Here is a 113,493-nt window from a genome sequence, read left to right as displayed (position 1 = left end):
CTTATCCCGAAGAGCAGGTCCTCATCGACCCGGGCAACGTCTCAGCCCAGCAGCGTCCACTGCTGGACCTGGCCGGCGCGGTGTGCACGGGGGCGTGGTGCGACGAGGACGGCGGATTGCACCTGGGTTTTTCCCGCGGCCATCGCATCGATGTCGCCCCGCAGGAGGCCGCGACCTCCTGGGAGCTCTACGGCAAACGCCACGGCTACATGGCATGCCTGCCCCGGGGGCGGGTGCGGGTGGTGCGCCACGACCTGCCCGACGACGAATCTGACGACGCCGCAAGTTAATTCACCCCCGACGCCCCCGGCCGCAACCATGGCCCGAAAGATCGGCGCGACCCTTCCGATCCCCGTGTGGGACTATTAGTATCGTAGCGATACCGATAGTTTCGTTTCTGTGGGAGGCGTGCGGATGGGCGATCGAACCGAGGGGGCTACGCCCTCCCGTGGGCGGCGGGGAGTCGATCTGTCCGGATCCTCGGAATACAGCGCCCGGCTGGGTCGGCTCGCGGCGTTCACGGTGGGCCACAAGGCATTAGTGATCGGTGGATGGATCGCGGCCGCGGTGGTGCTGGCGCTGCTGTTCCCGCAGTTGGAGACGGTGGTGCGCCAACAGTCGGTCGATCTGATCCCGCGGGGATGTGCCGTCGTTTCAGACCGTAGACCGCATGAGTGCGGCCTTCGGTGAGCAGGGGTCCAAGACGATGCTGTTCGTCGCGATGGAAGACCCGGCCGGCCTGAGCGCCGATAATCAGCTGCGCTATCAGGATCTGGTGGGGCGACTGCGCGCCGATCACGACCATGTGCTGCTGGTCCAGGATCTGCTGGCCGACCCGCTCACCAGAACCCAGGCGGTCAGCGCTGACGGCAAGGCCTGGTATCTGCCGGTCGGGGTGGCCGGCACCCTCGGGGGGATCCCACCGCGGCCGAATCCGTGCAAGCCGTGCGCGACCTCACCGACACGGCGTTCGCCAACACATCCACCACGGCCTATGTCACGGGGCCACCGGCCACGTTCGCCGATCAGATCGCCTCGGCCGAGCACGACCTGGTGTTCATCTCGATCGCCACCGCCGCGCTGATCGCCCTGATCCTGCTGATCGTGTACCGGTCGGTGTTCACCGCACTGCTGCCGCTATTGGTGATCGGGATCAGCCTGGCCGTCGGGCGTGGGGTGCTCTCAGCACTCGGGGGAACTGGGTATGCCCGTCTCGCAGTTCACCGTGGCATTCATGACCGCGATCCTGCTCGGCGCCGGCACCGACTACACCGTGTTTCTGATCAGCCGCTACCACGAACAACGCCGCGCCCAGGTGCCCGCCGATCAGGCGGTCATCGCAGCCACCGCCAGCATCGGCCGGGTCATCTTGGCCTCGGCGGGCACCGTGGCCCTGGCCTTTCTGGCCATGGTGTTCGCCACCTTGAGCGTGTTCGCCGGACTCGGCCCGGCCTGCGCGGTCGCCGTGGCCGTCGGATTCGCCGCCACCGTGACCCTGCTGCCACCGGTGCTGGCGCTGGCCGCAACCCGCGGCATCGGCGAACCCAAACCCGACCGCACCCGCCGCTACTGGAACAGCGTGGCCGTGGCCGTAGTGCGCCGCCCGGTACCACTGCTGGTCATCAGCCTGACCATCCTGGTGGCACTGTCGGCGGCCGCGGCGACCATGACCATCAGCTACGACGACCGCCAAGGACAACCCGCCACCACCGCCAGCAACCAGGGCTATCAACTGCTGGACCGCCATTTCCCCAAAGACGTCGTCATCACCGAATTCCTCGTCGTGCAAAACCCCACCGACATGCGCACCGGCAAGACCCTGGCCGACCTCGACGAGATGGCCTCGCGCATCGCCCAAATCCCGTCCGTGACACGTGTTTCCGGGGTCACCCGACCGGCCGGGCAACGCCTCGACCAAGCCCAACTGTCCTGGCAGAACGGACAAATCGGCGACAAGATGGCCGACTCGGTGGCCCAGGGCAACGACCGGCGCAGCGACCTGGACAAGCTCACCCACGGCGCCGACCAACTCGCCGACGGCCTAGCCCAACTCGACACCACCGTGCGCACCGCGCTCACCCCCCTGGGCGGAGCACTCACCCAAGCCGGCACCGCCGGAAAGAGCATGCAGCGCTTCGGCCCGCTGCTGCAACAACTCTCAGCCACCGCACCCGAGGTCGACACCGCCATCCAGGCCGGCCCCGGCATCCGGCCCTTGGCCGAACGCGCCCAGAACGCCATCGCAGCCCTCGACCCGCTCGTCACCGCACTCAACACCTCACCGTGGTGTGTGACCACCCCACAATGCGCCCAGATCCGCGACCAGGTCACCGTGCTGACCACCCTGCGCGACAACGGATTCTTCACCCAACTCGCCACCCTGGGCGACCAGTACAACCCGGCCACCAACGCCACCGTCACCGGCACCCTCACCGAAGTGCAACACAGCGTGGCCGCCATGAACAACGCCTTCAAAACCCTCGGCAACCCCGAAAACCTGGCCGCCAACATCGGCCGACTCCAACACGGCATCAGCCAACTGGCCTCCGGCGCACGCGCCCTGGCCACCGGCGTGCACGCCCTGGCCGACAGCAACATCCAAATGCTGTCCGGGATGAGTCAAATCGCGGCCCAACTGCAAAACTCCGCCCGCGCCACCGCCGGATCCGATGCCGCCACCGGCTTCTACCTGCCCCCCGAAGCCTTCGACAACCGCCAATTCGCCGACGTCGCCAAACACTTCCTCTCACCCGACGGCAAAACCGCCCGCTTCGCCATCGACACCAGCACCGACCCCTACAGCGGCGAGGCGATGAACCTGGCCCGCCAGATCACCGACATCGCCAACACCGCACGACCCAACACCTCCCTGGACCACGCCACCGTCTCCGTCGCCGGCTTCCCCGCCGTCAACTCCGACATCCAACGCCTGCTCTCAGCCGACTTCACCCAACTGGCCATCGCCACCCTGGTCATCGTCGGACTCATCCTCATCGCCCTGCTGCGCGCCCTGATCGCCCCCCTGTACCTGCTGGGCACCGTCGTGCTGAACTACCTGGCCTCACTCGGTATCGGTGTCATCGTCTTCCAATGGATCCTTGGCCACGAAATCGCCTGGCCCGTACCACTATTAGCGTTCATCATCCTCGTCGCCGTCGGCGCCGACTACAACATGCTGCTCGTATCCCGACTCCGCGAAGAATCCACCCACAACATCCGCGTCGGCGTCCTGCGCACCGTGGCCACCACCGGCTCAGTCATCACCTCCGCCGGCCTCATCTTCGCCGCCAGCATGTTCGGCCTCATGATCGGATCGGTGGCCATCATGATCCAAACCGGACTCATCATCGGCTGCGGACTGCTGCTGGACACCTTCCTCGTGCGCACCCTCACCGTCCCAGCCATCGCCACCCTGCTCCGCCAAGCCAGCTGGTGGCCACAACGCCCCACCACACCCACAACACACCCCACACCCACACCGCAACCAGCCACCGCCACCGCCACCGCCACAACCTGACACCGCCAACAAATTCCGGCCACCGCACAGCGCAGATCATCGAGGACAGCACTACAGATAAACCTGTCGCCCACGGTCGCAAACACGATCCCAACCACCGTCAGCGACAGTCGAGTACACCCGCAACCGTCCTACAGATAACACGGCGGCTGCAACCTGGCTGCGCAGTGCGGCCGCGCCGAGACCGCCGAGCGCCCCTAGGGCCTCCAACCGGGCAGGCACTTCGGCGGGGCTGTTGGCATGCACCGTGCCCGCGCCGCCGTCGTGGCCGGTGTTGAGGGCACCCAGCAGATCGACGACCTCCGCACCGCGCACCTCGCCGACGACGATGCGATCCGGTCGCATCCGCAGTGCCTGCCGCACCAGGTCGCGGACCGTGATCTCGCCGATCCCTTCGATATTGGCGCCGCGGGCCACGAGTTTCACCAGATGCGGATGCGGCGGGGCCAGTTCGGCGGCGTCCTCTACGCAGACGATCCGTTCGCTTGCCGCCACGGCACCGAGCAGAGCCGCGAGCAATGTGGTCTTGCCGCACCCCGTTCCGCCGGAGATCAGGAACGCCAGCCGGGCATCGATGATCGCTCGCAGCAGCTCGGCCGCGTCGGAAGCGATGGCGCCGGATGCGGTGAGGGAGGCCAGATCCTGGGTGGCAGGCCGCAACACGCGCAGGGACAGGCACGTGCCGCCGACCGCCACCGGCGGCAGCACCGCGTGCAGCCGTACCGTGGCCGCGCCCGGCCCGGGGAGCTGACCGTCGACCCACGGTTGTGCCTCGTCGAGGCGGCGTCCCGCGAGCAAGGCCAGTCGTTGCGCCAGCCGGCGCACCGCGGCCTCGTCGGCGAACCGGACCGTGCTGCGGCGCAGGCCGTTCCCGTCGTCCACCCACACCGCGTCCGGCGCGGTCACGAGCACGTCGGTGGTGCCGTCGGCCGACAGCAGCGGTTCGAGCAACCCGGCGCCGGTCAGTTCGGTCTGCAGTACCCGCAGGCTGCTCAGCACCTCGGTATCGCCCAGCAGCCCACCGGATTCGGCCCGGATCGCCGCGGCGACCACCCCCGGCGTGAGCGGGGTGGCTTCGGTCGCCAACCGCTCCCGTACCCGTTCGATCAGCGATGCGGTCATGCCGCCGCGCCCACGGGATGCGCGGCCAGCACGGTGAGCACCCGTCGGGCCGCACCGGCCAGAGGTGCGCGCCGGCGCATCCGCAAGCCACCGCGCTCGAGAAGTTCGGTGATGCCGGGCTCCGGTCGCATCGCGGCCAACAGCGGCAGTTCCACGATGCGGGCCACCTCGGCCGATCGCAACCCGCCCGGAGCCGGACCACGCACCACCACACCGGCATTCGGATTGCAGGCCAGCAGCCATGGCCGCGCAGCGCCCGCCGCCGCGCAAGACCGCACATCGGCCGGCGTCACGAGCACGACGAGATCGGCGGCGTCCAGCGCGGCCTCCACCGCGGCAGTACACCGGCGCGGCACATCGCACACCACCGTCGCACCGCCGCGGCATCCGGCGTCGATGACGGCGCCCAGCGGACCCGCATCGATGTCGACACCCGTTCTGCCGCTGGACAACACGCTCACCTGATTGCGGCGCGGCAAGGCGTCACGCAGCGCCGGGAAGGCCAGCCGGCCGCTCTGCAGGGCAAGATCGGGCCAGCGCAGACCCGGCACGTCCTCGGTGCCCATCACCAGGTCGATGCCGCCGCTCCACGGATCGGCGTCGACCAACAGCGCCGGGCCGGCGTCGGCGGCGGTCTGTGCCAATGCGGCGGCGAACACGGAAGCCCCGGCGCCACCGCGGGATCCGACGACAGCCAGCACCGGGCCGCGGCCGCCGTCGTCGGCCACCGCGGCAGCCGACAGCGCGGCGACCAGTTCGGCATCTTGCGCAGGCAGGGTCAGCACCTGTTGGGCGCCAACCGAGATCGCGGCCTGCCAGTCCGCGGGCACCGGAGCGGCGACGCTGAGGAGCGTCACGCGGTCGCGTCGCGGCAGCACCCGCCGGGCGCAGCGGGCCGCCGCGTCGGCGTCGAGAAGCACGGCCGCCGCTGCCGTCCACGCCTTGCGGCTGGACGGTTCGCCGACGTGAACGAGCGGCACACCTGCAGCCGCGGCAACGCGATCGGCATCCTCGCGCAACACCGGATCGCCGATCATGGCGAGCACCCCGTGCGTCGAATTGGTCATGGCCCCAAGCCTGTGGCCGTCGAGGCGGAGGCGCCAGCGCCGAACCGAAGAATGTGGATGAACGACGGGTTGGGGATAACTCACCGGGGGCCGCGCGGCGGCGAATTCCTCCCCGGAAAAAGAGACGACCCCCGCCAGGGGGGGAGGAGGCGGAGGTCGTCGTGTATCAGCCCCGGGGGGTCGGGCTGATGCACCTCGGCATAAGCCGAGTAATGCTCACTATACACACGGATCTGCCCAAAGACGCAAGAGATACGACTGCGAGTTAACAAGACGCCGCCGGTGAGACAGATCGCCTCGGCATGTGCCGTGAACTGCCGGTTTGGCGGCTCCGCCGGAGTGTCTCGGACACCGGCCTCTATGCTGGCGCATGTGAGTGCATCCGATCCGGTTGCCGGGGAGCCGATCGCACCGCAAGCCGGGCAGACCAACGGTCGCCCGGTGCGCACAGCGGCGTTCTTCGACCTCGACAAGACGGTCATCGCCAAGTCCAGCACGCTCGCCTTCAGCAAACCTTTCTTCGATCAGGGTCTACTGAACCGGCGCGCCGTTCTCAAGTCGACGTACGCGCAATTTCTCTTCCTGATGTCGGGCGCCGACCACGACCAGATGGACCGCATGCGTTCGTACGTCACCAACATGTGTACGGGCTGGGACGTCGAACAGGTCAAGTCGATCGTCGGGGAGACACTGCACGACATCGTCGACCCGTTGGTGTTCGCCGAAGCCGCAGAACTGATCGCCGACCACAAGCTCTGCGGCCGTGACATCGTCGTGGTGTCGGCGTCGGGCGAGGAGATCGTCGCTCCGATCGCGCGGGCGTTGGGTGCCACCCATGCCATGGCCACCCGGATGGTCGTCGAAGACGGCCGCTACACCGGTGAGATCGCGTTCTACTGCTACGGCGAGGGCAAGGTCGAGGCCATCCGGGCGTTGGCGGCGCGCGAGGGCTACGCGCTCGACCACTGCTACGCGTACTCCGATTCGGTGACCGACATCCCGATGCTCGAATCGGTGGGCCACCCCACCGCCGTCAACCCGGACCGGGCGTTGCGCAAGGAGGCCATCGCGCGGGACTGGCCGGTGCGGACGTTCACCAAACCGGTGTCGCTGCGGGACCGGCTCCCCGCCGCCCCATCAGGCGCCGCCGTGGCCACCACCGCCGCGGTGGGTATGAGTGCGCTGGCGGCAGGCGCGCTGACGTATTCACTGTTGCGCCGCTTCACTTTTTGAGCTACCGGATGTAGTAACTGGGGCGTGGGCGTAACGATCGGGAAACTCGCTCATTTTGGGCCTTGATGTGACTGTGGTCACGTAGTACAAAGGAACCACGGAAGCTTGGAGAAGCCAAGATATAGCCAGAAGAGAAGGCTAAATCTCCCGAACCAGGCTCCCTAGCACGGGTCCCGGCACCCACGCGGAGCACATGCCGCGGAATAGGTAAAAGTGTTGCGGGCCTGCGTGATTGCGAGAAGCGGACGGACACGACGGCCTCTTGGGTGAGGTTGCATCCGAAGCGCATCGCAAGGACGCCGAGGCCACCCACGCAACCCACATTGCACGCTTGGTAACCGGAATCCGTGCTAGCGGGCGGCGAGCCGAACACAGTTCGGAACGCCGCCCGCATTGCGTTTGCTGGACAGGTCGCCGAGAAGGGCTCAGCCCGCAGCAGACTGGGCGATTTGCAGCGCTTCGCGCGCGCCGGCGTGTAGAGCTTCAGAACTCAGCAGCAGCCACGCCGTCAACCCGTCGCGAGTGCCCGCCGCGAATCCCCGTGCGGCAGCCCGGTAATCGCCCGACTTCTTCATCCAGTGCACCTCGGGCACGCCGAGGCCGTGCGGATCCAGACCGCTGGCGATGGTCACCAGACGTGACAGTCCACGGGCCACCACACCGTCGGCCGTACCGAACGGCTCCAAGGTCAACAGTTCGCCGTGAGCGACGGCGGCCAGAATCGGCGCGGGCACCCGCGATCCTCCGGTCAGGATTTCGGCGAGCATCTCCAACCGGCGCCCGACGGCGGGATCCGTGCGTGGCCGGCCCAGGTGTTCGTCGTCGGTGAGATCGGCCGCGGCCAGCGCATGCAGTCGGGCCAACGCCTGTAGCGGCGCCCGCTGCCACACCCCGACCAGCGTCGTGGCGCCACCCTCGAGGGCTTCCGCGACGCGGATCGCGCCCGCGGTCACGGGATCGGGCTCGCCGTCGGGGGCCAGCTGGATGGACCCGCCGTCGAGCACCGCCGACGCCCGGGCCGCCCGCATCGCGGCCTCGCCGGCGGTCTGCGGCCAGCCGCGCAGGTTGAAGCGGTGCCGGTGCGCCCGCCCGAGCGCCTCCCTGGCCTCATCACACGCCGCGGCCACGCCCGGAAGCTCGGCCAGCGGCGCGAGTGGGTCGGTATTGGTCACGCCCACATACGCTAGCCGACCGCTGGACGGCGGATCTTCGACCGTTCGGCGCATCGGGCGCGCCGTACAGCCGACGGCGTTGTGCGTCTCCAACGCCCGTGCAACGTTCGGTGACTAGGCTCACAAACATGTCGAACCCGTCAGTGACGCACGCCGAAGTTCCGTCAGCCTATCCCCCACCCGCCGACTTCGCGGCCAGTGCGAATGCCACGGGCGAGCTGTATGCCGAGGCCGAACGAGACCGGCTGTCGTTCTGGGGCGAGCAGGCCAACCGGCTCGCCTGGCAGACCCCGTTCACCGAGGTGCTGGACTGGTCGGAGGCACCGTTCGCGAAGTGGTTCGTCGGCGGCAAGCTCAACGTCGCCTACAACTGCGTGGACCGCCACGTCGAGGCGGGCAACGGCGACCGGGTCGCGATCCACTGGGTCGGCGAACCGGTCGACGACGCGCGTGACATCACCTACGCCCAGCTCAAGGATGAGGTCAGCAAGGCGGCCAACACCCTGACCGACCTCGGGCTGGTGGCCGGTGACCGGGTCGCCATCTACATGCCGATGGTGCCCGAGGCCATCGTCGCCATGCTGGCCTGCGCCCGCCTGGGCATCATGCACAGCGTCGTGTTCGCGGGCTTCTCCGCCAGCGCGCTGCGCGCCCGCGTCGAGGATGCGCAGGCCAAGCTGGTCATCACCACCGACGGGCAGTACCGGCGTGGTGAGGCCGCGTCGTTGAAGTCCGCCGTCGATGAGGCGGTCGACGGTCAGCCGTCGGTGCAGAACGTTCTCGTGGTGCGGCGCACCGGAATTGACGTCGACTGGACGCCGGGCCGGGACCTCTGGTGGCACGAGACAGTCGAGCAGGCGTCGTCCGACCACACCCCGCAGGCATTCGACTCCGAGCAGCCGCTGTTTTTGCTGTACACCTCGGGTACGACGGGAAAGCCCAAGGGCATCGTGCACACCTCGGGCGGGTTCCTGACCCAGGCGGCCTACACCCACTACAACGTCTTCGACATCAAGCCCGAAACCGACGTCTACTGGTGCACAGCCGATATCGGCTGGGTCACCGGGCACACCTATATCGTGTACGGCCCACTGGCCAACGGCGTCACGCAGGTGGTCTACGAGGGCACCCCGGCCTCGCCGACCATGCACCGGCATTTCGAAGTCATCGAAAAGTACGGCGTGACGGTCTATTACACGGCGCCCACGCTGATCCGCACGTTCATGAAGTGGGGACGCGTACTGCCCGAGGCCCACGACCTGAGCAGCCTGCGGCTGCTGGGCTCGGTCGGTGAGCCGATCAATCCCGAGGCGTGGCGCTGGTACCGCGAGTTCATCGGCGGCAACCGGGCCCCGATCGTCGACACCTGGTGGCAGACCGAGACCGGGGCGATCATGATCTCCCCGCTGCCCGGGGTGACGGCAGCCAAGCCCGGCTCGGCGATGACCCCACTGCCCGGCATCGCAGCCAAGATCGTCGACGATGAGGGCAACGACCTGGTCCCCGGCGCCGACGAAGCCGAGCATGTCACCGGATATCTGGTGCTCGACAAGCCGTGGCCCGCGATGCTGCGCGGCATCTGGGGTGATCCGGAGCGGTTCAAGGAGACCTACTGGTCCCGCTTCGCCGAGCAGGGCTGGTACTTCGCCGGCGACGGCGCCCGTTACGACTCGGACGGCAACATCTGGGTGCTCGGCCGCATCGATGACGTCATGAACATCTCGGGCCACCGCATCTCGACCGCAGAGGTCGAATCGGCGTTGGTCGGCCATTCCGGAGTCGCCGAGGCCGCTGTCGTCGGCGCGTCGGACGAGACCACCGGCCAGGCCATCTGCGCGTTCGTCATCCTCAAGGAAAGCGCCCACGGTGGCGCGGAGAACATGATCGAGGAATTGCGCGCGCAGGTCTCCCGCGAGATCTCGCCGATCGCCAAGCCCCGCGAGATCCATGTGGTGCCCGAGCTGCCCAAGACCCGCAGCGGCAAGATCATGCGCCGGCTGCTGCGGGACGTGGCCGAAGGCCGTGAACTCGGTGACACCTCGACACTGGTCGACCCGAGCGTGTTCGAAGCCATCCGCGCAGGCAAGTAGGCCCCATCCCCGCGGAACTGCATTCCCGGTCGTAAACCGTCAGGTTTTACGACCGGGAATGCAGTTCCGCGGCAAAGGTGGGAAAAGCGGGATCAGGCGATCGGCACGTATCCAGTACCGGGCCGGTTCTTGGCGGTGATGTCGGCGAGCTGCGTATTGATCGACATGGTCACCGCCGGCGTGTGCAGCGGCACGTACTTCACGACGCAGGTCGGCAGATCGTTGGTGTAGGCGCCGTGCAGCATGCCCACCAGCTTGTTGTCGACCGTGACGGGCGCGCCGGAATCCCCGGGCTGCCCGCACACCTGGTTGACGATGGTGCCCGGGTCCTGCCCCGGTCCCCACGTGACACCGCACGAGTAGCCCGTGGTGCGGCCCAGCTTGCAGGCGATCTGGCCGAACACCGGATCAGGGCCGATACCGTCGATCTGGAAGCCGTTGACGTTGTCGGTCGGGGTGACCTTCTGCGGGTCGAACTGGATCACCGCGTAGTCCAGCAACTCGTTACCGGCGACCATCGTGCCCAGCTGTCCGGCCCCGGTCGCGTTTTCGGCCGCCACCGTCGCGCCCGGGCCACCGCAGTGCGCCGAGGTGAAGCCGATCAGCCGGCCCGCGTTGTCGTGACCGATCGTGGTGAGCGTGCAGAACGTGTCGCCGTTGACGACGATGCCGGAGCCTCCCCCGAGTACCACCGGATCAGCGTGCGCGACACCCGGTGTCAGCAAGGCGGCCAGCGCGAGAATCAGTGTCCCGACAACGAACTTCCAGCGGCGTCTGGTCGCCAAGTGTCCTCCCATCGACGCGCCCGACCCGCGCACCCCAAGCGAATACTCGCATCCTACTTGGGCTCAGAGGTTGGCCGGGATCGTTATCCGAGCCACCACATGGCAACATGAACCGCGACCACATCACCGAAACCAGGCATCGGACCCGGGGAGGAAGCTTCTTGTGAGCAACGGCGACCGCAGGACCGGAATTCCGGCAACGGTGACCTCGATTCCGCTGGTAGATCCGCACGCGCCCAAGCCCGACCCGTCCATCGGCGACCTGGTCAAAGATGCGACCGCCCAGGTGTCGACGCTGGTCCGCGCCGAGGTGGCACTGGCAAAGGCCGAGATCACCCGCGACGTCAAGAAGGGCTTGACCGGCAGCATCTTTTTCATCGCCGCGCTGGTCGTGCTGTTCTACTCGACCTTTTTCTTCTTCTTCTTCGTTGCCGAGCTGCTCGACACCTGGCTGTACCGCTGGGCGGCGTTCCTGATCGTGTTCGGGTTCATGGTGCTGACCACCGTGGCACTGGCGCTGTTCGGCTTCCTCAAGGTGCGCCGCATCCGCGGACCGCGGCAGACCATCGAGTCGGTGAAAGAAACACGTGAGGCGCTGACGCCCGGGCACGACAAGTCCGCCGCGCTGTCCACGACCGACGCGGCGCGGGCCAAGGCGACCCCGGCCGACCCGTCGGGCTGGTAATGCCCCCACCCGACCCGTCGATCACCCGGATCGACGGGCCATGGCGGCATCTGCAGGTGCACGCCAACGGCATTCGCTTCCAGGTCGTCGAGGGCGAGAACTCGCGGCCCGACGCTCCGCTGGTCATCCTGCTGCACGGATTCGGCTCGTTCTGGTGGTCGTGGCGTCATCAGCTCACCGGGCTGCCCGACGCCCGCGTCGTCGCCGTGGACCTGCGTGGCTACGGCGGCAGCGACAAGCCCCCGCGCGGCTACGACGGCTGGACCCTGGCCGGCGACACCGCGGGGTTGGTGCGCGCGCTGGGTCACAAGACCGCCACGCTCGTGGGCCACGCCGACGGGGGCCTGGTGTGCTGGGCGACGGCCGTGCTGCACCCGCGGGTGGTGCGGGCCATCGCATTGGTCAGCTCGCCGCATCCGGTGGCGCTGCGCGCGTCGGCGCTGACCCGGCGCGATCAGGGCCGCGCGCTGCTGCCCTCGCTGATGCGCTATCAGCTGCCGATGCTGCCCGAGCGCGCGTTGACCCGGCACGACGGCGAGGAGCTGGAGCGCCTGGTGCGCAGCCGGGCGGGCAGCAAATGGCAAGCCACCCAAGATTTCTCCGAGACCCTCGGGCACATGCGGCGGGCCATTCAGATCTCGGGCGCGGCGCATTCGGCGCTGGAGTACCAGCGCTGGGCGGTGCGCAGCCAGCTGCGCAGTGAGGGCAGACGCTTCATGCGGTCCATGAAACGGCCGATCAATGTGCCGGTGCTGCACCTGCGAGGCGACGCCGACCCGTACGTGCTGGCCGATCCGGTCTACCGCACCCAGCACTTCGCGCCGCACGGCCGCTACGTCTCTCTCGCCGGTTCCGGGCACTTCGGTCACGAAGAAGATCCGGACACGGTCAACGAGCAGCTGCGCAGGTTCCTCGCGCAACTGGGCTAGCACTGCTCAGGAGCTGATGCAGGTCCCCGTGGCCACCCGCTGGGTGTTGCCGATCTTGGCCATCTGCTGCTCCACTTCCTTTGCGGTCAGCACGAATCCGGTGTCGGCGTCGTCGACGGCCGCGCCGAACACGACACCCAGCACCTTGCCGGCCCGGTTGATCATCGGCCCGCCCGAATTGCCCTGCCGCACGGTGCCCCGCACGGTGTAGACCTCGCGGGTGACGGTCGTGGTGCGGTAGATGTCGGGACCTTTGAGTTCGATGATCTCGCGGACGCGGGCCGGGGTGGCCAGGAAGTCGCCGCCGCCGGGATACCCCATCACCACCGCGTCGGTGCCCTGCGGGGCCGCCTGCTCGGCGAAGGTCAGCGGGGCGGTCGGCAGGTCGGGGACATCGAGGATGGAGATGTCGGCGTTCGGGTCATACGACACGACGCTCGCGTCGTAGGTCTTGCCTTCGGCTTCGACGGTCACACTGTCCGCTCCGGCCACCACGTGGGCGTTGGACATCACCCGGTTGGGCGCCACAACGAATCCGCTGCCCTCCAAAACCTTCTGGCAGCTCGGTGCGACGCCTTTGATCTTGACCACGCTCGGCCGGGTGGCCGCGACGACGGCGTCGGTGGCCAGGCTCGCGTCGGGCGCGTCGACGTTGACGATGGGGGTGCGGCCGAATGGCTGCAAGACGTCGAAGCCGGACGTGTCCAGCAGGCTGGACAAGCGGGTCGGCACCGACTTCAACCACGGCGGAGCCACCTTGTCCACCTCGGTCAGCACCCGCGAATTCTTCACGGCCGCAGCCAGGTTGGGCTGGTCCGATGATGTCAGGGGGGTGGCCAGCAGGTAGGCGGCCACCAGGACCGCCACCAGTTGCAGGGCCACGCCGATGGCCGAGTCGAACACCCGAAGGATCGGGTTGCGTAACGCGCTGCGGACTGCGCGGCCGAGCACCACGCCGGCGATCTCCCCGACCACCACGAGCGCGAGGATCAGGAACAGCGACGCGAACAGTTTGGTGCGCGGACCGTCGATGTGGCTGACGATGTGCGGGGCGAGCAGCAGGCCGGCCACCGCACCGAGCACCACGCCCACGAAGGACAGCAGCGAGCCGAGCGCGCCGGAACGCCAGCCGGAGATGGCGGCGACGAACGCGATGCCGATGATGGCCAGGTCAAGCCAAAGCGAAGGTGTCATCTACTTCCAGTTCAACGTTGCGCTTCACCGTAGCCGTTCGGATGCTCGACGAGCGCCATTGCCTCGTCGAGTTCCCGTACGTCGTCGGTGTTCCACGGCTGCGCCCAGCCCGCGACATCGAGGATGGCCGAGATGACCTGCCCGGTGAAACCCCACACCAGCATCTCGTTCAGCAGAAACGCCGGGCCGGCGAACCGGCGGGTGGCCGCTTCGCGACAGACCATGAGCCGATTCTCCGGATTGATGAACGCGCGCACGGGCACCCGTGCGACGACCGCGGTCTCCGACGGGTCGACGACGGCCACCGGGCCGGGATCCGGTGAGTAGGCCAGCACCGGGACGACGTGAAATCCCGACGGCGGGATGAACATGCGCTCCAGTGTGGCCAGCGGACGTAACCGTTCGGTGTCGATGCCGGTTTCCTCCCACGCCTCGCGGAACGCCGTCGCCACGGGGCCATCGTCACCGGGATCGGTGGCGCCCCCGGGAAAGGCGGCCTGCCCGGCGTGATGCCGCAGCGTCGACGCCCGGACGGTGACCAACAGGTCGGCATCGTCGGGAAGGGCGGGCGCAGGCAGATCGGCGGGGCCGGAGAACAAGACGAGCACCGCGGCGTCCCGACGGGCACCGGCCAGCACCGCCTGTTTGTCCAGTTCGACGATGTTGGCCAGCACGTCCGGCGGAACCCGGCGGCGATACGCGTCGGGCACCCCGTGGACGTTGTCCACCAGAGGTCGCAGCCACGGCGGGGCGGCATCGGGATTCAGCTCGCCGAGCTGGGAAGTCAACGCGCTGCTCCTTGGCCCAATTTCTCCGATACCGCTGCGGCGATCTCGTCGGCGTTGGAGAAGGGCCGCGGCAGGATTCCGGCAACGCTACCGTCTGCGCGCAGCACCACCGTCGCAGGCATCACATTGGGCACCCGCAGCGCGGCGGCGACCAGCCGACGGCCGTCCTGCAGGGTCGGCAGCCGCACCCCGAGCTCGGCCAGCCGCAGCAGCGCGGCCGCCTCGTTCTCGTCCTGATGCACCGTGACCACGAGGACGTCGGACCCCATGCGGCGCTGATATTCGGCCATCGCGGGCAGTTCGTCGGCGCACGGTCCGCACCAGTACGCCCAGAGGTTCAGCACCACCGTGTGTCCGGCGAGCGCGCGAGCCACGTCGACCGCGGTGCCGTCACCGACGCACTGCAGCGTGATACCGGCCAGCGCCTCGGGACCGGGCCCTTGCCCGGGCGGAGGGCACGGCGGCAGGGCGGCTCGGGCGCGCGGAGCGGCGAGAGCCTGCGGGGTGTCGGCATCGCGGTGATCACGGCCGGCTGCGGGCGCGACGCCCGTGCTCGGGACGTCGCGCATCTGCATCCAGAACGCCGCACCCAAGGCCACCAGGACCACCAGCACGGCGATGGTCCACCGGGTCGAAACTCGCATACCGGGCCTCAGAGCCCGGCCAGCGCCAGCAGATGTTCGGTCTCGGGGCCTTTGACCAGCGGGGCGGCGATCAGCGGATCGGTGGGACCGGTGCCGAACGACGGGCAGTCCTTGGCCAGCACGCACACGCCGCAGGCCGGTTTGCGGGCATGACACACCCGGCGGCCATGGAAGATCACCCGGTGGCTGAGCAGCGTCCACTCACTGCGTTCGATCAGCTCGCCGACGGCGTGCTCGACCTTCACCGGGTCCTCCTCGGCGGTCCAGCGCCACCGCCGCACGAGCCTGCCGAAATGGGTGTCGACGGTGATACCGGGGATGTCGAAGGCGTTACCCAGGATGACGTTGGCCGTCTTGCGCCCGATGCCCGGCAGCGTCACCAGGTCTTCCATCGTGGCGGGCACCTCGCCGTCGAACCGCGCGACAAGCTCCTGCCCCAACCGGATCAGCGACGTGGTCTTGTTCCGATAGAACCCGGTCGGCCGGATCAGCTCTTCCATCTCGGTACGGTCGGCCTGCGCGTAGTCCAGCGCGGTGCGGTACTTGAGGAACAACGCCGGGGTGGTCAGGTTGACCCGCTTGTCGGTGCTCTGCGCCGACAGGATGGTGGCGACGGCCAACTCCAGCGGGTTGGTGAAGTCCAGTTCGCAGTACACATGCGGAAATGCCTGGGCGAGTTCACGATTCATGCGTCTGGCGCGGCGGACCAGGCCAAGATGCGTCTCGGTGTCCCAGTTCTTGGGACGGGCTGTTTTCCCTGTTCGGGCGGCACCCGCGCTCACCCTTGCCAGGGTACTGATCCCCACCGACACACCCGGCAGCGGACCTGGTGGCATTTCGTGACCTCCCTGAGACCTACACCGTGTTTACTTCACCCTTGTGTCGTGGTTGCTGGTGGCGCTCGTCCCCGCCTTGCTGATGCTGGTGGCGGTCGGGCTCGGCCGGCTCGAGAATTGGCTCGCCACCGAGCGCCCCACCGGTACGCGCGACACATTGAACGGTCTACAGCGGCGGCTCGCGAGCCTCGACGGCGACCGTTTGCCCACGCGGGTGTACAGCCAGCACGCGACGAATCCCGGATTTCACACGACTCGCCATGCCAATCGTGTGTAGCGTGGGCTAGTCGCGAAACCGCGTACCTCTAGACTGATCATGAATTGTCAATAGAGGGTCAATACCACCCGACACCTTAAGAGGAACAACGTGGACGAGATCCTGGCCAGGGCCGGAATCTCCCAGGGAGTCGAACCCACCGCCGTATCAGCGCTCACCAAGCAGCTGCAGCCAGTCGACTTCCCGCGCGGGCATACCGTGTTCGCCGAAGGCGAGCCCGGTGACCGGCTGTACATCATCATCTCCGGCAAGGTGAAGATCGGCCGCCGCTCACCCGACGGCCGGGAGAACCTGCTGACCATCATGGGTCCGTCGGACATGTTCGGTGAGCTGTCGATCTTCGACCCGGGTCCCCGTACCTCCAGCGCCACCACCATCACCGAGGTGCGCGCCGTGTCGATGGACCGTGACGCGCTGCGCGCCTGGATCGCCGACCGGCCCGAGATCGCCGAGCAGCTGCTGCGCGTGCTCGCCCGTCGGCTCCGGCGCACCAACAACAACCTGGCCGACCTGATCTTCACCGACGTGCCAGGCCGCGTCGCCAAGCAGCTGTTGCAGCTCGCCCAGCGGTTCGGCACCCAGGAGGGCGGCGCGCTGCGTGTCACCCACGACCTGACGCAGGAAGAGATCGCCCAGTTGGTCGGCGCCTCACGCGAGACCGTGAACAAGGCACTGGCCGACTTCGCCCACCGCGGATGGATCCGCCTGGAGGGCAAGAGCGTGCTGATCTCCGACAGCGAGCGCCTCGCTAGGCGAGCACGCTAAGTACGTAGATAGTCCAGCTGGGCCTGCACCGACCATTCGGCTGCAGGCCACAGTTTTTTGTCCACATCGGTGTACACGTGCTCGACGACCTGACGCGCGGTCGCGTCGTCGCCGAGTTCCCGCAGCGCACCCCGGACCTGGTTGAGCCGGTCCTCGCGGTGTGCCAGATACATCTCGGCGACGGCTTCGAGGTCGCCCAGCTCCGGGCCGTGGCCAGGCAGCACCGTACGTCCGCCCAGGCCCCGCAGCCGGCGCAGTGACTCCAGATAGTCACGCAGGCTGCCGTCTTCGGTGTCGATGACGGTGGTGCCACGGCCCAGCACGGTGTCCGCGGTCAACACCGCGTCGTCGAGCACGAAGCTCAACGAGTCGGCCGTGTGCCCGGGTGTGGCCATGACGGTGATCCGCAGGCCCGCGGCGTCGATGACCTCGCCATCGGACAGCGGGCCACCGAGACCGCGGAGGAAGCCACTGCCCACCGAACGCACCGTGGCCCCCGTGGCGTCGACGACCTTGTCGATCGCGCCCGTATGGTCGTCGTGCTTGTGGCTGATCAGCACCAGCGGAATCCGGCCGAGCTCGGCGATGCGGGCGATGTGCTCGTCATCGTCGGGGCCGGGGTCCACGACGACCATCTCGTCGCTGCCCGGCGCGCGCAACACCCAGGTGTTGGTGCCCTCCAGGGTCATCAAACCCGGGTTGTTGCACAGCAGCACCGAGGCCGACACCGTGTCTGTCTCGATGACCGGCCTCAACAGCCCGTAGGCCGGGTGCTGCAGCTCCGCGCCTGAGGTCACGCGACCTCTACGATGATCTCGACTTCCACCGGCGCATTACGCGGCAACTCCGACACCCCGACCGCCGACCGCGCGTGCGCTCCGGCCTCGCCGAACACGGCACCGAACAGTTCGGAGGCGCCGTTGACGACGCCGGGCTGCCCGCTGAAGCCGGGTGCCGACGCCACGAAGCCGACCACCTTGACGACCTTGACGACGGAGTCGATGCCCACCAGCGCGTGCACCGCGGCCAGCGCGTTGAGCCCGCACAGCCGGGCCAGTTCACTGGCCTGCTCGGGGCTGACCTCGGCGCCGACCTTGCCGGTCGCGACAAGCTCGCCGTTCTGGATGGGCAGCTGCCCGGCGGTGTACACCAGATTTCCGGTGCGGGTCGCCGGCACGTAGGCGGCCAGGGGCGCCACCACCTCGGGCAGTTCGATGCCCAGTTCGGTCAGTCGCTGCGAGACAGTCACTTCGGCCTCTTCAGGTAGGCGACATGCTGTTCACCCGTCGGGCCGGGCAGCACGGAAACCAGCTCCCAGCCGTCATGGCCCCACTGGTCGAGAATCTGTTTTGTGGCGTGCGTCAGCAACGGCACGGTTGCGTACTCCCACCGGGTCGGTTCGCTCATGGGCTGAGCTTATCGGGCGAGCTTCTCTTCTCATCTACCCGCGCACGCGAGGAGCACCAGTTGAACCCAGTTAGCATGCAGTTGTGGCAACCACAGAAAGCACGGCCAAGCACGTCGGCTGGCCGTCGCGGCTGACCAAGGCCCGTCTGCATTTCGTGTCAGGCAAGGGCGGTACCGGCAAATCCACCATCGCTGCAGCCCTGGCGCTGGCCCTGGCGGCCGGCGGGCGTCGCGTGCTGCTGGTGGAGGTCGAGGAACGGCAGGGCATCGCGCAACTCTTCGACGTGCCGCCGCTGCCGTACGAGGAGGTCAAGATCGCCACCGCCGAGGGCGGCGGCCAGGTCAACGCCCTGGCCATCGACATCGAGGCCGCTTTTCTGGAGTACCTCGACATGTTCTACAACCTCGGCCTGGCCGGCCGGGCGATGCGCCGCATCGGCGCCATCGAGTTCGCCACCACCATCGCACCGGGCCTGCGCGACGTGCTGCTCACCGGCAAGATCAAAGAGATCGTCACGCGAACCGACCGCAGCGAGAAGGCCAAGCGCATCGCCTACGACGCGGTCGTCGTCGACTCTCCTCCCACCGGCCGCATCTCGCGGTTCCTCGACGTCACCAAGGCCGTCTCGGACCTGGCCAAGGGCGGCCCGGTGCACTCGCAGGCCGACGGTGTGGTCAAGCTGTTGCACTCCGATCAGACCGCGATCCATCTGGTGACCCTGCTGGAGGCACTGCCCATCCAGGAAACCCTGGAGGCCATCGACGAGCTCAACGAGTTGGGCCTGCCGATCGGCAGCGTCATCGTCAACCGCAACATCCCGGCCTATCTGTCCCCGGAGGATCTGGCCAAGGCGGCCGACGGGGACATCGACGCCGACGCGGTGCGGGCGGGACTGTCCAAGGTCGGAATCACGTTGTCCGACAGTGATTTCGCCGGCCTGCTGACCGAGACCATCCAACACGCGACCCGGCTCACCGCGCGCGCGGAGAGCGCCGAGCAGCTCGATGCCCTCGACGTCCCGCGCCTCGAGCTGCCCGCGCTGTCCGACGGTGTCGACCTGGGCAGCCTCTACGAACTCGCCGAAGCTCTTGCCCAACAGGGGGTCCGATAGCCGTGAGCACCAAACCCGCAGCCCTCGACATGGGCGCCATCCTCGCCGACACCTCCAACCGCGTCGTAGTGTGTTGCGGCGCAGGCGGTGTCGGCAAGACGACCACTGCAGCCGCGATGGCGCTGCGCGCCGCCGAGTACGGCCGCACCGTCGTGGTGCTCACCATCGACCCGGCCAAACGACTGGCACAGGCACTGGGCATCAAGGATCTCGGCAATACCCCGCAACGGGTTCCGCTGGCCCCCGAGGTCACCGGCGAACTGCACGCGATGATGCTCGACATGCGCCGCACGTTCGACGAGATGGTGATCCAGTACTCGGGGCCGGGCCGCGCCGATTCCATTCTGGAGAACCAGTTTTACCAAACCGTGGCGACCTCACTGGCCGGCACGCAGGAATACATGGCCATGGAGAAGCTCGGTCAGCTGCTGGCCGAGGACAAGTGGGATCTCGTCGTCGTCGACACCCCGCCGTCGCGCAATGCGCTGGACTTCCTCGACGCCCCAAAACGGTTGGGCAGCTTCATGGACAGCCGGCTGTGGCGCATGCTGCTGGCCCCGGGCCGCGGCATCGGCCGGCTCGTCACCGGCGCGATGGGCCTGGCGATGAAGGCCCTGTCCACCGTGCTGGGTTCTCAAATGCTTTCCGATGCAGCAGGTTTCGTCCAGTCGCTGGATGCCACGTTCGGCGGGTTCCGCGAAAAGGCCGACCGCACTTATGAATTGCTCAAGCGCCGCGGTACCCAGTTCGTGGTGGTGTCGGCCGCCGAGCCCGACGCACTGCGCGAGGCGTCGTTCTTCGTCGACCGCCTCGCCGGAGAGAACATGCCGCTGGCGGGGTTGATCCTGAACCGGACCCACCCCACGTTGAGCGATCTGCACGCCGAGAAGGCCGAAGAAGCCGCTGACGACCTGGCGGCCGAAGATCCTGATTCACTGGCGGTTGCGGTGTTGCGCATCCACGCCGACCGGGCTCAGACCGCCAAGCGCGAGGTGCGGCTGCTGTCCCGGTTCACGGGGGCCAATCCGCACGTCGCCATCGTCGGCGTGCCGTCACTGCCGTTCGACGTGTCGGATCTCGAAGCGTTGCGGGCGATCGCCGATCAGATCACCGGCGTCGGGGAACCCGTCTAGAGAGGTGCGCTAGACAGCGCTGCGATGTTTGCGCTGGGCGGCGAAGAAGTCCGCCCAGGAAACAACTTCGGGGTGCTGCTTGAGCAGTGCGCGACGCTGACGCTCGGTCATTCCGCCCCAGACTCCGAACTCGACGCGGTTGTCCAGTGCATCGGCCCCGCATTCGAGGATCACCGGGCAGTGCCTGCAGATCACCGCGGCTTTGCGCTGGGCCGCACCGCGGACGAACAGTTCGTCAGGATCGGCCTGCCTGCACCGGGCCTGCGACACCCATGCGATGCGCGCTTCTGCCTCGGCTCCGTGTGCCAAACTGTGAGCAGGGATGGATGTGGCCGTAGTCGTCTTGCGCGTGGCAGTCCGTGAATCTGACACCTGCGATCCCTTCGTTCCAACCTTCGACCGCTATGGCCGACGGTGAGCCCTCCGGTGTAGAACGCCGATGCGATCTACGCCACATTGCGCCAGCCTGTGTTACCTGGGTCGCACTGTGTGTCCAAGCTAGGTGGTCAGAGGGTATTAACGCAACAGTTTGCGAGGCACTTTTTTGGGACGGCCGTGCAGTCTGATCATGCATCGCGGCGTTTACGCCGTTTCCCCAGCGAGATCGTGATAACGCCGTTCGTCCGCTCGCCGGTGAACCCCCAGGGAAGCGTCGTTACTCTGTACCCATGCCAGACCAGCCGACGCGACCGCCCACCACGGTCACGGTCATAAAGCTCGCCTGGTGCTGCCTACTGGCCAGCGTGCTCGCGGCCGCCTTCATGTTCCCGGTCGTCGGCGGATTCGGGCTGATGTCCAACCGCGCCTCCGACGTCGTTGCCAACGGCTCGGCCGCATTGGTGGAAGGCGACGTGCCGCAGGTGTCGACGATGGTCGACGCCAAGGGCAACACCATCGCGTGGCTCTACTCGCAGCGCCGGTTCGAAGTACCGAGCGATCAGATCGCCAACACCATGAAGCTGGCGATCGTCTCCATCGAGGACAAACGGTTTGCCGAACATAACGGTGTGGACTGGCAGGGCACCCTGACCGGTCTGTCCGGTTATCTGTCCGGGAACGCCGACACCCGTGGTGGCTCCACGCTCGAGCAGCAGTATGTGAAGAACTACCAACTGCTGGTGGTCGCGCAGACCGACGCCGAGCGCCGCGCCGCCATCGAGACCACCCCGGCCCGCAAGCTCCGCGAGATCCGGATGGCGTTGACGCTGGACAAGACGTTCACCAAGCCCGAGATCCTCACCCGCTACCTGAATCTGGTGTCGTTCGGCAACGGCTCCTACGGCATCCAGGACGCGGCCCAGACCTATTTCGGCATCAACGCCTCTGAGCTGAACTGGCAGCAGGCCGCCCTGCTGGCGGGCATGGTGCAGTCGACCAGCACGCTCAATCCCTACACCAACCCCGACGGCGCCCTGGCCCGCCGGAACCTGGTGCTGGACACGATGATCGACAACATCCCGCAGGAAGCCGACGCGCTGCGGGCCGCCAAGGAGCAGCCGCTCGGCATCCTGCCGCAGCCCAACCAGCTCCCGCGCGGCTGCATCGCCGCGGGTGACCGGGCGTTCTTCTGTGATTACGCGCTGGAGTACCTGGCCCGGGCAGGCCTGAGCAAGGAGCAGGTCGCCAAGGGCGGTTACCTGATCAAGACCACGCTGGATCCCGATGTGCAGGTGCCGGTGAAATCGGCGATCGACGGCATCGCGAGCCCGACGATCGACGGCATCGCCAGCGTGATGAGCGTGGTCAAGCCGGGCAAGACGTCGCACCCGGTGGTGGCGATGGCCAGCAACCGCACCTACGGCCTGAACACCGACGCAGGCGAAACCATGCAGCCGCAACCGTTCTCCCTCGTGGGCAACGGCGCGGGGTCGATCTTCAAGATCTTCACCACGGCCGCGGCCATGGACATGGGGATGGGCATCAACACCACGCTGCCCGTGCCCGGGTTCTTCCAGGCCAAGGGTCTGGGCAGCAGCGACACCCCTGGCTGCCCGAAGGAAACCTGGTGCGTGAAGAACGCGGGCAACTACAAGGGCTCCATGAGCGTCACGGAGGCGCTGGCCACCTCGCCGAACACCGCGTTCGCCAAGCTGATCTCGCAGATCGGCGTGCCGCGGGTGGTCGACATGGCGGTCAAGCTGGGCCTGCGGTCCTATGCGATGCCCGGCACGGCACGCGATTACGACCCGGACAGCAACGAGAGCCTCGCCGATTTCGTCAAGAGACAGAACATCGGGTCGTTCACGCTGGGGCCGCTCGAGGTGAACGGGCTGGAGCTGTCGAATGTGGCAGCCACCCTGGCTTCCGGTGGCATGTGGTGCCCGCCCAATCCGATCGACAAGGTCGTCGACCGCCACGGTCAGGAGGTCTCGGTGACCACCGAGACCTGCGAACAGGTGGTGCCGGAAGGGTTGGCCAACACTTTGGCCAACGCCATGAGCAAGGACGACACCGGTTCCGGCACCTCGGCGGGTGCCGCAGGCTCGGTGGGCTGGGATCTGCCGATGTCCGGCAAGACCGGAACGACCGAGAACAACAAGTCCTCGGCCTTCCTCGGTTTCACCAACCAGTACGCCGCGTCCAACTACATCTACGACGACTCGTCGACGCCCAGTGAGCTGTGCTCGTTCCCGCTGCGTCAATGCGGCAACGGCAACCTGTTCGGTGGCAACGAGCCCGCCCGCACCTGGTTCACCGCGATGAAGCCGATCGGCAACAACTTCGGCCCGGTCGCGTTGCCGCCGACCGATCCGCGGTACGTCGACGGCGGGCCCGGCTCGCAGGTGCCCACGGTCAACGGCCTGGACGAGAACGCGGCGCGACAGCGACTGAAGGAGGCCGGTTTCCAGGTCGCCGACGGCAGCGCATCGGTCAACAGCAGCGCCAAGTACGGCACCGTCGTCGGCACGACGCCCAGCGGACAGACCATCCCCGGCTCGATCGTCACGATCCAGATCAGCAACGGCATCCCGCCACCACCGCCGCCTCCACCGGTGGCGATACCGCTGCCGGGCGGTCCGCCGCCCGAGATCGGCCAGACGGTCGTGGAGATCCCCGGTCTGCCGCCGATCACCGTGCCGGTGCTCGGACCCCCGCCACCGCCGTGACGGTCAGATCGTGACGTGCATCAGCCCACCCTGACCGGCCAAGAAGCGGTACGGCACAGCATCGGGCAGTAGGCTGCCACCATGTCAGCCGCCTCGGTAGCCAAGAAGACAGCCGCCGTCGCCACCGGCTCGTTGGTGGCCGGGATCGGGTACGCGTCGCTCATCGAACGCAACGCATTCGTCCTGCGCGAAGCGACCATGCCGGTGCTGGCACCGGGATCGTCGCCGCTGCGGGTGCTGCACCTGTCCGATCTGCACATGCGGCCCGGTCAGCACCGCAAGCAGGCGTGGTTACGCGACCTGGCCCGCCTCGAGCCGGACCTGGTGGTCAACACCGGCGACAACCTGGCGCACACCAAGGCGGTCCCCGCCGTCGTGCAGTCGCTGAGCGAGCTGCTGTCGGTGCCGGGCCTGTTCGTGTTCGGCAGCAACGACTACTTCGCGCCGCGGCTGAAGAACCCGCTCAACTACGTGATCAAACCGCAGCACCGCGTGCACGGCGATCCACTGCCATGGCAGGACCTGCGGGCGGCGTTCACCGAACGGGGCTGGCATGACCTCACCCACACGCGCCGCGACATCGAGGTGGCCGGGCTGCACATCTCGGTCGCCGGAGTCGACGATCCGCATCTCAAGCGGGACCGCTACGACACCATCGCCGGGGCGGCCAACAGCGCCGCGAACCTCACGCTCGGGTTGACGCACTCCCCCGAACCGCGGGTGCTGGACCGCTTCGCGGCCGATGGCTACCAGCTGGTGCTGGCCGGCCACACCCACGGCGGGCAGTTGTGCCTGCCGTTCTACGGCGCACTCGTCACCAACTGCGATCTGGACCGGTCGCGGGCCAAGGGCGCCTCCCGATGGGGCGCGAACATGGCACTGCACGTCTCGGCGGGCATCGGCACGTCCCCGTACGCCCCGATGCGGTTCTGCTGCCGCCCGGAGGCGACGCTGCTGACGCTGGTGGCAGCGCCCACCGGTGGTGGTCATGTCGGCAGTCGCGCCGGCACGTCGTCGCCGACCGTCTCCGCACGGTGAACACACCGGCGGGCACGGCGTCGCGCAGCCAGCCACGTGAGTGGGTGGACAACGCGGTCCGATTGATCGAGGCCGATGCCCGGCGCAGCGCCGACACCCACTTGTTGCGCTACCCGTTGCCCTCGGCATGGTGTGACGGCGTCGACGTGGCCCTGTATCTCAAGGACGAGTCGACCCACATCACCGGAAGCCTCAAGCACCGGCTGGCCCGATCGCTGTTTCTCTACGGGCTGTGCAACGGGTGGATCGCCGAGAAGACCACGGTGATCGAGGCCTCGTCGGGTTCCACAGCGGTCTCGGAAGCGTATTTCGCTGCGCTGCTGGGCCTGCCGTTCATCGCGGTGGTGCCGTCGTCCACCAGCACCGCCAAGATCGCCCTCATCGAATCTCAGGGCGGCCGTTGCCATTTCGTCGCGAAATCCTCTCAGGTGTACGACGAGGCGCAACGGCTGGCCGACGAGACCGGCGGGCACTACCTGGACCAGTTCACCAACGCCGAGCGGGCCACCGACTGGCGCGGCAATAACAACATCGCCGTGTCGATCTTCGAGCAGATGCAGATGGAGGCCCATCCGATTCCGGAGTGGGTCGTGGTGGGCGCGGGCACCGGCGGCACCAGCGCGACGATCGGGCGGTTCATCCGGTACCGCCGGCACGCGACCCGGCTCTGCGTCGTCGACCCCGAGAACTCGGCGTTCTTCCCCGCCTACGCGCAGGGGCGCAGCGACATCGTCACCGGGGCGTCGTCGCGCATCGAGGGAATCGGCCGACCACGGGTCGAGCCGTCGTTTCTGCCCGATGTGGTGGACCGCATGGTGTCGGTGCCCGATGCGGCGTCGGTCGCGGCGGCACGCCACGTCAGCGTTGTCCTGGGGCGCCGGGTCGGGCCGTCCACGGGCACCAACATCTGGGGCGCGTTCGGCTTGCTCGCCGAGATGGTCAAACACGGGCAGAGCGGGTCGGTGGTGACGCTGTTGGCCGACAGCGGCGACCGCTACGCCGACACCTACTTCGACGATGACTGGGTGAGCGCCCAGGGACTGGACCCGTCCGGACCCGCCGCGGTGCTCGCCGAGTTCGAACGCTCGGGTTCCTGGTCCTGATCGTCGGCGTCAGCCGTTGCGAACAGCCACAGCGCTGCGACCGCGAAAAAACCCAGGTAGATGGTGGCGCCCAAGGTTGTCATGGTGGTCTCCAGTCGTGCCGGTGGGTTCAGTGTGCACAACGCCACCGACATGCCGAATCCATCCCGCGGCGGATGGTGATGTACGCCGCGGCGCGGATGCCGCGGTGAGCACGCCGGACTAGGTTGCGGTTATGGACGCCAGCGCCGATCTCCGCCGCCCGGCGTTGTGGCTGGTGCCGGTGCTCGTCGCGGTCGTCCAGGTGGCCGGCAGCACCGGGATGCGTCATCACCGCGGCCCTGAGCTGGCGCCGCTGACCTGGTTCGGTTTCGTGCTGCTGCTGGCCGGGCCGCTGGTGCTGTTGGCGCGTTACCGCCACCCCTATCCGGTTCTGCTGGCCGTCACGGCGATCACCTCGGCGTATGTGCTGGCGGGCTTCGGTCCCGGGCCGGTGTTCCTGTCGCTCGTGGTGGCGTTCGTGCGGGCCGCGACGGTGTGCCCGCGGTGGTGGACCTACCCGCTGCCGCTGATCGGCTGGGCGGCCGCGTGGGTGATCCCCTGGCTGGCGGGCCAGCCCCGTCCGCCGCTCGAGGCGATCGGCGGGCTGGGCGCATGGCTGCTGGTGCTCGTGGCCATCGCCGAGGGGCTGCGACAGCGCCGGTCGGTGGTGGAAGCGCGTCGACTCCGGCAGGACGCCGTGGCGTCGGCGGCGCGGTCGGAACGGCAGCGGGAGGCGACGGCCGCACGGCTGGCCATTGCCCGCGAGCTGCACGACGTGCTGGCGCACAGCCTGTCGATGATAAACGTGCAGTCATCGGTGGCGCTCGAGCTCCTCGACAAGCAACCAGAGCGGGCCGGTCCGGCCCTGGCGGCCATCAAAGATGCCAGCCGCCAAGCGATTTCAGACGTGCACTCGTTGGTCACCGCGTTGCGCGCCGAGGGCGGCGAGCCCACCGCACCGACCCCGGGCATCGCCGATCTCGACGGCCTGCTGGGCCCGGCCCGCGCGACGGGACTGACCGTAACGGCGACGGTGACCGGCGAGCCGCAGCCGTTGCCCGCGGTGATCGACGTGGCCGCGGCCCGCATCGTGCAGGAGTCCTTGACCAACGTCGTGCGCCACTCCACCGCCACCAGCGCCGCGGTCACCGTGGACTACACCGGATCTCGGTTGTCGGTGGCCGTCGACGACAATGGCGCTCCGCGTGCAGGCACCTCGGCGGGCGGCAGCGGCATCACCGGCATGCGGGAGCGGGCGCGTGCACTGGGCGGGGCGTTCAGCGCCGGGCGCGCGCCCGGTGGTGGGTTCAGCGTGCGGGCCAGCCTGCCCATCGACGAAAGCACTTACGCCTCATGACGATTCGTGTAGTGGTTGCCGACGATCAAGCGCTCGTGCGGGCCGGTTTCGTGGCGCTGCTGGACGCGCAGGACGGCATCGAGGTGGTGGCCGAGGCCGACACGGGGTCCCGGGCCCTGGCAGCCGCCGTCGACCTACGTCCCGACGTGGTTCTCATGGACATCCGGATGCCGGAGATGGACGGCCTGGCCGCCACCCGAGCCATCGCGAGCGATCCGGAGTTGACCGGTGTGCGGGTGGTCGTGCTGACCACATTCGAGCTCGACGAGTATGTGTTCGAGGCGATGCGGGCCGGGGCCAGCGGGTTTCTGGTCAAGCACACCGAGCCGGCCGAGCTGGTGCGCGCCGTGCGCGTGGTGGCCGACGGCGATGCCCTGCTCTCGCCGTCGGTGACGCGTCGGCTGGTCGCGGAGTTCGCCGCACACGCCAAGACCCCTGCCGCGCCGGCGCTACCCGATCTGACCTCACGCGAGCGGGAAGTAATGGCCTTGGTCGCCGAAGGGCTGAGCAACGCGGAGATCGGCGAGCGGCTGTTCATGAGCCCGGCCACCGCCCGCACCCACGTCAGCCGCATCCTGACGAAGCTGGACGCCCGCGATCGCACTCAGCTGGTGGTGCTGGCCTACGAGAGCGGGCTGGTACGCCCACGGTGGCAGGGCTGACCCGGGCACTACGCATGGGCGCGTACCGCAGATGACGCCCGCGGGCCGATGTTCCCGACGCCCTCACCCAGCAGGCTTGAGGTATGACCATCCACGAAATCACCCCCACCGCAACCACATTCCTCGCCGAGCACGGGCCCCGATTCGCCGAGCACGCGTGGAACCCCTGGTTCCTGCTGATCCCCCTGACGTTCTGGACGCTCGTGGTCGTCGGCATCGTCTTCACGGTCCGCAGGTTCCGCGGACGTCAGGGCGAACGCACCCTGCGCGACGCCTACGCCAAGGGCGAGGTCAACGAAGCCGAGTACCGCGGGCGGCTGGCCGTCCTGCGCGAAACACGTCGCTGATCTGCGGTGCAGCGTCGAGTTCGACGCCAGGGTCGCGCTCACGCGCTATCAACGACCCTGGCGTCGAACTCGGCGCCGGTAACCGTTTGGCTTTCGACCACCCCGGTGCGATACGCTGTCGTGGCTTCACACGGGGTGTGGCGCAGCTTGGTAGCGCGCTTCGTTCGGGACGAAGAGGTCGTGGGTTCGAATCCCGCCACCCCGACAGTGAGAAGTGCAGGTAGTGGCAACGAGGACGATTGCCCTACCTGCATTTTTGTTTCCACCACCGTGCGCTGCTGATGTAATGGGTCAGTGCAGTTCCGCCATGACAACATGACCGGCGTGCAGCTCGCTGCCGATCTGGTCAACCTGCACAGCGGTGACTGGTCGGTCGCGAACGTGGAGACGGTGCTGCACGACCACGACATCCGGCGCGTCGAGGTGGACAGTGCCGTGGCCACCTCGTTGCGACGGTGGTCGGCGCGGCTGCGCACGGTGTTCGTGGCGTCGACCGTGGCGGAACGTTGTCAGGCCGTCAACGCATTGCTGGTCGACGGCACCGGCAGGGTGTATCTCACCACGCACGACGACCTCGGACCCCACCTGCACTTCGCACCGGACGACGATGACCTCGTCGGGCGCGTGATGGCCGTGACGGCAGGCGGTCTCGCGATCTTCACGGTCGAGGCCGAGGGCAACCGGTTGGGGGCATGCTCGCGCTCAGGGTGTCCGCTGGTGTTCGTGGACACCAGCCGCACGGGCCGCCGAGCGTACTGCTCCGCGCGGTGTGGCAACACCGATGCCGTCCAGCGTCACCGCGCGCGGACGGCACCCTAACCGCCGACCAGCCGCAGATGGCGGGGCGCCGGTTTCGCGGTGTGCATCTCGACGTCCACGCCGCCGCCTTCCCGCACCACACGCCATCCGTCGACTCCGCGTTGGTACATCACCCGGCCCTCGCTGGTCATATGTACCGACACCGTGACCCAGACAGGCTGTAGATCGTTCACGCCAACCAGGTTTCCGCAATGGGTTAATGCGTTTCAACCATTACATCCGGCACGCCTCAGTCGTGCCCGCGGCCCTTCTTCTTCCCGTGCGGTGGCTTTTCCTCCCCTTGGTCCGCGGGCGCGGTCGGAGGATGTGGCACCACGCTCATGAGGGCCGTGGGGGCGGTTGTCGTCGGGGTTGGCACGGGGCTCGCGGGTGCGCGCTCCGGTGAACGATCGACGGCCAGCAAGATCACCCCGAGAATCACCGCGGCCGCCGCCGCAGCAGCAATCAGCCCCATCTTCAGGCGTGAGCGCGGCCGATGAGCCGGTGGAGGCGGCAGGACCGTCGACGACGGCTCCATGGGTAGCGGCATCGTCATCACGCGGGTCGCGGGGCGGGCGGGCGGCTGTCCGGTCAGGGCCGCCCGCATGGCTTCGGCGTCGCCGAAACGGAACTGCGGCTCCCGGGCCATCGCCGACTCCAGCACGAACACCACGCCGGGATCGGCGTCAGGGCGCAGCTTTCTGATCGGCACCGCAGGCTCGTCGAGGATTGCCCGCATGGTCGCCGCCGGGTTGTCCCGGTCGAACGGTCGCCGACCGGTCAGGGCCTCGTACCCGAGGACGCCGACAGCGTACAAATCGTCGGACGGCGACGCCGGTTGGCCTGTAAGCCGTTGCGGGCTCAGGTAACTCATGGTCCCGACCAGTTCACCGGTGCGCGTGTGGTTACCGCCTTCGGTCTTGGCGATGCCGAAGTCGGAGAGCTTGGCCGCCCCGGATGCCGTGATGAGGACGTTGCCCGGCTTGATGTCGCGGTGCAGGATGCCGGCGGCGTGGGCCGCCGACAAACCCGCTAGCACGTCGGCCAGCACCGCGCGAACCCGGTCGATCGACATCGGCCCGGCGGCGATCTCGTCGGCGAGGGACCGCCCGGGCAGCCGCTCCATGACGATGAACGGCGTGCCGTGGTGCTCGCCGCTGTCGTGGACCACGACGATGTTCGGATGGTTGAGCGCCGCGGCGGCGCGCGCCTCGTCATCGAAGCGGCGTCGCAGACCGTGATCGGTCACCCAGCCCGCGTGCAGCAACTTGATCGCGACCGGGCGCGCCAGCCGGGTGTCCCACCCGTCGCGCACCTCGGCCATGCCGCCGCGACCCAGGATGCTGCGCACCTCGTAGCGGTCGCCGAGGAGCTCATCGGTTCTCCCCATACCCGGACTATCGCACACCCGGCGCAGGCCCTGGCATGCTCGACCCATGCCCCGGTTCACGCTGGAAACCGTCGACCCCGAGTTCTTCACCACTGCGCCGCACATCTTCCGTTACGCCAAACAGTTCGCCGCGCCACCAGAACGGGTGTGGGATTCGCTGACCTCCGATGAGTCACTGGCCGCCTGGGGCCCGTCGGTCACGCGCGTCACCTGGCTGTCCCCGCGGCCGTTCGGCGTCGGGAGTTCCCGCGAGGTCGTGCTCGCTCCCGGCGTGGTGAAGGTCCACGAGACGTTCTTCCGCTGGGAGGAGGGCCATCGGTACTCGTTCGCCGTGGACCATGCGAGCATTCCGTCCCTGCGGCGGTTCGCCGAGGACTACCTGATCGAGCCCGTCGGCGAGGGGCGCACGCAGTTCACCTGGATCGTGGCGATCGAGCCGAAGCCGGCGTTCGCGCTGCCGTTCAAACCGCTGGCCCCGGTGCTCAAGGCCGCGTTCGGCCGGCTGGCCTCCGACGGTGAGCGGTACTTCGCCAGACAGGTGTGAGACAGCTCCCAACCAAGAGGTGGATAGCGTCTGGCCCATGACCGCGCAGAGCTGGATCGCCCGTCTGCTGACGTTCGAGCGCGACGGCGACACCTTCCGGATTTACGAGCCCAAACGTTCGGCTGTCGCGCGCCTCTACGGCGGGCTGATCGCCGCGCAGGCACTGGCCGCTGCCGGGGCCACCGTCGAGCCCGGCAAACTTCCGCAGTCGTTGCACGCATACTTCGTCCGCGGCGGCCGCTACGACGCTGAGGTCCACTTCCAGGTCGAGCGCACCCGTGATGGCCGCAGCTTCGACACGCGCCGAGTCACCGCGATCCAGAACGGCGCGGTGATTTTGGAGATGATCGCGTCCTTCCATCTGCCGGAGCCGGGCGCCGACTGGTACCCCGAGCTCCCGACGAAACTCGAATTCGACTCTGCCGCACCAAAAGAGGCGATGCTCGACTTCGGCGAATGGTTCGAGCTACGCACCGTGCCGGGCGACGAAACGGAGTTCGCGGTCCCACCGTTCTGGATCAGGTCACGCGAACAGATCGAGGACGATCCGCTGATCAGAGCCGCGACGCTGGCGTTCATGTCGGACCTCGGTCCCGTCCCGGCTGCGCTGCCGCCGCATGTCGAGTTGCGACGTGACCTCGGCTTCGCCGCCAGCCTGGATCACGCCATCTGGTTTCACCGGCCGTTCCAGCCCGAGCACTGGCACCGCTATGAGGTGCGGTCGGTGAACCACAACGATTCACGGGGCCTGTCGGTCGGATCGCTCTATGCCGCCGACGGGACGCTGATCGCCAGCACGACCCAGGAAGCCCTGTGGCGCCTGTGACGTGCGTTGACACGTGTCGAGAACTGTGACGAAGCGCGCGTTGACGCGGTGAACGCACAGATCAGACAATTATTTGCGTGTTGGGAAAAAGCGAGCGGGAACTGGTGGCTGACGTCGAGGAGCGATTGGTCAAGCGCTTCGATCAGCTACCGCCCGCTCGTGTGTCCACTGCGGTGCTCGCCGCCCACACCCGATTTCAGGACAGCTCGATCCGCGATTTCATCCCGCTTCTGGTGGAGCGCCGCGTCAGCGCCGAACTGGCCGCGCTGAGCTGAGCTACAACCGCGACTTCACGGCAGCCGACAACCGCGCGCCGTCCGCCTTGCCTTCGGCGATCGCCGTCGCGACCTTCATCACCTGACCCATCTGACGCATGCTCGGGCGCTCGCCGATGTCCTCGGCCACCTGGGCGATGGCCGAGTCCGCGACGTCGGCCAACTCCGCATCGGTCAACGGTGTCGGCAGGTATTCGTCGATGACCCTGGCCTCGGCATGCTCGTTGGCCGCCAATTCGCCACGCCCGTTCTGCGTGTAGATCGCCGCCGCTTCACCGCGCTTCTTGGATTCGCGCGACAGCACGGCGATCACCTCGGCATCGGAAAGCTCGCGGGCCTGCTTACCGGAGACTTCTTCGGTCTGTATCGCGGCCAACAACATTCGCAGCGTCGCGGTCCGCAACTTGTCCTGCGACTTCATCGCCGCGGTCAGATCCGCGCGCAACTGCGCCTTGAGTTCGGCCATGGCCACAACCTACGCCGCGCGGCAGCGGGTCACGTTGTCAATTTTGACGGTGATCGACAGGATGGAGAGATGACCAACGACGCCGGCGGGTATTCGCCGTACCCGCCGCCGCCGGGCCAGCCGGGTTACGGACCCCCGCCCGGCTACGGACCACCACCCGGTTACGGACCCCCACCCGGTTACGGACCCCCGCCCGGGTACGGTCCCCCACCGGGTTACCCGCCACCGCCGGGCTACGGGCCACCACCCGGATACCCGCCGCCCCCACCGGGCTACGGGCCACCTCCCGGCTATCCGCCGTATGGGCCGCCACCGGGGTATCCGATGACGTTCAAGCCGGGCGTCATACCGCTACGGCCACTGAGCATTTCGGACATCTTCAACGGCGCCGTGGGCTACGTCCGGGCCAACCCCAAGGCCACGCTCGGGCTGACTACCGTCGTCGTCGTGGTCGCGCAGGTCATCTCGCTACTGCTGCAGATCGGCCCGCTGACCACGTTCAGCGATTTCAACTCGACCCTGCAGGGTGACACCCCGTCCCCGGAGGCTCTCGCCCTGGTCTCGGCGGGCAGCTTGGCCGGCGTCATCGTCGCGGCGCTGTCGGGTGTGCTGCTCAGCGGCATGCTCACGGTGGTGGTGGGGCGTGCCGTCTTCGGCGGAACCATCACCATCGGCGAGGCCTGGCAGCGGCTGCGCGGCAGATTCTGGGCGTTGCTCGGCCTGACCGCCCTGGAAGCCTTGGCATTCGGTCTGCTCGGCGCGATCATCGCGCTCATCGTCGTCATCGCCGCGAGCGCGGGCGGTGGCGTGGCGGCGTTCGTCGTCGGCGCACCGCTGGTGTTGGCGGCCATCGTCGGCCTGGTCTACGCGGCCACCGTGCTGCTGTTTGCGCCGCCGCTGATCGTGCTGGAACAGCAACGGATATTCGCCGCCATTGCACGGTCGTTCGCCTTGGTGAAGGGCGACTTCTGGCGCGTGCTGGGCATCTGGCTGCTGGCGGGCATAGTGGCGAGCCTGGTCGCGGCGGCGGTCGGGATACCGTTCGGCATCGTGGGCGGGCTGCTCGGTGGACCTGCCGGTATCTCGATACCGGGATTGATCGTCTCGGCGATCGGCAGCGTCATCGGACAGATCATCACCGCTCCGTTCAACGCCGGCGTCGTCGTGCTGCTCTACACCGACCGGCGCATCCGCGCCGAAGCCTTCGACCTGGTGCTGCAGACCGGTGCGGCCGGGCCTGCGGAATCCACCGACCAGCTGTGGCTGACTCGGCCGAGGTGACGTGAGCGCCATCGACATCGACCGCGACGCCGCGCACGACGCCGCGCAGAACGAGCTCAGCAAGCCGATCTACCCGAGATCCTCGCCGACTCAACAGTTCCTCGACTGGATCACCGAGCTGTTCTATCGCCTGGCGATGCAGGGCTCGAAGATCCCCGGCGGCTGGTTCACCATTGCCGTGCTGGCGATCCTGGTCGTGCTGGCCGTGGTGGTTGCGGTGCGCACGGCGCGGCGCACGATGCGCACCAATCGCGGCAGGCAGTATGCACTGTTCGGCAGTCAGGAACTCAGCGCGGCCGAACATCGCCGCACGGCCGAGCAGTATGCAGCCCAGGGCAATTGGGCGGCCGCGATCCGGCACCGGCTGCGCGCGGTGGCGAAACATCTGGAGGAGACGGGGGTTCTCGACCCGGTGCCGGGCCGAACGGCGACCGAGCTGGCGCGCGACGCGTCAGTGACGCTCGGCGATCTGTCGAGCGAACTGTTCAGCGCGGCAAGCATATTCAACGAGGTCAGCTACGGTGAACAGCCTGGCACCGAAGCGGGGTACCGGATGATCGCCGTCCTCGACGGCCGGTTGCACGACCATGGCCGCACACCAGTCGGTGCCGCGACGGCGACCGCCGGTTCCGACGGCTGGGCGCCGGTGCGATGACGTTGCGTTGGCGTACGGCGCGATGGGTGCTGCTGGCTGCCGTCGCCATCGTCGCGGTGGCCGCGGTCAGCACCTATCTGACCGCACCGCGACCGGGCGGCAGGCTGGATCCCGAAGCGACCGGACCCGACGGCGCGCATGCCCTGGTGTCCCTGCTGCGCCAGCATGGTGTCGAGGTGATCACCGCCGAGACGATCGGCGACGTGCAGCGCGCCGCCACGCCCGACAGCCTGGTGGTGGCAGCGCAGACGTTATATCTGTCGGATGACGACCAGCTGCACCAACTGGCCTCGGCGCCGGGCGATCTGCTGCTGATAGAACCCGTCGGCAAGACCAGAGAAGCGTTGGCGCCGAAGATCAAGCAGGGCAAGGCCAGTTCGTTCGGCGGAGGCGCCCCCGACTGCGATCTGCCCGAGGCCACCCGCTCCGGCGACGTCGAGCTCGGTCTGACCAACACGTTCGAGCCGGTCGACGACGCCCAGGTGACTCGTTGCTACGAGGGCGCGGTGGTGCGGTACCAGGACGGCGGCCGAACTGTCACCGTCGTCGGCACCGGGGACTTCATGGTCAACGGCGGCCTTCTCAAGGCCGGCAACGCCGCGCTCGCGATGAATCTGGCCGGTGCCCGGTCGCGGGTGATCTGGTATGCGCCCCAGCATCCCGAAGGCGAATCACCCGGCACCACCGGCATTTCCGATCTGCTGCCCAAACAGGTTCGGTGGGTCGTGCTGTGGCTGGCCCTCGCGGTGGCGCTGCTCGCGGTGGCCAGTGCCCGCCGGCTCGGCCCGCTGGTCGCCGAATCGCTGCCGGTGGTGGTGCGCGCGTCGGAGACCGTCGAGGGCCGCGGCCGGCTGTACCGCAGCCGGCGTGCGCGCGACCGCGCTGCCGACGCCCTGCGGTCGGCCACCGTGATGCGGCTGCTGCCGCGGCTCGGGCTCACCACCGGCGCCGCGCCCCAGGCGATCGTGGCCGCGGTCGCCGCACGCGGCGGGGGCGATCCCGGCTCGGTCGGCCACACCCTGTTCGGCCCGCCCCCTGGCACCGATTCGGACCTCGTAGTTCTGGCTCACCAACTCGACGACATCGAAAGGCAGGTCGCGCAGTCGTGACTCAGCCCGTCCTTGATTCCGATACAGCGCGAAATGCCCTGCTGTCCTTGCGAAACGAGATCGCCAAGGCGGTCGTCGGGCAGGATGCGGTGGTCAGCGGCCTGGTCATCGCACTGCTGTGCCGCGGCCACGTGCTGCTCGAAGGGGTGCCCGGCGTGGCCAAGACCCTGCTGGTGCGCACCCTGGCCGCCGCGCTGCAACTGGAGTTCAAACGTGTGCAGTTCACCCCGGACCTGATGCCCGGTGACGTCACCGGCTCGTTGGTGTACGACGCGCGCACCGCCGAGTTCGAATTCCGCGCGGGGCCGGTGTTCACCAATCTTCTTCTCGCCGATGAAATCAACCGGACGCCGCCGAAAACCCAAGCGGCACTCCTGGAGGCGATGGAGGAACGTCAGGTCAGCGTCGACGGACAGCCCCGGCCGCTGCCCGACCCGTTCATCGTGGCGGCCACCCAGAACCCCATCGAGTACGAGGGCACCTACCAGCTGCCCGAGGCGCAGCTCGACCGGTTCCTGCTCAAGCTCAATGTGCCGCTGCCGCCGCGGGATCAGGAGATCGCGATCCTCGGCCGCCACGCCCATGGTTTCGACCCTCGCGACTTGTCCGCGGTGCGACCGGTGGCCGGCGCCGCCGAGTTGGCCGCCGGCCGCGAAGCAGTCCGACAGGTGCTGGTGGCCGACGAGGTACTCGGCTATATCGTCGACATCGTCGGTGCCACACGGCATTCCCCGGCCCTACAGCTCGGGGTGTCACCCCGTGGCGGTACCGCGCTGCTGGCCACCGCACGGTCCTGGGCCTGGTTGTCCGGCCGCAACTACGTCACCCCCGACGACGTCAAGGCCATGGCGCGTTCCACTCTGCGGCACCGCATCGCGCTGCGGCCCGAGGCCGAACTGGAAGGCGCGACCCCCGACGGTGTGCTCGACGGCATCCTGGCGGCCGTGCCGGTCCCACGCTGATGGTGCTCACCCGCCGGGCCGGGGTCGCCGCGCTGATCGCCACCGTGCCGATCGCGCTGGCGCCGTGGCCGGCAACGGTTTTCGTTGTCCTGCTGGCACTGCTGCTGATCGCGATCGTGCTGGATGTGACGCTGGCCGGCCGTCCGGTATCGGCGGCAATCGTGCGCAGCGGGGACGGGACGGCGCGGTTGGGACAGACCGTGGATGCGCAGCTGACGGTGTCCAACACCGGGCGTCGCCGGATGCGGGGACAGCTGCGCGACGCATGGGCCCCTAGTGCGGGCGCCGACCCCCGCACCCATGCGTTGAACATCGCTGCGGGGCAACAGGTTCAGCTCACCACTCAGTTGCGGCCGGTGCGGCGCGGAGACCTACGATCGGAGTTCGTCGCCGTGCGTTCGATCGGCCCCCTCGGGCTGGCCGGCCGTCAGCGCACCTTGCCGGTCGCGGGGCAGGTCCGGATCCTGCCGCCGTTCCTGTCCCGCAAGCATTTGCCGTCGCGACTGGCCCGGCTGCGCGAGCTGGACGGCGCCATACCGGTGCTGATCCGCGGACAGGGCACCGAATTCGATTCCCTGCGTGAGTATGTCGTCGGCGACGACGTCCGCTCGATCGACTGGCGCGCCACCGCCCGCCGCGCCGACGTGGTGGTGCGCACCTGGCGGCCGGAACGGGACCGCCGGGTCGTGATCGTGCTCGACACCGGGCGGACGTCGGCAGGCCGCGTCGGCGTCGACCCGACCGCGAGTGACCCGAGCGGCTGGCCCCGGCTGGACTGGTCGATGGACGCGGCACTGCTACTGGCAGCCCTGGCGTCGCGGGCCGGTGATCACGTGGATTTCCTTGCCTTCGACCGGGTTACCCGCGCCGGGGTGTGGGGCGCATCGCGCACGGAGCTGCTGGCCCAGCTGGTGGAGGCGATGGCGCCGCTGCAACCGGCTCTGGTGGAGTCCGACGCATCGGCGATGGTGGCCGCAGTGACCCGGCGGGTGCGCCAACGCGCCCTGGTGGTGCTGCTGACCGACCTCAACGCCTCGGCGCTCGATGAAGGGCTCATGGCGGTGTTACCCCGGCTGTCGACGAAACATCAGGTGCTGCTGGCCGCGGTGGCAGACCCGCGGGTCGAGCGGCTGGCCGCCGGCCGCGACGACGCCGCGCAGGTGTACGACGCGGCGGCCGCGGAGCGGGCCCGCAACGATCGACGAGCCATCGCAACCAGGCTGCGGCGCAACGGTGTTGACGTCGTCGATGCAGCGCCCGAAGAACTCGCACCGACCCTCGCCGACCACTACCTCGCGATGAAGGCGGCGGGGAAGCTCTAGTTTCCTTGCGCGACCAGACAGCCAGGTACCGGAAACGCGGCGTGTCGCGGACCGCAACGTCTGCTCGCGGGGGGAAGTCAGATCGCCAGGTGCAAACGGGCGTCCTCCAGGAGCGCCTCGGCCCATTCACCGATCCCGTGGTCAACACCCGGATCGTGCTCGTAGCTGACCGGCGTCACACTCACAACACCGTCGCGCAGCGCGGCAAAGTCGGTGCCATCGGCGGTTTCGTAGGGCACCGGCTGGTCTTCGGAACTGCCGTACACAAGGTAGTACGTGGCTGGGCCGCGGTTTGCCACGGGGACAAGCGAGTTGCGCTCGTTGAAGCGCTTTCCCAGTCGGGTGATGCCGATACCGGTCGCGGGCTGCGCCGGCACGTTCACGTTCAGCACGACGCGCCCCGGTATGGGCCGGTTGAGCAGAGCACGCGCGAGTGCCACGCCATACTCGCTCGACTGCTGAAAGCTCGCCGTCGGCACTCCTACTGGCTCAAGGATGTTGAAGTGCCCCGGAAGCGACTGCTGAGAGATCGCCATAGCAGGGACACCGAACAGGGCCGATTCGATAGCAGCGCCCACAGTGCCGGAGTTGAACATGTCGTCACCCGCATTGCAGCCGTGGTTGATCCCCGATATGACGAGCGAGGCATCCGGCACGAGCCCCCCGCCGAGTGCTACTCGCACACAGTCGACCGGCGTGCCGGACACCGAGAACACATTGGGGCCCGCGTCCCTGGCCCGGGAAACGCGTACCGGATTGGTGTACGTGGCCGCACGCGATACACCACTTTGGTTGGCTTCCGGAGCGACGACAACGACGGGAAGCCCGGCAGCCGCAAGCGCCGCCCCCAGTTCGCCGATTCCGGTGGCGGTCACGCCGTCGTCGTTCGTCAACACGATGGTCATCGGGTCTCCCGGTCAGATGTGTAGTGGACAAGCGGCGCATCTCTCTCGACATGCGTGGATCACCCCGCGGCAGTGACGCCCGGGAAGTGAATGCCGGACTGGACCGAGTTACCAGCTCGCGGAAAGTGATTCGGCTCGCTTCTCGACTTCGACGATCGAGTCCTCAGGCGATTCGACCCAAACCACCACCCTGGTCCTGTCACCTCGGAACAGATCGCGGCCGACCTCGATGGGAATGCCGTTCGCGTCGTAGGTCACGCGTTCGACCGCCAGTAGTGGCTCGCCCTCCCGCACGCCCAGCATTGCGGCCTCGGTGGCACTCGCTGCGGTCGGTTCGATACGTTCCTGAGCCCGCTTGGGCGGCACGTCGTAGTCGTTTCGAAGAATGTCGTAGATCGACCCACCCATCGGCTTCTCCAGCAGACCCGGAAATCTCTCGGTGGGAAATCTGTTGCGTTCCAATGAGATCGGCTCGCCATCGGCAAGCCGCAGCCGGACGATCTCGTAGACGAGGGCGTCCTCGGGGATCTGCAGCTCACCGGCAGTCCAGCTGTCGGCCCCCATGAGACGAGCTGACAGCACTTGCGCAGAGGACTCATGCCCCTGACGGCGCAGATGCCCCGGAAGACCGGTGAGGAACGACAAGTCGCGCTCGACCTTTGGCTGGTTGACGAACGTCCCGCCGCCACGACCGGGACGGCGCACCACGTAGCCCGACCTGGCCAACATCCCCAGAGCCTCGCGCAGGGTCGTACGACTGACTTTGAACGTGTCAGCGAGTTCGCGTTCCGAAGGCAGCCTGTCGCCGGGCCCCAGTTGTCGCTTCGCGATCAGCTCGACAACCTTCTCGCGGGTGCCCTCCACAGCGGACACCGAGTCCGGATGATTCTGAGGTGACGTTGACACCATCCCGATCCTGTTCTGCAGTATTGAGCGCAACGGTACCATAAGGTAGGACCGTAAGTCGGCATACGTGACAGCGCTATCGCGGAGCGCTCACGTGCAGGTCGCGATATCGCCCGCCTGTCGGCCGATCACCATGCGGCTTCCACCCGCGTGATGTTTGAATCCTTCGGACGCGCGCGCGGAATACGGCTATTGACAACGCTTTGGACCGATGACCTAATTATGGTTATACCAAAACCACTTAAAGGTATAACCGAGTCGCGGAGGGTGAACCCCAATGTCAGTTTCCCTAGGTCAGCCAGACCGCGCCAGTGTCGTGATCATCGGCGGTGGCGTCATCGGCTGCAGTGTGGCCTACCACCTGACCAAGCTCGGCGAAACGGACGTGGTGCTGCTCGAGCAGGGTGAACTCTCATGCGGCACAACGTGGCACGCTGCCGGCATCGTGGGCCAAGTCCGGCCGACACAGAGCATGACCGCCTTGGCCCGCTACAGCATCGGACTCTACGAGAGCCTGGAGAACGAGACCGGTTTCAGCACCGGCTGGCGGCAGTGCGGAGCGCTGTGGGTGGCACGGACAGATGAGCGGATGACGCACCTGCAACGCGCGGCCGCCTCGGCCCGGTCTTTCGGTACCGTCGCCGATTTCGTCAGCCTTGACGAGGCCAGGGAGCGATATCCGCTACTCAACACCACAGACCTCAAGGGTGCGGTGTGGCTGCCGGAAGACGGCACCGTCAATCCCGTCGACCTCACCCAAGCACTGGCGCGCGGGGCGAAGGCCGGCGGAGCACGCATCCTGGAGCGGACCAAGGTCACCGATATCACGATGGTCAACGGCCGGGTCCGCTCTGTGACCACCCCGCACGGCACCATCGAGTGCGAAACGCTCGTTCTTGCTGCGGGGCAATGGTCCAAGGCCCTCGGTGACACCATCGGGGTGACCGTTCCCCTATATCCCGCACAGCATTTCTACGCAGTCACCGAGAAGATCGACGGTGTTGAACCCGATACACCGATCCTGCGCGATCCCGACGGCCACGTCTACTTCAAGGCAGAGGTCGGCGGCCTCGTCGCCGGCTGCTTCGAGCCGAATGCCCTGCCGTGGGTCCGCTCTGCCGACATCCCGGCCAAGTTCGAATTCCAGCTGCTGGGCGAGGACTGGGAGCACTTCGGTCCGTGGATGGAATCCGCCGCCCAGCGGGTTCCCGCACTGAACGCCACGGGAATCCGAATGCTCTACAACGGACCCGAGAGCTTCACACCCGACAACAACTTCCTGCTCGGTCCGACGCCGGAGGCCGACGGGGTTTACGTCGCTGCGGGTTTCAACTCTGGCGGTATCGCCAACGCAGGCGGTGCCGGCCTGGCGCTGGCCGAGTGGATCGTCGGCGGGGCGCCTGCGCGGGATCTGTGGTCGGTCGACATCGCCCGCTTCGGCGCTTATGCGGGTAGCGACCATTGGCTGCGGCAACGCACGATAGAGACCCTGGGCGCTCACTATGCCTTGCCGATACCGAACCGAGAACCCGTGTCCGGTCGAGGAGTACGCCGATCGCCCGTCCACCATCTGCACGAACAATCCGGCGCGGCGTTCGGGACGAAACTCGGCTGGGAACGCGTCAACTGGTTTGCCGGAGAGGGCAATTCACCAGAGGTGCAGTACAGCTTCGGCCGACAGAATTGGCATGACAACGTCGCGGCGGAACACCGCGCCGCCCGCGAACGGGTGGCCGTGTTCGATTCCACGTCGACCGGCAAGCTGCTGGTGCAGGGCCGTGATTCGGAGCACACCCTGCAGTACCTGTGTGCCGCCGATGTCGCAGTTCAACCCGGCACGGTGGTGCGAACGACGATGCTCAACGACCGGGGTGGCATCGAAACCGAGGTCACCGTCACCCGCATCGCCACCGACGAGTTCCTGGTGGTGACCGGTACCGCCTATCAGGTACGCGATCAGGCCTATCTGCGACGCAATATCGGTGTCGACGACGATGTCCGAGTCACCGATGTGACGTCGGCGTCAGCCGCGTTCGCGGTGGCTGGCCCGAACTCCGCTGATCTGCTCTCGCGGTGCAGCGACACGGATTTCGGTACCGAGGCATTCCCCGAGCTGACCAGTCGGCTTGTGCATTTCGCCGATACCCGGATTCGAGTATCGCGCGTGAGTGTGGTGGGCGACGCCGGTTTCGAACTGTACGTGCCGTCGGAGTGCGCGGTTGCGGTCTACCACCGCCTCCTCGCCGAGGGCTCCGAACTCGGTGTGCGGCCCGCGGGCCACTACGCCATCGACAGCCTGCGTATCGAGCGCGGCGAACCGGTATGGGGCAAAGAGCTCAGCACAAGCATCACACTGCTCGAAGCAGGTCTGGGCCACGCCTGCAAGCTCGGCACCGGAATACCCTTCCGCGGGGCTGTGGCGCTGGAGAAGCAGCAGCACAGCGAGCTCACAGCGGAGTTCATCACGTTCGTGATCGACGACGACAAGGTCACCCTGTGGGGTGGCGAGGGCGTTTTCCACGGTACCGACCGGGTGGGCGCGGTGACTTCGGCCGCATACGGGCACACCGTGGGCGCACCGGTCGGCATCGCTCTGATGCATCACACCAACGGCAGCCACATCGACTGGGCGGCAGCCGCCGATCTCTGGGTCGAAGTCCCCGGCGGGCGTGCTCCGCTGCGCATCCGGCACGGGAGGTGACTTCATGGCAACCGTCGAAGAGGCGGAACGCCTCGAACCACAAGCCCGGCAGGCGCTCGCACAGTACGGGTTGCCCGCACCCAGCCAGCTGGAGCTTCTGACCTTTTCCGAAAATGCGGTATTCCGAGCATTTTTCGATTCCGCCGAGTCGGTTATCGTGCGGTTGCACTCGATCGGTTATCACACCAAGGCGGCCGTCGAGTCGGAACTGCTGTGGGTCGAGGCCATCCGCCGGGATACGGACGTCGCCGTGCCGCCGGTCATTCGCACTCCGGCCGGTGACGGTGTCGTCGTCGCCACCGATCCGATCTTCCCAGCCCGGCTGGCGGCGGTGTTCGGCGACCTCGCAGGCGCGGCGCCGTCGATGGACCTCATGATCGCGGACTATCGGATCCTGGGCCGCACGACGGCGAAGTTGCACAGGCATGCCTGTGACTGGACGCCACCTGCGGCGTTCGAACGCATCTCATGGGATCTCGCGGGTACGTTCGGCGAGAAGCCGACTTGGGGCCGATGGCAGGACGGCCCCAGCCTCGCTGCGGCCGACATCTCAGTACTGGCCGCAGCGGAGGATCTGATCCGGAACCGGTTGACCGAGTATGGCCGCGGACCGAATCGATACGGGCTGATCCATTCGGACCTGCGCCTGGCCAACATCCTGATGAGGGACGGCGTCGCGCAAGTCATCGACTTCGATGACTGTGGATTCGGCTGGTACCTCTACGATCTGGCAAGCGCCCTGACTTTCATCGAAGACGACCCACAGGTTCCCGAACTCGTCGCAAGCTGGTTGGCGGGGTACACCGAAGTCAGACCTCTCGACGATGCCGATTTTGCGATCACCCCGAGCTTGATCATGTTGCGCCGCATGGTGATTCTGGCCTGGCTCGGTTCTCGGCCAGGCACACCGGTGTTCATCGCGGAAGCCCCGAACTATGCGCGGGTCACCGGTGAGATGGCGCGTACGTATCTCGCCTCGTCCGGGACGGACGTGTGTCCGGGCACCGCGACTGCTTGAGTTCGGCGTCCTGTGCGTTCCACGCGCATATTTCAGGAGAACAACCGAAACGCGTGTCGCCGCCGACCTTTGTCGGCGGCGACGCGTTTGTCCTCGATTCACTCGTTGATGAGTTCAGCCTCGGGCACTTGGTGCGATGACTTGTCCCTCGGTTCGGTCACTTTGCGCAACCGCACGACGTAGTAGAAGACACCGATGATCATCGGTACGCCGACGATGTACCAGCCCATCGGAATGTGCCGGAACAGGGAGTCTGTGACGGTGCCGCTGATCTGGTCGAAGTTGGGGTTGGTCGACGCCCTGGGCCAGAGCAGATTGAGCGCTGTGGCGCCGGTACCGACCAATGCCACGAGTGTCACCGGGATGTTCCACCCGCCCAGGTTGAAATGCGCTCGCCGGTGCGGCCAGCCGCGCAGCAGCGACCACAACACCACGACCGTCACCAGGAAATAGGACACATACATGGCTGCCGTGGCGCCGCCCACCATCGAAGCGGTGTTGGTGGTGAAGACAAATACCGGTGCCAGCCCGAGAAACGCGACCAACAACGAAGCAGCCCACGGTGAACCATCTTTCGTCGTCCTGGTCCATACCCGAGCAAACGGCAACTGGTTGTCCCGCGACATGCCGAAGATATGCCGGGTTGCACCCGCGAACATGGTGCTGGTGGCGATGAGGAGGCCTTCGGCCACTATGGCGAGGAACAGTTTCACCGTCCAGCCCGGCAGATGCAGACCAATGGCCTCCTGGGCCGGGGCACCGGTCAGCATGGCCTTGGCGGTGTCCGGGAGTGACGTGGTCAGGCACATCAGGAAGAGCGCCCCGCAGATCGCGACGAAGATGAAGGCGCCGATGATGCCGCGGGGTGCGTTGCGCGAAGCGTCTTTCGTTTCCTCACCGAGCGTGCCGCCGTTCTCGAACGTGTACAAGACCCAGTACGACACGAAGATGCCCCCGCCGAAGAGGGCAGGCAGCCACTGGCCGAAAGACATCGCTTCCACCGCGGCGCTGCCACTGCCATCGGTGACGACACGCGACATGTCGGTGAGCGCCCCGAAATCCTTGGGACCGAGCACGAATACCGTGAGGATGATCCCGGTGGCGACAACGATCTCCAGGATCATGCCCCACTCGGCCAGTTTGCCCAAGAAACCGACCTTCAGCAGGTTCCAGAACAACGCGAACGCCATCGCGAAAATGATGATATTGCGGTCGAGGGTGAACGAATCCGACCAACCGAACAGCGGTTTGACGATAACGGGCAACGAGGCACAGTACGCGGTCATCAACGGGAACATCGCGCCGGCGTAGATCCAGCCGATAGCCCAGCCGACCCGCTTGCCTGCCAGTTGACTCGGCCACTGGTACATCGAGCCTGCGAACGGAAAGTGGGAAGCCAGCTGGGAGAACACAAGTACCAATGCGCCCACGCTGATCAATGTGACCGGCCAGCCCCAGAACATCGCGGGTCCGGCAGCTGACATCGAAAAGCCGTAAAGGCTCATCAGTCCGCCGAACACGCCGACGCCTGCGAACGTCAGTGCGCCGTTGGTGAGCGCGGTCAGCGCGCGTTTGAGGCCGTGTTGCTCGTCGAGCGGGCCCGGGGTCGCGGGCTGCGTCATGGTGATCGTCTCCGTCCTGGTTTGTGGCAGTACCGTGGCTTGGCCGAACGTTGAGTGCGCACCGGCCGTCAGTTGTCATTCCGCACATCTGTCGACACTGTGATGCAGATCTCTGTCTGCGATGAGAATGCCACCGCGATCGACCATTGGCAACAGTTTGGTCCCACCAAAATTTCAAAGGTTCAGTATTTATGTGCCACCGGCCTCCGTGCCATCAACAACACAGGTGAAACCAGGCGCAGCACCGTGGATTCATCGATCGATCAGGCAGTTGTTCGACCTCTTGCGCGCCACACCGCGGCGCGGTAGCGTGACTCAAATCACGCCATTTGGTTGGACCTTATAGCGCCTTTGTCGGAGGATCACAGTGCCAGAACTGATCACGCCAGAAGAGATCATCGAGCAAGTGCCCGCGTGGCGGGACAGGGAGGTGTCTTTCGAGATGCTGCACGGTGGGCTCGCCAACCGGAGCTATTCGGTACGGGTAGACGACGAGCGCTACGTGATCAAGGCCCTGACGCAGGCGATGGGCGATTTCAACCTGATGATTCCGCTCGACGACGTGTGCAGAAACACCGTCGCCGCCGGACAATCGGGGGTCGGCGCCAAGGTTGTCTACGCCTTCCCGGACATGCCGGCACTGGTCCTGGAGTGGATCGACGGCGTCACGCTGACAACGGCCAGTCTGTCTGCGGCAGAATACATACCGCGACTGGGCCGGGGTGTCGCACAGCTACACAGACGTTCGCCCGCCTTCAACAACGAGATCTGCATCTGGAAGTTCCTCGACGACTATCTGGACCTCGTTGACAAACACGCACTGCCCACCCCTGACGGCATCATGGATTACCTGACCATCATCCGTGACATTCAGGGAGCTCTTGCCAAACAAGCGCTCACGGCTGTCCCTTCGCACAACGACCTGCTGGCTCTCAACGTCATGGACGACGGCGACATCCGCCTCATCGACTATGACTTCAGTGGCATGAACGACCCCGCCTTCGATCTCGGCGATCTGGCGATGGAGGGCGACTACGACCCGGATCAAGTCGCCAAACTCTGCGAAAGTTACTTCGGCGCACACGACGCCGTGCAGACCGCACGCGTCCGGCTCTTCGGCGTCGCCGCGCAATACACCTGGGCTCTGCTGTTCGTCGGCATGCACTACCTGCTCCCCGAAGCCCCAGCCGAAGGATTCAACTACTGGGCCGAAGCCGAATCACGTTGGCGCTGGACCCGTTCCAAACTCGACGCCGACGATCTGCCGCAGGTGATGAGCCTGGCCAGCGGCGTGAGCGGCTGACCATTCGTCGAATCCCGCGAAACAACTCACTACTGCAAGGAGACCGCATGCCTGAACTCACAGACAGCCAGGTGACTGTCGTCGGCGGAGGTGCCGTCGGGGCGGCCGCAGCCTATTTTCTCGCCCGCGAGGGCTACCGCGACCTGCAAATCATCGAAGCCGGAAATACCAGTTCCGAAACCACCAGCCAGGCAGCCGGACTCGTCGGGCAGTCCAGGACCACTCTCGACCGCACCCGCCTGACCATCGCGTCGGCGGCGTTCTACCGCAACCTCGAGAAGGATCTCGGATATACGGCCGACTGGCGTGAGACCGGCAGTATTCGCCTTGCACTGTCGGATGCGTCGGTGGCTGAACTCCAGCAGATCGCGGCAGTCGCCGCCCAGGCCGACCTGCACGTCGAGTTGATCGACGGCCGCCGGGTGCAGGAGTTGTGTCCCATGTTGGAAGACGTCTCGGCCGTCCGCCTCGCACTCTGGTGTCCGACCGATGGATACGTACAACCGAACAGTCTCACCGATGCATACCTGCAGGCGGCGCGAGACCTCGGCGCCAGAGTGATCCCGCACACGCGAGTGGTCGGCGTTGATGTCCGCGATGGCGTGGTGACCGGCCTGCAGACCGACCACGGCAACATCGCGACCGACATGGTGGTCAACGCGGCAGGTCCGTGGGCCGGAGCGCTGGCGCGGCTGGCCGGTGTCGAAATGCCCATCGTCCCAGTGCTTCACGAGTACTTCGTCACAGAACCGCAAGACGGATGGGATTCGGGGTCGCCCACGTTGCGGATCCCGGAGATTCAGGTCTATGCCCGCGGTGAGGGTTCCGGTGTCCTGTGTGGCGGTTTCGAACACAACGGCACGAGCATTGACCCCGCGACAGTAGCCATCGACTCTGTGCTGCCCGCCACCCTCAACTGGGAGGTGCTCGGGGCATTCGCCGAGGACTTTGCTCGATTCGTTCCGACCTTCGGTGACGCCGGGATCAGGACCGTATTCCGTGGTTGGCCCGGCTTCACCCCGGACGGGAGATTCGTCGTGGGGCCGGTCGCGGGCCTGCGCGGTTTCGTGATGGCTGCAGGATGCAACGCGCACGGAGTATCGGGTTCCGCGGGACTGGCCCAGCACCTGCTGGAAAGCCTGACCGGCGACGTCTCTCCGTACGTACGGAGTCTGAGCCCGAATCGGTTCCTGCCACGGACCTGGTCGTGGTCCGAGGCGCGGCTACAGGCTCAGGCCATCTGCGAAAACTACTATCCGATGCCGGCACAACCGGTTTGAGTCTGATCGTGGGTCGCGCCGAGGGGCCGCCCAGCCACCGCACTCGCGTGAAGCGAAGCCTGATGGAGGTGGCCGGGGTACCGGCATTCCTTGCCAGCCAGGGATACACGGCGGGCACCCGGATCATCTCCACCCGGGTCGCGCCGCCCGACACCGCAACCCGCAATGCGCTCGAGCTGGGACGCAACGACTTCGTTTTCGACATCCGCCGGGTACGACACGCCGACAGTTCACCGATATCGTTGGAGCACGCCCAGTTTCCGGCTGGGCGCGTGCCGGGGTTGTTGGAACAACAGCTGGGCAGGTCGCTCTACGAGATTCTGGAAAGTCAGTACGGCGTGATCGTCGCGCGGGTCGAAGAGCGGATCGAGGCAGTCAATGCCACTGCTGCCGAGGCGGCATCGTTGAAGATCAAGCCGCGGTCGGCGTTACTGTTGATCACTCGCACGGCCTACGATGCCGATAGCCGTCCAATTGAGTTCTCGCGTGACCTTTTTCGCGCGGACGCCCTGTACTTGGTCGTCACCGCACAGGGACGTCGCGCTTCGGCCACCAACGCTGTTTGCCAGGGACACCTGCCGCTTGCGGGAGAAGGCCCCACGAATGAATCAAGCCACCGGCACGACATCTGGAGCATCTTCGACGTCGCCGGTCTCACCGGCCCGCGCGGCCTTGCGGCCGAAGTAGATGACGTAGGTGAGGAACGCGACCTCGACGGTGACGCCGATCCCGATCCGCACCGCGGTGGGCAGCGGTGACGGCGTCACCATCGCCTCGACCAGACCGGAGACCAGCAGTACCGCCGCCAAGCCCACGGCGACTGCCACCACCGCCCGGCCCTGCTCGGCGAGCACCTGCCCGCGTGGCCGGTCACCGGGTGCGATCACCATCCAGCCCAACCGCATCCCGACCGCTCCGGCCAGAAATACGGCAGTGAGCTCCAGGAGCCCGTGCGGCAGGATCAGGCCCAGAAACAGATCGCCCTTGTTCGCGGCGAACATCAGCCCGGCGATGACACCCAGGTTGGCCGCGTTCTGGAACAGCAGATACGGGATGGGCAGCCCGAGCAGGATCGCGAACCCGATGCATTGGGCGGCCACCCAGGAGTTGTTCACCCACACCTGCAGCGCGAACGAGCCTGCCGGGTTCTCGCTGTAGTACGACGCGAAATCGTGGTTGACCAATTGGTCGATCTCGCTTGGCGTTCCGATGGCCGTGTGCACCTCGGGGTCGCCGCCGACCCAGAAGGCCAGTGCGAACACCACCGCCATGAACACCACCGCTGTGCCGAGCCACCAGCGCCATGACCGGTAGGCCACCACCGGAAAGGACACGGTCCAGAACCGGACGAACTCGCGCCACAGCGGGGCATGCGCACCGGTGACCACCGAACGGGCCTGCGCCACCAACCCCGACAGCTTGCCGACCAGCACCGAATCGTTCGATGCCGAACGCACCATCGACAGATGGGTGGACACCCGCTGGTAGAGGTCCACCAGCTCGTCCACCTCGGCGCCGGTCAGCCGCCTGCGCCGTTTGACCAACTGCTCCAGGCGGTCCCAGGTGGCGCGATGGGCCAGCACGAACGCATCGACATCCACCCGGCCGATGGTAATCGGTAGGTTGGGACGCTATGTCCTTCCAACCGGCGTCGGCGCCCGGACCTGTGGTGACCGGGGATGCGGTGATCCTGGACATCCAGATCGCGCAGCTGCCGGTGCGCGCGCTCGCCTCGATCATCGACATCCTGGTGATCGTCGCCGGCTACATCGCGGGCGTGATGCTGTGGGCGCTGACCCTGACCCAGCTCGACGATGCGCTCTCCGCGGCGATCCTGATCATCTTCACGGTGCTGACGCTCGTGGGTTATCCGGTGGTCATGGAGACGACGACGCGGGGCCGCTCGCTGGGCAAGATGGCGCTGGGCCTGCGGGTGGTGTCCGAGGACGGCAGCCCGGAACGCTTCCGCCAGGCGCTGTTTCGGGCGTTGGCGGGTTTCATCGAGATCTTCATGTTCACCGGGGGCCCCGCGGTGATCTGCAGCCTGATCTCTCCCAAGGGCAAGCGGATCGGCGACATCTTCGCCGGCACATTGGTGATCAGCGAGCGCGGCCCCAAGCTCACGCCGCCCCCGGCCATGCCGCCGATGCTCGCCTGGTGGGCCTCGTCGCTGCAGCTCTCCGGGCTCGGCGCCGAGCAGGTCGAGCTGGCCCGCCAATTCCTGTCCCGGGCCGGCCAGCTCAATCCCCGCATCCGCGACGAGATGGCACAGCGGGTGCTGCACGAGGTCGCGACCCGGATATCGCCGCCCCCGCCGCCCGGCGCTCCTCCGCAGTACGTGCTGGCCGCGGTGCTCGCCGAGCGGCACCGCCGCGAGGTCGCCCGGCTCGTACCTCCCCCACCGCTTGCCTACCCTGCGCCGCAGGCTCCGCAGTACCCGCCGCCAGCGGCAACACCGCCGCCGCCGCCTCACCAACCTGGCGGATTTGCCCCGCCGAACTGACTGGCCATCCGGTGATGGGACACACATGTCCCATTTTGGCCCAATCGTGCTACATTTTGATGCATGAACATCCAGGTCGCCGCCCCCAACGGTGTGCGTGAGCGCACCCGCAGGGCCATCCTGGACGCCGCAATGACAATGCTGGCCGACCATCCGGCCGCCAGCATGGCCGAAATCGCCGCGGCCGCGAACGTCGGGCGCAGCACGCTGCACCGCTACTACCCGGAACGATCAGATCTGCTCCGCGCGGTCGCCTACCACGTGCACGCGCTCAGCAGCGCCGCGATCGAACTCGCCGAGCCCACCAACGGGCCGCCCGAAGCAGCGCTGCGCCGCGTCGTGGAGAGCCAGCTCGACCTCGGCCCCATCGTGCTCTACATCTACAGCGAACCGACCATTCAGGCCGATCGCGAGCTGGCAGCCCACCTGGACACCGGCGACGAGGCGATCAGCGAGGTTCTCGAGCGGGCCTCGGCGGAGTGTCCCGGATATCCCCCTGGGTGGGCCCGCCGGGTGTTCTGGGCGCTGTTGCTGGCCGGCTACGAGGCCATCAAGCAGGACGGCACCGCCCGGCATCAGGTGGTCGATGCCATCATGCACAGCCTCACCGCTGGCACAGTTCACCTGCCGCGCAGCTGAATTCTTCTGCACCACACCAATTTTCGCTTTTTCTCAGTTGACCTACAGGAGTTTTTCCATGTCCGCCTGCCTCGACGCCACGCCGTCGCAGACAGTTACCCCCAAACGCGCCTGGATGGCGCTGGCCGTGCTGATGCTGCCGGTGCTGCTCATCGCCATCGACAACACCGTGCTGGCTTTCGCGCTGCCGATGATCGCCGAGGACTTCCGTCCCGCGGCATCGGTCCAGCTCTGGATCGTCGACGTCTATTCACTGGTGCTCGCCGCGCTGCTGGTCGCCATGGGCAGCTTCGGTGACCGGATCGGCCGGCGCCGTATCCTGCTGATCGGCGCCAGCGGCTTCGCCGTCATGTCGGTCGCGGCCGCGTTCGCCCCGAGTGCGGCGTACCTCGTTGCGGCCCGTGCCGCTCTAGGCGTGTTCGGCGCGATGTTGATGCCCGCGACGCTGTCGCTGATCCGAAACATCTTCACCGAGGCAGGCCCCCGCCGGCTCGCCATCGCGATCTGGGCATCCTGCTTCACGGCAGGCACCACGCTGGGCCCCATCGTCGGCGGCGCTCTGCTGCAGCACTTCCACTGGGGTTCGGTGTTCCTGGTTGCCGTGCCGATCCTGCTGCCGCTGCTGGCGCTCGGCCCACGTCTGGTGCCCGAGTCCCGTGACCCGAGCCCGGGCCCTGTGGACCTCCTGAGCGTGTCCCTGTCGTTCACCGCGATGCTGCCGTTCGTCTGGGCGGTCAAAACCGTTGCGCACGATGGCTTGTCGGTGATGGTGGCGATCGCCTTCGGCATCGGTATCGCCTCGGGTGTGTTGTTCGTGCGCCGGCAGAACCGCAGTGCCACACCGATGCTCGACATGAGCCTGTTCTCCTACGGCCCGTTCAGCTCGTCGGTACTCGCGAACTTCCTGTCCATCGTGGGCTTGATCGGCTTCGTGTTCTTCGTCTCCCAGCATCTGCAGCTGGTACTCGGGCTGTCGCCGCTGGCGGCCGGTCTGGTCACGCTGCCGGGTGCTCTGGTGTCGATGATCGCCGGTATCGCCGTGGTCAAGGCGGCCAAACGCTTTTCGGCGCAGACGCTGATGGTGGGCGGCTTGGCGTTCGTCGCGGCCGGCTTCGGAATGATCATGCTGTTCCGTCACGACCTGACGGTGGTCGCGGTGATCGTGTCGTTCATCGTGCTGGAACTCGGTGTCGGTGTCTCGCAGACGGTGTCCAACGACACCATCGTCGCCTCGGTCCCTGCTGCGAAAGCCGGTGCCGCATCGGCGGTCTCGGAGACCGCCTATGAGCTGGGTGCCGTGGTCGGTACCGCGACGCTCGGGACCATCTTCAGTGCGTTCTACCGCACCAACGTCGAGATTCCGGCCGGGCTGACGCCGGAGCAGGCCGGTGCGGCAGGCGAGAGCATCGGCGGCGCCGTGTCGGTCGCCACCGAGCTCCCCGCGGAAACCGCGGGGCGCCTGCTGGATTCGGCCCGCACCGCGTTCGACTCCGGCATCGCGCCGACGGCACTGATTGCGGTGGCGCTGTCGCTGACGGCCGCGGCGATCGTGGCGTGGTCGTTCCACGGAGCCACTCAGCGGTAACGCAGCCCGGCCAGCAGCAGCGCTCCGGCGAGGAAACCGCTGACCGTACGGACGTGGTTCCACGCCGTCCAGGTGCTCAGGTACGCCCGCCATTCGGTGGCGGCACCGGCCAGGTCGACACCGTCGAGGTGGTTGTTCAACGGCACGTTGAACGCCATGGTGACGATCAGGGGAAGCACCCCGGCGACCGCGCCGGCGAGCAGCAGCCAGCCGCCCGGCCGGTTCAGCTGGAACAGGGCGACCACGCCGACCGCCATCGCCAGCACCGCCGAGCCGAGGAAGAACACCAGGAACGCGGCGTTGGCGTTGGCCTCGGCGTTGATACCGCGCATGGCGGTGATCGCGGCGACCGGGCCCGTGCGGTCCAGACCGCGCATGACGAACGTCGAGAAGGCATAGAACAGGCCGCCCGCGGCGGCGCCGGCCACTGCGGTGGTGGCGGTCAGGATGGTGATGGGACTGAGATTCATGGCTTCAGTCAACGGCCATCAGTCGAGACGTTCCATCGCTGAAAGTCCTGTTTGCATACGCATGAGTCTTGAGAGGATGTGCGTGATGACGCGCGATTTCGACGCGCTGGTCGCCGAGGCCGACGCCGCACCCGTCGACGGGTGGGATTTCTCCTGGCTCGACGGGCGGGCCACCGAAGCCCGGCCGTCGTGGGGATACCAGCAGCTGCTCGGGCGGCGGCTGTCCTCGGTGGCTTCGGCGCTGGATCTGCAGACCGGTGGCGGCGAGGTGCTCGCCGGCGTGCCCGCGTTCCCTGCGACCATGGCGGCGACCGAGGCCTGGCCCGCCAACCTGGACCGGGCCACCCGGCTGCTGGGACCGCGCGGCGTCGTGGTGGTCGCCGCGCGTGACGAGCCACCGCTGCCCTTCGCCGACGCCGCGTTCGAACTCGTGACGAGCCGGCATCCCGTCACGGTGTGGTGGGCGGAGATCGCCAGGGTGCTCACCCCCGGGGGTAGCTACTTCGCTCAACATGTCGGACCGGCAAGCGTTTTCGAGCTGGTGGAGTTCTTCCTCGGACCGCAGCCGGACGCCCGCCGCAAACGCGATGCGGTCGCGGAGAGCGCAGCGGCCCGGGCAGCAGGCCTGGAGATCGTCGACGTGCGCTCCGAACGGCTGCGCATGGAGTTCTTCGACGTCGGCGCAGTGGTGTACTTCCTGCGCAAGGTGATCTGGACGGTGCCCGGATTCACCGTCGCCGGCTACCGCGACCGCCTGCGCCACCTGCATCGCCAGATCGAGTTGCAGGGGCCGTTGGTCGCGCACTCGTCGCGGCATCTGATCGAAGCCCGCAAACCGGACTGACGGTTACGCTACGGCTGTGGACGCGCTGGCCGGACTACTCGACGGCGTGCGGGCGCGGGGTGCATTCGTGTTGCGGATGCAGCTGGACCCGCCGTGGTCGATGCGCATCCGCGACGAGGCACCGCTGACCCTGATCTGCCAGACCGCGGGCCGAGCCGTCATCGTCGGCGATGCCAGCGGAATGACCTGGCTGGGTCCCGGGGATGTCGCGGTGACGCGCGGTACCGAGCACTACACGTTCGCCGACGATCCCGCGACGACACCGTCGGTGGTGATCCACCCCGGCCAGCGCTGCACCACCCTCGCCGGCGCCGATCTGCGGTTCGAGTTCTCGCTCGGCGTGCGGACCTGGGGCAACGCCGCGGCAGGCGCGAGCCAGTCCGTGGTGTGCGCCTACGAGGGCCGCAGCGCGGTGAGCGCCCGACTGCTCGACGCACTTCCCGACGTGCTGGTGGTCCGCGGCACCGACTGGGACTCCCCGCTGGTAGATCTGCTCGCCACCGAGGCAGGCAACGACGGCCCGGGCCAGGAGGCCTACCTGGACCGGCTGCTCGACCTGCTGCTGATGGCGGTGCTACGCAGCTGGTTCGCCCAGGCCGGCAATGCTCCCGCCTGGTGGCGTGCCGAGCAGGATCCGGTCGTCGGCCCCGCCCTGCGGCTCATTCATCACAACCCGGCACACCCGTGGACCGTCGCCAATCTTGCTGCCGCCGTAGGATGTTCACGCGCCGTCTTCGCCCGCAGGTTCACCGAGCAGGTCGGCGAGCCGCCGATCGCGTTCCTGACCGGCTGGCGGCTGGCCCTGGCTGCCGATCTGCTCGCAGGCAGCCGGGCCACGGTCGCCGCAGTGGCCCGGGAGGTGGGCTACTCGACGCCGTTCGCACTCAGCAGCGCGTTCAAACGGGCCTACGGCATCAGCCCCAACGCGCACCGTGCCCTGGCGGGTTGAGACTTGACGGAAGACCCCGCACTCGCGACTATCTCAGCGACTTCGCGAACCCTTTGACACAGAACGGATATCACATGTCGATACGTTGGGGAATTGTCGGGCCCGGTCGAATCGCGGCGAAGCTGGTGAGCGATTTCGCCCACGTGCCCGACGCGACAGTCCTCGCGGTAGCGTCCCGATCGGCTGATCGCGCGAGCGCGTTTGCCGACAAATACGGCATCGAGCGCAGCTACGGTTCGTACCGGGAAATCCTCGCCGACGCAGACGTCGATGTGCTGTACGTCGCGACCCCGCATACGCATCACCTCGCCATCGGGCTCGCCGCTGCGGAGGCAGGCAAGGCGCTGCTGGTGGAGAAGTCCTTCACCGCCACCATCGAGGGTGCCGAAGCACTCGTCGACGCGGTGCGCCGGCATCGCGTGTTCGCGATGGAGGCGATGTGGACCCGCTTCCAGCCTGCGGTCGTGGCCGCACGCAAATTGCTCGACGAGGGCGCGATCGGCACGGTTCGGTCGGTGCAGGCCGACCTCGGCGTGACCCGAACCTTCGACCCGACCGACCGGGTGTTCGCCCATGAACTCGGCGGTGGCGCTCTCTTGGACCTGGGCGTTTACGTGGTGTCGTTTGCCCAGATGGTGCTCGGAAATCCGACGTCGGTTTCGGCGTTGGGTTCGCTCGAACCGTCAGGGGTGGACGCCGACGCGACCCTGCTGCTCGGTTTCGACGAGGGCCGGACCGCCACGTTGATGTGCTCGTTGCACAGCCCGATGCCCGGACACGCCCGGATCTTCGGCAGCACGGGATGGATCGACATCCTGCCGCGCTTCCATCACCCGAATTCCTTTGTGCTGCACCGGCAAGGTCACGACTCCGAACAATTCGACCTGCCCGCGCTCGGAGACGGGTTCTCGCACGAACTCATCGAGGTCACCGAGGCCATCAAGGCCGGCCGCACCGAAAGCTCGGTCATGCCGCTCGATGACACGCTGACCGTGCAACGGGCACTGGAGGATGCGCTGGGGCAACTCGGCGTCCGTTTTGTCGAGGAGCCCGCGGATATCTGACCGCGCAGCGCCTGCCGTGACGGCGGGTAGCCGGCGGCCGCTCGATTCGACCCCGGCACGGGCCTACCCGCGCCGGGGTGGTTGACACCGGCAAACATCAGGAAGCTCCCAGCTCACCACCACCTTGGCGGCCAGGTCGACGTGCCCATGCGCGCTCGTCGACCTACCGACGCATGGGCCGAACCGCCTACTCAAACGGGTAGATCAAACCATCCCAAATTGGCGTTCCTCCCACCCGCGAATGACAGGACGATGTGTATTCAGGTCCCACCTCTGGATGAGGAGAAGAGAATCATGTCCGCCGCCAAGACCTACCCCGCCTCGGAAGTAACCCGGGACAGCATCACCAAGAACATCGCCCTGGTTCGGGACGAGATCGCGAGCACCACGTCCAAAGTCAACGAAGAGCAGGTGGCCATCCTGGCTCGCCACCTGGTCAGGGGCGGTCGAGTGTTCGTGGCCGGCGCGGGCCGCAGCGGGCTGGTCCTGCGCATGGCCGCGATGCGGCTGATGCACTTCGGCCTGAACGTGCACGTCGCGGGCGACACCACCACCCCGGCGATCGCCGACGGTGACCTGCTGCTCGTGGCGTCCGGATCGGGCACCACCTCCGGTGTGGTCAAGTCCGCCCAAACGGCCAAGAAGGCCGGGGCGCGCATCGCCGCCTTCACCACCGATCCGAACTCGCCGCTGGCCGGTCTGGCCGACGCCCTGGTGATCATCCCCGCCGCGCAGAAGACCGATCACGGCTCGCACATTTCGCGCCAGTACGCCGGATCCCTTTTCGAGCAGGTGCTGTTCGTCGTCACCGAGGCCGTGTTCCAGTCGCTGTGGGATCACACCGACGTCGAGGCCGAGGAACTCTGGACGCGCCACGCCAACCTCGAGTGACCAGGCCTTCACCGGCCCACTCACCCCGTTCCCCACAGACGTCAGAAAGCTGAACCCCATGACCGAAACCTTCCGGCCCGCAGAACTTTTCGAGGGCAAGCTCGACGAAGCCCTGCTCGCCCCGCCCCTGGCCGAGGTGATCGGTGACGAGATCCCGACCCGCATCGCCATTCCGTTCAAGAGCAACGACGAGCGCATCCTCTCCGGCGTCTGGGAGGCCAACCCCGGCCTGTCCCGCTGGGAGTTCCTGGACCGGGGCGAATCGATCCACGTCCTCGAAGGCCGCATGGTCGTCACCGAGGATGGCGGCGAGCCCGTCACCGTGGAAGCCGGCTCTGCCGCCTTCTTCCCCATCGGATGGAAGGGCACCTGGGAGATCCAGGAGCGGATCCGCAAGTTCTTCGTGATCTTCGCGGCTTAACCCGATGCGCGGACAGGCCCAGGGGGACACCCCCGGGCCTGTCTGTGTGATTGGGATCGTCGCGAGATCCATGCCCGCACAGAGAAACAGAAAACAAGAAAGGTACAACCAATGACCGAAGTTTTCCGGCCCGTCGACCGTTTCGAGGAGAACCTCGAAGTTGCTCAGCTCGGTCAGCCCTCGGCTGAGGTGCTGGGCGACCCGATCGCTACGCGTTCCTCCGTTCCGTTCATCGACGAAGACCACGGCATCCGTTCCGGTGTCTGGGAGGCCCAGCCGGGTCTGTCCCGCTGGGAGTTCATCGACCGCGGTGAGATCATCCACGTCCTCGAGGGACGCATGATCGTCACCCAGGACGGCGGCTCGCCCATCACCCTCGAAGCCGGCTCTGCCGCGTTCTTCCCGATCGGATGGACGGGAACCTGGGAGATCCAGGAGCGCATCCGCAAGTTCTTCGTGGTCTACGCGAAGTAGTCAGTGACTGTCAGGCCCGGGGCACATCCCCGGGCCTGACAACCCACTGGGACCGTCGACGAAAAGCCCTCCTGCCCTCGCCACTGGCGCGATGATGCCATCGCCCGTCACTGCCCGGCCTCGGCGCAATTCACTTGAATACTGCGACGGCCCTTGACGATAGCGAGACGCACCACCCACCCTCGATCAACCGCCGAGCTCAACCACTCGCACCCCGCCCGAGCAGCAAGCATGGGCCCGCAGCACCAGCACCGATCCAGCTGCGAGGCGATACCGAGGAGCTAGCGGTGTCCAAACACGTTGTGTCGCACCTACCTCCAATGAGCTGAGTCGAAACATGAAAATCGGAATCCTCACCAGCGGTGGCGACTGCCCCGGTCTGAACGCGGTCATCCGCGCCGCCGTGCTCAAAGGCATTGCCGTCCACGGTCTCGAATTCGTTGGGTTCCTTGACGGCTGGCGCGGCGTCGTCCAGGGCGACGTCATCGACATCCCGCGCAGCATGGTCCGCGGCATCGCCAAGCAGGGCGGCACCATCCTGGGTACCTCCCGCACCAACCCGTTCGAGAACGGCGGCGGGCCCGATGTCATCAAAGGCCACATGGACCGGCTGGGCATCGACTCGATCATCGCCATCGGCGGTGAGGGAACCTTGGCCGCCGCCAAGCGGCTCACCGACGCCGGGCTGAAGATCGTCGGTGTCCCGAAGACCGTGGACAACGACCTGGACGCCACGGATTACACCTTCGGTTTCGATACCGCCGTGCAGATCGCCACGGAAGCGATCGACCGGCTGCGCACCACGGGCGAATCGCACCACCGCTGCATCATCGCCGAGGTGATGGGCCGGCACGCGGGCTGGATCGCGCTGCACGCCGGCATGGCGGCCGGCGCCCACGCCATCCTCATCCCGGAACAGAAGATCAGCGTCGATCAGATCACCCAGTGGGTGAAGGGGGCTCACTCCCGCGGGCGTGCACCGCTTGTCGTGGTGGCCGAAGGGTTTGTGCCCGAACACATGGAGTCCCCGCACTCCGAGCGCGGGCTGGACGCCTTCGGCCGTCCCCGGCTCGGCGGGATCGCCGACCAGCTGGCGCCCGAGATCGAAAGCCGCACCGGCATCGAGACCCGCGCCACCATCCTGGGCCACATCCAGCGTGGCGGTGTGCCCTCGGCCTTCGACCGGGTGCTGGCCACGCGGCTGGGCATGGCGGCCATCGACTCTGTGGTGGCCGGCTACTGGGGCACCATGGTCGCGCTGAAAGGCACGGAGATCGAACAGGTGAGCTTCGAGGAGGCCCTGGGCAACCTCAAGGCCGTTCCGCAGCGGCGCTACGAAGAAGCCGCATACCTGTTCGGCTGAGCTGAGGCCGACCGACCAAGTCCCACAATGGTTCTGGCCGACCCGCCTTGCGGCGGATCGGCCAGAATCAGTGCTTCGTCAGACGTGCTTGGCTCTGTGCCAGCGCTTGGCAGCGACCTGATAGGCGTCGAGCAGGCTCAGGGCGTACACGAAAACCCCTCCGGCCACGCGTCCGATCGCAGATGCTTCCGGTGGCGCCACCATGTACGTGACCACGCCCAGCAGCACGATGTAGAAGGCGAACACCAAGCCCCGTCGGGGCTGACCGTTCACGACCTGGCCGACTCCGGGTAGGAGTATGGCGATGCCGAGGACCATCAAGGGATGAATGAGTCGGTTCACAGTGACTCTGCCTCCGATACTGCTACCGGGCGACGCGGGTTCAGGCCGGCGGCCTGATCGCAGAGCCCGTCGATCATGGTGACCGCCTTGTACAGATCCTCCGCCGTCACCCGTGCTTCGGAGAGATCAGCCCGCCGAGTGACCCGGTAGGCCGTCGAATTCGCCTGTGCGCCACGAACAACGCAGCGGACACCCCGCTCGGTCACCAGAACCTGCTTGACCGCGGAATCCTCGGTGACCAAATCCACTGCGGCGTCGGCCAGTTCACGATCCACGCCTTCGGGATCACAGGCCACCGACACCCACGTGGGCCAGGCCGGGTCGCGCCACCGCAGCAGATCACGGTGACCGGAGTAGAACTCGTTTCCGGTCTCGTTGCTCAGCACCGACAAACTCGGCTGCCCGGGGATGTGCTCACGCATCGTGACGATCAGACGCAACACCGGCACGGTGCGTAGCGCGAGAGCGTCGACCACCGGCTCCACCCGTACGTCGCGGCCCTCGAATCGCCCGTACATCAGCGGGAATTCGAGTCCGCGGGGAACGACGCGGCATTGTTCGAGCACGTCGGTGGCGTGGGTGAACAATGCCGCCCGGTCGCGCTGAACGCGGGCCAGGTGACGGCGGTGCTGATACGTCAGCACCACCGCCCCCACTGCGGCCATCGTCAGCGCGACCCAGAGCGTGCCGGACATCAGTAACCTCGAGGACGCGGCAACGGCGCGGTGAACTCAGCGTCCCGATCGACGTACTTGAACCGCCGCAGAACGAACCACACCGAAGCCAGCAAGTAGAACACCAGGATCGACATCAGTGTGGTGCCGTAGCCCAGGTAGGTCGCGAAGAACACGATCGCCGCGATCACTGCCAGTGCAATCGAAGGGATGGGATGCATCGGCAGCGTGTAGGCCCGCTTGATGGAGCCGATCGGCCACAGCTTCCGGAACCGCAGCATGTTGACCACCATGAACGCGTAGGTCAGCAGACCCGACAGGATCGAGAACGTGATCACGGTCGACAGCAGCGTCGGTTTGTTGAGCAGCAGCGGAAGGATCGCGAAGGCGATCGCGACCGGCACCAGGAACAGGATCGAGCGGTACGGCGTCCGGTACCGCGGGTGCACGGCGCCGAACCACTCCGGCAGGTAACGGTCGCGGCTCATCGCGAACCATGACCGGGAGGAGTCGGTGATGCAACCGTTCGCCGACGCGAGGGTTGCCGCCAGCGTGCCGAGGAACAGCAGCCAGACCAGCACCCCGGAATGGGTGAGCTGCGCGGCGTCGAACAGCGGTGTGATCGACGTGCCCAGGTACTGCCAGGGCAGAAGAGATGCGCAGAGGTACCAGGTGAGGCTCGCCGCGATGATCAGCGTCATGATGCCGGCCAGGCTGCCGAGCGGGATCGACCGGCTTGGTGAGCGGCACTCCTCCGCGGCCTGCGCGGTGCCCTCGATGCCGAGGTAGAACCACATACCGAACTGGAATGCGGCGATCACGCCGATCCACCCGTAGGGCAGCCCGGCATCGGCCGATGAGACGAGAGCGCTGAACTGCGTGCCCATGTCCCAGCCGGAGACGCCGATGAACAGCGCGATGATGGTCAAGAAGGCGAACCCGGTGATGATGAAGTTGACCGACAGGGTCGCCAGCACGCCGCGGTAGTTCAGCAATGCCAGCAGCAGGATTGCCAACACGGCGAACGGATAGGCCGACAGGTGCTGCTTGTTACCGAGCAACCCCGACATCGTGGTGAGCAGGTCGCCGAGAACGTTGGCGTTGGCGGCCTCCAGCATGGTGTAGGCCATGGTGAGATACAGCCCCACGTTGAATGCCATCAGCGGGCCGATCGAGTGCTTGGCCTGGGCGTATTGACCGCCGGCCGCCGGGATCGCCGACGCGACCTCGGAGTTGATCATGACGACGCAGGTGTAGAGCAGGCCGACGAACCAGCAGGCGATGAGCGAGCCGTACAGGCCGCCCTTCTCCACCGTGAAGTTCCAGCCCATGAACTCGCCGACCAGAACGATGCCGACACCCAACCCCCAGATGTGGATCGGTCCGAGCACCTTCTTCAGAGTGAGCGCTTCGGTGCCTCCACCGGTACTGACTTCGCTCATGATTGACGCCTTTCAATGTCATCCGACTCGTCGGACGAGTGCTGCCATTGCGCGTCCTCGCCGAGATCCTCAATGGTGTGCACGAGGAATTCCTCGTCGTAATCGCGGCTGACCTTGTACGCGTCGAAAAGCATCCAGGCGGCGACCAGCGCGGCCAGCACCCAGGCGCCGTATTCGAAAAGAGTCCAAAAGTTCATGATTCCCGTCCCGGTCCGAACCTGGCTGTGATGACTTCGCGGTATTCACGGAAAGACATGAGATAGACAAATGCCAGGTAAGCGGCAGCCAGCGCGGTTATCCCGATCAGCGGCAGCCATTCGATCGTGTATTTGTTGTCGCTCGGCGTATTGGCCGTGGCCAGGTCACCGACAGTCGCATCGTCGACCATGTCTTTCGACTTCATCAGTTCGAACTGTTGTTTTTCGGCCGGGCTCATATTGAGCTGCGAGATGGCGGTGGGCTCCGACGCGGCAGGCGCTTCGTCCTCCTGCGCGAAGACGAATGTCGTGACGAACAGCGTGATGAACAGCAGGGCGATCAGGCTCGCCGCGTCCACGAACTGTCCGGCCTTGGACTGCCGCGTGGAGTCTGAGGTCGCATTCGTCATGCTGCGCTCACCTCCGCGCTGCTTGCCTGCTTGGCCTTCCGGTTCGCGTCGAGATGGTGAATGTCCTCGCCGTAAACATGCTCACGCTCAATCTTGTAACGCCGGCTCATCGAGAGAAGTCCCAGCGAGTTGAACGTTCCCAAGATGACGAACGCGACCGCGAGAATTGCCTTGACCTTCACGTTGTCGATGACGCTGAATGCGGCAACGAACGTGAAAAGCAAAGTCGCCCACATCAATGCCGCGAGTAAAGTCGCGACGCCGATGTCTCGCTTGAACATGGATTCAATCCGTGCATCGAGCCCAGGATCCATGACAATTTACCTCTTCCTGCGGCATAAGCCGCATTCTTCCCGGCATCGAAGAATGCCAGAATGGTGGGGGGCACCGAATTGGTTATTTCAGGGACAACAGAAATTTCGCCGAATTTCAGCGGAGTTGTGGCGAGTTGCCAACGAGCGCCTTTCGACGTCCTGCACGACGTCGAAGGAGCAGCGGTACTAGGGGTACGGAGGCGTGGGCTGCAGTGCCGAAGGCAGGCTCGACGAGCGGACGAGCCACTCACCGACCTGACCTTGACGGTCCACGTGGATCTCCATACGGCCTCTCGTTTCGTTCTCGGAGACACTCCGATGACGACGCAAAGCCGGTTTCCCGGCACGAAACTCTGTTTCCCAGTAAGAATAGAACAACGTCTGCGGGCCGTGTGTCAAGGGTCACATCGCCTGACCCCGTGTGACGCCCGAATATGCCCAGCTGAGGGGCGTCGTACCCGAACCTGAGAGCAGGCCGATCCTGGGCCGCTCACGGCGGTTCAGGGCCGTCCGAACGGCACGACCAGTGGCCCGTGCACACCCGAAAGGCTTTGAACCGATTCGTTATTCGACGGCGACGCCGGCGTCGGAGCGACCGCCACGTACGCCGACAACGGCCCGGGCGAGCGCCCGGGCCGTGACGGTTTCGAGTGTGATGGTTATGAAGGCAAGGGTGTTGCCACAGGCTTCACCCCGGCGTCGCCGGCGCCTGTCGGCGGCAGAGCGGCACAGCGTCCATCACGCCGTGCCGCGAGCCGCCTCAGAGGCCACCAGCGGCCTCCCGCCTGCTCTACGAGAGGGTCAGAACGTCTTTCCGGCCGAGCCGAGCTGCTGGGTGGCCTCGACGAGGCGTGCCGCCATCCCAGCTTCGGCCTTGGCGCCCCACACGCGCGGATCGTAGGTCTTCTTGTTACCGATCTCGCCGTCGACCTTCACCACACCGTCGTAGTTCTTCAGCATGTGGTCGGCGACGGGGCGCGTGTACGCGTACTGGGTGTCGGTGTCGATGTTCATCTTGATCGTGCCGTACGAGACAGCGTCGGCGATCTCCTGCTCGCTCGAGCCCGAGCCGCCGTGGAAGACGAGGTCGAACGGCTTGACCTTCCCGATCTTGGCGCCGACCTGCTCCTGGATGTCCTTCAGGATCTCCGGGCGCAGCTTGACGCCACCCGGCTTGTACACACCGTGCACGTTGCCGAAGGTGAGAGCCGTGATGTAGCGGCCGTTCTCGCCTGCGCCGAGGGCGTCGATCGTCGCCAGCGCATCGTCGACCGTGGTGTAGAGCTTGTCGTTGATGGCGTTCTCGACGCCGTCTTCCTCACCACCGACGGTGCCGATCTCCACTTCGAGCACCATCTTGGCGGCCGCGGTACGCGGGAGCAGCTCGCGGGCGATCCGCAGGTTCTCCTCAAGGGTCTCGGCGGAGCCGTCCCACATGTGCGAGTTGAACAGCGGATTACGACCGGCCTTGACCTCTTCCTCAGAGGCGGCCAGCAGGGGCAGCACGAAACCGTCCAGCTTGTCCTTGGGGCAGTGGTCGGTGTGCAGCGCGATGTTCACGTTGTACTGCTTGGCGACCTCGCGGGCGAAAGCCGCGAATGCGAGGGAACCGACCACCATGTTCTTGGCCGAGGCGCCCGACCAGTAGGCAGAACCGCCCGTGGTGATCTGGAGAATGCCGTCCGACTCAGCGTCGGCGAAGCCACGAAGGGCCGCGTTCAACGTCTGCGAGGACGTGACGTTCACGGCCGGGTACGCGAAGCCGCCCGACTTCGCACGGTCGAGCATCTCGGAGTAGATCTCTGGTGTTGCAATGGGCATGCTGCCTCCTGTGTTGAGTTTTCGTCGGCGGGAACGAGCTTCGGCCAAGCCGTAGGCACCGGACCATTGTCGGGTTCCTAGCAGCGCAGCCGCCGACCTACCCAGCCTTCTGGCCTGGGGAGGTCGACGGCTGCCGTACCGAGGCGTCGAGCGCTTGGCGTGAAGCGCCGAATTACTCGACGACCTCGCCGGTGGTTTCGTAGGTGGCGATCTTGCCGATGCGCCGGACGTGGCGCTCGGCGTTGCTGAACGGCTCAGCCAGGAACGCCTCGATCAGTTCGGTGGCCTCTTCGACGGAGTGCTGGCGGCCACCCACCGCAACGACGTTGGCGTCGTTGTGCTCGCGGGCCAGTTTCGCCGTGTCGAGGTTCCACACCAGGGCCGCGCGAACGCCCTTGACCTTGTTCGCAGCGATCTGCTCACCGTTGCCCGAGCCGCCAAGCACGATGCCGAGGGCGTCCACGCCGGCGGCCTGGTCGGCCACCACCGCGAGTGCGGCGTTGATGCAGAAAGCCGGGTAGTCGTCCTCGGCGTCGTAGACCGCGGGCCCGTGGTTCACCATCTCGTAGCCCTTGGCTGACAGCGCTTCGATCAGGTGGGAGCTGAGCTCCATGCCGGCGTGGTCGGTTGCGATATGAACGCGCATGTATATGGGTCCTTCAGACTGGTCGGGGATGCGGCGTTATTTGGCGAATGCGAGCTGCGCGTTCTTGCGCAGCGATTCGATGGCTTCCTCAGGGGACGGCTTCCCGTACACCGAAGATCCGGCCACGAAGATGTTGGCACCGGCCTCCGCGGCGCGGGCGATGTTCTCCTCGGTGACACCACCGTCGACCTGGATGGCCACGTTCACGCCGGAACCGTCGACCGCCTCGCGGGCCCGGCGGATCTTGGGCAGCGTGACGTCCAGGAAGGCCTGCCCGCCGAAGCCCGGCTCCACAGTCATGATCAGCAGCATGTCCAGTTCGGAGAGCATGTCCAGGTAGGGCTCCACCGGGGTGGCCGGGCGCAGGGCCATGCCCGCCTTCGACCCGCGCGCACGAAGTTCGCGGGCGAGTTTGATGGGCGCGACGGCCGCCTCGACATGGAACGTCACCGAGTCCAGACCGGCGTCGGCGAACATGGGTGCCCAGCGGTCGGCGTCAGCGATCATCAGGTGGGCGTCCAGCGGAATCGGGCTCACCTTCTGCAAGCGCTGAACAACCGGCAGACCGATCGTCAGGTTCGGGACGAAGTGGTTGTCCATGACATCCACGTGCGCAGCATCAGCGTTGCTGATGCGAGCCAGCTCGGCTTCGAGGTTGGCGAAGTCGGCCGAGAGGATGCTGGGGTTGATACAGCATTTCTGCGGTGAAGCGGACATGGTGTCTGCCTTTCGATAGCGGTCAGTCAGGGCATGCGAGATCGGGCCTTCGGCCACGGATCGCGCCGCGGCCCGGTTGCCGGCCGCCGCGGAGACCTTTCGGTCTCCACGGCGGCCGAGACAACCCGGAGGCGGGTCAGGAACCCTTCTTGGCAGACGCGAGGGCACCCTCGACGTCGGCCAGGAGGTCCTTCCAGCTGGCGACGAACTTGTCCAGGCCTTCGGACTCGAGCAGTGCGACGACCTCATCGTAGGAGATGCCGAGGCCCTCGATGGCGCTGAGCACCTCTTTCGCCTCGTCGTACTTGCCGGTGATGGTGTCACCGGTGACGACGCCGTGGTCGAACGTGGCGTCCAGGGTCTTCTCCGGCATGGTGTTGACCACGTTGGCAGCGACGAGCTCGGTGACGTACAGGGTGTCCGGGTAGGCCGGATCCTTCACGCCGGTCGAGGCCCACAGGGGACGCTGCGGGCGGGCGCCGGCCTTGGCCAGCAGTGCCCAGCGCTCGGTGCTGAAGAGCTCTTCGTAGACCTGGTAGGCCAGGCGGGCGTTGGCGACACCGGCCTTGCCCTTGAGCGCCTTGGCCTCGTCGGTGCCGAGCGCGTCGAGGCGCTTGTCGATCTCGGTGTCGACGCGGGAGACGAAGAAGGACGCGACCGAGTGGATCTTCGACAGGTCGTGGCCGTTGCTCTGGGCCTGCTCCAGGCCCGACTGGAAGGCGTTGATCACGGCGCGGTAGCGCTCCAGCGAGAAGATCAGGGTCACGTTGACGCTGATGCCCTCGGCCAGGACGGCGCTGATGGCTTCCAGGCCCTCACGGGTGGCCGGGATCTTGATCAGGACGTTGTCCTTGGCGACCTTCTTGTAGAGGTTCTTCGCCTCGGCGATGGTTCCGGCGGCGTCCCACGCCAGGCGCGGGTCGACCTCGATGGAGACGCGTCCGTCGACGTTGTCGGTGGCGGCGGCGACCGGAGCGAACAGGTCGCAGGCGTCGGCGACGTCGGCGGTGGTGATCTCGAAGATGGTCTCTTCGACGTTGGCACCGCGAGCGGCGAGCTCGGCGATCTTCGCGTCGTAGTCGTTACCGGTGGTGATCGCGGCCTGGAAGATCGACGGGTTGGTGGTGACACCGACGACGCTCTTCTCGTCGATCAGCTTCTGCAGCGAACCGCTGTCGAGGCGGTTGCGGGACAGGTCATCGAGCCAGATCGACACGCCGGCTCCGGAAAGCTGTGCAGTGGGGGTTGCGTTGCTCATCGCTTCTGCTTCTTCCTTCAAATATCGAATACGTTGGCTGGTTTGCGGTCGCGCCGCGGGACGGCCCAGTGGGCGGTCCCGCGGCGCGCCGGCCGCCATGCAGTTGAGGGGTCAGTTGCCTGCGGCGGCGATGGAGTCCTTGGCAGCAGCAACAACCGCTTCGGTGGTGATGCCGAACTCCTGGAACAGGCGCTTGTAGTCCGCCGAGGCACCGAAGTGCTCGAGGCTGACGGAACGACCGGCGTCGCCGACCAGTTCCTTCCAGCCCAGGGCCAGACCGGCCTCGACCGAGACGCGGGCGGTGACAGCGGCGGGCAGCACGGACTCGCGGTAGGCGGCGTCCTGCTTGTTGAACCACTCGACACACGGCATCGAGACCACGCGAGTGGCGATGCCCTCGGCCTGCAGTGCTTCGCGGGCCTGGACCGCCAGGTGAACCTCGGAGCCGGTGGCGATCAGGATCACCTGGGCCGGAACGGTGGCGCCGTCCTTCGAGGCCTCCGCCAGCACGTAGCCACCCTTGGCCACCCCGGCTGCGGACGCGAAGGTGTCACCCTCGGCCGCACCTTCGCCACGGGCGAAGGTCGGGATGTTCTGACGGGTCAGCACGATGCCTGCGGGGTTCTCGTGGTTCTCCAGGATGGTCTTCCACGCCACGCCGACCTCGTTGGCGTCGCCGGGACGAACGACATCCAGGCCGGGGATGGCACGCAGCGTCGAGAGCTGCTCCACGGGCTGGTGGGTCGGGCCGTCCTCGCCGAGACCGATCGAGTCGTGCGACCACACGTACACCGACGGCACGCCCATCAGGGCGGACAGGCGGATGGCCGGGCGCTGGTAGTCACTGAAGATCAGGAACGTACCGGAGAACGCGCGGGTGGGGCCGTGCAGCGAGATGCCGTTGACGATCGAGGCGGCAGCGTGCTCACGGATGCCGAAGTGCAGGACCCGTCCGTAGGGGTTGCCCTTCCACGCGTTCGTCGAACGCGATTCCGGAATGAACGACGGCGATCCCTCGATGGTCGTGTTGTTCGACTCGGCCAGGTCGGCCGAACCGCCCCAGAGCTCGGGCAGCACGGGGCCGAGCGCGTTGAGGACCTTGCCGGATGCGGCACGGGTCGAGACATCCTTGCCGGCTTCGAAGGTCGGCAGCACGGCGTCGACACCGTCGGGCAGCTGCTTGGCCTCGATGCGCTGCAGGAGTGCCGCAGCTTCGGGGTTGGCGGCCTGCCAGGACTTGAAGGCCTGGTCCCATTCGCGACGGGCGGCTGCTCCGCGGTCCACTGCGGCGCGAGCGTGGGCCAGGATGGCCGGCTCGACCTCGAAGGACTTGGCGGGGTCGAAGCCCAGAACTTCCTTGACCGCCGCGACTTCCTCGGCGCCCAGCGCAGAACCGTGGATCTTGCCCGTGTTCTGCTTCTTCGGGGCGGGGTAGCCGATGATGGTGCGCAGCGAGATGATGGACGGCTTCGAGGTCTCGGCCTTGGCGGCCAGCAACGCGGCGTGGAGCTCCTCGACGTCTTCCTTGTACTCACCGGTGCGGGTCCAGTCCACGCGCTGGACGTGCCAGCCGTAGGACTCGTAGCGCTTGAGCACGTCCTCGGTGAAGGAGATGTCGGTGTCATCTTCGATCGAGATGTGGTTCTCGTCGTAGACCACGACGAGGTTGCCCAGTTCCTGGTGTCCGGCCAGCGACGAAGCCTCGGACGTCACACCTTCCTGCAGGTCGCCGTCGGAGGCGATGACCCAGATGGTGTGGTCGAACGGCGAGGTTCCGGGGGCGGCCTCGGGATCGAGCAGGCCGCGCAGGCGACGCTGCGAGTAGGCGAAACCGACCGAGGACGCCAGGCCCTGGCCCAGCGGGCCGGTGGTGATCTCAACGCCCTTGGTGTGCTTGTACTCCGGGTGGCCCGGCGTCAGCGAGCCCCAGGTGCGGAACGACTGCAGGTCTTCCAGCTCCAGCCCGTAGCCGGCGAGGAACAGCTGGATGTACAGCGTCAGCGACGAGTGTCCCGGCGACAGGATGAACCGGTCACGGCCCAGCCATTCAGCGTCGCTGGGGTCGTGCCGCATCAGCTTCTGGAACAGCAAGTACGCCGCCGGGGCGAGGCTCATCGCCGTACCCGGGTGGCCATTGCCGACCTTCTCCACCGCGTCCGCGGCCAAAACCCGGACGGTGTCCACAGCGCGCTGGTCCTCGGCCGTCCAGTTCAATGACGTGGAATCGGACGCGGTGCCGATCGCATCTGCTGTCTGAGTCACGTTTTATCCCCTTTGATTCGGTCATCGGCCCGTAACGGCCGCACGGATACTTCTGGTCGATCGCGTGATATCGATGATCGCGAACCAAACGGGCAGGGGAAACGCTATTTTCTGACGGTTAGGACTACACTTTCGGACTGGCTGGACGATTTCATCCCCGGTAAGCCGCGATAGACTGGCGGCATGAGCACAGCCATCGACCACCCGCTGAAGGCAGCCTCCTTGCTCACCACGGACCTGCCGTGGCCGCTTTTGCACACCATCGCCTCCTTGGCCGAGGCCCCGCTCATCCAGATAGCAGAGCGCCTACGCGCCGCTACCCTCCCCTACCTGAAAAGCAGTGCGCTGGTCATCTTCACGGAAGACTGCACGGGCCGGCCGCAGAAGAAGGCGGGTGCCGAAGAGATCATCTCGCGGGTCTCCATCACCGAACTCGATGCGCTTCGCGCCAGCCTGGGCGACGAAACATTCTGGTCCGGCAAAGCTGAGCTGGCCGGCGAGCCGCGCCCGCTGTATGCCCTCAAGCACGCCTCCAGTGGCGCCCTCCTCGTCCTCACGGATCCGGAGCCGGCGATCGGTGCGGACCACGACGCCGGGCTGGACCTGGTGACGTATCTGTGGCGCATCGCTGCCCAGCGCATCCAGGAGAAAGTGGCCGACGCACCGCCGTCGTACCTGCTGGAGTCGCGGGCGGCCTCGGCTGAACGGGTCCGCGTGACGGCAGAACTGACCGATCTGCATTCCACCACCCTGGAGACCCTGCTCGCGGCCCTGCGCTCGTCTTCCCTGGACGACGCGGCCGCACGCACGACCGTCACCGACCTCGCCGCCAAGGCGCTGGTCGGGCTACGGACGCACAGCGATCGCACGACGGGCCTGGTCGAGGTGCCCGTTGCCATAGCCTTCGAACGCCTGCGTGAGGACCTGCGTCCGCTCACGCGCTTCAGCGGCCTCGAGATCGAATTCATCGAACCGCCGCAGAACGGTAGGGCGCTGCCCGGCGAGGTCGCGCACGCGGGACGTGCCATCGTCCGCGGCCTCGTGCTGGCCATGATGGAGCAGCCCGAGATCAGCCGAGTGCGGACGCAGTGGGACTGCGACGGTGAGAACCTGCTGATCAATGTGCGCGACGACGGTCGAGGCATGCTCGCCCCCGACGCGCCGAGCATCGGCCGCCTCGACCGCCAGGTCCAGGCGCTCGCCGGGCAGCTGCGGGTCGAAGTCATGCCGCGCTGGGGTGCCGACGTATTCGTCACGCTGCCGCTGGACCTGCCCGCCCGGCCGGCCGCCGCCGGGGACATCGCCGGATGGGACCTCGCCCCCCGGGAACTTGAAGTGCTACAGCACCTGGTCGCCGGGCAGCGCAACCGCACGATCGCCCTGACGCTGGGGATCAGCGAGAACACCGTCAAGTTCCATGTGCGGAACCTGTTCCGCAAGCTCGACGTCAGCTCACGCACCGAGGCCATCGCACTGGCGAACAGCCACGGCCTGCGCTGACGCCGTAGCGGTTACCCGCGCCGTCACGACGCTTTCTGCTGCACCGGGAAAGATCCGAGGCTGCGGACCGTTTCGCCGAAGACCTCGTCGGGGTCGAGGCGGCGGAGTTCTTCGGCGAGGCAGTCCTGGAGGGTGGGGCGCGGCAGAGAGATCCGCTGCACGGGTTGTCCCGGCTGGGTCAGTTCGGCCACCGCGCGATCCGGCCGGACCAACTGGATGTCGCCGGCGTCACGGTGCAGGCGCACGCTATGGATACCGATGCCTGCACGCTCGGCCACGACGGTGACCGGAACCTTCAGGGACAGCTTGAGCCACGCCGCAAGCAGCAGGGTGCTCGCCGAGTCCGAGGCGCCCTCGACGGTGACGGCGGTGATGGGCGAGGCATCCACATGGTCCAGCGCCGCCGCCAACTGGATCCGCCACTTGGTCAGGCGGGTCCAGGCGAGATCGGTGTCGCCGGCCTTGTAGGTGTTGCGAATGCGCTCCAACGCCACCTGGGGTTCGCCCTCGTTGGCCGAGTCGGTGATCCGGCGGTGCGCGATGCGCCCGATCGAGGTCTCCCCGACGTTGTCCGGCGCACCGTGCGGCCACCAGGCCACGATCGGTGCATCGGGCAGCAACAGCCCGGCGACCAAGGACTCGCCTTCGGCGGCCAGTTCCCCGTACCCGCGCAGGATGATGACTTCGGAGGCGCCTGCGTCTCCGCCCACCCGGATCTGGGCGTCCAGCCGGTTCGGCGCAGAAGCACCGCCGTCGCTGAGGACGATGATCCGGCACGGGTGTTCCCGGCTGGCTTCGTTGGCGGCTTCGATGGCGTCCTCTTCGAACCCGGACCGGGTGATCACCACGAGGGTCAGTACGCGGCTCAGCGCGATCACACCCCCTTGCTCTCGCAGGGTGCTGAGCTCCTTGGAAACCTTCGCGGTGGTGGTGTCCGAAAGATCTACGATCATGGCCGTCTCCAGGTCCGCCCGTCGCGGGCAAGTAACTCAGTGGCCGAGGCGGGGCCCCAGCTTCCGGGTGCGTACGGTTCTGGCTGCTCATCGAGGCCGGCCCAGTAGGCCTCGAAAGGATCGAGGATCTTCCAGGACAATTCGACTTCGTTGTGCCGGGGGAACAGCGGCGGTTCGCCCAGCAGCACATCGAGGATGAGGCGTTCGTAGGCCTCGGGGCTCGACTCGGTGAAGGAGTGGCCGTAGCCGAAGTCCATGGTGACGTCGCGGACCTCGGTCTGGGTGCCCGGGACCTTGGACCCCAGTCGGATCGTGGCGCCCTCGTCGGGCTGGACCCGGATCACGACGGCGTTCTGGCCGAAGTCGTCCTCGGCGAAATCACGGAACAGCAGGTTGGGTGCCCGCTTGAACACCACGGCGATTTCCGTCACGCGGCGGCCCAGGCGTTTGCCGGCGCGCAGGTAGAACGGCACTCCGGCCCAGCGCCGGGTGTTGATGTCCACGCGGATGGCCGCATAGGTCTCGGTGGTGGAGTCCGCCGGGATGCCTTCTTCTTCCAGGTAGCCCAGGACCTTTTCGCCACCCTGCCAGCCGCCGGTGAACTGTCCGCGGGCCGAGTGGGTCGACAGGTCGTCGGGCAGCTTGACCGCGGCCAGGACCTTCTCCTTCTCGGCACGCAGATCGTCGGCGTCGAACGAGATCGGTTCCTCCATGGCCGTCAGGGCCAAGAGCTGAAGCAGGTGGTTCTGGATGACGTCGCGGGCCGCGCCCACCCCGTCGTAGTAGCCGGCCCGGCCGCCGGTGCCGATGTCCTCGGCCATGGTGATCTGGACGTGGTCGACGTAGTTGGCGTTCCAGAGCGGCTCGAAGAGCTGGTTGGCGAAGCGCAGGGCCAGGATGTTCTGGACCGTCTCCTTGCCCAGATAATGGTCGATCCGGAACACGGCGTCCGGCGGGAACACGGACTCGACGACATCGTTGAGTTGGCGGGCCGATTCGAGGTCGTGCCCGAACGGCTTCTCGATCACCACTCGGCGCCACTTGTCGTTCTCGGCCTGCGCCAGTCCGGATTCGGAGAGTTGGCGGCAGACCTGTTCGAAGGCCTTGGGCGGAATCGAAAGGTAGAACGCGTAATTGCCGCGCGTACCGCGCTGATCGTCGAGTTCCTCCAGCGTCGCGCGCAGCCGCTTGAACGCCGTCTCGTCGTCGAACGCGCCTTGCACGAAGCGGATGCCCTGGGAGAGTTGCTCCCATACGGACTCGTCGAACGGGGTACGGGCATAGGCCTTGACGTTCGCCTTGACCTCGGCGACGAAGTCCTCGTTTGTCCATTCGCGCCGGCCGAAGCCCACCAGGGCAAAGCTCGGGGGCAACAGACCGCGGTTGGCGAGGTCGTACACCGCGGGCACGAGTTTTTTGCGGGCGAGATCTCCGGTGACGCCGAAGAGGACGAGGGAGGACGGACCGGCGATGCGGTTCAAGCGACGATCGCGCGGATCCCGGAGCAGGTTGCGCCCGGGCCTCGCACTCGAATCACCGTGGTCAGCGGACATGGTGGAATTCCAGCTCTCGACAAGGCGGTACGGCGTCGTCGACCTCACGGTTGCGCGAATGGGTCAGCGGGCGGGATCTTCCCAGGGAGGAACGCGCCGCCGAGCGAACACGTGTGCAGACGAGTACCGCGGCGGGTGAGTTGATTCTTTGTTACAGGGGTAGAAAAGCCAAAAGGTGGCGTCCCGCAACTGCTTTCAGGATGCGGGACGCCACCGTCATGGGAGTGCTAAACGATCAGGATCAGGCGATCGCGGCGCGCAGTTCCTTCGCGGCGGCGGCCGGGTCGGCTGCACCGTAGATGGCGCCACCGGCGACGGCAACCTCTGCGCCGGCCTTCTGGACCGCGGGGATGGTGGCAACCTTGACGCCACCGGCCACGGAGAACGGAACGCGAGCCTTCTCACCAGCGGCGAGCAGACCGTTCAGGTCGAAGCCGGGCTTGGCCTGCTCGTCCAGACCAGCGTGCATCTCGACGAACTTGGCACCCAGGGCGCGAACTTCCTGTGCACGGGTGGCCTTGTCCTCGATGCCGATCAGGTCGACGACGACGCCCTTGTTGTGGGCCTGGGCGGCCTTGACGGCACCCGCGATGGTGGAGTCGTCGGCCGAGCCGAGGACGGTCACCAGGTCAGCGCCGGCCTTGAACGCGATGTCGGCTTCGAGCTCGCCGGCGTCCATGGTCTTCATGTCGGCGAAGACGATCTTGTCCGGGTGAGCCTTCTTGACGGCGGTGATGACCGACAGGCCTTCGGCCTTGATCAGGGGGGTGCCCAGTTCGATGATGTCGACGTACTCGGCAACCTTGCCGGCCAGCTCGAGGGCGGCTTCGGTGGTCAGCAGGTCGATGGCGACTTGGAGCTTCATTGTGTGCCTTCTTTCTGTTGGATACTGCGATGGGTATGGAATGTGAGGTAAGAGTGGGTCTTCGAGTTCCGGGTCACTCGAGGTTCGCGTGGCGCGTCCAGAGTTCCTCGGCCTCCACGTCGGTGTGATCCCACAGCGACTGGAACACGGCCTCGGTCACGACGAACAGCACCTGCTCGAAAAGGGACCCGGCGTACTGACGCGACAGGTTCGAACCGTGATCGGTCTTCTGCGCGGCGGGGATGATCACCACGGCGTCGGCCAGACCGGCCAGCGGAGAATCCGGGTTGGTGGTGAAGGCGGCGATGCGTGCCCCGGCCTTCTTGGCCGTTTCGGCGGACTTGACCACACCGGAGGTGGTGCCCGAGCCGGACGCCACGAGCAGCAGATCACCGGCAGCGATCGCCGGCGTGGTGGTGTCGCCCGCGACGTGCACGTTCAGGCCGAAGTGCATCAGCCGCATCGCGGCCATGCGCAGGACCAGCCCGCTACGGCCCGCGCCGGCGACGAAAACCCGTCCCGGCTGGACGATCTGGCGAGCGAGGACCGCCACCTGCTCCGGGTCGACTTTCGCCGCGGTGTCCGCGACCTCGTCCCGAACAAGGGAAAGGTTGGTGGTGATGTCGTCTCCGACGACCTTCACAGCGCCGTCAGCTTCTGCGGCTTGCGTCATGGTTACCCCCTTCGATCGGTCGTCAGGCCGTGACGGCCCGAACGGATGATTGGCTTGACTGAAACCAATAATCCCGAAGCGAACGGGTGGGGGTAATACTGTTTTCTGACGGTTCTGACTACACTTTTGGATGGTCGGCCGTCCTGACCCCTCCGTACAGTGGTGCCGGAGCGTGCGCGGCGGCACTGCCCTGACGGGAATCGGCACTCCGCCGCGACCACGTAGTCGGCACCGCCGGCGACGGCTTCGACCTAGGATCGACTCACCTCGTAGTCCATTTTCGGAGCGCAGACTTTTGGCCACGCCGACCCCCTTCCAGTCTCAGATTTATCGGTCCCTGCCGGAAATCGAGAGGGCCGACGCGATTGTCGAGAGAATCTCCAAGGCGATCGCCCTCGGGCTGCTCAAAGTAGGTGAGCGCCTGCCCCCCGAGGCCGCACTCTCGGAGATGTTCGGGGTTGGCGGCGCGACCCTGCGCGAAGCCTTGTCGGAACTGCGCGAACGCGGGGTGGTCGAGACTCGCCGCGGCCGCAGCGGGGGAACCTTTGTCGTCAATCAGCCCGAGCCCGAGACCGACATCATGCGCGATTGGTTTCTCTCGACGTCGATATCGGAAATCCGCGACATCGGTGACGAGCACTCCGCAATCGCCGCCGCTACCATCCGGCTGGCATGCGAGCGAGCGGAAGCACACGACTTCGACCGTCTCCAGGAACTCGCGCGGGCCTTGGTCCTCGCCGAGACCCCCGAGACCCGCGCATCCGCCGACAGCCGCTTCCACATCGAATTGGCCGTGTCCGCGCAGTCACCGAGGCTTGCCAACGCCGAGATCCGCCTTCAGGAAGAAACGGTTCGCCAACTGTGGGCGCCCTTCGCCGTGGCAGAGGCATACGACCCGGAACGCGCAACCGCCGAGCACCTGGAACTGGTCCGGGCAGTGGCTCAGGACCACCCCGAAAGGGCCCAGAAACTGACACTTGAACACATCAGGCGGAACATCTTCCACCTGATCGACACGAAACTCGTTCTCGGATATGCCCAGTCGAGACCGAGTAGCCCCGCAACCGCACCCGACGGCAGTTCCTCCGCTGAGGCCGCAATGATTCAGGAGGGCCAATGAACTCCACCACTGAAGTCTCGCGCGCTGTCGACGCGCTCACCTCGTGGATCAACGGCGTCGCCACCGAGACCAAGAGCCTCGCCAAAGATGTTGCCGCGCTGCTCGATCGAAATCTGGCAGGGAAATCGAAGGTCAGCCGGGCGGCGCTGACCGGATTGGACGAGCTGTCCCGCAAATTCCTGACGAAGAACACCTACGCCGTCGGCGCAGGCACCTTCTTCGCCGCGGCCTCCGTCGAGGAGGGCGGCCACGCCTTCGAATGGTGGTTCCGCAAGGAATCCGGCGCCCTGGGACGACTGGATTTCGACATGACTCCGGGCAGCGCGCGGTATTACGACTACGAAAAGCTGCCGTTCTTCTCGACCGCCGCTGCCACCGGCGAGCAGACCGTCTGGGGCCCGTATATCGACTACTCGGGCTTCGAGGAATACATCCTCACCTTCATGGCGCCGTTCTCGGTCCATGGGCACTTCTCGGGCGTGGCCGGGTGCGATATCCGGCTCACCGACCTGGAGCCCATCATCATGCCGGATCTGCTCTTGATTCCGGGTGATGCCGCCCTGGTCAACGCCAGCAACCGGGTCGTCCTCGGCAATTCCGGGATGTATTTGGTGGGTGAACGCATCAAGTCCGGTTCTCCGGATCAGCACCGGGTCACCCTCGATGTTCCGCACCTGGGGCTCTCGTTGATCTACACCACCAGCCGCCAGTCCTCCTGACCCAGACCTACCCAAACAGAGAAAGACGGGAAGGCAGAATTCTGCCTTCCCGTCTTTCTCGAGGGGTGCGAGCTAGCTGACGACGCTTCCGGCCGCAGGAGCCACCTGAGCCTTCGAGCGGTGCCATTCATGCTGGGAGTACACCCAGATCGGGATGTAGACCGCCAAGACCAGGAAGCCGACCCAGGTTGGGGCCCAACCGACTTCGAGGCTGTTCAGGTAGACCACGCCGATGACGCACAGCGGCAGGTTGAACAGACCGAAGGCCAGGGCGACACCCTTCCAGCCCGTGGGGGCCTTGAAGGGCCGTTCCAGGTTGGCGAAGGCCGGGTCCCGCTTCGCCTTGACGTAGGCGAACAGGCTGATGCCGTTGGCGCAGGTGTAACCGATCGCCGAGGCGGCGACGATCGCCGCGGGGTTGCCCATGGAGATCAGCACCAGGTTGAAGACGGCGATGACCAGCATGGCCACCCACGGAGTTCCCTGGCGATTGGTCTTGCCGAAAGCCTTGGGCAGGTTGCCTTCCACGGCCATCGAGTGCATGGCGCGAGACGAACCGAGATACGCCGTTTGGATGATCAGGACCATGGCGGCGATCAACATGATGATCGTGATCGCGGAGCCGGCCGAGCCGAAGACAGCGTTGGCGACGGGAAGCAGCGGCGAGACGGCCTCGGCCTGAACCCCATCGACACCGAGCACACCGATCACCGCGGCTTCGACGAGCACGAACGAGAAGAAGCAGATGACGCCGCAGGAGAACAGCGCTTTGGCAACGTCTTTGGCCGGATTCTTGTATTCGGGGCCGTAGATGGCCGCGGTTTCCCAGGCACAGGCGCTCCACTGGGCGATCGCGAAGACGCCGAAGAGAATCAGGATGTGGTGCAGGTCCCAGGACCAGTCGGCCGGCATCCAGTCACTGGTGATCTTGGACATGTCGAAATGTCCGGTGGCAAAAGGCGCCACGGTCAGGACGACCAACGGGATGAGCGAGAAGGCCGCCAGAACGTAACCCAGCTTGGCACCGTCTTTGAGGCCGAACCAGTTCACGACGAACAGGATGGTGAAGATCACCACGCCCGACATCAGCGAAAGCTGGTAATCGGTGAACATGTCCAGCGCGGGGAACAACCCGTGCAGGTAGCCGCCGACCAGGATGGAGAAGATCGCCAGCACCGGGGTCCAGGCGAACCAGTAGCTCCAGGCGCTGAAGCCGCCGAGCAGCTTGCTCATGTCGTACTTGCCGCCGCGGTTTCCGTTGCCGAAGACATGCTGCGCAAATCCGGGCAGACCGGAGGCCTCGGGAAAGGTGGTGGCCATTTCGGCGTACGCGGTGCTCTGCGCGAAACCCTGCAGCACCGACAGACCCCAGATGAGGATCGCCGCGGCAGCGAGATACATGGGGATGTAGCCCAGCGAGGGCAGGATCAGCAACGGCACACCCAGCGCAATGGCCAGGCCCTGCTTCCAGTCGATGGACCTTTTCAGGTCACCGACTTCTTCAGAATGACTTTCGGTCATAAGGATCTCCCTTTAGATACTTGAGGGGTGTCGATTTTCAGGAGCGCACCGGCCAAGGTGCTGGATGAGAACGGCCACTGCCCCGAGTCGCGGTGCGACTGCTTGTGTCCTGGTGCTTGAGCTGAGTCATATGGGGAGATCCTTAGTCGAATCTTCAGTGGCTGGTTAGCCGAGCGGGTCCGCCGTCGAGGTCTTGCGGAAGGCACCGGTATGGCCGGCGGTGTGAGGTTCGGGAGGGTTCCCTGTCCGGGCCCCTCAAAGGAGTCGGACGTCTCCCGCGGTGTCTTCTGTGAGTTGGATCACGTCAGAGGCTACAGCTTAATGCTGCAGTTCGGTAGCTTTTATCTAGACTTTTTTTGGCACGCCGCAGCGGTTGCACAGGAAAGGTGCGCCCGGCCGGCCGGCCGGGCCCGGTGCCAAACAGCCTGCCGCGACGCCGCGAGCAGGCAATACGCTCGCTTTGGTCGACCCGGAACGATACGTCAAAGTCGAAACCTGGCAACTTGCCGTGAACGATCAGCAGAAACCCTGTGAGGGTCGGCATCCGTTTGGTCCGAGCCGCGGCCGACCGCACCGGTTGCGGAGTGTCCGAGTCACCCGTGAAGGCGAGCCCCGAGAGCGGGCCGCAGAGCGGCACGTAGCAGCTGCTGCCCCGATCAGACCTGAAATCGCTTGTTCGAGAACGGATCCGACGCTGGCCGGAGGTGCAGGCCAGCCCAGGTGACGGAAACATTCGACGGTGGCCTGCCGCCCGCCGCGCCGGCACGGAGCGTCGGCCGCCACTGCCGCTCCCCCGGCGCCGAGCCGCGCCCCGGCCCGCAGAGGTTCCGGCCGGGGTTCACGCTGCGCCGGAAACCCGGCCATGGCATCGCGCGTGACCGGCGGGGCGTCCTCGGGCGCCACGGCAGCGACCGCCTCGGCGAAGATCGGCGACGGCCGTCTCGGGCTTGCGCCGACGCACATCGAAGCGTCGCCCCTGGTAGAGGCGGCGCGAGCGACTCCGGCCGGGACGCTTGCCCCGCCCTACGCCACCGATCCAGACCAATCAGGCATGAATATTTCTAAAAAAGTCTGGACTAGATGAATTAAGTGGCGTAACTTCAGCTGTGGGACGTGATCGGCATCACAGCAGCAGAGCTCAAGCCAGAGCTCGGCTGGCCTTCCCCGAAGAGCGGATGCCGATCGCAGAGGACCCCCAAGGGACCTCGACCCGGGAGCTCCTGACCTAGTTTTCGGTGCGCCGTCACGCGCACCGAAATCGACCAGTCCTGTCGAACGACGGTCAGGCCCGACAACCGTGATCAGCTCTGACACAACAGGAGTAAGCAAGCATGACGACAGAAATCACAACCATCGGAACCCTGACCAAGGCCGGGGCCATCCACAAGGTGGAGAAGGGCTACGAGGGGCTGCCGAGCATGAACGAGCCCGGTGTCGTCGCCGCCATCGGTGATTCCCTGCACAACCCGGAGGGCACCGTCATGAGCGCCGGGTTCTTCGAGCTGAAGAAGTCAGAGCCCTTGGTGTACACGTACACCTACGACGAGATGAAGCTCGTCGTCAAGGGTGAATTCATCCTCACCGACCAGGACACCGGCGAGGTCACCCACGCCAAGGAACGCGACGTGCTGTTCTTCCCCAAGGGCACCACCGTCAAGTTCGAGACCCCCGAATACGGCCTCGGCTTCTTCGCCGGCGACCGCACCTTCGCCCCGTAAGGACACCAAACCCCATGCGTTCCACGTCTATGTCGTTGGAGCCGGGTTTCCGCGGTGTCATCTGTGCGTCGTTCGGCGACACAGGTGACACCGCGGGTCGGGACACCGGTGACCGGCCCAGATACGACCTCCATTTCACTTCTGCCAACCCGGAAAGCCTCGCCGAGCTCAGGTCTGCGCTCGAACGGTCATGCGTCGGCGCCCGTCTCGTACTCGCCGGCCCCGCAGTCGACGTCCACGCCGCCTCGGCCGCCGCCCAGGACTGCGGCATGGTGGACGAAGAGATCACCCTGCTGCCCGACGAGAACAGCCCGTGGGTCGTGTTCTGCGGCCATTGCCACGTCGGCACCACCACCACTGGTGTGCACGGATCCGTCGAGGTGCCCTGCCAGGGATGCGGCATCGTCCTGGCCACCACTGACCACTTCTCTCGCCGTCTCGGCGGGTACCTGGGCTACTCCGCCCACGCCGAGGAGGCATGATGACCGCCACAGAAGCCCTCCAGCCCATCGTCCACCCAGCCATCGAAGACGGCTTGGAGCTGGAAGTGACGAGCCGCGTGATGCAGACGGATTCGATCGTCAGCATCACGTTCAGTGACCCGTCGGGGGCGACACTGCCTTCCTATGTCGCAGGCAGCCACCTGGTGATCCAGTACGGGGATTCCGCGAACCTCGGTGCAAACGCCTACTCCCTCACCGGATCTGGCAACGATCCTGCCGAATACACCATCTCGGTCCTGCTGGTCGAAGACGGTGGCGGCGGTTCGCTGGCCATGCACCGGCTCATCGTCGGCGACCGCGTGTGGGTTTCGCGCCCCCGCAGCAACTTCGCGCCCGTCACCAACGCCAAGCACAGCTTGTACGTCGCCGCAGGCATCGGAATCACGCCCTTGGTTTCGCATGCCATGAACGCGAACAAATGGGGCGTGTCGGCCTCCATGATCTACGTCTACCGGCCCGGCGAAGGTGCGCACGTCGAGGAAGTCCGCGAACTGATGGGACCGGCGCTGACCGAGTGCCACGGTCGCGACAGTTTCCAGCAGGTCCTCGCCAAAGCACTCACCACCCAACGACTCGGTACTCACCTCTACGTCTGCGGGCCGGCCGCCTTCATGGATTCGGTGCTCGACCAGGCGCGCGAGCTGGGCTGGCCGGAAGCACTACTGCACCTCGAGCACTTTGGCGCGGGTGAGCTGGACGCGGGCGAACCGTTCACGGCGATCCTGGCCCGCAGCGGCGTCAGGCTGGAAGTTCCGCCCGGCGTTTCGTTGCTGGAGGCCCTCGAAAAAGAGGGCAAGCAGATCCCCAACATGTGCCGCAAGGGCATCTGTGGCGAGTGCACGATCCCCGTGCTTCGGGGAACTCCTCAGCATCGGGATCTCTACCTGAGTGACGAGGAAAAGGAAGAGAACGAACTCATGATGTGCTGCGTCTCCCGCAGCATGGGTGAAGAATTGGAGCTGGACCTGTGAGCATCACCATCGACAACGACACGGCGACCCTGCCGGACCGGATCCGTCGCTTTCCGTTCCCCTACACCGGTGACAACTACCGCTACAGCGCCAACGTCGAGCCGTCCCGCAAGCTGACGGAGACCGAAGCCGGAGGCTGGGGCACGACCGTGGTCGACGTCGACGAGTTCTACGTCGATGACCTGAAGCTTCGCGCCGAGGTCCTGCAGCGGGATCCATCGCGCATCAACGCCCTGCCGCACATGCGCCCCGCAGTGTGGGACGCCATCACCACCCTGCTGCCCGAAATGGCTGAGGACAACCCCGACAAGATGTCGTGGCAGCGCGAGGGCGACCGGGTCCGCTGGCGCAACACGCTGCTGAATCTCGACATCGAGTTCACCGTCGGCGACGACGCGTCACTGCCCACCGGGGATCCGTTGGACTTCCTGGGCAGCCAGATCCAGGACGACATCGTCTTCCTCGAACAACGCGACAAGCAGCTGTGGCTCGACGCCGGTGTGGTCACGTTCGCCGCGGACTGGTCCATCGGATTCGACGTCGGCATGAACTTCACCGAGATCCACAGCCCGGTCCCGCGGGTGAACGAGGAGAAGATCATCTCCCGGGCCCAGCACTTCCTCATGAGTCTGCAGCCCGGTGAGTCCTACCGCCGGACCAACTGGACCATGACCATCGACCGGCGCCTGGACACCTCCACCGAGACCTACCCCCAGTGGGCCGGGGACCGCAGCACGATCTCCACGGACCCCGCTCTCCCGGAGCGGGTTCACCTGCGGGTGGAAGTTCAGCAGCTCATCCGTCTGCCCCGCTCGGGTTCGATCCTGTTCCTGATCCGGACCTACCTTCTGCCGCTCACCGACATCGCACAGGTGCCCGCCTGGCGTCGGCGCATGGGCGAGGTGCTGGCCGAACTCCCGGACGACATGGCCGAGTACAAGGGCATCATCCGCTACCGCAAAGCCGCGTCCGACTGGCTGCTGTCCGGATAGGATGACGGCGGGCTCTGCCCGTTACGCCGTCCCGGCCGATCCGGCAGCCCAACCAATCCGCAGTCACCACTCTGAGACTCGTCGCGCACAAAAGCCAACCAAGGAAGTTATCCAGTGACTCTCGTCAGTGAAGCCCGAACCGTAGTGGGGGTTGCACACCCTCGGGACGCGCTGTCTCCCGAGGCCACCCCTTGCGCGGTTCCAGTCCCGACGAACGGCGCCGCTTCGGCAGAGTCGTTGTGTCTCAGCGGTGGTGGGCTGCACGAGCCGGCCAAGGGCTTGGCAAGGACCCGCACATCGTTGCGGGCCCTTGCCAAGCGGCGTATCGCCGATCTGCACGTCGAGGTCTGCGTCGGTCCTTGGTCTCTCGGATGGTTCGGAGACGCCGACGGACGGCGTTTGATGCGGGCCCCGAGCCGGGCACCCCGCAGTATCAACAAAGCGCAGCCGGCCTGCAGGACCGGCGAAGTTAGGAAGCGATGACCACCCGGCTTATTGACAACTTCGACGGCGTGCTCGCGGACCTCGACGGTGTCGTATACACCGGTCCGAGCGCGATCGACGGCGCCACCGAGGCGCTCGACAAGCTGGCGGGCGAGGGCAAGAGCCTCGCATACGTGACCAACAACGCGTCGCGGTCATCCGAAGAGGTTGCGGCCCACCTGCGGGAACTGGGCGCGCCTGCGACCGCCGAGCAGGTGTTCGGATCTGCTCTGGCGGGAGCAGAGCTGCTGGCCCGCCAGGTGCCCGCGGGTGCAACCGTGCTCGTGGTCGGCAGTCAGGTGCTCGCCGACTCCGTCGAGAAGCAGGGACTCGTCGTCATCTCCGCATCCGACGGTCAGCCCGACGCTGTCATCCAGGGGTTCGCCCCCAGCCTCGGCTGGAAAGATCTCGCCGAGGCCTCCTACGCGATCCAAGCGGGTGCGCTCTGGGTCGCGACGAACTTGGACATGACCCTTCCGCAGGAGCGCGGGTTCGCACCCGGCAACGGGGCCCTGGTTGCCGCGATCGCCACCGCTACCGGCAAGTCTCCCCTGGCAGCAGGGAAACCAGAACCGGCCCTCTTCGAGACGGCGGCGCGCCACTCCGGTGTCGAGCGCCCCCTCGTCGTCGGCGACCGGCTGGACACCGACATCCTGGGCGGCAATCGGGCAGGTATGGACACAGTTCTCGTCCTGACCGGCGTGGATTCGCCCCAGACGGCCCTGACAGCCCGAGTCGACGAGCGACCCAAGTACATGATCCGGTCCCTGGGCGAACTCTACGAGGAATACCCGCAGGCCACCGCCGACAACGGCGCCTACTCCTGTGGCGATGCAGTGGCCCGGGTGTCGGGCTCGAAGCTGAGCATCAATGGCCGCGAAGACGACCTCAACAGCTGGCGCGCCGCCTGTGCAGCCTGGTGGGCAGCACACCCGGAGAAGACACCGGACGTCGCGCCGGAGATCGTTTTCACGGCCGCCTGACCGGGCGTCGTCCATACGAAGAATCTTTGAGAGCTACGCGTAGGTCAGAGCCCCCACCGGTGGCTCTGGCCTCGCTGACATATCCGGTTGCGCTGCCGGTGGAAAAGCGTTCTGCGATAACAACAATCGAAAGGCTGCTGCATGACGAACACGGGTAGGACCGGGACGGCACAAATCGGGGTGACCGGCCTGGCGGTGATGGGCTCCAACATCGCCCGCAACTTCGCCCGGCACGGCTACACCGTGGCCCTGCACAACCGCTCGGTGGCCAAGACCGACGCCCTGCTGGCCGAACACGGCTCCGAAGGCACCTTCGTACGCAGCGAAACCATCGCCGAATTCCTCGACGCCCTGGAAAAACCCCGCCGCGTGCTGATCATGGTCAAAGCCGGCGACCCCACCGACGCGGTGATCAACGAACTCGCCGACGCCATGGAACCCGGCGACATCATCATCGACGGCGGCAACGCCCTCTACACCGACACCATCCGCCGCGAAAAAGCCATCCGCGAACGCGGCCTGCACTTCGTCGGCGCCGGCATCTCCGGCGGCGAAGAAGGCGCCCTCAACGGCCCCTCGATCATGCCCGGCGGCCCCGCCGAGTCCTACACCTCCCTGGGCCCGCTGCTCGAAGAGATCTCCGCCCACGTCGACGGCGTGCCGTGCTGCACCCACATCGGCCCCGACGGCGCCGGACACTTCGTCAAGATGGTGCACAACGGCATCGAATACTCCGACATGCAACTCATCGGCGAGGCCTACCAACTGCTACGCGACGGCCTGGGCCTGACCGCCCCCGAAATCGCCGACGTGTTCGCCGACTGGAACACCGGCGAACTCGACAGCTACCTCGTCGAGATCACCGCCGAAGTCCTGCGCCAGACCGACGCCAAGACCGGCAAACCACTGGTCGACCTCATCGTCGACGAGGCCGAGCAGAAGGGCACCGGCCGCTGGACCGTCAAATCCGCCCTCGACCTGGGCGTCCCCGTCACCGGCATCGCCGAAGCCGTCTTCGCCCGCGCCCTGTCCGGCTCCGTCCCCCAACGTCGCGCCGCGGCAGGCCTGGCCTCCGGTGAACTCGGCGCAAAGCCAAGCGATGCCAAGCAGTTCATCGAAGACGTCCGCAAGGCGCTGTACGCCTCGAAGATCATCGCCTACGCCCAGGGCTTCAACCAGATCCAGGCCGGCAGCGCCGAATACGGATGGAACATCACCCCCGGCGACCTGGCCACCATCTGGCGCGGCGGCTGCATCATCCGGGCCAAATTCCTCAACCGCATCAAAGAAGCCTTCGACGCCCAACCCGACCTGGCCACCCTCATCGCCGCCCCCTACTTCCGCGACGCCGTGGAATCCGGCGTCGACGGCTGGCGCCGCGTCGTGGTCACCGCCACCCAACTGGGCATCCCCGTCCCCGGGTTCTCCTCGTCACTGTCCTACTACGACGCCCTGCGCACCGAACGCCTGCCCGCAGCCCTGACCCAAGGCCTGCGCGACTTCTTCGGCGCCCACACCTACGGCCGCACCGACGCCGAACCCGCAGCACGCTTCCACACCCTCTGGAGCGCAGACCGCACCGAAATCGAGGCATAGAGACCGGGCCGCTGGCAATGTGACAACGCCAGGTGGGGGGCCCTGAGACAGCGGAACTCCCAGTTATGGATGGACTGTCCTGCACGACATCATTCCAGCTGGGGGTTCCGCTGTCGGCTTTTGTACGGCGTCCGCAAATCGGTGGCCGCGACGTTGCGTTCAGGCGCCTTCGGGCGAGACGAATAGCGATGCAGCGGACCGGAACTCGTTGGTTGGTAGACCTACTGCCAGAGTAAGACTTTCAGGGCGATTGATGCCCCATGCGTGGCCGGCACGGTTGCATTCGGTCGGCTCACTCTTCCGACGCGCGGACCAAATCGGCCTTGCTGCAATGTGCTTCGTGCAGCAAGGCCGATTCAGTGAACGCCTGGGATACCCAAGATCGGGCTTGGCTTCAGCACCACCATCACCCAGCACTGCCCGTCCTGGACAGTGCTGGGGCGACGATCGGTGATTAGCGCATCTGCCCCGCGCCGATGTACGGGAAGGGGCTCTTCAGCAGCTTGCCTTCGGCGAACCGGGACAGGCGGAAGTCCTCGGCCGGGATGTCGGCGTCGGAGCTGGTGCCGTCCACAACCAGGTCGGCGATGAGCTTGCCGACCGCGGGGGCGATCTTGAATCCGTGACCGGAGAAGCCAGCGGCGACAATCAGGCCGTCGACGTCGGTCTTCGAGATCGCGGGGTTGAAGTCCGGGGTCACGTCGTAGCAACCGGCGTAGGTCGATGCGATCGACGGGTTCTCCAGGCCGGGGAACCGGGTGCCGATCTTGTCGACCGTGAGGTCGATGAAGTCGTCGTCGGCGCGGTTGAGGTAGTTGTCAGGGTCGGCCGGCTCCAGAACGTCGAGCGCGGAGTTACCGAACAGGATCTGGCCGTCGGAGCCTTCGGGACGCACGTACTGCAGCGACACCAGGTCGGAGAACACCGGAACCTTGCCGAGGTCCTGGCCCGGATCGAGGAGCACGATCTGCTCGCGGTGCACCGTGATGGGCAGGTCGATGCCGTGCTGAGCCAGCAGCGCGACCGACCAGGGGCCGGCCGCCAGGACGACCGTGTTGGCCGAGACGACGCTGCCGTCGGTCAGGCGCACGCCGGTGGCCTTGCCGTTCTCGACGATGATCTCGCTGACCGTGGTGCTCTGGCGCAGGCGGACGCCCTTGCGACGAGCAGCAGCAGCGAAGCCCTGCGCGGTCTGGTAGGCGTCACCGTATCCACCACGCTCTTCCCACGCGAACGCGGCGAAGGGCTCCAGGTCGGCAACCGGCCACAGCTTGGCGACCTCGGACTTGTCGATGTCCTCGGTGCGCACGCCGACGGCGCGCTGGGCGGCCATCGAGTCCTTGATGGCCTGGACGTTCTGCTCTCCCACGCCAACCACGTAGCCGGTCTGGTGGAAGCCGACATCCTCACCGAGGATCTCTTCGGCGTTCTCGAAGAGTTCGAGGCTGCGGGTCGCCATGGCGGCCAGCGAACTGACGCCGTAGTGGCAGCGCACGACGCCGGAGGACTTCCCCGTGCCGCCCGAGCCGACGGTGTCGCGCTCCAGGATCGTGACATCGGTGATGCCGCGCTGGGCCAGCGACCAGGCTGCGGAACAGCCTTCCAAACCGCCGCCCACGATTACGACGTCGGCCGTGGTGGGAGTTTCAGACATGATGATGACTTTCTGCCAGTGGTGTGTTGGGTTGGATGCGGTCAGGGCTGCGGTACGGACTCAACGGGTGTGAGGGGTTATAGTCGGCGGGCGAACATACGATCGAGCACACGATCGCGCGTTGCCCTCCGCCAACCCACGGGACGAGTTGGCGGATGACGCTTTCCAGAAGGACACGGTGATCAACGCCATGTCGCTTCCCTTCGCGCAGCGGTAGTACTGTGAGTTAACAAAATCCACCGTGAGTGGATTGGAGTTAACGCTACTATTGTTTCGCGGAAATAAACAGTATCTAATGGAGGGAAATCTTCCTTCGAGCTCGCTTTTTTGCGAGCGGCCCAGATTCCGCGGTCACGCGCACCCGCCGCCACGCCGGTCGGGCCCGCTTCCCCCCACCAATCTGCCCTGCTAGCGCGGATTTTGCCGGATTCGCGTGTGTTGCTGAGGTTTCCGGCCGCTTCTCCCGCTCCGGCCGGCGTCCGGGAGATCCCACTCAATGGCCTACACAAACGGGTAGATCAAACCACCCGGATTGGCGTTCCTTGTCGTCGCTATTGGCGCGACTCTGGATGGATGTAAGGCCCCGACTTCTGGAGGAGGAGACGAAATTATGACCGTCATGACCGAACCCACCTCGGAAGTACACCGGCACGCCCTTGTCAGTGATGGCGCTAAAGAAGACTGCCCAGAGATGCTAAGCGAAATTGCCCAGTTGGCTTGAGTGGCTAAGGTTAGCAGGTTCGTCGTTGCAGGGGAACGATTGTGCCGTCGCCGGGGGTGCTGGGGCGGGCAGCTTCTGGAGTGGTCAGCAAAGCGACGATGGTGATGGGTTCGCCGCAATGCGGGCAGGAACGGGTGGCGGCCGGCTGTGGGGCGGGTGGCCGGGCCTCGGTGACGGTGGCGGCGGTGTCGCTGTGTTTGCGTTGCTCCCAGGCGTGTTTGCGGCAGCGGTCTGAGCAGTAGATCTTGGTCGGTGTGGTGGCGGTGAATTCGGTCCAGCAGGCTTGGCAGGAACGGGTCTCAGCTGACATGGGCGGCGACCGCCTTACGCATCGTTTCGGCGGTGGCTTGGTGGTTGCGCAGCCGGTAGCTGGGTCCGTCGATACCGACCACGGTGGCGCGGTGCAGTAGCCTGTCCAACATGGCGGCTGCGACGGTGGCGTCTCCGAAAGCGGTTGCCCAGTCAGCGATCCCAACATTGGTTGTCAGAATCGTACTCGACTTCAGATACCGTTGGTTGATCACCTGGAACAACGCGGATGCCCCATCGCCGGGCAGCGGAAGGTAGCCAAGTTCGTCAATCACCAACAGTTTCGGTCCGGCGAAGAACCGCATGCAGGTGTGCCAGCGGCCTTCCAGGGCGGCTTTGTGGCAGCGGGCCGCCAGGTCGGCGGCGGTGGTGAAATACACCCGGTGGCCGGCCTCGACCGCGCCGCGGGCCAACGCGACGGCCAGCATGGTCTTGCCGACCCGGGTGGGCCGACGAACAGCACGTTGGCCGCGTCGTCGAGGAAGCGCAGACTGGCCAGGTCGTTGATCAGTTTGGCGTCGACCCCGGGCTGGGCGGCGAAATCGAAATCGGCCATGGTCCAGGGTTCGGGCAGACAGGCGAACCGCAACCGTGAGGTCAGCCGGCGGGCTTCGGTGGCGTTGACCTCGATCTCCAACAGCCGCTCCAAAGCGGCGGTCAGGGACAGGTTTTCGGCGCGGGCGGCATCGAGGATGCGGGGTAGCGCTTCGGCTGCGTCGCCGAGTTTCAGATAGGACAGATGTGCCCGGAGTTGTTGGTATCGGCGGGCTTCGCTCATCTGTGGGACGGTTTTGCTCAAGGGGTTACTCCTGGTTCTGTTCGGTTGGATGGTGTTGGGGAACAACGGATAGCCGTGCTGCGGTCGCCGCATAGACGGCCAGATCGATCACTACCTTCTGGCGGGATCGTTCGCCGGGGCACCACGCAGCCGCGCGGCCTCGGCAACGGCGGCCACCGAGGGCGGTCGCCGGGTCTTATGAGTGCAAGGCCTGGCCGTCGAGAACCCGATAGCACTGCCTGTTCGAGCGCGACGACGTGACCGGCATCGCGCACCACCGCGCCGCTGCCGTCGACCGCGCGGCGGTGCGCGGCAACAACGGCTCCCGATGCCGTGGTCAATTGCACGGTGTCAGAGCCCAGGCGGTGGGTGACGGTCACCGTGGCCCGGCCAGCCCGGCGGCACCGAGTACTGATTGCCCCGCCAGGACACCAACGCTTGTGGAGTGACGATGCGGTGTTCGGTCAACTCGGCCGGATACGAACCCGTCGGCAGTGACCGTAGTGGTTCGGCATCGGCCAGGGCGCCGACGGTGGTGGCCTGCCCGTCGCGGCGCCGGCGGCGCCCGTCGAGCTTCACGCACAGCCGGTCCAGCGACGCCTGGGCTTGCTCGATCGTGGTGTCGTCGGTGACGGTGCGCCACCAGCGTTGGGCGGCAGCGTGATTGGACTTCTCCACCACACCCTTGCGGTTGCCCCGTCGTGGCGGGCACACATCGACGGCGACAGCGTAGTGTTTGGCCACCCCGGCGAACGCCGCGGTGATCCGGCCCGATTCGGGATGACATACCGTGGCCATCCGGTCGAACCGCCACCGCTGGGTGACCCCACCCAACCGGATGCTGACCGCCTCGATCGCTTCCACGACGTGCGCGAAGTCCTCGGCCGGGCCAGCGCCCGCGCCAGCGGCTCGAATGGGCCAACGCCCCGACCAGCAGGTGGGCATGCCGGTCAGCCGCCCACGATGCTGGTGGATCGGGCAGCTCGACCCAGTCCCACTGAGTCTCGACCCCGGGCGGATGATCGATGACCGCGACGTCGCGGCCCTTGACCGACTGACACGGCTCGCAATGCGGTCGCAGCCCCAGGTTTCGGATTGCCAGGGTCAGCGACGGATACGAGCCGGTAAAACCTAGCTCGACGAGTTCGTCGAACAGGGTTGAGGCCCACAGGTGCGGATCGTCAGCCAGGCGGATCCGGCAGTACTCGACGAACGGATCGATCACCAGCGGTTCAGAGCGTTGGCGTTGCCCGGGTACTCGTTCCCCAGCCAGATAGGCCCGAACGGTTCGGCGATTGATCCCGAGATGGCGAGCGATCGCCGATATCGACCAACCCTGCTCCCGAAGCGCATGCGCTTCCACATCACCCTCCAGCGACAGCAAACGACGGCCCTCCCATTCATCAGCGGAAACACAACTCCGCTGACGATGAGCAGAACCCCGACAAGCAGTCCGACGACACGCCGAACCACCGCTGCCAACTGGGCACTTTCAATTAGCGAGACTGAGCACTTTCACTTAGCGCCATCATCAGAACGGCCTCTGCGGCCCCCAGGGCGACCCGGCTGACCACGTTCGGCGCGGACCATCGGATCGTGCGCTGCGGGGCCTGGACGGCCCCTCGGGACACGTCAATCGCCCGAATCGACGACATGCTCTCGCGCAGCGACATCGTCAAGCTGAGCGATGACGACCTGACCTGGCTGCGTCCGGGCGATCGCCCGGGCGACGCGATCCGCTGGTTGATGTCTCGGGGGCCGGCGATCCTGATCGTCACCCATCGCGACACAGCAGCAACGGGCTACATCCGAGGCGGATCCGTGCGCGTGCGCGGGCATCGGGCCGCGGTCACCGATCGGGCCGAGTGGGAGGACGCCTTCGTGGCCGGGTTGCTACAGGCACTGAGGACCCGCGACCTGCTGGACCGCGGGGCGGATCGGAGTCTGCGATCGGTCGGCCTGGATGACCTTCGAGGAATCCTGCATGACGCGAATGTCCATGCGGCACAGGCCATCACCTCGGCCGTCGCACGTTAGACGCGCCGCGTCAGGGGTTCCTAAACGTGTGAATCCGGGAAGGTGATCACCGATAGGAAACTGATGGGCATCTGAATCAGGTCCACGGGCCCGTGCGTACCTTCGCCGTCGATCAACAGCGAGTCGCCGGGGTGCAACCGGTACACCGAGCGGCTGTGGCTGTAATCCATCACGCCTTCGAGCATGTAGATGAATTCGGTACCCGGGTGTTGAAACAGCGGATAGGTGCGGCTCTTGCCCGTCAGCGTCACGTGCAGGCATTCCAGCCGCTTGTGCTCGCCGCGCAGCGAGCCCAGCAGCTGATACTCGTGCCCTTCGCGCGTGCCGTCCCGCGCGATACGTGCGCCGGTGCCGGCTTCGACGAATGCGGCAGGCCGTGCCATGTCCGAACCGCGGAACAGCGACGTCACGGGCACATCCAGGCCTTTGGCAAGCAGCGACAGCGTCGACAGACTGCACGAGGTCTGGGCATTTTCGATCTTGGACAGCATCGCTTTCGAGATGCCCACCGTGGCAGCCATTTCGCCGAGGGTCAGCCCCTGCTGCTGGCGCAGCTGCCGGACATTCCTGGCAATAGCCGTCTCGAGTTCGAGTTCCTCGATCGACTCGTCCGGACCGCGATCCCTCGCGATGCCCGAGACGTTACGCAAAAGCGGGGCTTCGGTCACCAGTTCACTGTAGTTTCTGGGACTACCGCCGCGGTAAAGCTGGTACGCACGCGTCTATCCCCTCATCGCCGACGGCACAGGTTAGGGGCGACAAGGGATCGTGCAGCATAGTTCGGGAAACTTCCGTCAAGACGGCGCCAGGCGCTGCCGACAAATGCTCCCCCTGCGAAACGCACCGGCCCCGGAGAACTCGCCCCACCATCTCCGGATCCGCTCAATTGCGTTCCACCGCAACCATATTCATAGATCACGTTCGCGACGCGAGGCGAGGCGAGCGCCGAAGGCGGTGGTTTCACCGTCCGGGATTCCGGACGGTGAAACCACCAAACCTTGCTTGACTCAGTAGGCCGTTCCCGGGATCCACGAGGTCCCGGCGAGCGGGATGCGAGACATCGCCGCAGCCTCGACCGTCAAGGCCACCATGTCCTCGGGCTCCAGGTGGTTGACGTGAGCCTTACCGCAAGCGCGTGCGACGACCTGGAGTTCCATGGTCAGCACCCGCAGGTAATTCGCCAACCGGCGCCCACCCTCGACGGGGTCGAAGCGGGCGGCCAGCTCGGGATCCTGCGTGCTGATGCCCGTCGGATCCTTCCCGTCCTGGAAGTCGTCGTAGAAACCGGCAGCACTGCCCAGCTTCTCGTACTCAGCGGCGTACCGAGGATCGTTGTCGCCGAGGGCGATCAACGCAGCGGTTCCGATCGCCACCGCGTCGGCGCCCAGCGCCAACGCCTTGGCCACGTCGGCACCGTTGCGGATGCCGCCGGAGACGATGAGCTGCACCTTGCGGTGCATGCCCAGCTCCTGCAGCGCCCGCACTGCCAGCGGAATCGCGGCCAGCGTAGGAATACCGATGTGCTCGATGAACACTTCCTGGGTTGCCGCGGTACCGCCCTGCATGCCGTCGACGACGACCACATCGGCACCGGCAGCGACGGCCAGCTTCACGTCGTAGTACGTGCGGGTAGCACCCACCTTGACGTAGATCGGCTTTTCCCAGTCGGTGATCTCACGGATTTCCGCGATCTTGATGGCCAGGTCATCCGGGCCGGTCCAGTCGGGATGCCGCGACGCCGAACGCTGGTCGATACCCTGCGGGAGGGTACGCATGCCGGCAACACGCTCGGAGATCTTCTGACCCAGCAGCATGCCGCCGCCACCCGGCTTGGCGCCCTGTCCGAGCACGACCTCGATGGCGTCCGCTTTACGCAGATCATCGGGGTTCATGCCGTAGCGCGACGGGAGGTACTGGTACACCAGGTGCTTCGACTGACCCCGCTCTTCCGGAGTCATACCACCGTCACCAGTCGTGGTGGAGGTGCCCACCGCGCTGGCGCCACGGCCCAGGGCCTCCTTGGCACGTCCGGACAGCGCACCGAAGCTCATGCCTGCGATGGTGATCGGAATGTCAAGCTGCAGCGGGTATTTCGCGAACCGGTCGCCCAGCACAATGTTGGTGGAGCACTTCTCGCGGTAGCCCTCGAGGGGGTAACGCGAAACCGACGCGCCAAGGAACAGCAGGTCGTCGAAGTGCGGCAGCTTGCGCTTGGCGCCCCAGCCACGGATGTCGTAGATACCCGTGTTGGCGGCCTGTTGGATGGCGGCGATGGTGGTCCGGTCAAAGGTGGCGGACTCACGCAGGCCGAGCCTGGCCCGGTCGTCGTCTGTTTGACTCATCAGTATGCTCCGGCGTTGTCGACTTTGAAGTGGTAGAGGTTGCGGGCAGACCCGTACCGCGTGTAGGAGGCAGTGTCGTCATCCTCGAACCCTGCCGCCTTGAGCAACTTGGCGAGCTCCTCGTGGTGCTCGGCCCGCATCTCCTTGGCGATACAGTCGGCGCCCAGTGATGCGGCGTTGCCGCGCAGGTAGATTCGCGTCTCGTAGATCGAGTCACCGAGCGCTTCACCCGCGTCGCCGCGGATGACCAGGCGGCCGGCCTGCGCCATGAAGGCACTCATGTGGCCGACGCTGCCGCCCACCACGATGTCGACGCCCTTCATCGAGATACCGCACCGTGCCGAGGCGTTGCCCTCGATCACGAGCAGGCCTCCGTGCGCGGTCGCACCCGCGGACTGAGAGGCGTTGCCCTTGACCCACACGGTGCCGCTCATCATGTTCTCGGCGACACCGGTGCCGGCGTTTCCGTTGATGGTGATCTCGGCCTGCTGGTTCATACCCGCGCCGTAGTAGCCCAGGTGTCCGTCAACCGTGATCTTCACCGGTGCATTGACACCAACCGCGACGTTGTGCGCCCCGGCCGGGTTCTTGATGAGGAACTCGCCGGACAGATCCGCTGCATGCAGGGCGGTGTTGACCTCCCGCAGCGGCGTCTTCTCCAGGTCGAATGTCAACGGCTCCATGCGTACACCACCTCGGGCTCCGGTTCCCAGATCTTTGCGTTCTCGACACCCGGCAGATGTGCCAGGGCGCGGTACTCGCTCGCCATCGCGACCCAGTCGGGGGTCTCGGCGATCACGGCAGGCTTGCACGAGATCGCGTCGCGCACGACTGCGAACGAGTCATGGTTCGACACCAGCAGGGTGTAGAACCCGTCGAAGGTTGCGCACAGTTCCTTCAGCGCGGTTTCGACGTCACGACCCTGGGCGAGCTGGTGTGCCACGAAACGGGCGCCCACCTCGGTGTCGTTCTCGCTGTCGAAGGTCACGCCTTCGCGGCGCAGATCCCGGCGCACGGTGGCGTGGTTCGAGAACGAGCCGTTGTGCACCAGGCACTGACCGGTGCCCACCGCGTAGGGGTGGCAGCCGGCCGGGGTGACCGCGGACTCGGTGGCCATGCGGGTATGCCCCACACCCTGCCAACCCTGAGCCTTCGGCAAGCCCCATGCCTCCGCGAGGGTCCGCGGAGCTCCGACGCCCTTGAGCACGGCGAGGTCGGAGCCGAAGCCGACGACCAGCGCGTTGGGGAGGGCCTCGCGAGCAGCGGCGAGCAGCGCGTCGGAGTCGATCGCAGCGGTCAACAGGTAGGTCGCATCGAGGATGCGCACGTTGACGGCGACGCCCGCCTTTTCACTGACGGCAGCCGCAACCTCGTCAGCCGGGGCGTCAATCTCCAGCAGCGACACGGCGCCCTGTCCGGCGGGCGTCCAGTTGGGGTCGCCGTAGACGGCCACACCCGCTGAATCCATTCCGCGGTCGGACATTTCGCACAACATCCCGGTGAGCAGTTCGCCCAGCCTCGGATACAGTTCGGGGTTGCGCAGATGCAGCCCCACAATTCCGCACATTGTTGGTCTCCCTTCTTAAAATGCCGTCAGGTACTGATCGATTTCCCAGGAACTAACCTGGCTGTGGTACGCGAAAAACTCATCGCGCTTGAGGTTCGTGAAGTACTCGGCCACACCATCACCGGCTGCGTTGAGAACCTCCATCATCACCGGGTCGGACTCCAGCGTCTCCACGGCGTGAATCAGCGTCGCGGGCAGCGCGGGGCGGTGGGTAGCCTGCGCCCCCAGCTCGCCCGGGTCCACCTTGTTGGCGACACCGTAAAGGCCAGCACCGATCGCGGCCGCGGCCGCGAGGTACGGGTTGGCCGATCCGCAACCGCCGCGCAGCTCGATGCGCTGGTTGTCGGGGATGCGGATGTAGTGGGTGCGGTCGTTGCCACCGAAGGTGGGGCTGTTCGGCGCCCAGGACGAACCCGATGTCACCGCAACCGCACGAGTGCGCTTGTAAGAGTTCACGGTCGGCGCGATAACAGCCTGCAGGGCACTCGCGTGTTCCAGGATGCCGCCGATGAAGTGGTAGGCGGTCTCCGACAGACCGAGGCCACGGGGATCCTCGTCGGTCGGGAACACCGGGGTGCCGCCGCTGGTCAGCGAGATGTGGAAGTGCAGACCGCTGCCGGTGCGGTCCGAGAACGGCTTCGGCATGAAGGTGGCGATCATGCCGCGTTCTTCGGCGCTCATCGCCAGCAGGTAGCGCAGCGTCACGACGCGGTCGGCGGTGACGAGAGCTTCGGCGTACTGGAAGTTCTGTTCGAACTGCCCGTTGCCGTCTTCGTGGTCGTTGGCGTAGTTGGACCAGCCGAGCTGGTTCATCGCCTTGGAGATGCCCGAGAGGTGGTCGTACATACGGGTCAGGCCACGCACGTCGTAACAGGGGTTCGCGGCCAGGTCGTTCTTGTCCGCGGTGTGCAGCGTGCCATCAGCGTCGCGGTTGAGCAGGTAGTACTCGACCTCAGCGCCCATCCACGGCTCGAAGCCGGCTTCGGCGGCGCGCTTGATCATGGCCTTGAGGATGTTGCGGGGGGCGTACGGCCACAGCTTGCCTTCGACGTAAACGTCGCAGTGGACCAGCGCCAGCCCTTCCTTGACGAAGGGGATCGGGGTGAACGACACCGGATCGGGAACGGCGATCAGATCGGGGTCTTTAGGCTCCTGCCCCATGGCCCCGGCGGCGTAACCGGCGAAGCCGACGCCTTCCTTGGTAAGTTCGTCGATGGCTTCGACCGGTACCAGCTTGGCACAGGGCTTCCCTCGCAAGTCAACAAACATTGCGAGAATGAACTTCGTTCCTGACTGTTCAGCCAGGGTAGCAAGTTCGAGGTCAGGGGACATATTTATGCACCTTGTCTCGTGGTAGGAATCTTCGTATACCGCTAGTAAACACCCGCCGAAACGTTTGAGCAAGAGCGTTGGGCAAGGGAATTTCTCCGCCGCCCGCCGGAGCTCCAAGCGCGGGGGATTCGGCGGGTGGCCGGCCACCGTTTGATATACGTGGGCGCCTGCCAGTCTACGGGGAGCACAGCGCCCGCCGGCCCGACGTAGACGGGCCTGACCTTGGGTTTAGCCACAATCACCGGACCCGCCGGTCGCCGGTGACACAACGACCCGCGAGGCCCGCCGGAGGCCGCCCGCCCACCGGCTCGAATCGCGTCGCCAGACCCCTCCCGACGGACCCCATCGAGCGTCGCCAGCAAACAATGTGCAGCCCGTGACGGCCGCCGGCTGGGACCACCTCGAGAGTTCTGATATGAGTGGATCATATTGTGCACCAACGCTTATCGCGTCAGAAGCGAGTCGAGGACGGCCCAGCGGGGGTCGGTTTCCGTCGGTGACGCAGGCTGGCACGCGGCGTAACTGTCACCAATTTGCTTGGTGGACAACATGATTCGATTATCACAAGATCGCGATTGGCGGATTACGGCATCCCGCTGCGCCGCGACTGGGCACTGATCCACCCTCGGGCGGTGTGCCTTGGGACACAGCCGCGCATGGATGTGCCCCGCGCCACAGTGTGGGCTGTCGCACAGCTTCATTGATCATGCACCACAGCGCATCTCGACTCAACCGGACCCGGTATGCCGGGACGCGGCCGGACTGCGGCGCACAGCGCGGTCGGAGCCGCCGTTCACACTCCTCGCGACTGTACTTCCTGCACGACTTTCCGGTCACCACCGTCGATCTTGGTTAACCAGCCGACGGGGTTACGGATGAACTCCGCGGTCCTGACCGAGTCCGGCTGGGCCCGCCCGGCGGCGGGCCCGCCCACGACGCCGAGGCGGCGCTGCAGAGCCTTCGGATGATCCCAAGCGACACACCGTTGCCGTGCCTGCGGAGAAATGCCGGAGTTTTACCCGCAGATACGGTTGTTCGGCCTGACGGGGCTCGTTAGGCTGGCGCCGTGCCGTACATCCGGATCCGTGAAGCAGCCGAGCTGCTCGGGGTCAGCGACGACACCGTGCGGCGCTGGATCGATGACGGCGCATTGACCGCCGAACTCGACGCGTCTGGCCGCAAGGTGCTCGATGGCGCCGCCCTTGCGGCGTTCGCGCGCGCCAATGCCAGTGCGGCACCTAAAGATCCGTTGGGCATCGGGAGCTCGGCACGTAACAGATTCGCCGGGCTGGTCACCGACGTCATCGTCGACGGCGTGATGGCCCAGGTGGAGATCCAGTGCGGGCCGCTGACGGTGGTGTCGCTCATGAGCAGCCAGTCGGTACGTGAACTCGGGCTCGAGCCCGGCAGCGTGGCAGTCGCGGTGGTCAAGGCCACCACCGTGATCGTGGAAACCCCGAAAGGAATCTCATGACCCGTGTGCGTGCCCTGGCCGTCGCCGGCGTGCTGGCACTGGCGGTGGCCACCGCCTGCCAGTCCAACTCCGCCTCGTCGCCGAGCTCGTCCGCATCGGGCGATGCCATCACGGTGTTCGCCGCGGCGTCGCTGAAGTCGGCGTTCACCGACATCGCCGACCAGTACAAGACCGACAACCCTGGCTCCTCCGTGGAGTTCTCCTTCGCGGGGTCCTCGGACCTGGTCACGCAGCTCACCCAGGGCGCCACCGCGGACGTGTTCGCCTCGGCCGACACGCGCAACATGGACAAGGCCGCCCAGGCGGGCCTGCTCGCAGGCAACCCCGTCAACTTCGCCACCAACACGCTGACCATCGCGGTAGCGCCGGGAAACCCCAAGGGCATCACGTCATTTCGCGATCTGACCAAACCCGGGGTCAGCGTGGTGGTGTGCGCCCCGCCGGTGCCGTGCGGCGGGGCGACACAGAAGGTCGAGCAGTCCATGGGTGTCACGCTGGCGCCCGTCAGTGAGGAGTCGTCCGTGACCGACGTGCTCAACAAGGTCACCACGGGCCAAGCCGATGCGGGCGTCGTCTATGTCACCGACGCCGCCGGCGCGGGCGACAAGGTGACCGCTGTGTCGTTCCCCGAAGCCGCTCAGGCCGTCAACACCTACCCGATCGCGGTGCTCAAGCAGTCGAAGCACAGCGCGGCGGCCCAACGCTTCGTCGACCTGGTCACGGGTGAGGCCGGACAAAAGGCACTTGCCAAAGCCGGGTTCGCCAAACCCTGAGTTCAGGATGTCGGCGGCGCCGCTGCCGGGGGCGCGTTGGGTGGCGGCCCGGCCGGCGGTGGCCGCTTCGCGGCCGCTGACCGGGCGGCCAGCGCTCCGGCGACCGACGTCGTGGCGATGGTGATGAGCGCGCCGAGCATCATCGCCGACCCCTCGCCCGGCTTCAGCAGATGCTGTTCGGTGCCCAGCGTCGCGGCGGCCACCGGAACCCCGAGTTGAGCGGCGGAGAACACCGCGAGCGGCAACGGCTGGCCCGTCAACCGGCCTGCGGCGTGGGCCAGCACGGCACCGAAACCCAGACCGGCGCCGAGCACGATGAGCGCGGGATTCTGACCGAGCTCGCGGACCTGCAGTGATGCACCCAGCCAGACGAAGAACAGCGGGCCGAAGAACCCGTCGGTGATGCCGAAGAGTTGCCGGGCCAGCCGGCGTGGCTCGCCGATGGCCGAGATGACCAGGCCGAGCGCGAATCCTGCCAGCATGATCGAGACGTGCGTGGCGATGGCCACGGCGGCGAGGGTGAACAGCAGGATCAGGCTGATCCGCAGTTCGAGGGCGAACTGGTGGTCCTCGGAATAGTGGTGCAGACGTTTGCGGTAGCCGGCCCGGTCTCCGGCGCGCAGAAGCAGAAACAGCACGACGGCGCAGCCGGCGATGGCGAGCGCCCCCAGTGCCGCCCGAGGGGCCCGCTGGATGTCGATCACCAAGGGCAGCAACACAATCGATGCGGCGTCGGCGATGGCGATCTGTGCAGTTACCGACAGCACCTGCGGGCCCCGCAACCGCAGCGCGTCGATCACCGGCAGGGCCAACGCCGCCGACGACGACGCCATCAGCACGGCATACATGAGCGCGTGGCCGGTGCCGAACGACCGGGACAGCACCACACCGAGGACCGCGGCCACCGCGCCCACCAACACCGCGCGGGCCAGTGCCTTGGGAATCGCACTGTGCAGCGCGGTATCTCGCACGGGGACGTGGGTGCCGACGACAAACATCACCAACGCGAAGCCGATGTTGGCAAGCAGTGAGAACGTCGGATCGGCGTGGTCGATGATGCCGAATCCGGTTCTGCCGAAGATGATCCCGGCTCCCAGCTCGCCGATGACCACCGGGATCCGCAGCCGCGGCACGGCCGCCAGCGCCGGGCCGATGAGCCCGATAACGACGATCAGGGCGAGCGTGCCGAAGCCGATCCCCGCCATGTCAGCGCGTCACGATTGCCACGAGACCAGGCGGCACGGGATCCCGGTGTTCTCATCGGTGAGGTAGCTCGCACACACCCGGTGATAGCCGTCGGCCACCTGCAGCGGCGTGCCTTTGCGACCGTCGCCGCGCACCAACAGGATCGGCGACAGCTTCTTGCCGCCGCTGATCTTGAACAGGTCGGCGCGGACATGAGCGTTGGTCTCCGGCAGCAGCGCCAGTCCCGCCGCACGCAGAATGTCCTTGGCCTTACGGGTGACGGGCGGCGCCTTCTTCAGCGCCGCCACCGTCTTGTCGACTGCGTCGGACTCGGCCAGCAGCGACAGGTAGTCCGCGGCCGCGTCGAAATCATGATCTTCGGGCTTGTCGAGCCATTTCACCGCCATGGCCCGATACGTTACTTATCCGCTGATCCAGTTGCCGTGGAATCCGTAGGGAACACGCTGCGGCAGCGCGATTTTCGCCACGGGCTTCCCAGCAAAGTCACAGGCATCGAGGATCACCAGATCACTGCCGTCGCGCTCGGGATCGTAGACGTAACCGAGGTACCACCCGTTGCTCTCGTCGGCCGGGCCGGCGCCGGGCACGAACACCGCCTCGCCGGGGCCGCCGGACCCCAGGTCGTGGCGCACCGCGGTGCCCGTGGCCAGGTCGTAGCGGATCCAGCCGTTGGAGCCGACCGCCACGGAGTAGCGCGCATCGAGGCCTGCGAGCCGGTCGTCGATGCGCGGGAACTCGACGCCGGCATCGTCGAGTTGCCGCTCGGCGACAGTCCCGGCGCTCAGGTCGATGCGCCATTCCCACAGCACACCCTCGGCGTCGAACCCGCCGTTGTCCCGCCATAGTTCTGGATACCGAACTGCCTGCAGCACAATTGAATTGCCCGATTCGTAGGCATTGGCCACATGGAAGACGTAGCACGGGTCGATGTCGAACCAGCGGATCGGTGCGGTGGGGTCGTCGCGGCGCATCACGCCGAAGCGGGCACCGTAGTCGTCGCTCCACCGATAGGGCATGTCGCCCTCGCCCTTGATGGCGACGTCGAGGTCGAACACCACCGGTAGGTCCATGAAGACGACGTGCCCGGAGGTCATCGCGAAATCGTGCATCATGGTGTGCGCCTTGACATCCACGGGCTGGTTCACGGTCAGTTCGCCTGCGGCGTCGGCCCGGTGGTAGGTGACGTAGGGCTCGAAGATGCTGCCGTAGCCGAAGAAATGCAGTTCGCCCGTGGTGGGGCAGATCTTCGGGTGCGCTGTCATCGAATCGACGAGCTTGCCGCCGAAGTCGTAGGCACCCAACGTTTCCAGCTCATTGGTGATCTCGTACGGCAGCGAGCTCTCCACCAGGGCGAGGGTCCGGCCGGCGTGGTTGACCACATGGGTGTTGGCGACCGCGGCCCGAAGGTTGCGGCTGCCGTCGGCGTTGTAGAGCGGAAAGTCCTCGATGAAGCTGTCGGTGCGCACCCAGCGGTTGCGATACCACTTGGCGGCGCCGTCTTCGATGCGGACGCCGTGGATCATCCCGTCACCGGTGAACCAGTGCGCGGTCGCCTGGCGCGGATTGGGTCCGTTGCGCAGATACCAGCCGTCCAGGTCGGGCGGGATGGCGCCTTCGACGGGCAGGTCGTATTCGGTGAGTTCGTCCGCGACGGGCGCGTAGTTGCCGCGCCGGAAAAAGTCGGTTTCGCCGATGGGCAGGGCTGAGGTCATGCCATCTACGGTGACATTCCACTTCTGACATGTCAATAGTGGACGATAAGCTGTCGGCATGAGTTTGCGAATGGCCGCGCTCGGGCTCTTGGCGCAGCACCCCGGCAGTGGATACGACCTGCTCAGACGGTTCGAGAAGTCGATGGCCAACGTGTGGCCGGCCACCCAGAGCCAGCTCTACGGCGAGCTCAACAAGCTGGCCACGGCAGGCCTGATCGAGGTGTCCGAGATCGGTCCGCGCGGCCGCAAGGAGTACCGGGTCACCGCGGCAGGCCGCGACGAACTCATGCGATGGATCCGCAATCCGGCCGACGACCCGCCCGAGCGCAGCGCCGAACTGCTGCGGGTCTTCCTGCTCGGCGAACTGCCTTCCGACCAGGCCCGCGAGCACCTGCTGGCGCTGGCCGACCACTCCACCGCGGAGATCGAACGACTGAAAGAGCTCGAGGCGTCGATCCCCTGCATCGAGGACGATCCGTTCGGGCATGCGGCACTGGTCTATGGCCTGCGTTTCAACGCCATGCAGGTGCAGTGGGCGAAGTGGGTGGTCACCCGCCTCGACGAACGCGGCTAAATCGACCGTTGCATCGCGATAGCTTCCGATATATCGTTAATGTATCGGAAGCACATATGGCGCTTCCCGTCGAAAGAGAGAACCTCACCCATGAACACCCCATTCACACCCCCCAATCCCCCCTTCGGCCCCGGCGGCTTCGGTTTCGGCTTCGGCCCCGGCGATCGTCGGGCCCTGCATGATGAGCGGCGCCGCGCCCGCCGTGAGTTCCGCGATCACGTCCGCGAAGAGTCCGCAGGCCATCACGGCCCGTTCGGCCGCGGTTTCGGTGGTCCCGGTTTCGGCCCCGGCTTCGGCTTCGGCCCCGGGTTCGGTCCGGGCTTCGGTCCCGGGTTCGGCGGCGGGCCCCGCGGCCGAGGCCGAGGCGGACGCGGCGGCGGCCGTGGCCGGCGCGGTGATGTCCGTGCCGCGATCCTCAAGCTGCTCACCGAGCGCCCGATGCACGGCTACGAGATGACCCAGCAGATCGCCGAGCGCAGCAACAACCTGTGGCGGCCCAGCCCCGGCTCGGTCTACCCCACCCTGCAACTGCTCGTCGACGAGGGCCTGATCGCCCCGGCGGCCGAAAGCGAAGGCAGCAAGAAGACTTTCGAGCTGACCGACGACGGCCGCGCGGCCGCCGATCAGATCGAGACCGCCCCCTGGGACGCCATCGCCGAAGATGCCGACCCCAATGCCGTCAACCTGCGCGCCGCCATCGGGCAGCTGATGGGTGCCGTCGCGCAGTCGGTGCACACCGCCGGCGATGAGCAGCAGCAGCGCATCCTCGACATCGTCAACGGCGCACGCCGCGAGATCTATCAGATCCTCGGCGAGGAGTAAGCCGACGGGGACGGTCTGCGTAGGCTGACCGGCATGCAGACCTTCCCCCTGGGTTCGTTCGCTGTGTCGCGCGTCGGGTTCGGTGCCATGCAACTGCCCGGGCCCGGCGTGTTCGGCCCGCCGCGAGATCGCGAGCAGGCTCTGGCGGTGCTGCGGCGGGCAGTCGAGTTGGGCGTCAACCACATCGACACCGCACAGTTCTACGGACCCGCCGTCGCCAACGAATTGATCCGCGCCGCGCTGCACCCGTATCCGTCCGACCTCGCACTGGTCAGCAAGGTCGGCGCCCGCCGCGACGAGCAAGGGCAGTGGCTACCCGCCCAAGACCCGGACGAGTTGCGCCGCGGCATCGAGGACAACCTGCAGACGCTCGACGCCGACCGCCTGGCCGCGGTGAACCTGCGCGTCCACGACGGCGACGGCATCGGCGTCCCCACCGCAGTCGACCATGACCTGTTCGAGCGGCAACTGACCACGATGATCACGGCCCGCGACGAAGGTCTGATCGACGGTATAGGCCTCAGCAACATCTCCGCTGATCATCTTCGGATCGCATTGGGCCACACCGAAATCGCATGTGTGCAGAACGCCTACAACCTGGTCGACCGCAGCGCTGCGCCGGTCCTGGAACTCTGCGTCGCGCACGACATCGCGTTCGTCCCGTTCTTCCCGCTCGGCTCGGCCTTCGATCCGAACAGCCCTGTGCTCGGCAACGACACCGTCCGGCAGGCCGCGGCCGACCTCGGCCACACGCCCGCACAGATCGTGCTGGCGTGGATGCTGTCGGTCGCGCCGAACGTACTGCTGATTCCGGGAACGTCATCACCGGCGCACCTCGAGGAGAACCTTGCGGTGGCGGGCATATCGCTGCCCGACGACATCAAGAGCCGGCTCGACGGGCTGGGCGGGTAGGGGCATGACCGAAGAGATCACCGCATACGTCGTACCCGCCCTCGTGGCCGTGCTGGCGGCGGCCGGCGCCACCATCGGCATCCAGTTCCGCGATGTCGACGCCTACGAGCGTCGGCGTGGATTCTGGCAGTGGTTGCTGGTGTTGCTCGCCGCGTTGGCGGCCTTGGGTGCCACCAACTCGGCATCCGGTGCCGGGAATCTGCTCGAGGCCAGCTTGCTGTCGGTGCTGGCGATGGCCGCCGTGATCCTCGGTCACGTGATGTGGCGCAGGCGAGTTCCCGATGCCGAACCCCGCACCCAGAGGCTCGCAGTGGCGGCGGCAGCCCTGGCTGTCGTCGTCGTCGCCGCATCGGTGACATTCACCTACATCGCCGGCAAGGGCTGTCGCCAGGCGCAACCGCTGGTGCAGTCCAGCCGGGCGAGCTCGGGCCTGATCCTGCCGTCGTTCGCCGCCAACCAGGGCCCGACGGTCGGCGACTTCAACGAGTGGGCCAAGGTGATCGACGAGCAGGCCAAGCAGGTGACCTCCGGCAAGGCCGCCGAGCATGCCCGCCGGCTGGGTGAGTTGGCCGGCCAGATCGCCGATGCCGAGCGGACCAACGACAAGGGCCGCCACGCGATGCTGGGCGTGCAGTACTACGACGAACTCAAGGGTCTGCTGATGACCTGCCCGCCGCCCCGGTGACTCAGTCGATGTCGACCCAATCCAGCGTGCGCGCAACGGCTTTCTGCCACCCGGCGTACCCGCTGGAGCGCTGATCGTCATCCCACTGCGGGCTCCAGCGTTCGCCTTCCTGCCAGTTGGCGCGCAGATCGTCGGCGTTGCGCCAGAACCCGACCGCCAACCCGGCCGCATAGGCCGCACCGAGCGCGGTGGTCTCGGCGACCACGGGCTTGACCACGTCCACACCGAGCACGTCGGCCTGGATCTGCATGCACAACCGGTTGGCGGTGATACCGCCGTCGACCTTCAGAACCTCAAGGTGCACACCGGAATCGGCCTCCATCGCGTCGACCACATCGCGGCTCTGGTAGCAGATGGCCTCCAGCGTCGCGCGGGCCACGTGCGCGTTGGTGTTGAACCGCGACAGCCCGACGATGGCGCCGCGCGCGTCCGAGCGCCAGTACGGCGCGAACAGTCCCGAGAACGCCGGCACAAAGTACACGCCACCGTTGTCGGTGACCTGCCGGGCCAGCGACTCGCTCTGCGCTGCACCGCTGATGATGCCGAGCTGATCGCGTAGCCACTGCACGGCCGACCCGGTCACCGCGATCGAACCCTCCAGGGCGTAAACGGGTTTCGCCGGGGTGCCATCCGCGGATGCGAACTGGTAGCACACCGTGGTCAGCAGGCCGTTTTCCGACCGGACCATCTTCTCGCCGGTGTTGAGCAACAGGAAATTGCCGGTGCCATAGGTGTTCTTGGCCTCGCCGGCATTCAGGCACACCTGCCCGACCATCGCGGCCTGCTGGTCACCGAGGATGCCCGTCACCGGCACTTCACCGGCCAGCGGCCCGTCGGCGCGGGTCAGACCATACGGGGTGGGTGACGACGACGGCTTGATCTCGGGCAGCATCTGCCGCGGAATCCCGAAGAACGACAACAGTTCATCGTCCCAGTCGAGGGTCTCCAGGTTCATCAGCATGGTGCGGCTGGCGTTGGTGACGTCGGTGACGTGGACGCCGCCGCGATGCCCGCCGGTCAGGTTCCACACCAGCCAACTGTCGGGGTTGCCGAAGATCGCGTCACCGTTCTCGGCGGCAGCCCGCACCCCGTCGACGTTCTCCAGGATCCACTGAATCTTGCCGCCGGAGAAGTACGTTGCGGGCGGCAGCCCGGCCTTGTGCCGGATCACGTCGCCGCGGCCGTCGCGGTCCAGGGCGGCGGCGATGCGGTCGGTGCGGGTGTCCTGCCACACGATGGCGTTGTGGTACGGCCTGCCGGTGTGACGGTTCCACACCAGCGTGGTCTCGCGCTGGTTGGTGATGCCGAGCCCGGCGAGGTCCACCGCGGAGAGCTGGGTCTTGTTCAGCGCGGTCATGATGACGGCCGCGGTGCGCTCCCAGATCTCCACCGGATTGTGCTCGACCCACCCGGCGCGCGGCAGGATCTGCTCGTGCTCGAGCTGGTGGCGGCCCACCTCGGCCCCCGCGTGGTCGAAGATCATGCAGCGGGTGCTGGTGGTCCCCTGGTCGATGGCTGCGACGAAATCGGCCACAGTGGTCCTTTCCCGAGTCGCTGTCGCTCCTACCCTCCGAAACGTCCATCATGGCTTACGTGGCACCCGGAGCTGATTCTCTTCGTACTCGCGGCACGTCGGACAAAACCGGTATCGAGCGCATGCCGCGCGGCGGCTACGACGCGTCGTGTCTGGACCGGCTACTGCAGACCGAGCGGTCGGAGTACATCGACCGCGACGCCGACGGCGACGGCGACGACGGTGCGGCTGCGCGCAGGCAACAGGTCATCGACGCCCTGGACTGGACCGGCCGGTTCTTCCGCAACCACGAGAAGTTTGCCGCCATCGCCCTGGACCTGGTCGCCGACGTGCCCGACCCAAGGATTGTTGAGCTCGGCGCAGGCCACGGCGGACTGTCACGTCAGCTGCTGCACGACCATCCGTCGGCCCGCGTCACCGTCTCCGACGTCGACCGGGCGTCGGTGCGCGCACTGACCGCGGGCGAGCTCGGCACCCATCCCCGCGCGCAAGTCCGCGAACTCGACGCGACGGCGATCGACGCCGCCGACGGCAGCTTCGACCTGGCGGTCTTCGCGCTGTCGTTTCATCATCTGTCTCCCGCGCAGGCGTCCCGGGTGTTCGCCGAGGGCACCCGCGTCGCGGACACGCTGCTGATCATCGACCTGCCGCGCCCGCCCGCCCCGCTGCATCTGCTGCGGCTCGCGGCGATGCTGCCTGCCGCGCCGTTCGTTCCGTTCATCCACGACGGCGTCATCAGCTCGCTGCGCTCCTACAGTCCCTCTGCGCTGCGCAGCCTCGCCCTGCACGCTGACCGGAACATCGAGGTCGAACTGCGCAGCGGGCTCACGCTGCCCCAGATCGTGATCGCGCGGCGCGGCTAGCGTCGCGGCCGGGTGAACCGGTGCAGCAGCCAGGCCGGTGGCACCGTGGCGGCCAGCGTGACGGCGAACAGCACGACGGCCGAACCGGTGTAGACGGGCCACCGCAGCACCAGCGCCATCACCAGGTCCATGACCACCACGTGCAGCAGGAAGATCTCATAGGAGATCTCCCCCAGCCACACCAGTGGCCGGCTGCCCATCAGCCGGGCGTACTCACCGCAATCACCCAGCGCGAGCGGCGCCACGATCAACGTGGCGATCACGGTGTACAGCACCGTCTTCGATACGTCTTCGGACAGGGTCAGCGTGACGGCGGTGGTCCGCCCGGCGATCGGCGTCGACACCACCAGATAGCTGGCCACCGCCAACGGCAGCACTGCCAGCGCGTAACACCGCACGCCCATGGCTGCCAGCACGGCGAGCATCATGCCCCCGGCGAACCACGCCAGGTAGTGCGGCAGCCACGTTCCCGCGCCGACCGGCAGCCAGTGGGTGTTGTGCAGGATCACCAGCCAGGCCGGGCTCACCGCGGCCACCACCACGAGGCCCGCGAGCAGCAGCACCGGCCGGAACCGGCGTCGGCACAGCAGCATCAGCAGGTAGGCCAGCAACGGCAGCACCGCGTAGAACGCCACCTCCACGGCCAGGCTCCACATCTGTGACAAGCCCTGGTGCAGGTAGGCGGTGAAGTAGTTGTCGCTGTAGATCTGGGTCAAGGTCAGATTGCGCAGCAGGCCTGTCCAGGTGTGCCCGGGGTTGGGGTGCACCGGGCGCATCTGGTAGATCCCGTACACCACCAGCACCGTCACCACATACGCGGGCACGATCCGGCGGAACCGGCTCCGGGCATAACGCGGGACCGACGGCCCCGCGCCGCCATCCACTGCGGCCCGCACCCACGGGCGGAACAGCAACAGGCCCGCCAACACGAAGAAGATCGGCACCCCGACCTCCAGCCGCGCGCCCAGGAGTCCGGCATAGCCGTGGGTGAGCAGCCCGGTGCCGTAGGACGCATGGGTTCCCATCACCGCCATCGCGGCAAGGGCCCGCACCCCGGTCAGCGCGGCGATCCGGTCGATGCTGCCGACCTGTTCGAGCCCGCCCTGATCCTCGTCAGCTTGTCGGGCACACAATTGGCGAGCCTATTACGCAATTTTCCTGCGCACGCGATCCCCGACGTTGTTGCATCGGCGTGTGGGCGAAGAGGTCAGCAGTACCGAGTACACCCGGGCGCATCGGCAGCAGTACCGCCGCAAGGTGCAGCTCTGCCTCGACGTGTTCGAAACCATGCTGGCGCAGTCCCGCTTCGAGTTCGAGCGGCCGCTGACCGGCATGGAGATCGAATGCAACCTGGTGGACAACGCCTACCAGCCGGCGATGATGAACCAGGACGTCCTGGCCTCCATCGCCGATCCGGCCTACCAAACCGAATTGGGCGCCTACAACATCGAATTCAATGTGCCGCCACGGCCGTTGCCGGGGCGCGCCGCGCTGGAACTGGAGATCGAGGTCCGGGAGAGCCTCAACGCCGCGGAAATCAAGGCCAACCAGAACGGCACCCACATCGTGATGGTCGGCATCCTCCCGACGCTTATGCCCGAACATCTTTCGGCGGGCTGGATGAGCGAGTCGACGCGGTACCAGGCCCTCAACGACTCGATCTTCACTGCCCGCGGCGAGGACATGACGATCGACATCGCCGGCCCGGAGCGTCTTTCGCTGCAGGCCGCGTCCATCGCCCCGGAATCGGCCTGCACCAGCATGCAGCTGCATCTGCAGGTCTCCCCCGCCGATTTCGCCCGCAACTGGAACGCCGCGCAGGTGCTGGCCGGCCCGCAGCTGGCCGTCGGCGCCAATTCGCCGTATTTCTTCGGCCACCAGCTGTGGGCCGAGACCCGCATCGAACTGTTCACCCAGGCCACCGACACCCGGCCCGAGGAACTCAAGACCCAGGGGGTGCGGCCGCGGGTGTGGTTCGGCGAGCGCTGGATCACCTCGATCTTCGACCTGTTCGAGGAGAACGTCCGGTACTTCCCCTCGCTGCTGCCCGAGCTGTCCGACGAGGATCCGGCGGCCGTGCTGGCCGCAGGCCGCGCCCCGCGACTGCCCGAGCTGCGGCTGCACAACGGCACCATCTACCGGTGGAACCGCCCCGTCTACGACGTCGTCGACGGCATGCCGCACCTGCGGGTGGAGAACCGGGTGCTGCCCGCCGGGCCGACCGTGGTGGACATGATGGCCAACTCGGCGTTCTACTACGGCCTGCTGCGCACCCTGTCCGAGGAGGACCGGCCGATCTGGACCAAGCTGAGTTTCGCCGCAGCACAACACAATTTCGAGTCGGCCGCGCAGCACGGCATGGAGGCCCGGCTCTACTGGCCCGGGCTCGGCGAGGTGACGCCCGACGAACTGGTGCTCCGCCAGCTGCTGCCGATGGCGCACGAAGGGCTGCGCCGCTGGGGTGTCGCCGCCGAGGTGTGCGACCGCTATCTGGGGGTCATCGAAGGACGCGCGAAAACCGGGCAGACCGGTGCGGCATGGCAGGTCGCGACGGTGCAGAAAATCGAAGAAGGCGGCGTGTCCCGGCCCCAGGCGTTGGCCGAAATGTTACGGCTGTACGTCCAGTGGATGCACAGTAACGAGCCCGTCCACAGCTGGGAATGACTCGCGTACGTTGGATTGCATGGCATCTGATCAGGTTTTGGATTGGGACAGCGCCTATCGGGGTGTAGGTGAATTCGAGGGCCCGCCACCTTGGAACATCGGCGAGCCGCAGCCCGAGTTGGCGGCGCTGCACCGAGCCGGGAAGTTCCGCAGTGACGTGCTCGACGCCGGTTGCGGCCACGCGGAACTGTCGCTGGCGCTGGCCGCCGACGGCTACACCGTGGTGGGCATGGATTTGAGCCCGACGGCGATCGCCGCGGCCAACCGCACCGCCCAGGAACGCAACTTGAGCGCCGCCAGCTTCGTGCAGGGCGACATCACGTCGTTCCGGGGCTACGACGGCCGGTTCAACACCGTGGTCGACTCGACGCTGTTCCACTCACTGCCCGTGGAGGGACGCGACGGCTACCTGAGTTCGATCCACCGGGCCTCGGCTCCCGGCGCCGCGTACTACGTGCTGGTATTCGCCAAGGGCGCGTTCCCCGACGGGCTTGAGACCAAGCCCAACGAGGTCGACGAGGACGAACTGCGGGCCGCGGTGTCCCAGTACTGGGTGATCGACGAGATCCGTCCGGCGTTCATCCACGCGAACGCGACGGCCATCCCGGGCACCCCGGTCGAGCCTCTGCCGCACGATCAAGACGAGAAGGGCCGTGTCAAGTTCCCGGCCTTTCTGCTGACCGCCCACAAGGGCTGAGGCTCAGCTCCGCGAGCGTGCGTGTTTGCCGCGCAACACGCCGTGAGGTGTCGGCATTTTCGTCACATGCGCGCCTCGGCGACCGTGACGTATTGCCGGCACGTCACGGCTGACCGAACTTCCACTCTTTCTCTCCTGGCCGACCGGGTAGTGACGCTCCCGCCCGGTCGGCCCACAATCCCACCCGGTTGGCGCGCGCGCGAGCGGATATCCACCAATAGCGTTGGTTGGCATGACAGTTGCGCTTTTGGACCGCGGCGAGTTCGACCCGCTCGCCACTGCGCCGCGCGGCAGCTGGAGCGCCGCCGGGGTCCAGGTGCGGCGTCGGCGCGGACCCCACCGGGCCCATGCCCACACCCTGTGCACCGCGCGGTTCTGCGCGCGGCGCAGCGGCGATTCGCTGACCGTCGAACACGATCTCACCCCCGCCGAACTCTCCGACGAACTCGCCGTGTTACTGACCGAGCAACTCGGCGGGATACTGCGCGGCCAAGCGGATTTCGAGCGGGTCTTCACCGGCGTCGTGCGGTCCACGATCGACGGCGGGCTACCGGCCTGGGTGCGGTTCTACCGCAATTCGCTTGCCGCGCTCGAGGACGGCAACGCGACGTTCGCGCCGGTGCACCGCCGAGCGGTGGGTTTGATTGCCGGTCGACGGGTGGTGGACCTTGGCTCGTGCTTCGGGTTCTTCCCGCTCCGCTTACGCCGTGACGGCTTCGATGTGACAGCCAGCGATCTCAGTGCTCCCACCATGGACCTGCTGAACCGGGTCAGCGTCCGGATCCAGCGCCCGGTGCAGACCCTCGTGTGCGACGCTGCGCGGGTTCCGTTGCCCGACAATGCCGCTGACACGGTCACCGCGCTGCATCTGCTCGAGCACGTGCCCGCCGCGGCCGGCGTCGGCGTACTCGCCGAAGCGCTGCGCGTGGCTCGCCGCCGCGTGGTGATCGCGGTGCCGTTCGAGGTGCAACCGCAGGCCTGCTACGGGCACGTGCGCAGCTTCGACATCGCCGAGTTGGTTCGGCTCGGCGAGCAAGCACAAACATTTCAACCCGGCGTGCACGTCACCGTGGCCGACCACCACGGCGGCTGGCTGGTGTTGGACCTTTAGCACCCAGCACCCAGCACCCAGCACCGCGAGCGTGCGCGTCTGTCCCGCGACACGCCGTGCCTAACCAGCAGTACTGTCACACTCGCCGTCAGGTGGATGTGCTCGAAACGCTGCAAAGCCATCGAATGCCTGAACGCCAAGCGCGCCAATCACTCCCCCCGGTTCATGTCCCATGGAATTCGGGCGTGGTATCGCGGAGTCGGCGGGTGTACGCCAGCGCCAACGTCGTCCCGATGACCAGCCCACCACGACCCAGCGATCCACACCCAGATGGGAGCGCAGTAGTTCCAGGTCGGCGATCGGGTGATCTGTGGTGTTGGTGCTCAGGTCGACCGCAGCCCTGGCAACGTCCACCGCGCAACGCCACAGCAGGCAGACCGTCCTGGTTACCCGAGTCTCCCAATAGACCCGGTTTCCGTGGCCGACGTCGAGCATGCCCGTTTCATAGAGTTCGACCCGCGGCCGCCGATTGGGCGTCATGTCGGTCGCCCCTTCCGAGCGTGCACAAAATGCCGACACGCAGCGGCGTGTCGCCCCGCAGACACGCACGCTCGCGGTGCTAGGTGCTAGGTGCTAGGTGCTAGGTGCTAGATCAGCCCACGCTTGCTGGCGGCATACACGGCCTCGGCGCGACGGCTGACCTGCAGCTTGCGCATGATGTTGCTGACGTGGAACTTGGCCGTCGTGGCCGAAATGTACAGCCGCTCACCGATCTTGACGTTGGACAGGCCGGCCGCCAGCAACCGCAGCACTTCGAGCTCCCGATCGGTGAGCTGCTCGCGGGGCTCGCTTCTGCCGCTCAGCGTGCGGACCACCGCGGCGGCACTGCGGGAGTCGAAGGCGCTCTCGCCCGCGGAGATGGCCCGGATCGCGCGCACCAGCTCTGTGGTGTCGACGTCCTTGACGACGTAGCCGCGCGCCCCGGCATGCACGGCGCGAACCACCAGATCGTCGTCGAGGAACGTGGTCAGTACCAGGAGCCCGACCTCGGGGTGCGCCGCGGACAGCTTGGCGCACAACGACAAACCTTCGAAATCGGACCCGGCGGAGAGCTTGAGGTCCAGCAGCACCACGTCGGGCCGCATGGCAGCGACCATCGCTTCGGCTTCCGGCTCGGAGGCGGCCTCACCGACCACCACGAGGTCGTGCTCACGCTCCAGCACCGAGCGCAGCCCCTGCCGCAGGATGGCGTGATCGTCGACGAGCGCCAGCCGGATCGCTCTGATCTTGGTGTCAACCGTCATCGCGGTCTCCTTCCGATCCGTCCCGCGGGATGGTGGCGACCACCCGCACCCCGCCGAGGCGGGACCGTTGCACGAAGAACGAGCCACCCCGCTCACGGCAGCGGGCCTGCATGTTGGCCAGCCCGCGGTGGCGGCCGTCGACGTCGGTGCCGTCGGCCAAGCGCAGCATCAGCCGCATCTTGTCGGGGTCACCGGTGCCGTCGTCGGAGATCGACAGTGTGACGGTGGCGGGCCGGTACCGCAGCCGCACGATGGCCCGCGTCGCCTGCCCGTGCATGGCCGTGTTGAACAAGGCTTCGCCCGCCACCCGCAACAGCGCATGCTCTGCCGCACTGGGCAATTCGGTGGCGGCGCCCTCGACCTTGAGCGTCACCCGCAGGTCTTCGGGCATGTGCACGGTCGCCAACTGCTCGAGCATCTCCGGCAGGGTCGACCGGCCCGCGTCGCCGGGCTGGTTGAGCGCGTAGATCGCCGACCGCAACTGTTCGGTGGCCGAGCGGGTGAGGGTCTTGGCGGTGTCCAACCGTTCGACGAGGTCGGCCACCCCTGACAGAGCCCGAATCTCGCTGCGGCACACCTCGATCTGCATGCCCGCCGAGAGCACGGTCTGCGCGACGCTGTCGTGCAGTTCGCGCGCGATGCGGTGCCGTTCGGAGTCGAGTACCTGATGTCGTTGCGCCGCACCGAGTTCCCGCTGAGTCGCCAACAGCTCGGCGTTGCGGGCTTCGGACTGGGCCAGCAGCGCCTGCGAGCGCTGGAACAGTTCACAGTTGTGCAGCGCGACGGCGGTCTGGCTGGACAGGATCCGCATCACGGTCTCGTCGGTGCCGTCGAGCATGCGGCCCTTCGGCGTCCAGGCCGCGAACGCCCCGATCACGCCGCCGTCCAATTCGAGCGGCACATGCGCGTGGTGAGGTTCGATGACCGGTAACCGGAACTGGGCCAACTGTCCGCGCAGGATGTCGTTGAGCCGGTTGAGCACTGCGTCAGGCAGGTGCGGCACTGGATGCTTTGCGCCGGAAAGTCCTTCGAACGAGTAGGCGTTGCCGTCGGCGTCGAGGATCAGGTGCCGCGGCCGCGCCCCGGGCAGCGCACCGTCGGCCAGCGCCAGTAGCACCCATTCGGCACCGAGGTGCGTGCGGGCGGCCTCGGCCACCGCGCGGACGAGCTTTTCGGGACCATTCACGGTCTGCACCAACGCATGTGAGATCGTGTCGAGCGCGGCGATCACCCGCTCGGTACGCTGCGCGGCCACCCGGAATTCGGAATAGAACGTGGACTTGCCCGAGCGT

Annotated in this window: 108 protein-coding genes, 1 tRNA gene and 5 pseudogenes (2 of these 114 running past the window's edge); 61 read left to right on the top strand and 53 right to left on the bottom strand. The window is 66.6% G+C overall.

Annotation, left to right across the window (positions count from 1 at the left end; all coding sequences use genetic code 11):
• Nucleotides 1-290, top strand: partial view of a DUF6188 family protein gene (locus tag BTO20_RS03720; RefSeq protein WP_087073500.1) — the 3' portion only. 136 nt of this gene lie to the left of the window's left edge; only the last 290 of its 426 coding nucleotides appear in the window; its start codon lies beyond the left edge, outside the window; its stop codon occupies nt 288-290.
• A 124-nt stretch (nt 291-414) separates the two neighbouring features.
• Nucleotides 415-3,517 (top strand): annotated as a pseudogene (locus BTO20_RS03715) (MMPL/RND family transporter).
• 126 nt (nt 3,518-3,643) lie between these two features.
• On the opposite strand, the pseudogene BTO20_RS03710 reads toward BTO20_RS03715, so the two are convergent.
• Nucleotides 3,644-4,639 (bottom strand): annotated as a pseudogene (locus tag BTO20_RS03710) (TadA family conjugal transfer-associated ATPase); the annotation flags it as partial.
• Nucleotides 4,636-5,706: a septum site-determining protein Ssd gene (gene ssd, locus BTO20_RS03705; RefSeq protein ID WP_087073495.1), complete on the bottom strand. Its 1,071-nt coding sequence runs from the start codon at nt 5,704-5,706 to the stop codon at nt 4,636-4,638. The gene ssd and the pseudogene BTO20_RS03710, both read right to left, overlap by 4 nt.
• A gap of 360 nt (nt 5,707-6,066) precedes the next feature.
• Here ssd and BTO20_RS03695 point away from each other — a divergent pair, with 360 nt between their 5' ends.
• The gene (locus BTO20_RS03695; protein WP_087073493.1) at nt 6,067-6,939 is read left to right on the top strand and encodes an HAD-IB family hydrolase; all 873 of its coding nucleotides are present in this window, start codon (nt 6,067-6,069) and stop codon (nt 6,937-6,939) included.
• A gap of 425 nt (nt 6,940-7,364) precedes the next feature.
• Here BTO20_RS03695 and BTO20_RS03685 read toward each other — a convergent pair whose 3' ends face one another.
• Nucleotides 7,365-8,165 (bottom strand): Fic family protein, encoded by an 801-nt coding sequence (locus tag BTO20_RS03685; RefSeq protein WP_087073491.1) that lies wholly within the window; start codon nt 8,163-8,165, stop codon nt 7,365-7,367.
• Nucleotides 8,166-8,239: 74 nt separating this feature from the next.
• On the opposite strand from BTO20_RS03685, the gene acs reads away from it, so the two are divergent.
• Nucleotides 8,240-10,201: an acetate--CoA ligase gene (gene acs, locus BTO20_RS03680; protein WP_087073489.1), complete on the top strand. Its 1,962-nt coding sequence runs from the start codon at nt 8,240-8,242 to the stop codon at nt 10,199-10,201.
• 92 nt (nt 10,202-10,293) lie between these two features.
• Here the strand turns inward: acs and BTO20_RS03675 are convergent, their stop codons facing one another.
• A complete protein-coding gene (locus tag BTO20_RS03675; protein ID WP_232491190.1) occupies nt 10,294-10,947 on the bottom strand; it encodes a S1 family peptidase in 654 nt (217 codons plus the stop codon).
• A 202-nt stretch (nt 10,948-11,149) separates the two neighbouring features.
• Here BTO20_RS03675 and BTO20_RS03670 point away from each other — a divergent pair, with 202 nt between their 5' ends.
• On the top strand, nt 11,150-11,671 hold the full coding sequence (locus tag BTO20_RS03670; protein WP_087073485.1) for a phage holin family protein: 522 nt from the start codon (nt 11,150-11,152) through the stop codon (nt 11,669-11,671).
• Nucleotides 11,671-12,600, top strand: coding sequence for an alpha/beta fold hydrolase (locus BTO20_RS03665; protein ID WP_087073482.1), 930 nt, complete (start codon nt 11,671-11,673; stop codon nt 12,598-12,600). Before BTO20_RS03670 ends, BTO20_RS03665 begins: the two co-directional genes overlap by 1 nt.
• Before the next feature lie 6 nt (nt 12,601-12,606).
• Here BTO20_RS03665 and marP read toward each other — a convergent pair whose 3' ends face one another.
• The 4 genes from marP to nth are packed head-to-tail and all read right to left on the bottom strand — an operon-like array spanning nt 12,607 to nt 15,915.
• The gene (gene marP, locus BTO20_RS03660; RefSeq protein ID WP_087073480.1) at nt 12,607-13,794 is read right to left on the bottom strand and encodes an acid resistance serine protease MarP; all 1,188 of its coding nucleotides are present in this window, start codon (nt 13,792-13,794) and stop codon (nt 12,607-12,609) included.
• Nucleotides 13,795-13,805: 11 nt separating this feature from the next.
• Nucleotides 13,806-14,582: an NUDIX hydrolase gene (locus BTO20_RS03655; protein ID WP_087073478.1), complete on the bottom strand. Its 777-nt coding sequence runs from the start codon at nt 14,580-14,582 to the stop codon at nt 13,806-13,808.
• Nucleotides 14,579-15,226: a TlpA family protein disulfide reductase gene (locus tag BTO20_RS03650; protein WP_087073476.1), complete on the bottom strand. Its 648-nt coding sequence runs from the start codon at nt 15,224-15,226 to the stop codon at nt 14,579-14,581. Before BTO20_RS03650 ends, BTO20_RS03655 begins: the two co-directional genes overlap by 4 nt.
• 8 nt (nt 15,227-15,234) lie before the next feature.
• Nucleotides 15,235-15,915 (bottom strand): endonuclease III, encoded by a 681-nt coding sequence (gene nth / locus BTO20_RS03645; protein WP_198344454.1) that lies wholly within the window; start codon nt 15,913-15,915, stop codon nt 15,235-15,237.
• Nucleotides 15,916-16,105: 190 nt separating this feature from the next.
• Between nth and BTO20_RS03640 the strand changes: the two genes are divergently transcribed.
• On the top strand, nt 16,106-16,339 hold the full coding sequence (locus BTO20_RS03640) for a hypothetical protein (protein ID WP_087073472.1): 234 nt from the start codon (nt 16,106-16,108) through the stop codon (nt 16,337-16,339).
• Nucleotides 16,340-16,429: 90 nt separating this feature from the next.
• The gene (gene crp / locus BTO20_RS03635; protein WP_087073470.1) at nt 16,430-17,104 is read left to right on the top strand and encodes a cAMP-activated global transcriptional regulator CRP; all 675 of its coding nucleotides are present in this window, start codon (nt 16,430-16,432) and stop codon (nt 17,102-17,104) included.
• Here the strand turns inward: crp and BTO20_RS03630 are convergent.
• Genes BTO20_RS03630 through BTO20_RS03620 form a run of 3 tightly spaced genes read right to left on the bottom strand, consistent with a single transcriptional unit; the run spans nt 17,101 to nt 18,511 of the window.
• Complete coding sequence (locus BTO20_RS03630) at nt 17,101-17,901, bottom strand: MBL fold metallo-hydrolase (RefSeq protein WP_087073468.1); 801 nt, start codon at nt 17,899-17,901, stop codon at nt 17,101-17,103. The two genes, crp and BTO20_RS03630, sit on opposite strands and share 4 nt — an antisense overlap.
• Nucleotides 17,898-18,353, bottom strand: coding sequence for a RidA family protein (locus BTO20_RS03625; RefSeq protein WP_087073466.1), 456 nt, complete (start codon nt 18,351-18,353; stop codon nt 17,898-17,900). Before BTO20_RS03625 ends, BTO20_RS03630 begins: the two co-directional genes overlap by 4 nt.
• Nucleotides 18,350-18,511, bottom strand: a complete 162-nt coding sequence (locus BTO20_RS03620; RefSeq protein ID WP_018603531.1) for a DUF4177 domain-containing protein — start codon at nt 18,509-18,511, stop codon at nt 18,350-18,352. The genes BTO20_RS03625 and BTO20_RS03620 overlap by 4 nt, the downstream gene beginning before the upstream one ends.
• Nucleotides 18,512-18,594: 83 nt before the next feature.
• Between BTO20_RS03620 and BTO20_RS03615 the strand changes: the two genes are divergently transcribed.
• Together BTO20_RS03615 and BTO20_RS03610 are read left to right on the top strand one after the other, a co-directional pair.
• Nucleotides 18,595-19,623 carry an ArsA family ATPase gene (locus BTO20_RS03615; protein ID WP_087073464.1) on the top strand — a complete coding sequence of 343 codons (1,029 nt, stop codon included), beginning with the start codon at nt 18,595-18,597 and terminating at the stop codon, nt 19,621-19,623.
• A gap of 29 nt (nt 19,624-19,652) precedes the next feature.
• Complete coding sequence (locus BTO20_RS03610; RefSeq protein WP_198344453.1) at nt 19,653-20,756, top strand: ArsA family ATPase; 1,104 nt, start codon at nt 19,653-19,655, stop codon at nt 20,754-20,756.
• 9 nt (nt 20,757-20,765) lie between these two features.
• On the opposite strand, the gene BTO20_RS03605 is transcribed toward BTO20_RS03610, so the two are convergent.
• Nucleotides 20,766-21,128, bottom strand: a complete 363-nt coding sequence (locus tag BTO20_RS03605; protein WP_087073460.1) for a WhiB family transcriptional regulator — start codon at nt 21,126-21,128, stop codon at nt 20,766-20,768.
• 296 nt (nt 21,129-21,424) lie between these two features.
• Here BTO20_RS03605 and ponA2 point away from each other — a divergent pair, with 296 nt between their 5' ends.
• The 8 genes from ponA2 (at nt 21,425) to BTO20_RS03565 (ending at nt 29,210) form a co-directional block, all read left to right on the top strand.
• On the top strand, nt 21,425-23,863 hold the full coding sequence (gene ponA2, locus BTO20_RS03600; protein ID WP_157680129.1) for a transglycosylase/D,D-transpeptidase PonA2: 2,439 nt from the start codon (nt 21,425-21,427) through the stop codon (nt 23,861-23,863).
• Nucleotides 23,864-23,944: 81 nt separating this feature from the next.
• Nucleotides 23,945-24,901, top strand: coding sequence for a metallophosphoesterase (locus BTO20_RS03595; RefSeq protein ID WP_087073458.1), 957 nt, complete (start codon nt 23,945-23,947; stop codon nt 24,899-24,901).
• The gene (cds1, locus tag BTO20_RS03590) at nt 24,898-26,004 is read left to right on the top strand and encodes an L-cysteine desulfhydrase Cds1 (protein ID WP_087073456.1); all 1,107 of its coding nucleotides are present in this window, start codon (nt 24,898-24,900) and stop codon (nt 26,002-26,004) included. Before BTO20_RS03595 ends, cds1 begins: the two co-directional genes overlap by 4 nt.
• A 214-nt stretch (nt 26,005-26,218) precedes the next feature.
• Nucleotides 26,219-27,382, top strand: coding sequence for a sensor histidine kinase (locus BTO20_RS03585; RefSeq protein WP_087073454.1), 1,164 nt, complete (start codon nt 26,219-26,221; stop codon nt 27,380-27,382).
• The gene (locus tag BTO20_RS03580; protein WP_087073452.1) at nt 27,379-28,044 is read left to right on the top strand and encodes a response regulator transcription factor; all 666 of its coding nucleotides are present in this window, start codon (nt 27,379-27,381) and stop codon (nt 28,042-28,044) included. Before BTO20_RS03585 ends, BTO20_RS03580 begins: the two co-directional genes overlap by 4 nt.
• An 83-nt stretch (nt 28,045-28,127) precedes the next feature.
• Complete coding sequence (locus tag BTO20_RS03575; protein ID WP_087073450.1) at nt 28,128-28,391, top strand: SHOCT domain-containing protein; 264 nt, start codon at nt 28,128-28,130, stop codon at nt 28,389-28,391.
• 131 nt (nt 28,392-28,522) lie between these two features.
• A tRNA-Pro gene (locus BTO20_RS03570) sits at nt 28,523-28,596 on the top strand.
• Between the two features lie 110 nt (nt 28,597-28,706).
• The gene (locus tag BTO20_RS03565) at nt 28,707-29,210 is read left to right on the top strand and encodes a CGNR zinc finger domain-containing protein (protein ID WP_232491027.1); all 504 of its coding nucleotides are present in this window, start codon (nt 28,707-28,709) and stop codon (nt 29,208-29,210) included.
• Here the strand turns inward: BTO20_RS03565 and BTO20_RS39145 are convergent.
• On the bottom strand, nt 29,207-29,383 hold the full coding sequence (locus tag BTO20_RS39145) for a hypothetical protein (protein ID WP_157680128.1): 177 nt from the start codon (nt 29,381-29,383) through the stop codon (nt 29,207-29,209). The genes BTO20_RS03565 and BTO20_RS39145 overlap by 4 nt on opposite strands.
• Before the next feature lie 56 nt (nt 29,384-29,439).
• Complete coding sequence (locus BTO20_RS03560; protein ID WP_087073445.1) at nt 29,440-30,579, bottom strand: serine/threonine-protein kinase; 1,140 nt, start codon at nt 30,577-30,579, stop codon at nt 29,440-29,442.
• Between the two features lie 46 nt (nt 30,580-30,625).
• Here BTO20_RS03560 and BTO20_RS03555 point away from each other — a divergent pair, with 46 nt between their 5' ends.
• From BTO20_RS03555 to BTO20_RS03545, 3 genes are all read left to right on the top strand, one after another.
• A complete protein-coding gene (locus BTO20_RS03555) occupies nt 30,626-31,123 on the top strand; it encodes an SRPBCC family protein (protein WP_087073443.1) in 498 nt (165 codons plus the stop codon).
• A gap of 37 nt (nt 31,124-31,160) precedes the next feature.
• Nucleotides 31,161-31,949 carry an acyl-CoA thioesterase gene (locus BTO20_RS03550; protein WP_087073441.1) on the top strand — a complete coding sequence of 263 codons (789 nt, stop codon included), beginning with the start codon at nt 31,161-31,163 and terminating at the stop codon, nt 31,947-31,949.
• Between the two features lie 77 nt (nt 31,950-32,026).
• Nucleotides 32,027-32,224, top strand: a complete 198-nt coding sequence (locus BTO20_RS03545; RefSeq protein WP_083168225.1) for a three-helix bundle dimerization domain-containing protein — start codon at nt 32,027-32,029, stop codon at nt 32,222-32,224.
• Between the two features lies 1 nt (nt 32,225).
• On the opposite strand, the gene BTO20_RS03540 is transcribed toward BTO20_RS03545, so the two are convergent.
• Nucleotides 32,226-32,690, bottom strand: coding sequence for a GatB/YqeY domain-containing protein (locus BTO20_RS03540; RefSeq protein ID WP_087081555.1), 465 nt, complete (start codon nt 32,688-32,690; stop codon nt 32,226-32,228).
• A gap of 69 nt (nt 32,691-32,759) precedes the next feature.
• On the opposite strand from BTO20_RS03540, the gene BTO20_RS03535 reads away from it, so the two are divergent.
• From BTO20_RS03535 to BTO20_RS03515, 5 genes are read left to right on the top strand one after another with little or no spacing between them, the layout of a single operon-like run.
• Nucleotides 32,760-33,971 (top strand): glycerophosphoryl diester phosphodiesterase membrane domain-containing protein, encoded by a 1,212-nt coding sequence (locus BTO20_RS03535; RefSeq protein ID WP_087073438.1) that lies wholly within the window; start codon nt 32,760-32,762, stop codon nt 33,969-33,971.
• Between the two features lies 1 nt (nt 33,972).
• Complete coding sequence (locus BTO20_RS03530; RefSeq protein ID WP_087073435.1) at nt 33,973-34,626, top strand: DUF4129 domain-containing protein; 654 nt, start codon at nt 33,973-33,975, stop codon at nt 34,624-34,626.
• A complete protein-coding gene (locus tag BTO20_RS03525) occupies nt 34,623-35,735 on the top strand; it encodes a DUF4350 domain-containing protein (RefSeq protein WP_087073433.1) in 1,113 nt (370 codons plus the stop codon). Before BTO20_RS03530 ends, BTO20_RS03525 begins: the two co-directional genes overlap by 4 nt.
• Nucleotides 35,732-36,697: an AAA family ATPase gene (locus tag BTO20_RS03520; RefSeq protein ID WP_083168235.1), complete on the top strand. Its 966-nt coding sequence runs from the start codon at nt 35,732-35,734 to the stop codon at nt 36,695-36,697. Before BTO20_RS03525 ends, BTO20_RS03520 begins: the two co-directional genes overlap by 4 nt.
• Entirely contained in the window at nt 36,697-38,019 is a 1,323-nt protein-coding gene (locus BTO20_RS03515; protein WP_087073431.1) for a DUF58 domain-containing protein, read from the top strand. Before BTO20_RS03520 ends, BTO20_RS03515 begins: the two co-directional genes overlap by 1 nt.
• A 77-nt stretch (nt 38,020-38,096) precedes the next feature.
• On the opposite strand, the gene surE is transcribed toward BTO20_RS03515, so the two are convergent.
• Both surE and BTO20_RS03505 read right to left on the bottom strand, forming a co-directional pair.
• Entirely contained in the window at nt 38,097-38,924 is an 828-nt protein-coding gene (gene surE, locus BTO20_RS03510; protein WP_087073429.1) for a 5'/3'-nucleotidase SurE, read from the bottom strand.
• A gap of 108 nt (nt 38,925-39,032) precedes the next feature.
• Nucleotides 39,033-39,830, bottom strand: coding sequence for a GntR family transcriptional regulator (locus tag BTO20_RS03505; RefSeq protein WP_198344244.1), 798 nt, complete (start codon nt 39,828-39,830; stop codon nt 39,033-39,035).
• A gap of 277 nt (nt 39,831-40,107) precedes the next feature.
• Here BTO20_RS03505 and BTO20_RS03500 point away from each other — a divergent pair, with 277 nt between their 5' ends.
• Nucleotides 40,108-42,531, top strand: coding sequence for a GcvT family protein (locus tag BTO20_RS03500; protein WP_087073425.1), 2,424 nt, complete (start codon nt 40,108-40,110; stop codon nt 42,529-42,531).
• Between the two features lie 4 nt (nt 42,532-42,535).
• Nucleotides 42,536-43,549 (top strand): phosphotransferase enzyme family protein, encoded by a 1,014-nt coding sequence (locus BTO20_RS03495; RefSeq protein WP_157680127.1) that lies wholly within the window; start codon nt 42,536-42,538, stop codon nt 43,547-43,549.
• Nucleotides 43,550-43,647: 98 nt separating this feature from the next.
• Here BTO20_RS03495 and BTO20_RS03490 read toward each other — a convergent pair whose 3' ends face one another.
• Nucleotides 43,648-45,171, bottom strand: a complete 1,524-nt coding sequence (locus BTO20_RS03490; RefSeq protein ID WP_087073421.1) for an APC family permease — start codon at nt 45,169-45,171, stop codon at nt 43,648-43,650.
• A 367-nt stretch (nt 45,172-45,538) separates the two neighbouring features.
• On the opposite strand from BTO20_RS03490, the gene BTO20_RS03485 reads away from it, so the two are divergent.
• The 3 genes and pseudogenes from BTO20_RS03485 to BTO20_RS03475 all read left to right on the top strand — a co-directional run.
• On the top strand, nt 45,539-46,474 hold the full coding sequence (locus tag BTO20_RS03485; RefSeq protein WP_087073420.1) for a choline/ethanolamine kinase family protein: 936 nt from the start codon (nt 45,539-45,541) through the stop codon (nt 46,472-46,474).
• Between the two features lie 47 nt (nt 46,475-46,521).
• On the top strand, nt 46,522-47,754 hold the full coding sequence (locus tag BTO20_RS40210; protein ID WP_087073418.1) for an NAD(P)/FAD-dependent oxidoreductase: 1,233 nt from the start codon (nt 46,522-46,524) through the stop codon (nt 47,752-47,754).
• Nucleotides 47,755-47,816: 62 nt separating this feature from the next.
• Nucleotides 47,817-48,251 (top strand): annotated as a pseudogene (locus tag BTO20_RS03475) (GntR family transcriptional regulator); the annotation flags it as partial.
• A 111-nt stretch (nt 48,252-48,362) separates the two neighbouring features.
• On the opposite strand, the gene BTO20_RS03470 reads toward BTO20_RS03475, so the two are convergent.
• Complete coding sequence (locus tag BTO20_RS03470; protein ID WP_087073416.1) at nt 48,363-49,355, bottom strand: stage II sporulation protein M; 993 nt, start codon at nt 49,353-49,355, stop codon at nt 48,363-48,365.
• A 32-nt stretch (nt 49,356-49,387) separates the two neighbouring features.
• Between BTO20_RS03470 and BTO20_RS03465 the strand changes: the two genes are divergently transcribed.
• From BTO20_RS03465 to lfrA, 3 genes are all read left to right on the top strand, one after another.
• Nucleotides 49,388-50,257, top strand: a complete 870-nt coding sequence (locus BTO20_RS03465; RefSeq protein WP_087073414.1) for an RDD family protein — start codon at nt 49,388-49,390, stop codon at nt 50,255-50,257.
• 63 nt (nt 50,258-50,320) lie between these two features.
• Nucleotides 50,321-50,896, top strand: coding sequence for a TetR/AcrR family transcriptional regulator (locus BTO20_RS03460; RefSeq protein WP_087073412.1), 576 nt, complete (start codon nt 50,321-50,323; stop codon nt 50,894-50,896).
• Nucleotides 50,897-50,954: 58 nt separating this feature from the next.
• Entirely contained in the window at nt 50,955-52,481 is a 1,527-nt protein-coding gene (lfrA, locus tag BTO20_RS03455) for an efflux MFS transporter LfrA (RefSeq protein ID WP_087073410.1), read from the top strand.
• On the opposite strand, the gene BTO20_RS03450 is transcribed toward lfrA, so the two are convergent.
• Nucleotides 52,472-52,951, bottom strand: a complete 480-nt coding sequence (locus BTO20_RS03450; RefSeq protein WP_087073408.1) for an anthrone oxygenase family protein — start codon at nt 52,949-52,951, stop codon at nt 52,472-52,474. The two genes, lfrA and BTO20_RS03450, sit on opposite strands and share 10 nt — an antisense overlap.
• An 85-nt stretch (nt 52,952-53,036) precedes the next feature.
• Here BTO20_RS03450 and BTO20_RS03445 point away from each other — a divergent pair, with 85 nt between their 5' ends.
• From BTO20_RS03445 to BTO20_RS03415, 7 genes are all read left to right on the top strand, one after another.
• Nucleotides 53,037-53,795 carry a methyltransferase domain-containing protein gene (locus BTO20_RS03445; RefSeq protein ID WP_087081552.1) on the top strand — a complete coding sequence of 253 codons (759 nt, stop codon included), beginning with the start codon at nt 53,037-53,039 and terminating at the stop codon, nt 53,793-53,795.
• A gap of 16 nt (nt 53,796-53,811) precedes the next feature.
• The gene (locus BTO20_RS03440) at nt 53,812-54,744 is read left to right on the top strand and encodes an AraC family transcriptional regulator (RefSeq protein ID WP_087073406.1); all 933 of its coding nucleotides are present in this window, start codon (nt 53,812-53,814) and stop codon (nt 54,742-54,744) included.
• Between the two features lie 74 nt (nt 54,745-54,818).
• Nucleotides 54,819-55,808, top strand: a complete 990-nt coding sequence (locus tag BTO20_RS03435; RefSeq protein ID WP_087073404.1) for a Gfo/Idh/MocA family protein — start codon at nt 54,819-54,821, stop codon at nt 55,806-55,808.
• Between the two features lie 294 nt (nt 55,809-56,102).
• A complete protein-coding gene (gene hxlB / locus BTO20_RS03430; protein ID WP_087073402.1) occupies nt 56,103-56,699 on the top strand; it encodes a 6-phospho-3-hexuloisomerase in 597 nt (198 codons plus the stop codon).
• A gap of 58 nt (nt 56,700-56,757) precedes the next feature.
• Nucleotides 56,758-57,120 (top strand): cupin domain-containing protein, encoded by a 363-nt coding sequence (locus BTO20_RS03425; RefSeq protein WP_087073400.1) that lies wholly within the window; start codon nt 56,758-56,760, stop codon nt 57,118-57,120.
• A gap of 111 nt (nt 57,121-57,231) precedes the next feature.
• Nucleotides 57,232-57,594, top strand: coding sequence for a cupin domain-containing protein (locus BTO20_RS03420; protein ID WP_083168264.1), 363 nt, complete (start codon nt 57,232-57,234; stop codon nt 57,592-57,594).
• A gap of 337 nt (nt 57,595-57,931) precedes the next feature.
• Complete coding sequence (locus BTO20_RS03415) at nt 57,932-58,957, top strand: ATP-dependent 6-phosphofructokinase (protein WP_087073398.1); 1,026 nt, start codon at nt 57,932-57,934, stop codon at nt 58,955-58,957.
• A gap of 78 nt (nt 58,958-59,035) precedes the next feature.
• On the opposite strand, the gene BTO20_RS03410 is transcribed toward BTO20_RS03415, so the two are convergent.
• From BTO20_RS03410 to tkt, 11 genes are all read right to left on the bottom strand, one after another.
• Nucleotides 59,036-59,299: a hypothetical protein gene (locus BTO20_RS03410; protein WP_087073396.1), complete on the bottom strand. Its 264-nt coding sequence runs from the start codon at nt 59,297-59,299 to the stop codon at nt 59,036-59,038.
• Nucleotides 59,296-59,994 carry a hypothetical protein gene (locus BTO20_RS03405; protein WP_087073394.1) on the bottom strand — a complete coding sequence of 233 codons (699 nt, stop codon included), beginning with the start codon at nt 59,992-59,994 and terminating at the stop codon, nt 59,296-59,298. The genes BTO20_RS03410 and BTO20_RS03405 overlap by 4 nt, the downstream gene beginning before the upstream one ends.
• Nucleotides 59,994-61,415: an APC family permease gene (locus tag BTO20_RS03400; protein WP_083168274.1), complete on the bottom strand. Its 1,422-nt coding sequence runs from the start codon at nt 61,413-61,415 to the stop codon at nt 59,994-59,996. Before BTO20_RS03400 ends, BTO20_RS03405 begins: the two co-directional genes overlap by 1 nt.
• Nucleotides 61,412-61,612 carry a hypothetical protein gene (locus BTO20_RS03395; protein ID WP_087073392.1) on the bottom strand — a complete coding sequence of 67 codons (201 nt, stop codon included), beginning with the start codon at nt 61,610-61,612 and terminating at the stop codon, nt 61,412-61,414. The genes BTO20_RS03400 and BTO20_RS03395 overlap by 4 nt, the downstream gene beginning before the upstream one ends.
• Nucleotides 61,609-61,971 (bottom strand): hypothetical protein, encoded by a 363-nt coding sequence (locus tag BTO20_RS03390; protein WP_157680126.1) that lies wholly within the window; start codon nt 61,969-61,971, stop codon nt 61,609-61,611. The genes BTO20_RS03395 and BTO20_RS03390 overlap by 4 nt, the downstream gene beginning before the upstream one ends.
• 47 nt (nt 61,972-62,018) lie before the next feature.
• On the bottom strand, nt 62,019-62,336 hold the full coding sequence (locus tag BTO20_RS03385) for a hypothetical protein (RefSeq protein WP_087073388.1): 318 nt from the start codon (nt 62,334-62,336) through the stop codon (nt 62,019-62,021).
• A gap of 801 nt (nt 62,337-63,137) precedes the next feature.
• Nucleotides 63,138-64,157 carry a class II fructose-bisphosphate aldolase gene (gene fbaA / locus BTO20_RS03380; RefSeq protein ID WP_087073386.1) on the bottom strand — a complete coding sequence of 340 codons (1,020 nt, stop codon included), beginning with the start codon at nt 64,155-64,157 and terminating at the stop codon, nt 63,138-63,140.
• Nucleotides 64,158-64,329: 172 nt separating this feature from the next.
• The gene (locus BTO20_RS03375) at nt 64,330-64,803 is read right to left on the bottom strand and encodes a ribose-5-phosphate isomerase (protein WP_087073384.1); all 474 of its coding nucleotides are present in this window, start codon (nt 64,801-64,803) and stop codon (nt 64,330-64,332) included.
• 36 nt (nt 64,804-64,839) lie between these two features.
• Nucleotides 64,840-65,520 carry a ribulose-phosphate 3-epimerase gene (gene rpe / locus BTO20_RS03370; protein ID WP_083168307.1) on the bottom strand — a complete coding sequence of 227 codons (681 nt, stop codon included), beginning with the start codon at nt 65,518-65,520 and terminating at the stop codon, nt 64,840-64,842.
• Nucleotides 65,521-65,656: 136 nt separating this feature from the next.
• A complete protein-coding gene (gene tal, locus BTO20_RS03365) occupies nt 65,657-66,778 on the bottom strand; it encodes a transaldolase (protein ID WP_087073382.1) in 1,122 nt (373 codons plus the stop codon).
• Between the two features lie 111 nt (nt 66,779-66,889).
• Entirely contained in the window at nt 66,890-69,040 is a 2,151-nt protein-coding gene (gene tkt / locus BTO20_RS03360) for a transketolase (RefSeq protein ID WP_087073380.1), read from the bottom strand.
• Nucleotides 69,041-69,223: 183 nt separating this feature from the next.
• Here tkt and BTO20_RS03355 point away from each other — a divergent pair, with 183 nt between their 5' ends.
• Nucleotides 69,224-70,540 carry a helix-turn-helix transcriptional regulator gene (locus tag BTO20_RS03355; protein WP_087073378.1) on the top strand — a complete coding sequence of 439 codons (1,317 nt, stop codon included), beginning with the start codon at nt 69,224-69,226 and terminating at the stop codon, nt 70,538-70,540.
• Nucleotides 70,541-70,563: 23 nt separating this feature from the next.
• On the opposite strand, the gene BTO20_RS03350 is transcribed toward BTO20_RS03355, so the two are convergent.
• The 4 genes from BTO20_RS03350 to hxlB (BTO20_RS03335) all read right to left on the bottom strand — a co-directional run bounded on the left by BTO20_RS03350 (nt 70,564) and on the right by hxlB (BTO20_RS03335) (nt 74,584).
• Nucleotides 70,564-71,493, bottom strand: coding sequence for a glucose-6-phosphate dehydrogenase assembly protein OpcA (locus tag BTO20_RS03350; protein WP_087073376.1), 930 nt, complete (start codon nt 71,491-71,493; stop codon nt 70,564-70,566).
• A complete protein-coding gene (zwf, locus tag BTO20_RS03345; RefSeq protein ID WP_087073374.1) occupies nt 71,490-73,046 on the bottom strand; it encodes a glucose-6-phosphate dehydrogenase in 1,557 nt (518 codons plus the stop codon). The genes BTO20_RS03350 and zwf overlap by 4 nt, the downstream gene beginning before the upstream one ends.
• Nucleotides 73,047-73,287: 241 nt before the next feature.
• Complete coding sequence (hxlA, locus tag BTO20_RS03340; protein WP_087073372.1) at nt 73,288-73,911, bottom strand: 3-hexulose-6-phosphate synthase; 624 nt, start codon at nt 73,909-73,911, stop codon at nt 73,288-73,290.
• A gap of 73 nt (nt 73,912-73,984) precedes the next feature.
• Nucleotides 73,985-74,584, bottom strand: coding sequence for a 6-phospho-3-hexuloisomerase (gene hxlB / locus BTO20_RS03335; RefSeq protein ID WP_087073370.1), 600 nt, complete (start codon nt 74,582-74,584; stop codon nt 73,985-73,987).
• A 295-nt stretch (nt 74,585-74,879) separates the two neighbouring features.
• On the opposite strand from hxlB (BTO20_RS03335), the gene BTO20_RS03330 reads away from it, so the two are divergent.
• Nucleotides 74,880-75,704 (top strand): FadR/GntR family transcriptional regulator, encoded by an 825-nt coding sequence (locus BTO20_RS03330; RefSeq protein ID WP_087073368.1) that lies wholly within the window; start codon nt 74,880-74,882, stop codon nt 75,702-75,704.
• Nucleotides 75,701-76,423 carry a cache domain-containing protein gene (locus BTO20_RS03325; RefSeq protein WP_087073366.1) on the top strand — a complete coding sequence of 241 codons (723 nt, stop codon included), beginning with the start codon at nt 75,701-75,703 and terminating at the stop codon, nt 76,421-76,423. Before BTO20_RS03330 ends, BTO20_RS03325 begins: the two co-directional genes overlap by 4 nt.
• A gap of 72 nt (nt 76,424-76,495) precedes the next feature.
• Here the strand turns inward: BTO20_RS03325 and BTO20_RS03320 are convergent, their stop codons facing one another.
• On the bottom strand, nt 76,496-77,944 hold the full coding sequence (locus BTO20_RS03320) for an APC family permease (protein ID WP_087073364.1): 1,449 nt from the start codon (nt 77,942-77,944) through the stop codon (nt 76,496-76,498).
• A gap of 1,331 nt (nt 77,945-79,275) precedes the next feature.
• Here BTO20_RS03320 and BTO20_RS03315 point away from each other — a divergent pair.
• The 6 genes from BTO20_RS03315 (at nt 79,276) to gndA (ending at nt 85,190) form a co-directional block, all read left to right on the top strand.
• Complete coding sequence (locus BTO20_RS03315; protein WP_087073362.1) at nt 79,276-79,662, top strand: cupin domain-containing protein; 387 nt, start codon at nt 79,276-79,278, stop codon at nt 79,660-79,662.
• A gap of 14 nt (nt 79,663-79,676) precedes the next feature.
• The gene (locus tag BTO20_RS03310) at nt 79,677-80,144 is read left to right on the top strand and encodes a dimethylamine monooxygenase subunit DmmA family protein (RefSeq protein WP_198344243.1); all 468 of its coding nucleotides are present in this window, start codon (nt 79,677-79,679) and stop codon (nt 80,142-80,144) included.
• The gene (locus BTO20_RS03305) at nt 80,144-81,136 is read left to right on the top strand and encodes a PDR/VanB family oxidoreductase (RefSeq protein ID WP_087073358.1); all 993 of its coding nucleotides are present in this window, start codon (nt 80,144-80,146) and stop codon (nt 81,134-81,136) included. The genes BTO20_RS03310 and BTO20_RS03305 overlap by 1 nt, the downstream gene beginning before the upstream one ends.
• A complete protein-coding gene (locus BTO20_RS03300) occupies nt 81,133-82,128 on the top strand; it encodes a heme-dependent oxidative N-demethylase family protein (protein WP_087073356.1) in 996 nt (331 codons plus the stop codon). The genes BTO20_RS03305 and BTO20_RS03300 overlap by 4 nt, the downstream gene beginning before the upstream one ends.
• Nucleotides 82,129-82,607: 479 nt before the next feature.
• The gene (locus tag BTO20_RS03295) at nt 82,608-83,594 is read left to right on the top strand and encodes an HAD-IIA family hydrolase (protein WP_232491026.1); all 987 of its coding nucleotides are present in this window, start codon (nt 82,608-82,610) and stop codon (nt 83,592-83,594) included.
• 141 nt (nt 83,595-83,735) lie between these two features.
• Nucleotides 83,736-85,190: an NADP-dependent phosphogluconate dehydrogenase gene (gndA, locus tag BTO20_RS03290; RefSeq protein WP_087073354.1), complete on the top strand. Its 1,455-nt coding sequence runs from the start codon at nt 83,736-83,738 to the stop codon at nt 85,188-85,190.
• 454 nt (nt 85,191-85,644) lie between these two features.
• Here the strand turns inward: gndA and BTO20_RS03285 are convergent, their stop codons facing one another.
• From BTO20_RS03285 to BTO20_RS40200, 5 genes and pseudogenes are all read right to left on the bottom strand, one after another.
• Complete coding sequence (locus tag BTO20_RS03285) at nt 85,645-86,844, bottom strand: NAD(P)/FAD-dependent oxidoreductase (RefSeq protein ID WP_087073352.1); 1,200 nt, start codon at nt 86,842-86,844, stop codon at nt 85,645-85,647.
• A gap of 731 nt (nt 86,845-87,575) precedes the next feature.
• Complete coding sequence (locus BTO20_RS03280) at nt 87,576-87,875, bottom strand: hypothetical protein (protein ID WP_087072533.1); 300 nt, start codon at nt 87,873-87,875, stop codon at nt 87,576-87,578.
• Nucleotides 87,865-88,652: pseudogene (gene istB, locus BTO20_RS03275) on the bottom strand (IS21-like element helper ATPase IstB). The gene BTO20_RS03280 and the pseudogene istB overlap by 11 nt, the downstream one beginning before the upstream one ends.
• A gap of 351 nt (nt 88,653-89,003) precedes the next feature.
• Complete coding sequence (locus tag BTO20_RS40205) at nt 89,004-89,516, bottom strand: hypothetical protein (RefSeq protein ID WP_232491330.1); 513 nt, start codon at nt 89,514-89,516, stop codon at nt 89,004-89,006.
• A gap of 436 nt (nt 89,517-89,952) precedes the next feature.
• Nucleotides 89,953-90,015, bottom strand: a pseudogene (locus BTO20_RS40200) (hypothetical protein); the annotation flags it as partial.
• Nucleotides 90,016-90,305: 290 nt separating this feature from the next.
• Between BTO20_RS40200 and BTO20_RS03265 the strand changes: the two are divergent.
• The gene (locus BTO20_RS03265) at nt 90,306-90,689 is read left to right on the top strand and encodes a carbohydrate kinase family protein (protein ID WP_087073350.1); all 384 of its coding nucleotides are present in this window, start codon (nt 90,306-90,308) and stop codon (nt 90,687-90,689) included.
• A gap of 20 nt (nt 90,690-90,709) precedes the next feature.
• On the opposite strand, the gene BTO20_RS03260 is transcribed toward BTO20_RS03265, so the two are convergent.
• The 5 genes from BTO20_RS03260 to glnT all read right to left on the bottom strand — a co-directional run bounded on the left by BTO20_RS03260 (nt 90,710) and on the right by glnT (nt 95,930).
• Nucleotides 90,710-91,357: a helix-turn-helix domain-containing protein gene (locus BTO20_RS03260; protein WP_198344241.1), complete on the bottom strand. Its 648-nt coding sequence runs from the start codon at nt 91,355-91,357 to the stop codon at nt 90,710-90,712.
• A gap of 339 nt (nt 91,358-91,696) precedes the next feature.
• A complete protein-coding gene (locus BTO20_RS03255) occupies nt 91,697-93,031 on the bottom strand; it encodes an FMN-binding glutamate synthase family protein (protein ID WP_087073346.1) in 1,335 nt (444 codons plus the stop codon).
• A complete protein-coding gene (locus BTO20_RS03250) occupies nt 93,031-93,714 on the bottom strand; it encodes a GltB/FmdC/FwdC-like GXGXG domain-containing protein (RefSeq protein ID WP_087073344.1) in 684 nt (227 codons plus the stop codon). Before BTO20_RS03250 ends, BTO20_RS03255 begins: the two co-directional genes overlap by 1 nt.
• Nucleotides 93,702-94,598, bottom strand: coding sequence for a class II glutamine amidotransferase domain-containing protein (locus tag BTO20_RS03245; RefSeq protein ID WP_087073342.1), 897 nt, complete (start codon nt 94,596-94,598; stop codon nt 93,702-93,704). The genes BTO20_RS03250 and BTO20_RS03245 overlap by 13 nt, the downstream gene beginning before the upstream one ends.
• Nucleotides 94,599-94,613: 15 nt before the next feature.
• Nucleotides 94,614-95,930: a type III glutamate--ammonia ligase gene (gene glnT, locus BTO20_RS03240; protein WP_087073340.1), complete on the bottom strand. Its 1,317-nt coding sequence runs from the start codon at nt 95,928-95,930 to the stop codon at nt 94,614-94,616.
• Between the two features lie 1,066 nt (nt 95,931-96,996).
• Here glnT and BTO20_RS03235 point away from each other — a divergent pair.
• Both BTO20_RS03235 and modA read left to right on the top strand, forming a co-directional pair.
• The gene (locus tag BTO20_RS03235) at nt 96,997-97,404 is read left to right on the top strand and encodes a TOBE domain-containing protein (RefSeq protein ID WP_087073338.1); all 408 of its coding nucleotides are present in this window, start codon (nt 96,997-96,999) and stop codon (nt 97,402-97,404) included.
• A complete protein-coding gene (gene modA / locus BTO20_RS03230; RefSeq protein WP_087073336.1) occupies nt 97,401-98,177 on the top strand; it encodes a molybdate ABC transporter substrate-binding protein in 777 nt (258 codons plus the stop codon). The genes BTO20_RS03235 and modA overlap by 4 nt, the downstream gene beginning before the upstream one ends.
• Before the next feature lie 2 nt (nt 98,178-98,179).
• On the opposite strand, the gene BTO20_RS03225 is transcribed toward modA, so the two are convergent.
• The 3 genes from BTO20_RS03225 to BTO20_RS03215 are packed head-to-tail and all read right to left on the bottom strand — an operon-like array spanning nt 98,180 to nt 101,095.
• Nucleotides 98,180-99,382, bottom strand: a complete 1,203-nt coding sequence (locus tag BTO20_RS03225) for a cation:proton antiporter (protein WP_087073334.1) — start codon at nt 99,380-99,382, stop codon at nt 98,180-98,182.
• 9 nt (nt 99,383-99,391) lie between these two features.
• Nucleotides 99,392-99,769, bottom strand: coding sequence for a hypothetical protein (locus BTO20_RS03220; RefSeq protein WP_087073331.1), 378 nt, complete (start codon nt 99,767-99,769; stop codon nt 99,392-99,394).
• Between the two features lie 15 nt (nt 99,770-99,784).
• Nucleotides 99,785-101,095, bottom strand: coding sequence for a carotenoid oxygenase family protein (locus BTO20_RS03215; protein ID WP_087073329.1), 1,311 nt, complete (start codon nt 101,093-101,095; stop codon nt 99,785-99,787).
• 58 nt (nt 101,096-101,153) lie between these two features.
• On the opposite strand from BTO20_RS03215, the gene BTO20_RS03210 reads away from it, so the two are divergent.
• The 4 genes from BTO20_RS03210 to BTO20_RS03195 all read left to right on the top strand — a co-directional run bounded on the left by BTO20_RS03210 (nt 101,154) and on the right by BTO20_RS03195 (nt 104,088).
• Nucleotides 101,154-101,669, top strand: coding sequence for a PadR family transcriptional regulator (locus BTO20_RS03210; protein ID WP_087073327.1), 516 nt, complete (start codon nt 101,154-101,156; stop codon nt 101,667-101,669).
• Nucleotides 101,670-101,759: 90 nt separating this feature from the next.
• On the top strand, nt 101,760-102,491 hold the full coding sequence (locus BTO20_RS03205; protein ID WP_087073325.1) for a PadR family transcriptional regulator: 732 nt from the start codon (nt 101,760-101,762) through the stop codon (nt 102,489-102,491).
• A gap of 33 nt (nt 102,492-102,524) precedes the next feature.
• Nucleotides 102,525-103,403 (top strand): oxidoreductase, encoded by an 879-nt coding sequence (locus BTO20_RS03200; RefSeq protein WP_087073323.1) that lies wholly within the window; start codon nt 102,525-102,527, stop codon nt 103,401-103,403.
• 4 nt (nt 103,404-103,407) lie between these two features.
• Complete coding sequence (locus BTO20_RS03195) at nt 103,408-104,088, top strand: hypothetical protein (protein WP_087073321.1); 681 nt, start codon at nt 103,408-103,410, stop codon at nt 104,086-104,088.
• 1 nt (nt 104,089) lies between these two features.
• Here the strand turns inward: BTO20_RS03195 and glpK are convergent, their stop codons facing one another.
• Complete coding sequence (gene glpK / locus BTO20_RS03190) at nt 104,090-105,571, bottom strand: glycerol kinase GlpK (RefSeq protein WP_232491189.1); 1,482 nt, start codon at nt 105,569-105,571, stop codon at nt 104,090-104,092.
• A gap of 173 nt (nt 105,572-105,744) precedes the next feature.
• Here glpK and BTO20_RS03185 point away from each other — a divergent pair, with 173 nt between their 5' ends.
• A complete protein-coding gene (locus tag BTO20_RS03185; protein WP_087073316.1) occupies nt 105,745-106,485 on the top strand; it encodes a class I SAM-dependent methyltransferase in 741 nt (246 codons plus the stop codon).
• Here BTO20_RS03185 and BTO20_RS03180 read toward each other — a convergent pair.
• On the bottom strand, nt 106,482-107,618 hold the full coding sequence (locus tag BTO20_RS03180) for an acyltransferase family protein (RefSeq protein WP_087073314.1): 1,137 nt from the start codon (nt 107,616-107,618) through the stop codon (nt 106,482-106,484). The two genes, BTO20_RS03185 and BTO20_RS03180, sit on opposite strands and share 4 nt — an antisense overlap.
• Nucleotides 107,619-107,679: 61 nt before the next feature.
• On the opposite strand from BTO20_RS03180, the gene BTO20_RS03175 reads away from it, so the two are divergent.
• The 3 genes from BTO20_RS03175 to mftM all read left to right on the top strand — a co-directional run bounded on the left by BTO20_RS03175 (nt 107,680) and on the right by mftM (nt 110,957).
• Nucleotides 107,680-109,149 (top strand): glutamate--cysteine ligase, encoded by a 1,470-nt coding sequence (locus BTO20_RS03175; RefSeq protein WP_087073312.1) that lies wholly within the window; start codon nt 107,680-107,682, stop codon nt 109,147-109,149.
• A 19-nt stretch (nt 109,150-109,168) separates the two neighbouring features.
• Nucleotides 109,169-109,846, top strand: a complete 678-nt coding sequence (locus BTO20_RS03170) for a class I SAM-dependent methyltransferase (RefSeq protein ID WP_087073310.1) — start codon at nt 109,169-109,171, stop codon at nt 109,844-109,846.
• 232 nt (nt 109,847-110,078) lie between these two features.
• A complete protein-coding gene (gene mftM, locus BTO20_RS03165; RefSeq protein ID WP_087073308.1) occupies nt 110,079-110,957 on the top strand; it encodes a mycofactocin oligosaccharide methyltransferase MftM in 879 nt (292 codons plus the stop codon).
• A 587-nt stretch (nt 110,958-111,544) separates the two neighbouring features.
• On the opposite strand, the gene BTO20_RS03155 is transcribed toward mftM, so the two are convergent.
• Nucleotides 111,545-112,201: a MadR family response regulator transcription factor gene (locus BTO20_RS03155; protein WP_064943212.1), complete on the bottom strand. Its 657-nt coding sequence runs from the start codon at nt 112,199-112,201 to the stop codon at nt 111,545-111,547.
• Nucleotides 112,191-113,493: the 3' portion of a MadS family sensor histidine kinase gene (locus BTO20_RS03150; RefSeq protein ID WP_408632152.1), read on the bottom strand. Its footprint extends 35 nt past the window's final position; the window shows 1,303 of its 1,338 coding nt (coding positions 36-1,338); its start codon lies off the right edge, out of view; it ends in the stop codon at nt 112,191-112,193. Before BTO20_RS03150 ends, BTO20_RS03155 begins: the two co-directional genes overlap by 11 nt.

The organism is Mycobacterium dioxanotrophicus (assembly GCF_002157835.1).
Taxonomy (GTDB): domain Bacteria; phylum Actinomycetota; class Actinomycetes; order Mycobacteriales; family Mycobacteriaceae; genus Mycobacterium; species Mycobacterium dioxanotrophicus.
The sequence above is the reverse complement of the archived record's forward strand: the minus strand, read 5'-3'. Positions and strand labels throughout refer to the sequence as shown.

Coding starts and splice junctions, on each gene's coding strand:
- ssd (WP_087073495.1), bottom strand. CDS start 5,706: ATGACCAATTCGACGCACGGGGTGCTCGCCATGATCGGCGATCCGGTG.
- BTO20_RS03695 (WP_087073493.1), top strand. CDS start 6,067: ATGCTGGCGCATGTGAGTGCATCCGATCCGGTTGCCGGGGAGCCGATC.
- BTO20_RS03685 (WP_087073491.1), bottom strand. CDS start 8,165: ATGCGCCGAACGGTCGAAGATCCGCCGTCCAGCGGTCGGCTAGCGTAT.
- acs (WP_087073489.1), top strand. CDS start 8,240: ATGTCGAACCCGTCAGTGACGCACGCCGAAGTTCCGTCAGCCTATCCC.
- BTO20_RS03665 (WP_087073482.1), top strand. CDS start 11,671: ATGCCCCCACCCGACCCGTCGATCACCCGGATCGACGGGCCATGGCGG.
- marP (WP_087073480.1), bottom strand. CDS start 13,794: ATGACACCTTCGCTTTGGCTTGACCTGGCCATCATCGGCATCGCGTTC.
- BTO20_RS03650 (WP_087073476.1), bottom strand. CDS start 15,226: ATGCGAGTTTCGACCCGGTGGACCATCGCCGTGCTGGTGGTCCTGGTG.
- nth (WP_198344454.1), bottom strand. CDS start 15,915: ATGAATCGTGAACTCGCCCAGGCATTTCCGCATGTGTACTGCGAACTG.
- BTO20_RS03620 (WP_018603531.1), bottom strand. CDS start 18,511: ATGAGCGAACCGACCCGGTGGGAGTACGCAACCGTGCCGTTGCTGACG.
- BTO20_RS03610 (WP_198344453.1), top strand. CDS start 19,653: ATGGGCGCCATCCTCGCCGACACCTCCAACCGCGTCGTAGTGTGTTGC.
- ponA2 (WP_157680129.1), top strand. CDS start 21,425: ATGCCAGACCAGCCGACGCGACCGCCCACCACGGTCACGGTCATAAAG.
- BTO20_RS03595 (WP_087073458.1), top strand. CDS start 23,945: ATGTCAGCCGCCTCGGTAGCCAAGAAGACAGCCGCCGTCGCCACCGGC.
- BTO20_RS03585 (WP_087073454.1), top strand. CDS start 26,219: ATGGACGCCAGCGCCGATCTCCGCCGCCCGGCGTTGTGGCTGGTGCCG.
- BTO20_RS03580 (WP_087073452.1), top strand. CDS start 27,379: ATGACGATTCGTGTAGTGGTTGCCGACGATCAAGCGCTCGTGCGGGCC.
- BTO20_RS03575 (WP_087073450.1), top strand. CDS start 28,128: ATGACCATCCACGAAATCACCCCCACCGCAACCACATTCCTCGCCGAG.
- BTO20_RS03565 (WP_232491027.1), top strand. CDS start 28,707: ATGACCGGCGTGCAGCTCGCTGCCGATCTGGTCAACCTGCACAGCGGT.
- BTO20_RS03560 (WP_087073445.1), bottom strand. CDS start 30,579: ATGGGGAGAACCGATGAGCTCCTCGGCGACCGCTACGAGGTGCGCAGC.
- BTO20_RS03555 (WP_087073443.1), top strand. CDS start 30,626: ATGCCCCGGTTCACGCTGGAAACCGTCGACCCCGAGTTCTTCACCACT.
- BTO20_RS03550 (WP_087073441.1), top strand. CDS start 31,161: ATGACCGCGCAGAGCTGGATCGCCCGTCTGCTGACGTTCGAGCGCGAC.
- BTO20_RS03540 (WP_087081555.1), bottom strand. CDS start 32,690: ATGGCCGAACTCAAGGCGCAGTTGCGCGCGGATCTGACCGCGGCGATG.
- BTO20_RS03535 (WP_087073438.1), top strand. CDS start 32,760: ATGACCAACGACGCCGGCGGGTATTCGCCGTACCCGCCGCCGCCGGGC.
- BTO20_RS03525 (WP_087073433.1), top strand. CDS start 34,623: ATGACGTTGCGTTGGCGTACGGCGCGATGGGTGCTGCTGGCTGCCGTC.
- BTO20_RS03515 (WP_087073431.1), top strand. CDS start 36,697: ATGGTGCTCACCCGCCGGGCCGGGGTCGCCGCGCTGATCGCCACCGTG.
- surE (WP_087073429.1), bottom strand. CDS start 38,924: ATGACCATCGTGTTGACGAACGACGACGGCGTGACCGCCACCGGAATC.
- BTO20_RS03500 (WP_087073425.1), top strand. CDS start 40,108: ATGTCAGTTTCCCTAGGTCAGCCAGACCGCGCCAGTGTCGTGATCATC.
- BTO20_RS03495 (WP_157680127.1), top strand. CDS start 42,536: ATGGCAACCGTCGAAGAGGCGGAACGCCTCGAACCACAAGCCCGGCAG.
- BTO20_RS03490 (WP_087073421.1), bottom strand. CDS start 45,171: ATGACGCAGCCCGCGACCCCGGGCCCGCTCGACGAGCAACACGGCCTC.
- BTO20_RS40210 (WP_087073418.1), top strand. CDS start 46,522: ATGCCTGAACTCACAGACAGCCAGGTGACTGTCGTCGGCGGAGGTGCC.
- BTO20_RS03465 (WP_087073414.1), top strand. CDS start 49,388: ATGTCCTTCCAACCGGCGTCGGCGCCCGGACCTGTGGTGACCGGGGAT.
- BTO20_RS03460 (WP_087073412.1), top strand. CDS start 50,321: ATGAACATCCAGGTCGCCGCCCCCAACGGTGTGCGTGAGCGCACCCGC.
- lfrA (WP_087073410.1), top strand. CDS start 50,955: ATGTCCGCCTGCCTCGACGCCACGCCGTCGCAGACAGTTACCCCCAAA.
- BTO20_RS03450 (WP_087073408.1), bottom strand. CDS start 52,951: ATGAATCTCAGTCCCATCACCATCCTGACCGCCACCACCGCAGTGGCC.
- BTO20_RS03445 (WP_087081552.1), top strand. CDS start 53,037: ATGACGCGCGATTTCGACGCGCTGGTCGCCGAGGCCGACGCCGCACCC.
- BTO20_RS03435 (WP_087073404.1), top strand. CDS start 54,819: ATGTCGATACGTTGGGGAATTGTCGGGCCCGGTCGAATCGCGGCGAAG.
- hxlB (WP_087073402.1), top strand. CDS start 56,103: ATGTCCGCCGCCAAGACCTACCCCGCCTCGGAAGTAACCCGGGACAGC.
- BTO20_RS03425 (WP_087073400.1), top strand. CDS start 56,758: ATGACCGAAACCTTCCGGCCCGCAGAACTTTTCGAGGGCAAGCTCGAC.
- BTO20_RS03420 (WP_083168264.1), top strand. CDS start 57,232: ATGACCGAAGTTTTCCGGCCCGTCGACCGTTTCGAGGAGAACCTCGAA.
- BTO20_RS03415 (WP_087073398.1), top strand. CDS start 57,932: ATGAAAATCGGAATCCTCACCAGCGGTGGCGACTGCCCCGGTCTGAAC.
- BTO20_RS03405 (WP_087073394.1), bottom strand. CDS start 59,994: ATGTCCGGCACGCTCTGGGTCGCGCTGACGATGGCCGCAGTGGGGGCG.
- BTO20_RS03400 (WP_083168274.1), bottom strand. CDS start 61,415: ATGAGCGAAGTCAGTACCGGTGGAGGCACCGAAGCGCTCACTCTGAAG.
- BTO20_RS03395 (WP_087073392.1), bottom strand. CDS start 61,612: ATGAACTTTTGGACTCTTTTCGAATACGGCGCCTGGGTGCTGGCCGCG.
- BTO20_RS03385 (WP_087073388.1), bottom strand. CDS start 62,336: ATGGATCCTGGGCTCGATGCACGGATTGAATCCATGTTCAAGCGAGAC.
- fbaA (WP_087073386.1), bottom strand. CDS start 64,157: ATGCCCATTGCAACACCAGAGATCTACTCCGAGATGCTCGACCGTGCG.
- BTO20_RS03375 (WP_087073384.1), bottom strand. CDS start 64,803: ATGCGCGTTCATATCGCAACCGACCACGCCGGCATGGAGCTCAGCTCC.
- rpe (WP_083168307.1), bottom strand. CDS start 65,520: ATGTCCGCTTCACCGCAGAAATGCTGTATCAACCCCAGCATCCTCTCG.
- tal (WP_087073382.1), bottom strand. CDS start 66,778: ATGAGCAACGCAACCCCCACTGCACAGCTTTCCGGAGCCGGCGTGTCG.
- BTO20_RS03355 (WP_087073378.1), top strand. CDS start 69,224: ATGAGCACAGCCATCGACCACCCGCTGAAGGCAGCCTCCTTGCTCACC.
- BTO20_RS03350 (WP_087073376.1), bottom strand. CDS start 71,493: ATGATCGTAGATCTTTCGGACACCACCACCGCGAAGGTTTCCAAGGAG.
- zwf (WP_087073374.1), bottom strand. CDS start 73,046: ATGTCCGCTGACCACGGTGATTCGAGTGCGAGGCCCGGGCGCAACCTG.
- hxlA (WP_087073372.1), bottom strand. CDS start 73,911: ATGAAGCTCCAAGTCGCCATCGACCTGCTGACCACCGAAGCCGCCCTC.
- hxlB (WP_087073370.1), bottom strand. CDS start 74,584: ATGACGCAAGCCGCAGAAGCTGACGGCGCTGTGAAGGTCGTCGGAGAC.
- BTO20_RS03325 (WP_087073366.1), top strand. CDS start 75,701: ATGAACTCCACCACTGAAGTCTCGCGCGCTGTCGACGCGCTCACCTCG.
- BTO20_RS03320 (WP_087073364.1), bottom strand. CDS start 77,944: ATGACCGAAAGTCATTCTGAAGAAGTCGGTGACCTGAAAAGGTCCATC.
- BTO20_RS03315 (WP_087073362.1), top strand. CDS start 79,276: ATGACGACAGAAATCACAACCATCGGAACCCTGACCAAGGCCGGGGCC.
- BTO20_RS03310 (WP_198344243.1), top strand. CDS start 79,677: ATGCGTTCCACGTCTATGTCGTTGGAGCCGGGTTTCCGCGGTGTCATC.
- BTO20_RS03305 (WP_087073358.1), top strand. CDS start 80,144: ATGACCGCCACAGAAGCCCTCCAGCCCATCGTCCACCCAGCCATCGAA.
- BTO20_RS03295 (WP_232491026.1), top strand. CDS start 82,608: ATGACCACCCGGCTTATTGACAACTTCGACGGCGTGCTCGCGGACCTC.
- gndA (WP_087073354.1), top strand. CDS start 83,736: ATGACGAACACGGGTAGGACCGGGACGGCACAAATCGGGGTGACCGGC.
- BTO20_RS03285 (WP_087073352.1), bottom strand. CDS start 86,844: ATGTCTGAAACTCCCACCACGGCCGACGTCGTAATCGTGGGCGGCGGT.
- BTO20_RS03280 (WP_087072533.1), bottom strand. CDS start 87,875: ATGTCAGCTGAGACCCGTTCCTGCCAAGCCTGCTGGACCGAATTCACC.
- BTO20_RS03265 (WP_087073350.1), top strand. CDS start 90,306: ATGCTCTCGCGCAGCGACATCGTCAAGCTGAGCGATGACGACCTGACC.
- BTO20_RS03255 (WP_087073346.1), bottom strand. CDS start 93,031: ATGAGTCAAACAGACGACGACCGGGCCAGGCTCGGCCTGCGTGAGTCC.
- BTO20_RS03250 (WP_087073344.1), bottom strand. CDS start 93,714: ATGGAGCCGTTGACATTCGACCTGGAGAAGACGCCGCTGCGGGAGGTC.
- BTO20_RS03245 (WP_087073342.1), bottom strand. CDS start 94,598: ATGTGCGGAATTGTGGGGCTGCATCTGCGCAACCCCGAACTGTATCCG.
- glnT (WP_087073340.1), bottom strand. CDS start 95,930: ATGTCCCCTGACCTCGAACTTGCTACCCTGGCTGAACAGTCAGGAACG.
- modA (WP_087073336.1), top strand. CDS start 97,401: ATGACCCGTGTGCGTGCCCTGGCCGTCGCCGGCGTGCTGGCACTGGCG.
- BTO20_RS03225 (WP_087073334.1), bottom strand. CDS start 99,382: ATGGCGGGGATCGGCTTCGGCACGCTCGCCCTGATCGTCGTTATCGGG.
- BTO20_RS03220 (WP_087073331.1), bottom strand. CDS start 99,769: ATGGCGGTGAAATGGCTCGACAAGCCCGAAGATCATGATTTCGACGCG.
- BTO20_RS03215 (WP_087073329.1), bottom strand. CDS start 101,095: ATGACCTCAGCCCTGCCCATCGGCGAAACCGACTTTTTCCGGCGCGGC.
- BTO20_RS03210 (WP_087073327.1), top strand. CDS start 101,154: ATGAGTTTGCGAATGGCCGCGCTCGGGCTCTTGGCGCAGCACCCCGGC.
- BTO20_RS03205 (WP_087073325.1), top strand. CDS start 101,760: ATGAACACCCCATTCACACCCCCCAATCCCCCCTTCGGCCCCGGCGGC.
- BTO20_RS03200 (WP_087073323.1), top strand. CDS start 102,525: ATGCAGACCTTCCCCCTGGGTTCGTTCGCTGTGTCGCGCGTCGGGTTC.
- BTO20_RS03195 (WP_087073321.1), top strand. CDS start 103,408: ATGACCGAAGAGATCACCGCATACGTCGTACCCGCCCTCGTGGCCGTG.
- glpK (WP_232491189.1), bottom strand. CDS start 105,571: ATGATCTTCGACCACGCGGGGGCCGAGGTGGGCCGCCACCAGCTCGAG.
- BTO20_RS03185 (WP_087073316.1), top strand. CDS start 105,745: ATGCCGCGCGGCGGCTACGACGCGTCGTGTCTGGACCGGCTACTGCAG.
- BTO20_RS03170 (WP_087073310.1), top strand. CDS start 109,169: ATGGCATCTGATCAGGTTTTGGATTGGGACAGCGCCTATCGGGGTGTA.
- mftM (WP_087073308.1), top strand. CDS start 110,079: ATGACAGTTGCGCTTTTGGACCGCGGCGAGTTCGACCCGCTCGCCACT.
- BTO20_RS03155 (WP_064943212.1), bottom strand. CDS start 112,201: ATGACGGTTGACACCAAGATCAGAGCGATCCGGCTGGCGCTCGTCGAC.